Source organism: Pseudomonas alkylphenolica (assembly GCF_004025535.1).
GTDB classification, from domain to species: domain Bacteria; phylum Pseudomonadota; class Gammaproteobacteria; order Pseudomonadales; family Pseudomonadaceae; genus Aquipseudomonas; species Aquipseudomonas alkylphenolica_A.
Genome location: NZ_QJRG01000039.1, coordinates 1 through 113208 on the forward strand (window position 1 = coordinate 1; position 113208 = coordinate 113208).

Sequence of the window (113208 nt, forward strand, 5' to 3'; positions counted from 1 at the left end):
GCCTGTCCGGCTCGCAGCAATTCGAAGGCCCGTCGGCGCAGTACGTCTTCACCGCCACCCTGAGCCATGCCTCCAAAGGCGTGACTACGATCACCACCGATAAGGGCGTGATCACCATTGCTGACGGTCAGAGCACCGGCACCTTGAAAATTGATGCTGGCAACGGCGAAGACGTCTTGAAGGACGGCAGCTCGTTGACCGCTACGATCATCGGTGTAAACGGTCCTGGCTTTGAAAGTCTGGGCGTTCAAGCGGGCAGTGGCTCCGCGACATCGACGGTGGTAGATACCACCGATACGGTCTTCGCCAAGATCAGCATTGATGGCAACGCCTCTGTCACCGAAGGTGGCGTGCTGACATACAAGGTTGAGTTGGTAGACCAGAACGGTATCGCGGTAACAGTTCCAAGCGGCAAGTCCGTGACCGTAAGCCTGGATTGGGGCGGTTCGGCCAACACCACCGCTGATATCACCGGCAAACTGCCGACCAGCGTCACCATCAGTGGCGGCAACAGCAGCACTTCGTTCCCCGTTCAGACATTCGACGACACCTTGATTGAAAAAAGCGAGTCGCTGACCGCCACCATCAAGGGTGTGACGGACACCAACAACGTGTTTGAAAACCTGGCCGTCGGCAGTCAGAACACCGCTACCGGTACGATTCTGGACAATGACAGCGGTCCAACTGTCACCAGTGATAGCGCAACAATCCTGGAAAGCGGTAAGGGCGGTGGCAGCGATGTGGTTCTGGTGCTCGACCGTTCTGGCAGCATGGGGCCGCAGGGCGGCGATCCAGACGGCAGTGGCCCGTACACTACGCGCATCGCCATGCTCAAGGATGCGGTGAGTAACCTCTTTGCGTCCGGCACTGTGCACTCGGTGTTTATTGTCTCGTTTTCAAGCTCCGCGACGTTCCATGATTCGGGCCAAAATGGTGGCTGGTATACCAATCTTGAAGACGCGATGAAAGCGATTGACGCTATCCAGGCGTCTGGTGGGACCAACTACAACAATGCACTGACAACCGTGATCGACAAATTCACAGCACCTCCACCTGGTGGCGGCAAGCTGGTGTCTATCTTCATGTCGGATGGCGAACCTTCTACTGGCGCTTCGGAAACGAAGTGGATCAACTTCCTCGAAGGCAATAAATTCGACGAATCCTTCGCCGTGGGCTTTGGTGGCCTGAGCAACAGCGATAAGAACTTCCTGGAGCCGATTGCCTGGAAACCAGGCGAGACAGCCGGCTCCATCACCAACGGCTCGAACGACAAAAACGTATTGGTAGTTGAAACCTCGCTCAGCTCCTTGACCGATGCACTGGTAACCAGCGCCGGCGGCAGCGTGGTGTCGGGTAATGTCACCACCAACGATACCGGGGGTACTGCTGGTTGGGCGGCCAATGGCTGGAAGATGGATTCGGTGGAGGTCAACGGAACGATTTACAAGTTCGCCAATGCCAACGACGTGAAAACGTTCGACCTTGGCAATCTCGGCAAGCTGACCTTCAAAGCCGATGGCAGCTATACCTTCACCGGCAAGGACAACTTCGATACCTCAACGTCCCTTCAGACCGTTGTGAAGTACACGGTGAAGGATGCCAATGGCGAGACCGCCGAGTCGACACTGACGCTGACCGTCAATGATCGTAGCGACCCGATTGCCACTGATGACAACGCGACGGCTACGTTGACGTCCAGAAGTGTCACAGCAGCAGATACATACACAACACTGGCGAACTTCAACAGTGGCAGTGAAACCAACGCGTGGAAGTTCAACACCACTCCTGTGGACCAGAATCTCGCGGACCTGTCGAGCAGCTCGGTGCTGAAAGCGAATCTCAGCAGCTGGCAGACCAGTTCGCTCAGCGGCAGCACTTCGGATGCCAGCCGCAGCAGCAGTGCCTTGGTATTGAAAGACAATAACGGCAGCAGCGATGGCGATGCCCAGGCGCTGACGCCGACTTACAAGACCGGAACAGGTGCTGGCGAAACGTTGTCGTTCACGACCAGTTTCAGCAATTTCAACAGCGGTGACACCGCACAATGGTCGCTCTACAAGAGCACTGATGGTGGTAACACCTGGTCCTTTGCGCAGAGTGGGTCTATCTACTCCACGACGAAATCGGTTACTACCGATGCGCTGGATGCCAATAGCCAGTACCGGATTCTCCTGAATGTGCACGATGGCAGCGGCAACTCCTCCAGCAAGCTGGCGACGGTAACGTTCGACGATTTCACTGCCAAAGTGCCAGGTGCAACGACCATCGAATGGTCAGCAACGCCAGTTTCCGGCTCGGTGCAAGACAACGACCTCTGGGGCAGCAACGGGGAAACCTCGTCCTTGTCGGTGAAGGTCAACGGCAACTGGACGGAGATCCCGGTAGGCGGCACTACGGTCAAGGGCAGCTTTGGTGACTTGGCAATCAAGAGCGATGGCTCCTATACCTACACCCCGACCGTCAACAAGGATAACGCCGGCAAAACGGACCAGTTCGAGTACAAGGTGACCCAGGCCGATGGAGACTCAGATACGGCACACCTGGACATCACCATCGCTACGACCGGCCCTGGAGCCACCACGACTCAGTCTGCGTCTTACTCGCTGCTGGCCAGTGAGGAGCAGGACATCCTCTTCACCCAGAGTGATTCGCACACGGTATACGGCAACCACGGTAATGACCTTCTGGTCGGCACCAATGCTGCCGACACCTTCGTGTGGAAAGCCGGCGACACCGGTAACGATGTGATTCGGGACTTCAAGCCTGTCGAAGGCGACCGTCTGGACCTGAGTGATCTGCTTCAGGGCGAGAAGGCCAGCACCATCGACAACTACCTGAAGATCACCACGGTCAACAGTGAGTCGACTCTGCAGGTCAGTTCCGAAGGCAAACTCAACGACGCCGGCGGCCTGGCCAATGCCGACGTGACGATCAAGCTGGAAGGCGTCAACTGGGCCAACACCACGATCAACTCGCTGGTGAGCGGCGCCGACCCGACCATCAAGATCGACCACTCCAACAGCTGATGCCCAGCGCCCGCGGCAACCCGGTACGGGTTGCTGTGGGGTTCGGGCTTGGCCTGCGCGACATTCGCACGGCATACTCGCTCGCCAGGCGCGCGCCTGGGCGAGCTTGGCCTATGCTGCTGACTGCGGTGATGGACTCACAATTGGAGGGATACCCCATGTACTACGTGCAACGCGATGCACAGGGTCGGTTGGCGCGGGTCGAGGCCGCTCCCTATGCCGAATACACGGAGTTGTTGCCGGCCGACCATGCCGAGATTCAGGACTGGTTTGCCGACAATACCGTCGAGAACAGCCTCAAGCAGCTCAAGCAAAGCGACCTGGACATGATCCGGGTTCTTGAAGACCTGATCGAAGTGCTGACCGCAAAAGGGGTGATCAGCATCACCGACCTGCCGGCCGGTGCCCAGGCCAAATTGCTCAACCGCTCCACAGCGCGTGAAGCGTTAGGTGGCTTGAGCAACCTGATTGATGACAGCGAAGAAAGAGGCCTGATCTAGGCCCAGTCTCTGAAGGCCAGCAGGCCCCATGAGGCCTGCTGGTTGCGGTTTATCGCCAGGGCGCCGGTTCGCCGACCAGCCGGCCCTGCACGCCGTAAATGCCCATTTCGCACAACACCTTGAGTTCACCTTCGGTTTCCACGCGCTCGGCGATCAGTGGCAAATCGATGCTGTGCGCTGCACGCTGGATCGCTTCGATGAACAGGCGTTTGTGCTGCTCCTGATCGATGGCGCGAATATAGCTGCCGTCGATTTTCAGGTAAGCCAGGCCCAGATGGGCCAGGTTGCCGATCATGCTGAAACGCCCACCAAAACGTTGCAGGCTCAGGCTGAAGCCCAGGGCGTGCAAGCGTCGGGTCAGCTGTTCGAGGGCGGCCTGATCGGGCAGCTGTTCTTCACCGATTTCCAGGGTCAGGCGCGGCCCCAGCGCCGTGTATTGACCCAGTAGCTCATAGACCCGTTGCAGTGCCTTGGGGTCGGCCAGCGTCGCAGCCGACAGGTTCAGGGCCAGGGCTTCGGTGTGGTTGAGCAGATGCTTGAGTACTTGCTCGAGCATCAGGATGTCCAGCCGCGTCGACCAGCCAAAACGCTCCAGCCAAGGCAGAAAGCGCCCGGCCGCTACGGCCTGGCCCTGATCGTCGAGCAAACGTGAAATGACCTTGTAGTGCAGGACCTTCTCCGGGGCATCGCAGGCCACCACCGGCTGGAAAAACAGCTGGAAGCGCCCATGCTCCAGGGCCTCGTCGAGCAGGCGATGCCAGGTATGGTGGGTTTCACCGCTCTGCGGCGCCGTACCTTGTTCAAAGCACACCCAGCCTGGTTCCACCTGGGCTTCGGCGCGGGCCAGCGCTTCATCGGCCAGCTTCAGCAGTACCTGGGGGGCATCGCCCGGGCTGTAGGGCGCCATGCCGATACAGGCCACCGGGGTTACATCGGTAGCGCCGGTTTCGGCCAGGCTCTGCAGGGTGCCCTCAAGGGCCTGGGCCAGTTGAATCGCTTCCTCATGCACCAGACCGGGTGCCAGTACGGCGAACTCGCCGCCACGGCTGCGGGTGATCAGGTTGTTGGTTTCCGGGTAATTGGCGCAAGTACGCTGCAGCTGCTGGCCGACTGCCTGAAGGAGTTGATCGGTATGCTGGCCACCCAGTCGCTGGTTAAGCCCGGCCAGGTCCTTGACCCGCAGCAGCAACAGGTAACCCGGCCGGGCTTCTTCCATGTTGCTGACTTGGGCATTGAGCTGCATTTCGAAATAGCGGCGGTTGGCCAAGCCGGTCAGGCTGTCCTGATACGACTCGACCCGCAGCTTTTCACTGCGTTCCGCCTGCTCTTTGAACAACGCCTTGAGCTTCTCGACCATCTGGTTCATGGCCTGCACCACACGGCGCAGTTCGGGGGTGCGCGGCAGGTCGGGCAGGCTGAGGAATTCACGGCGGGCAATGGCGTGCGACTGCTCCACCATGTAGTCCAGGGGCTTGAGTTGCCGACGCAGCAGCAGTGCGCCGAGCACGGCGCTCAAGGCACCACACAGCAGCAACCAGCCCAGGCTGCCCAGGGCGCTCTGCCAGAGCTTGGCCAGGGCAAACATGGGATGGCTGACCACTTCGACACGGGCAGCCTGTTGCCAGCCGCGGCTGACGATAGCATCGCCGCCAGCAGCCTCAAGACCGATCAGGCGCGTGAACCAGGCGGGTACGCCGTTGGCGTCTGGCTCGGCGTGACGCTCCACCAGCACCGCGTTGGAGCCCGAATCGATGACCTTGATACTCGAGTAATAACCGCTGTCGAAAATCGAACTGACCATCAGTTCGACCATCGCCGGATCGTCGATGTTCGGCGTCAGCGACAATGCCAGGGCAGTGGCTGCGTCCTGGGCGTGCGAGCGCAGCTGATTGACGTACTGGCTACGCGAGCTTTCCAGGCTGACCATGAAGCTGCCACTGAAGGCGACTACCAGGAACAGGCAGATGGCAAGCAGCAATTGTTTGAACAGTGACATCTGTGCTCCTTTAGTAAACCGGTTCGGCCGGGAAACCTTCGGCCTGCATCTTTTTCAACAGGTCCTGCCAGCGCGACAAGCGTTTGGTGTCGCCGACCTTCTTGTTGCCCGTCGCACCGGTCAGCCACAGACCTTCACCGTTGAAGGAATAGACTGGCAGCAGATCGGTGCGTTCACTGGCGGGCTTGATGGCATCCATCAGGCTGTCCAGAACCAGGGGCATGGCATTGGGCGTTGCGTAGTAAGTCAGGACCATGTGTGCGCGGTTCTGGCGCAGTGCCTTGACGTATGTGATGCGCAGCTTTTCCGCCGGCACGCCCATGCGCCGCAGGCTGAAGTACTTGGCGATAGCATAGTCTTCACAGTCGCCGGCACCCTTGATCAGTGCCTGGATCGGGGTTGCCCAGTAATCCGTCTCACGCCACAGGTCGATGTCTTCGACATAGCGCAGCTGGTGGTTGAAGAACTGGTTGACCCGCTTGAGCTGCTCGGCTTCGCTGTCCTGTTTCTGGGTGCTCAGCAGGTTCTGCCAGGCATCGATACGGCCTTGTCCTGCACCCAGTGCCCCGTACAGTGACTGGGCCTTGCGGCTGATCTGGGAAAAGTCCCAGTCGGCGTGCAGGCTGCCCAGCAACAGGCAGCCGAGCATAACGGCAAGGCTCAGCCGGCGCAGGGTCAGGTGAACAGTCCAGCGTCTCGTCACTACGAAAACCTGCGCAGACCTATGGAAAAGCACCGATGGTGCGGCCTTGCCCCTAAAAAAACAATGGCACCTTACAATCACGGTGGCATCAGTCTGACCACCCTCATCGCGGGCGCTTGCCCACCACATCGGAGTGGCTTCCCTTGGAGAAAAACTTCATTCACGATAGCAATTATCGCCGCAGCCATTGCCATCCGCCCTGAGCGGGGCCCTTCCGAGCGGTTTGACAAGCACCCACCCCCTGACTACGGTGATTGGATCCAATTCCCGCCGTGTTCCGACGACAAAGGGCAGAGTAAAGCGTGACCCAAAAATCCAGACCATTGAGCGAAATACTGGGCAGCGAGCAAGTGCCGCCGCACCTGGCTCGGAGTGTGATTGAAGAGCGGTTGCGCAGCGCTATTCTCGATGGTCGCCTGCCCCCGGGCATGGCGCTGCGTCAGCAAGAGCTGGCGTCGTTGTTCGGGGTCAGCCGCATGCCGGTGCGCGAAGCCTTGCGCCAACTCGAAACGCAATCGTTGCTGCAGGTAGTCGCCCACAAGGGTGCGGTGGTGGCGCCATTGATCGGCGAAGATGCCATGGACTCCTATGCTTTGCGGGTGCTACTCGAAAGCGAGGCATTGCGCCAGTCGATTCCCCGTCTTGATGCCGATGACATTGCCCTGGCGCGCAGCTACATCGCCCAGCTGGAGAACGAAACCCGGCATGCCGAAATCGGTCGTCTGAACCGGCTGTTTCACATGAGCCTGTACAGCAAGGCAACGAACAAGAAGCTGTTGCACCTGATTGAAATCGAGCTCAATGAAGAGGAGCGCTTCTTGCGTTTTCACCTGTCGTCGATGGGCCTTGGCAAATTGACGCAGGATGACCACAACGCTCTGGTTGATGCTGCCAACGACAAGGCCGTCGAGGATGCCGTCAGGGTACTCGAGCGTCACTTGAGCAAGGCCGAAAAAACCATCCGGGCCTATCTGGACAGTCGTCCGGCCGAGTAGGTCTGCCCCGCCAGGGGCGCTGGTGGTGTGATCTTTTGGAGTTATTTGGTTATTAATAAATAGCTTCTTATTCCTTTACGTTCATTTTCATGCCCCTATACTTGGCCTCAAGCACGCAAACCCAGCAGGAGGCGTCCCCATGCGCAATGATTCGATCCGTTACCTGATTGTGCCGGGCTGGCAAGGTTCGCCAGAGGATCATTGGCAGAGTCACTGGCAGCAGGTGTTGCCTAACAGCGCCCGGGTCGAACAGGCCGACTGGTTGACGCCGCAACGCCAGGACTGGGTCGCTGCCCTGGAAAGCGCCGTGGCGGCTGATGAGTCGCCGGTGATATTGATTGCCCACAGTCTGGGCTGCATCACCGTCGCCCATTGGGCAGCACAAGCCAGTGTCAGCCTGCTGCGTCGCGTCCGCGGTGCCTTGCTGGTAGCCCCGGCCGACGTCGAGCGCCCGACCTGTGCACCGGCCTTGCAAAACTTCGCGCCCATCGCACAGCAGTTGCTGCCGTTTCCAAGCCAGGTGGTCAGCTCCGATAACGACCCGGCAGTAAGCGCTCCGCGTGCGATGCAGCTGGCACGTGCCTGGGGCGCCGAAGTGGGCTTTCTCGCGGGCGCCGGGCATATCAACGTCAAGTCCGGGCACCGCCGCTGGGAGCAGGGCTTCGCTTACCTGTACCGCCTGCAGAGCCGCCTGGAACAGCACGCGCTTCGCCGCGCCTGACGCCCAGGCAAGACCTTAATCAATCCAGCGCCCGGCCCCTGATGCTGCGGGCGGGAGTTTTCTATGAGTCATCACGACACGTTCGGCCAGCCATTGCTGACCTTTCCTGAACTGGACAAAAGCCCGCTGAGCATCCGCGCCAAGGCGCTGGTATTCGTCGACCCGCGTTCACAGCAATTGCGCGAGGAGCTGGAGCTGTTGGCGCCATTGGCGTTGCCGGTGCTGATTCGCGGTGAGACCGGTACTGGCAAGGAATTGCTGGCACGGCAGATCCACCGTGCCAGTGATCGCAGTGGCCTGTTCGTCTCGGTCAACTGCGCTGCCATCAGCCCGACCTATGCCGATGCTGAACTGTTCGGCTACAGCGCCGGTGCCCACAACGGCGCGCCCAGCAGCCGGGCAGGGTGGTTCGGCTCGGCCAATGGCGGCACGTTGTACCTGGATGAAATCGCCGACTTGCCGTTGTCGATTCAGGGCAAATTGCTAGCCGCCCTGGAGAACCGTGAAGTGACGCGGGTGGGCGCCCAGCAACCCAACCCCGTAGACGTGCGCCTGGTGGCGGCATCGAGCATTGATCTGGGCGATGCCGTGAGTGTCGGCAAATTCAACGAGCGCCTTTACCACTATCTGCGCGAGGGCCAGTTGCAACTGCCTGCCTTGCGCGAGCGGGTCGGCGACATCCTGCCGTTGGCCGAATATTTCGTGGGTATCTACAGCCCGCGGCTGAACCTTGCAGTGCCACTGATCAGCGAGGCCGCTCAGCGGGTGCTGGAGCTGTATAGCTGGCCGGGCAACACCCGCGAGCTGGAGAACGTCATTCACTTTGCCCTGCTGGTCAGCAGCGGCGAGGAAATAAAGCCCCACCACCTGAACCTGGCAACGCCACTGCAGACACTGCAGAGCCAGCTGGATCAGCTGTGCCAGCACGCTGTGGCGCAGGAGCGCGATGCCTTGAAAGGCTTGCTGGAGCAGGCGCTGTTGCGTTTAACGCAAGGCGCAGCCTGAGGCTATGCACGAGGCGCATCGGCTTTATGGTTAAAATGGAATAAGCAGCTAAATAAAAGATATTGTTCCGGCATAAAAAATCTAGGTATTGTCCGCTCCAAGCCAGCTAGCAATCTGCTGGCAACCTAATTTGCCGTCGACCGATGGCCCAGTATTCGAATAAGGACTGCACATGAAAAAGGCTCTGTTGTTCACTGCTCTGGCGGCCGCTCTGTCGGTTGCAGGTTTCGCCCAGGCGGGCGAGAAACTGGTGGTTGCCGCCACCCCTGTACCGCACGCCGAAATCCTCGAGCTGATCAAACCGACCCTGGCCAAAGAAGGTGTGGACCTGGAGATCAAGGTATTCACCGACTATGTGCAGCCTAACGTACAGGTCGATCAGAAGCGTCTGGACGCCAACTACTTCCAGACCCTGCCGTACCTGAAGAACTTCAACGAAGGTAAAGGGACCCACCTGGAAACCGTGATCGGCGTGCACGTCGAACCGTTCGGTGGTTACTCGAAGAAGGTCAAGAGCCTGAGCGAGCTGAAAGACGGCGCCACCGTTGCCATTCCTAACGAAGGCAGCAACAGCGGCCGTGCTCTGCTGCTGCTGCAGAAGGCTGGCCTGATCACCCTGAAGGATCCGAAGAACGCCCTGGCCACCCCGAAAGACATCGCCGAGAACCCGAAGAAGCTGAAGTTCCGCGAGCTTGAGTCGGCCATGCTGCCACGTGTGCTGGACCAAGTAGATCTGGACATGATCAACACCAACTACGCTCTGGAAGCGGGTCTGAACCCGGCCAAGGACGCACTGGTCATCGAAGGTGCCGACTCGCCGTACGTCAACTTCCTGGTTGCCCGTCCGGACAACAAGGACAGCGACGCCATCCAGAAGCTGGCCAAGGCCCTGACCAGCCCTGAAGTGAAAGCCTTCATCGAGAAAAAGTACAGCGGCGCGGTTCTGCCGGCGTTCTGATCGCCACAGCCCTCGAATGCGCTGTAGCCAACGCCGACGTCGGGTGACCACGTCGGCGTTTTTGTGTCTGCCTCAGGTACGGCGTTGAACCGCTCGCATCAGCGCCGCCAGCAGTTTCAGCAGCTCTTGAGGGTCGTGGGCGGGCAGTGTCGCAGGGGTGTTCATCGTAGTTTTCTTCCATGAAAGTGAGGGAAGTGGCAGTCGTTGGATAGCCGTTGTGACGGAAAGATCCCGGCACACTCAAGGATTTCTCAGGTTAGCTGTTTGGGTGATATCAATATGCAATAAAGGTATTTAAATAAATATTCTTATACCTTTAAAGTCTTAGTCATTGTGCTCACCCGCACTGACAACTCCAGTTTAGAGCGGCCCGCTTATCCTCGGGCCGAGCTGAGATCCTGCCATGTCGTACTGTCACCGCTTGCCGTCGAGGGCTTTTCCATGAGCTTCGACGTTGCGTTCATCCTAAGCACTTTGCCCGCATTTCTCAAAGCTGTAGGGGTCACCTTGCAGGTGGGCCTGATCGCCATTGTCACCTCGCTACTGGTGGCGCTGGTCAATGCGGCGATTCTGGTCTATCGCACACCCTACCTGCAGCGTGTGGTGCAGCTCTATGTGGAGCTGGCGCGCAATACACCGCTGCTCATCCAGTTGTTCTTCGTCTACTTCGCCTTGCCGAGCCTGGGCCTGAAGATTTCCGGCTTTGCCGCGGCGATCATCACCATGACGTTTCTCGGCGGCGCCTACCTGACTGAAGTGCTGCGAGCAGGTGTCGAGGCGGTACCCCGGGCACAGCTGGAGTCGGGACGTTCGATCGGGCTGTCCGAGGCGCAGTTGCTGTGGCATGTGATCCTGCCGCAAGCCGGCTTGCTCAGCTTGCCGTCCCTGTTCGCCAATTTTGTCTTTCTGCTCAAAGAGACCACGGTGGTCTCGGCGGTGGCGGTGCCAGAGATTCTCTACACCACCAAAAGCTACATCGCTCTTTATTACAAAACCTACGAGATGCTCGCGGTGCTCACGCTGATCTGCGTGCTGCTGTTCCTGCCCCTGTCGCTGTTGCTCCGGTACCTGGAAGGGAGGCTGCAACATGGCCAGTTCGGGTCTTGAGCTATTGCTGGTGTCGTTGCCGCAACTGGGCAGGGGCGCCGCGCAGACCTTGGCGATTTCGGCGCTGGGGATTGTTTTCAGCACCCTGGGCGGCGTGGCGTATGGGGTGTTGGCGAGCCTGAACCGTCGCGGCTTGAACCTGGTGCTACGCGTATACCTGGAGTTGTTCAGGGCGATTCCGGTGCTGGTCTGGCTTTACCTGCTGTTCTTCGGCTTGCCGATCTTCTTTGCCCTGAGCATTCCCAGCTTCTGGTGCGCCGTACTGGTGCTGTCGTTGTGGGGCAGCAGCGAAGTCGGTGAAGTGGTACGTGGCGCCTTGCGTTCGTTGCCACTCGGGCAGCGTGAGGCCGGGCTCTCCATCGGCCTGTCTGCCTGGCAGCTATACGGCTACGTGTTGTTGCCGCAAGCCCTTAAACGCATGACCCCGCCGACCATCAACATTTACACGCGGATCATCAAGACCAGTTCGCTGGCCGTGCTGATCGGGGTGGTCGATGTCATCAAGGTCGGCCAGCAGATCATCGAGCGCACGTACGAGTCGGTGCTGATCTACGGGGTGCTGTTTCTGTTTTTCTTCTTTATCTGCTACCCGCTCTCGGCCGCCTCGCGCGCCCTTGAGCGCCGCTGGACACACGCATGAGCGCATTGATCGAGTTCGAGGGCTTCAACAAATTCTTCGGCGACCAGCAGGTACTGAAGGCTGTCGACCTGCAGGTACGGCGCGGCGAAGTGGTGGTGATCCTGGGGCCGAGCGGCTGCGGCAAGAGCACTTTGCTACGTTGCCTCAACGGCCTGGAGAGCGCCGACGGCGGCCATTTGCGCCTGGGCGGTGAAGAATTGCTCGCGCCGGGTACGGACTGGCGTCAGGTGCGTCAGCGAGTGGGCATGGTGTTCCAGAGTTATCACCTGTTCGGCCACATGAGCGTGCTCGACAACCTGCTGCTGGGGCCGCTCAAGGTGCAAAAGCGCCAGCGCCATGAAGCCCTGGCCCAGGCGCAAGCCTTGCTGGCCCGTGTCGGCTTGCTGGACAAACGCGATGCCTATCCACGCCAGTTATCCGGTGGCCAGCAACAGCGCATCGCGATTGTCCGCTCGTTGTGCATGAACCCGGAAGTGATGCTGTTTGACGAGGTGACCGCAGCGCTGGACCCGGAGATGGTCAAGGAAGTGCTGCAAGTGATCCAGGGCCTGGCCCGTGACGGCATGACCCTGCTTATCGTTACGCATGAAATGGCCTTCGCCCGCGCGGTGGCCGACCGAATCGTGTTCATGGACGCCGGCAGGATCCTTGAACAAAACGACCCCGAGAGCTTCTTTTCGAACCCGCAGACCGCACGCGCGCAGCAGTTTCTGGAGAAATTCTCCTACATGGAAAGCCTGCCTAAAAAAATGCCTGCGAAGGAGCTGTCATGAAAACTGCCAAGACCTCGAAACTGTTGTTGTCGCTGTTCAGCCTTGCCCTGTTGGCGGGGTGCAACAAGGCTGAAGAACCGAACAAACCCGCGTCCGCAGGTGCATCGCCGGCGACCAGCTACCTGGAAACCATCAAGGCCCGGGACAAGCTGATTGTCGGCGTGTTCACCGACAAGCCACCGTTCGGTTTTGTGGACGAGAGTGGCCGCTATGTCGGGTTCGATACCGATATCGGGCGTCAGTTTGCCAAATCACTGCTGGGTGACGAGAACAAGGTCGAGTTCGTTGCGGTTGAACCGGCCAGCCGTATTCCTTTCCTGCAAAGCGACAAGGTTGACCTGATTCTGGCCAACATGACCGTGACCCCGGAGCGCAAGGAAGCGGTGGAGTTCACCAACCCGAACCTGCGTGTTGCCGTGCAGGCGCTGGTGCCTGAAGGCAGTAGCGTAAAGCATCTGGATGACCTGTCCGACAAGACCACCATCGTTACTACCGGCACCACCGCCGATATCTGGCTGACGAAAAACCATCCGGACTGGAAGCTGCTCAAGTTCGAAAAGAACTCCGAGTCGCTGCAGGCGTTGGCCAATGGCCGGGGTGATGCCTATGCCCAGGACAACCTGATCCTGTTCAGCTGGTCGAAGCAGAACCCTGGCTACCGCGTGCTGGAAGAGAAACTGGGCGAAGAAGCGCCGATTGCACCGGCAGTGAAGAAGGGCAACATCGAGCTGCGTGACTGGGTTAACGCCGAGCTGGCGCGCCTGGGTGAGCAGAAGTACCTGCTCAAGCTGTATGACCAATATGTGCGCAAGGAACTGAGCGAAGACACCAAGCCTGAGAGCGTGATCGTCGAAGGTGGCAAGTGGCAGGGGTGAAGGCCGGGAGGCCTGGTCGTATACGGTGACCAGGCCTTGTTGACTCAATACCTGGTTAGTAGTGTCGAGGTAACCAGTTGAGCAGCAGGTCAGTAACAACCTGTGGATTTTCCAGGTTCGAGATGTGTCCGGAAACCGGGATTTGTGCGGCCAGGCAATTGATCCACCTGGCCATCTCATTCGCTTCGGCGGGAGGCCGCGGCCGGTCCTGATCGCCAACTAGAATGATGGTGCGATCAGCAGGTAGTTGCGACAGCCGCTCAAGCAAGTCAGGACGTCCAAATATCAGCTTGCCCAACGGGAGCAGGCTGTCTCTGATCGTTGCACAATTCATGTTGCTTAGAGCCTGGTGAAACTGTTCGCGGATCTCAGGTACGGTCGGCTGCGTCGGGTGAAAGAACATCGGCACGATGATGTTGCGCAAATCCTCGGTAAACTGCCCGGCCTCTGCGACCGCATCAAGTAACTTGAAGTAATAGTCTCGAGTGTCTGGCGGTTCAGCGCCAAGGTACGTATCCATCAGCACCAGACGGTCGATGCGCTCTGGATTTTCGATAGCCAGTTGGGCGCCCCACATGCCGCCCACCGAGAGGCCGACCAGGTGGCAGCGATCGACGCTCAAGGCATCAAGGAAAGCCAAGTGTTGCCGGGTAACCCTGTTCAGGTCACACGTTCTTTCCGGTGGGGCTTCTGAGTCTCCGTGCCCCCACAGTTCTGGCACAAGCACCCGGAAGTGCCGGGAGAGCTGATTGATCTGTGGCCGCCACATCTCGGCATCCCACAGGTAACTATGACCGAGCACCAAGGGGAACCCATGCCCCTCCTCGATGTAGGCCATTCGTGAGCCGTCTATGGTAACGAACTGCTTGCTCATGAGGTTTTATTCCTTTGCATTGAGAGGGGCTCGAAACTAAAGCGTGACGTGACGCTTGCCTATCTTTGGTGCGAAAGGTTGTTTAACCGAATCTTTCAACGGGGTAGCAGACGAAGTGTGCTTTGCGCCGGAATCATCCCCATTTGCGCCTTGTGGTACCGCCCCTCGATATAGTCCCTGGCCTGGTCGGCATAATGCCGGTCGAACAGTACCCCGCTTTGCCCGACCGGGTTGATGGTCAGTGCCTGCTCGGCATCGGCGAAATCAATCAGGCGTCGGGTTGAAGGCCCGTAGGTGACCGGCCAGGGCGCAGGGCCGATCTTCGCCGAGAGGTTGTTCGGCACTTCATGGGTGCCCGGCGCAGCGAACGGTCCGACGTTGAACAACAGGTTCAATGGCTTTTGCAGCCCCAGCGGATGGTTGTGGGTGAGGGTATGGGCTTTGCCCCATTGCCAGCCGGCCGGGTCGTTGCCCAAGGTCTCACGCAGGTGCGCCAGGCTAGCTCGCCAGGCCTGCTTGACGGCATCGTTGCGACTGCCATGTTCACTGCTGCCATGCTGACCCCACCAGGGCGACTCGGCGTCGGCGGTCAGGCGCGGCAACGCCGCATCAATGGCGCGGGTGCTGATCAGGGTCTGGAACCAGGCATCACCCAGCTCGTCATGCAGGGCCGCATAGGCCAGGTCGTAGAGGAACTGGTTGAACAGCGTGGCGCTAACCGAATCCAGCGGGTAGTCACCGGTCCAGCTCGCCAGTTGCTCAACCAGCTCCTTCTCCTGATCGCCACTGGCTACTTCGCGCAAGGTCCCCAATAGCGGCGCCAGGGTACGTGGGCCATAGTCACTGACCGTGTCGAGCTGCAGCGCCTGGCTGTTCAGCGTATCCCATCGGGTCTGTGGGTCGGCCAGGTGGCGGTCGATCTGTTGACCGCGGTCGGGCAGGTTGTAGTAACCCGGAATCGGCATCGCTGCCGGCGGCTGGAAGTTGGCAGAGACGATGTAGCCGCTGGCTGGATTCTCCTCCTGCGGGTTGGCGCTGAACGGGTAGAAGCCAAGCTTGTCGGCCTGCACCGTGCTGCCGTCGAGGATAAACGCTGGGTTCACCCCGTCCGGGCGTACCGGCAACTGCGCCGCGGCCCACCAGCCGATGTCGCCACGGGCATTGGCCCAGACCAGGTTGAGGCCGGGCGCCTGGACCTTGGCGGCAGCGGCACGCATCTTGTCCAGGGTGTCTGCGCGATTGATCTGGTAAAAACCGTCGAGGATCGGGTTTTCGGTTTCCAGAAAGGCCCACCACATGGCAATCGGCGTGGGCCCGGCGTTGGCGCCGATGACGTCGTTGACGATTGGGCCATGGGGCGAGCGGCGCAGGGTGATGGTGACCGGTGCCTCGCCTTTGACGGCGATGGTTTCCTGGGTTGAGGTCAAGGCTTGCCACTGACCGTTGATGCGTACCTGCTCGGGATTGTCCGGGTTGACCTGCTCGGCGATCAGGTCGACATCGTCGTTCTGGAACATGGTCAGACTCCAGCCGAAATCGCGGTTGTGGCCCAGTGATGCGAAGGGGTTGAGGGCCTGGTGATAGCCGTAGAGGTTGAAGCCGGGCGCCGACAATTCCGCCTCGTACCAAACCGATGGCACGGCAAAGCTGATATGTGGGTCGCCGGCCAGCAGCGGCTTGCCGCTGCGGGTACGGCTGCCGGACACCGCCCAGGCGTTGCTGCCTTCGTACTGGGGAATGCCGGCTTCGCTCAGTGCCTGCTGGCTGACCAGGGCCAGTTGCTCCAGGCTTTTCCAGTCGGCGGAGGCCAGTGGTGGCCTGCTGTGCAGCGCCCCTTGGGGATTCCAGTCGAGGTCGAAGACCTTCAGGTATTCAGCGCCTAACTGATCGCGGATAAAAGTCAACGCCGGCTCCGTACGAAAGGCCGCCGCAAAGCTGTAGGCCATGTAGCCGGCAATACTCAGGGTGTCCTGTGCCGTGAAGGGGTGCGGGGTGATGCCCAGAGCATCGAACTCCATCGGTTTGGGATGGCTGTCCTGCCAGGCGTTGACGCCATCGAGGTAGGCTTGCAGGGCAAGCCAGGCGGGCGCTTGCTTGTCCTGGCGGGCAACGATGCGTTCGGCTTGTTCACGAATGCGCAGGCTGCGAAACAGGGTGTCGGTTGGCAGCAGTTTGCTGCCGAGCACCTCGGCCAGTTCGCCTCGGGCCAGGCGGCGGATGATCTCCATCTGGAACAGGCGGTCCTGGGCGTGCACATAACCCAGGGCGCGATACAGGTCGGTCTCGTTGCCGGCTTGTATATGCGGTACGCCACGGTCGTCATAGCGCACACTGACCGGCGCCTGCAAGCTGGCCAGGGTGACCTCGCCCTCGCGCTGCGGCAACTTGCCTTGCACATACCAGTAACCGCCGCCGGCGGCCGCGGCAATGACCACAGCGAGGAAGGTCAGGCTGCGCTTCATCAAGACTCCTTGTACTTTTTAGCGGACGTTGTGGTCCGATCATCGAGGTAAATCAGGACAGAGGATAGCCCCTGAGGAGGGAAGATGAGTCTCAGCGAAAAACAGAAAATGCTCACTGGCCAGCTCTACCACGCCAGCTGCCCGGAGCTGCAGGCCGAGCAAATTGCCAACAAGCACTGGATGCAGCGCTACAACAACAGTGCCGAACTGCTCAACGAGCAGCGCCATGGCCTGCTGCTGGAACACTTTGCGGCGGCGGGCGACGGCGCGGTTATCCGCCCGCCGTTCCATTGCGACTATGGCTACAACATCCGCGTTGGCCGCAACGTATTCATGAATTTCAACTGCGTGATCCTGGATGTATGCCCGGTCAACATCGGTGACGACTGCCAGATCGGTCCGGCGGTGCAGATTTACACCGCGGACCATCCACTGGACCCGGCGCTGCGCCGCAGCGGGCTGGAGAGCGGCCGACCGGTGACAATCGGCAGCAATGTATGGATCGGCGGCGGTGCGATCATTCTGCCGGGTGTCACCGTGGGAAATGACGCCGTGATCGGCGCGGGCAGCGTGGTGACGCGCGATGTGCCAGCTGGGGCGACGGTAGTAGGTAACCCCGCGCGTTCGCGTCAGGGCACCCAGGGGCAGTAGCAACCCACGGCCAGGGTATGTGTGGCGCTGACTGCGCGGCCCTGATTCAAGGCCAGCAGAATCGGCTCGATGAAGCTGTTGCTCGCGTTGCAGGTCGCGCCTTCGCTGTAGGGGCCAAAGTAGGCCAGCTTGCCCTGGCGGTCCCAGATCGCTACGCCAGGGCTGGCGGGCAGGTGTTCGGCGCCGGGAAGCCCGGTCAGTGGTTTGAGCGCCTTGAGCGGTTCGGGCAGCTGGCCGCGGCTGCCTGGCTTTTGCACCACATAGAACACGACACCTTGCGGCGCATACTGCTCGATCAGTTCGGCCAGGTGTTGCTGATTGCCGACGTTGCACGGGCAGCTTGGGTCCCAGAAATGCACCAGGCGGATCGGCCCGGGGCCGGCGATTTCTGCGGGTAGCTGCAGGCGCTCGCCAGAAAACAAGGCAGTCTGATTGTCGAAGGGGCGCAGGTAGCGACTCTGGAAATTGTCATAGGCCCACCACAGACCGACAGCGCAAAGGGCAGCGACAAGCAGGCCGATGAGGGTACGGGGAGTGCGCGCGAGCATGGGGCAATATCCGGAAAATGTCGCCTAGCTTGCCATGCTGGCGACGACAGCTGAATATCACAGATCAATATCCCGCTTTTGTATTTGGAATGGCTCTATGACGGCAACCTTTCAACCCGACGCGTTGCGCGCCAGCCTGGCCCCCCTGGTTGCGCGACAGCCGTTGTCGTCCCAGGCGCAGGCCTATCAGCGTTACTACGGGCTCGACCTGCCTGCGCGCAAGGTCGAGCCACAGCGCTGGCTAGGGCGTTTCGACGTGGCCGGGTACGAGGTGGTCGGGCAGGTCTGGTTGCCACCGGCGCCGGTCGCAACCCTGGTGCTGTTACATGGCTTCTATGATCACATGGGGCTGTACCGACATGTGATCGACTGGGCGCTGGATCAGCAGTACGCAGTGATTGCCTGCGACTTGCCGGGCCACGGGCTGTCCAGTGGCGAGCGGGCCAGCATTGATGATTTCGCCACCTACCAACAGGTACTTCAGGCGCTGTTTGAACAGGGCCAGGCCCTTGGGCTGCCGCAGCCGTGGCATTTGTTCGGACAAAGCACGGGCGGGGCGATTGTCATCGATCACCTGTTGCACAGCGGCGCACAAAGCCCGGCTCAGGGCCAGGTGATCCTGCTGGCGCCGTTGGTGCGGCCGCGTTCATGGCGGTGGTCGAAACTCAGTTACTGCCTGCTGCGCCCCTTCGTCAAAGGCATAGAGCGGCGATTCAGCGAGAACACCAACGACCCGACGTTCCTGCCGTTTTTGCAGGCTGACCCGTTGCAGCCCAGGCAGTTACCCACCGCCTGGGTGGGCGCCTTGGTGGCGTGGGTCAAACGCATCGAGGCGGCGCCGGCCAGCGCTCGCCAACCACTGATCGTTCAGGGTGAGTCAGACATGACGGTCGACTGGCCGCACAATCTCAAGGTGTTGCAGGAGAAATTCGCGGCCCCGGAGATCCTGCTGATTCCCGAGGCGCGTCACCATCTGGCCAATGAGCTGCCGACGATCCGTCAGCGTTATTTCGCCTTTATCGACCAGCGTCTGGGCTGATTATTTCAGGTCCGAGGTGTTCTGACCGACGGCGAGGCCGGCGCGCACGGCGGCCAGGGCAGCCTTGTAGTAAGTCTGGCCCTCGGCGGACTCGGCAAAGGTCGCGAACTCTTCCAGCTCGGCATCCGACAGGTCGCGGTACACATAGAGCAGGGTGTTGTTCAGTTCGCTGCCGATCTGCTCCATCAGGCGCTGGCGCTGACCATCCAGCAGGCTCTGCGCCTGACCGCCACCGAGCAGGCCCGGGATCATCTGGCTGAGGCTGTCGGCGGCCACGCCGGCAATCGCCAGGCTGACCTCGGCACCGGCTTCGCGGGCTGGCAGTGACTGCGCCAGGTGGCCGATGATCAGCAGGCGGTCATCGCTGGCCTGGACCTTGGGCAGGCCTTTGGCGTTCTTGGCCAGTTGGTCGCGACGGGTGGCGAGCAGTTCGGCGGCGACGATCTTGCGACCCAGCGGCGACTGGAAGAACGCCAATGCGGGCGCGGGATTGTTCAGGTTGGCGCGCAGCTGTGCCTGGGCACGCTTATCCACAGCCTGGGCCTGGAAACGCTGGTTGCTGTTGTTGACCAGAGCTTGATAAACAGCGGGCGGCAGACTGTTGCGATAGCGCTGCTGGGCGGCATCGAGGGCATCGGTAAAGTGAGCGCGCTGCTCGGGCCAGCCGGCGACCTTGTAAAGTTGGTCGAGGCTGTCTGCCCAGACAGGCGTGGTGCAGATCATCATCAGCAAAAAAAACAAACGGCGCATTCAGGACTCCTGTCGGCAGGGCGCTATTGTCTTGGCCTTGCCGGGCTTTGTCGAGAAGCCATTGCATACTCTCGGCCAAGTGGCGCTGTCGGATTTCGCAGCAGATCGATACTATGCGCGACATGCACATATCCCCTGATGACCCCCAGCTGTCGCGCATCGTCGACGACCTGGCCACCCGTGGCTGGTCGCAGCAAGATACCTTTCTTCCAGAGCCTTTGACCCTGGCGCTGGCGGCCGAGTGCCGCAAACGCGCCGCCGAAGGTGAACTGGAGCCGGCAGGCGTGGGGCGGGGCGTCGCCCAGGAGGTCCGCGAGGGCATTCGTGGCGACCGTATCCAGTGGCTGGAGTCCGGCCAGGCCGAGGCTTGCGATCACTACCTGGCGTTGATGGACAGCCTGCGCCTGGCGCTTAATCGCGGCTTGTTCCTTGGCCTTGAGGACTTCGAGTGCCACTTCGCCCTGTATCCGCCGGGTGCCTTCTATCGTAAGCACGTCGACCGCTTTCGTGATGACGACCGGCGCATGGTTTCGGCGGTTATCTACCTCAACGAGGGGTGGCAGGCCGAACACGGCGGCCAGTTGCGCATGACCCTCAAGGGCGATGTCGAGCATGACGTGCAACCGATCGGCGGCTGCCTGGTGGTGTTTCTTTCCGGTGACGTCCCCCATGAGGTATTGCCAGCCCAGCGCGATCGCCTGTCACTCACCGGCTGGTTCCGGCGTCGTGGCAACGAGCCGTTCTGAGATGCACAAGGTGCTGGTCAGTGCCTGCCTGCTCGGTCAGCCGGTGCGCTATGACGGTCGCGCCAGTGGTTACCCGGACTTGCTCCAGCAGTGGCAGACCGAGGGGCGGACCGTGCCGTTGTGCCCTGAAGTGGCGGGTGGTTTGCCAACCCCGCGGCCGCCGGCGGAAATCCCGGGCGGGCAGGGCGCAGCGGTGCTCGAGGGTGAGGTGCAGGTACTGACCGTCACGGGCGAGGATGTCAGTGCGCAGTTTATTGCCGGTGCGCAGTTGGCACTGGAGCTGGTGCGGCGCCATGGCATCCGGATTGCGGTACTCAAGTCGGGAAGCCCGTCGTGCGGCAACCGGCTTGTGTATGACGGCACCTTCAGTGGTACGAAGGTCGGCGGTGAGGGCGTGACGGCAGCGTTGTTGCGCCGCGAAGGGGTGCAGGTCTTCAGTGAGCTGGAGCTTGAAGCGGCGGAGCTGGCTTTAAAGCAGCTCTGATTCGAAGGCCGTGTGGGAACTGGTGACAGTCTGCGATGGGCTGCAAAGCAGCCCCAGCAACGCAATCACTTCTTCGGCGGCTCGCTCGCATCCATCCCGAACCATTTTTGCGACAGGGTTTCGAGCCGGCCATCAGCCTTGATGCGCTGCAGCGCTTTGTCCACCGCACTGTGGAACGCCGGGTTGCCCTTCTGAAACGGAATCGCCAGGCTCAGGATCGGTCCGACGGTAGCCCCTTCTGTTACCGCTTGCTGGCTATCGCGAATGGCATATGGCACCAGCAGGCGGTCGCTGATGGCGGCATCGATCTGGTCGCTGGCCACATCCTTGATCGGCTGGGTGGCGTCTGGATAGCTGCGCAGATCTACGCCTTCGACCCCACGCGCCTGTTCGGCGAACTGGCTACCCTGAACCACCCCGAGGCTATGACCCTTGAGCGCATCGAGGTTGGTCAGCGAGCGCTTCTCTTCCTTGCGTACGATCAACTGGGCACTGGAGTAGCTGTAGGGTTCGCTGAAGTCCAGGCGTTCCTTGAGTTCGGGCGTGGCGGCTACCTGGTTCAGGGCAATGTCGTACTTGCCGCTTTCAACGCCAGGCAGCAGATCATCGCGGGTGGTGACGACGAACTCGGCGCGCACATCCAGCTCGTTGGCCAGCATTTGCCCCAGTTCGATCTCGAACCCGGTAAGGCTGTCGTTGTCCTTGAAGTTGAACGGCGGCATGTTGGCTTCGACGGCAATGCGCAGCTCACCGCGGTCGTTCATGTCGTCAATCAATTCTGCATGTGCCCATGGGCTAAGCAGGGCGGCAAGTAGTACCCCTATGGTCAAACGCATGTAAGTCCCTTGAATTCATTGGCAGTGAAAAAGATCGCCGCAGCTTTCTGATGATGCCACGGTCGAGCGCAACTTAGGACCGCCCCAATGCCTGGATGTTAGACGCAGGGAGAAATATTTTCTGTGTGAAATTTAAGATAAGTTCTGCCCCAATTGATCTATGGTTACAGACCATTGCCTTTCGTTTCACTGGCAAGGCTATTGAAAGCGACTGAAGAAAAGAACACAGGAGAAGTGAATGAACAGCCTAGTATCGCGTGCAGCCGTTGCCGGCCTGTTGATGGGGGTTTCGGTATTTGCCGCCGCCGAAGGCGTGAAGAGCCAGGAGCCGCCGAAGGACGCCAAGGTCTTCATCGTTTCCCCGGCCGACGGCGCTACGGTCGACAAGACCTTTACCGTCAAGTTCGGCATCGAGGGCATTGCGCTCAAGCCTGCGGGTGATCCAACCGAGCACTCGGGCCATCATCACCTGCTGGTGGATGTCGACCAGGAGCCGGCAGCCGATCAGGTGCTGCCGACCAGCGCGCTGCCGGAAAACAAGGCGCCATTGCCTGCCGGCCCGCAAGTACTGCACTTCGGCAAGGCGCAAACCGAAGTTGAACTGACTCTGACCCCGGGTAAGCACACCCTGCAACTGGTGCTAGGTGACAAGTTCCACGTGCCGTTCAAGCCAAGTGTTGAATCGAAGAAAATCACCGTCAACGTGCAGTAAGCGTTGCGGCATAAAAAAGGGAGGCCACATGGGCCTCCCTTTTTTGTCGCCAGAAGAACTTAGAACAGTACGCGGGAACGGATAGTGCCCTTGACCTGTTGCAGTTTTTCTTGCGCCAGATCCGAGTACTCGGCATCAACGTCGATCACCACGTAACCGACTTTCTCGTTGGTCTGCAGGAACTGACCGGAGATGTTGATTCCGTTTTCGGCGAAGACTTTGTTGATCTCGCTGAGTACGCCCGGAATGTTTTCGTGGATGTGCAGCAGGCGGTGCTTGCCCGGGTGAGCCGGCAGGGCTACTTCCGGGAAGTTGACCGACGATACGGAGGTACCGTTGTCGCTGTACTTGACCAGCTTTTCAGCCACTTCCAGACCGATGTTGGCCTGTGCTTCGGCGGTGGAACCACCGATGTGCGGGGTCAGGATCACGTTGTCCAGGCCACGCAGCGGGCTTTCGAACTGCTCGTCGTTCGAGCGTGGCTCGACCGGGAACACGTCGATGGCTGCGCCGATCAGGTGCTTGTCCTTGATCGCTGCGGCCAGGTGATCGAGCTCGACCACGGTACCGCGGGCGGCGTTGATCAGGATCGAGCCCTTTTTCATTGCACGGATTTCTTTCTCGCCGATCATCCACTGGGTGGATGGCAGCTCAGGCACGTGCAGCGAAACGATATCGGCCAGGCCCAGCAGTTCGTGCAGGCTGGTGACCTGGGTAGCGTTGCCCAGTGGCAGCTTGGTCAGCGGGTCGAAGAAGTACACCTGCATGCCCAGGCTTTCGGCCAGGACCGACAGTTGCGTTCCGATCGAACCGTAACCGACGATACCCAGCTTTTTGCCACGGATTTCGAAGGAGTTCGCCGCGCTCTTGATCCAGCCACCACGGTGGCAGGACGCGTTCTTCTCCGGGATGCCGCGCAGCAGCAGGATCGCCTCGGCCAGCACCAGCTCAGCAACGGAGCGGGTGTTGGAGTACGGTGCGTTGAACACCGCGATGCCGCGCTCGCGAGCAGCGGACAGGTCGACCTGGTTGGTACCGATGCAGAAACAGCCGACAGCTACCAGTTTCTTGGCGCAGTCGAAAACCTCTTCGGTCAGTTGAGTACGGGAGCGGATGCCGATGAAGTGGGCATCAGCGATCTTTTCCTTCAGCTCGGCGTCCGGCAGGGAGCCGGTGAGGTACTCAATGTTGCTGTACCCGGCGGCCTTGAGGACGTCCACGGCGGATTGGTGGACGCCTTCGAGAAGAAGGAACTTGATCTTGCTCTTATCGAGAGAAGTCTTGCTCATCTGCGTAAACCTGTGTCCCGGAGAAAAAATGGCAGGGAAGTGAAGCTCTCGCAGCATCGGCCTGAAGCACGATCAGCGGGGGGCGTATGCTAGCATATGCACCCCCAGATGCGCCCATCCCTGGCACGTGAAGAGTGCTCAGGGTGACTATGAATAGTTCGAGAGTTCTATTGATGACCGATTCTGCATTGCTTGATGAGCTGAAGACCCTGGTTGAGCCTGGCAAGGTACTCACCGACGCGGCTTCCCTCGAGACGTACGGCAAGGACTGGACCAAGCACTTTGCTCCAGCGCCCCTGGCGATCGTGTTTCCCAAGAGCACCGAACAGGTTCAGGCCATTGTCCGCTGGGCCAACCGGCACGCTGTGGCGCTGGTGCCTTCGGGCGGGCGTACCGGCCTGTCGGCGGCGGCTGTGGCGGCCAATGGCGAGGTGGTCGTTTCGTTCGACTACATGAACCAGATCCTGGCATTCGACGAATTCGACCGCACAGTGGTCTGCCAGCCGGGCGTGATCACCGAGCAGTTGCAGAGCTTCGCCGAAGACAAGGGCCTGTACTATCCAGTGGACTTCGCTTCTGCAGGTTCCAGCCAGATTGGCGGTAATATCGGCACCAATGCCGGCGGTATCAAGGTGATTCGCTACGGTATGACCCGTAACTGGGTTGCTGGCCTGAAGGTGGTCACCGGCGCTGGCGACCTCCTTGAGTTGAACAAAGACTTGATCAAGAACGCTACCGGTTACGACCTGCGCCAGCTGTTTATTGGTGCCGAAGGCACCCTGGGCTTTGTCGTCGAGGCCACCATGCGCCTGGATCGGGCACCGAACAACCTCACGGCGATGGTGCTGGGAACGCCGGATTTCGACTCGATCATGCCGGTATTGCACGCTTTCCGTGACAAGCTCGACCTGACTGCGTTCGAGTTTTTCTCGGACAAGGCCCTGGCCAAGATCATGGGGCGCGGCGATGTACCGGCCCCCTTTGATACCCCGTGTCCGTTCTATGCCCTGCTGGAGTTCGAAGCCAGCAACGAAGAAGTCGCCAACGATGCGCTGGCCACCTTCGAACATTGTGTGGAGCAAGGCTGGGTACTAGATGGCGTGATGAGCCAGAGCGAGCAGCAGTTGCAGAACCTTTGGAAGCTGCGCGAATACATCTCCGAAACCATCTCGCACTGGACGCCGTACAAGAACGACATTTCGGTAACTGTGTCGAAAGTGCCGGCGTTTTTGCGGGATATTGATGCGATTGTCGAAAAAAACTACCCGGACTTTGAAGTGGTCTGGTACGGCCACATCGGCGATGGCAACCTGCACCTGAACATCCTCAAACCCGATGACCTGAGCAAGGACGAGTTCTTTGCCAAGTGCGCTACGGTGAACAAATGGGTGTTCGAGATCGTTCAACGTTACAACGGCTCGATTTCTGCCGAACACGGCGTGGGCATGACCAAGCGCGATTACCTCACGTACAGCCGCTCACCCGCAGAGATTCAGTACATGAAGGCCGTAAAGGCGGTGTTCGACCCTAACGGGATTATGAACCCGGGCAAAATCTTCGCGGTCGAGTAAGTCAAAGGCATCAACGCTTTCCATAGCGCCAGGAGTCGGTAATGAGCTATCAGCACCAGTATGTAGACGGCACGCGTATTCACTTTCCGCTAGGGAAAGTGGTGTGCATCGGGCGTAATTATGCCGAGCACGCCAAGGAGCTGGATAACCCGATCCCCACCGAACCGTTGCTGTTTATCAAGCCGGGCAGCTGCGTGGTGCCGGTTGATGGTGGCTTCAAGATCCCGACCGAGCGTGGCTCGGTGCATTACGAGGCGGAAATTGCCGTATTACTGGGCAAGTCGCTGTCGCTGGCGCCTAGCGAAGAAGAAGTGCTCGACGCCATTTCCGGTTTCGCGCCGGCGCTGGACCTGACCCTGCGTGACCTGCAGGCCGAACTCAAGGCCAAGGGCCTGCCGTGGGAGCGCGCCAAGTGCTTCGATGGCGCTTGCGTGCTGGCGCCGTTCGTTGCCGGCAGCACCTTCGAAGACCTCGCCGATATCGGTATCCGCCTGACCATCAACGGCGAAGTGCGCCAGGACGGTAACAGCGCGCTGATGCTCAACCCAATCGTGCCGATGATCCAGCACATGGCGTCGCAGTTCAGCCTGCAAGCCGGCGACGTGATTCTCACCGGTACTCCGGTCGGGGTGGGTCCGCTCAACCCGGGCGATGACCTGGTGCTGGAATTGCCTGGCGTAAGCCGTTTCGAAAGCAAAGTGCTGTAACGCCTCCTGTGGCAGCCAGGCCCCCTGGCTGCCATCGCTATTGTTGAGCCCGGTGGTCGGGCTTTGCCATTTTTTTCACAAACAATCCGGATAATGTTTGCCGGCCTGGTGCTGCAAAGAGTGCTGGCGTTGTGTTATTAACTGGCAAAAAAGAGCACTCATTTCATGGCCACTCCCCTTCCTTCCCGCGGTTCCTTGTCCTCTGCGCGCAAGCGCCATCTCGCGTTGCGTTGGTCAACCTGGGTGGCTGCAGCGGCAATCATCGGTTATGGCGTGGCCATTGCCATGCATTGGGATGATCGCGGGGTGCTGTGGTTGCAGGAGCGCTTCGAAAGCCCGGCCGAACAGCAAGCCAGCATCTGGCTGCCGGACTATCAGGTTGATATCGATGCCAAGGTGTTGCCCGGCATGGAGGACGATGAAGCGTCCGACCTGACCTATAACCCGGTCAGCAAAACCCTGTTTGCGGTCATGGGCAAGAACCCCTTCCTGGTCGAACTGACCCTCGAAGGCGACGTGCTGCGCAAGATGCCGTTGGTCGGCTGGAGCAACCCTGAAGGCGTGGCGATGCTCGAAGGCGGGCGTCTGGCGATTGTCGACGAGCGTGACCATACCCTGACTGTCGTTACCCTGACGGCAGACACCCAGTCACTGAATATCGCCGACTTCACGCCTTATGACTTGGGGCCTTCGGCGAACCAGAACAAAGCCTTCGAAGGGGTTGCCTGGGACCCGCTGCAAAAACGCATCCTGCTTGGTGAAGAACGTCCGCCTGCGCTGTTCTCGTTGAGCAGTGATGGCCACAGCCCGTTGACTGGCGACAAGCAGCCACTGCTGAGCGACGAACTGGACTTGCGCAACCTGTCGGCGTTGGGTGTTGACCCGCGCACCGGCCATCTGCTGGTACTGTCTGCTGACTCCAATATGTTGCTGGAGCTGGACGAGAAGGGCGAACAGGTGAGCTTCATGACCCTGCTCGGTGGCTTCAACGGCCTGAGCAAGCGCATTCCGCGTGCCGAAGGCGTGGCCATGGATGAGCACGGTACCCTGTACATCGTCAGTGAGCCTAACCTGTTCTATCGTTTCAAGAAGCCCTGACTCAGGAGCTTTCCTACGTCGGGATTAAGTTTGGTTTCAGTTGCATGTGGTTTGATTCAGGCCGTCCCCTACCGAGTCCACCTGAATGCGCCGCTCCATCCGCCTGCCCCTGATTGTACTTGCCGTCGGCTTGCTGGCCCTGCTTCTGCTTGCAGCAGCGGGGCAGCATTACCGTTTGTTCGAGCGCGGCTGGTTCAACCTGAAAGCCTGGTGGCAGCCTACCGAGCAGGGCATTGGCCTGGACCAGTACCGTGCGGTGCTCCAGGGCATACCTGTCGAAGGTCTGGACGACGACGTTTCGGCGCTGACCTACGACCCCGACCGCAACAGCCTGTTCACCGTGACCAACCAGCGTTCCGAGCTGATCGAGCTGTCGCTGGACGGGCGCATCCTGCGGCGGGTGCCGCTCACCGGGTTTGGTGATCCGGAGGCGGTGGAGTACGTCAGCACCGGCAGCTACGTGATTACCGACGAGCGCGAGCAGCGCCTGATTCGCGTGCGCTTGAACGACAGTACGCGATTCCTGGATGCCAAGGATGCCGAGCAGCTTACCCTCGGTATTGGCCTGAACGGCAACAAGGGCTTTGAGGGGCTGGCCTACGATGCTGTGGGCAAGCGCCTGTTTGTCGCCAAGGAACGTGACCCGATGCTGATCTACGAGGTGCATGGTTTTCCCCATGACAACCCGGAGCAGCCCTTTGCGGTGCATGTCGTGCAGGATCAGAAGCGAGATTCACGGCTGTTCGTGCGTGACTTGTCGAGCTTGCAGTTTGATGAGCGTAGCGGGCACTTGCTGGCCCTGTCGGATGAGTCGAAGCTGGTGGTCGAGCTCGATACCAAAGGTAAACCCTTGAGCACGATGTCGCTGCGCAAGGGCTTCCAGGGCCTGGAGCAGAGCGTGCCCCAGGCCGAAGGCATCGCCATGGACGATGCCGGGACCATTTACCTGGTCAGCGAGCCGAACCTGTTCTACGTGTTCAAGAAACCGACCGAGCAGTAAATGTGGGGGCGGCGGGAACGCCCCAACCCTCAGGCCTTGAGGGTCTTGACCCCTTCAGGGGTGCCCAGCAACAGCAGGTCCGCTGGGCGCGCGGCGAACAGACCGTTGGTCACTACGCCGACAATCGCGTTGATCTGGCTTTCCAGTTCCACTGGGTTGGTAATCTGCATATTGAACACATCGAGGATGATGTTGCCGTTGTCGGTGATCACCCCTTCACGATAGACCGGGTCGCCGCCCAGCTTGACCAGCTGGCGCGCCACATGGCTGCGGGCCATCGGAATGACCTCGACCGGCAGCGGGAACGCGCCGAGTACCGGTACCAGCTTGCTGGCGTCGGCGATGCAGATGAAGGTCTTGGCCACGGCAGCAACGATCTTCTCGCGGGTCAGGGCTGCGCCACCGCCCTTGATCAGGTTCAGGTGCTCGTCGCTCTCGTCGGCGCCGTCGACATAGAACTCCAGGTCGCTGACGGTGTTCAGCTCGTACACCGGAATGCCATGGCCTTTCAGGCGTGCGGCGGTGGCTTCGGAGCTGGCAACTGCGCCGTCGAAGGCGGTCTTGTGCTTGGCCAGGGCGTCGATGAAGCAGTTGGCGGTCGAACCGGTGCCGACGCCGACAATGCTCTTGTCGTCGAGCTTGGGCAGAATGAAATCGACAGCGGCCTGGGCGACAGCCTGTTTGAGTTGGTCCTGGGTCATGCGGGCTCCGAAACGGGGAGGAGTATCGTGAAGGCGCGTAGTATAGCGGCTAAAACCCGGCACTTGCTGTGGTCGCCCGACAAGGCGCTGGGGTAGACTTCCAGCCCCGCCCAACCGCCCAGTGATGCTTTCCCGATGCTCGAACAGTACGTCAAGAAGATCCTCACCTCGCGCGTTTACGACGTTGCGGTCGAAACCCCGTTGCAGACCGCTGGCCAGCTGAGCAAGCGCCTGGGCAACAACATCCTTCTCAAGCGCGAAGACCTGCAGCCGGTGTTCTCCTTCAAGATCCGCGGCGCCTACAACAAGCTGGCCCAGTTGACGCCTGAAGAGCTGGCCCGTGGCGTGGTCACCGCCTCGGCCGGCAACCATGCCCAGGGTGTGGCGCTGGCGGCGCGGGAGCTGGGGATCAAGGCGACGATCGTCATGCCCAAGACCACCCCGGAAATCAAAGTTGAAGGCGTGCGCTCGCGCGGTGGCAAGGTCGTGCTGCACGGCGATTCGTTCCCGGAGGCGCTGGCTTATTCGCTGAAGCTGGTTGAGGAAAAGGGCTTCGTCTATATCCATCCCTACGATGACCCGCACACCATTGCCGGGCAGGGCACGGTGGCCATGGAAATCCTCCGTCAGCACCCGGGCCAGCTGGACGCGATCTTCGTACCGGTGGGCGGCGGCGGCCTGATCGCCGGCATCGCTGCCTACGTGAAGTACCTGCGCCCTGAGATCAAGGTCATTGGCGTTGAACCGGACGACTCAAATTGCCTGCAAGCCGCGATGGCAGCGGGTGAGCGGGTGGTATTGCCGCAGGTCGGGCTGTTTGCCGACGGCGTGGCGGTGGCACAGATCGGCCAGCACACCTTTGACATCTGCAAAGAGTATGTCGACGAAGTAGTGACCGTCAGCACCGACGAGATCTGCGCTGCAATCAAGGATATCTACGACGATACCCGCTCGATCACCGAGCCTGCCGGCGCTTTGGGTGTGGCAGGTATCAAGAAATATGTCGAGCTCAAGGGTGTCAGCGGGCAAACCCTGGTGGCCATCGACTCGGGGGCCAACGTCAATTTCGACCGCTTGCGCCATGTTGCCGAGCGCGCCGAACTGGGTGAAGGGCGTGAAGCAATCATTGCGGTGACCATTCCCGAGCAGCCAGGTAGCTTCAAGGCGTTCTGTGAAGCGATCGGCAAGCGCCAGATCACCGAGTTCAACTACCGCTATCACGCCGATGGTGAGGCGCACATTTTTGTTGGCGTACAGACTCATCCTGACACCGATCCGCGCAGTGCCCTGCTGCAAAGCCTGACCGACCAAGGCTTCCCGGTACTTGACCTGACCGACAACGAGCTGGCCAAACTGCATATCCGCCACATGGTCGGCGGGCATGCGGCGCGGGTCAGCGACGAGCTGGTACTGCGTTTCGAGTTCCCGGAGCGCCCGGGGGCGCTGTTCAACTTCCTCAACAAGCTGGGTGGGCGCTGGAACATCTCGATGTTCCACTACCGCAACCATGGCGCGGCAGATGGTCGCGTGGTCGCCGGCCTGCAAGTTCCGGATGATGAGCGCCACCTGGTACCGGCCGCGCTGGCCAAGATCGGCTACCCGTACTGGGACGAAACCGACAATCCGGCCTATCGGCTGTTTCTGGGCTGAGCGACTAAGCTCAGGGCAGTCCACAAGGAAGCAATGACATGGAACACCTGACTACCCTCAAGGCGCTGCATATTTCGGCAACCGTGTTGTTGCTGGGCAGCGCCCTTGGCCTGGCGATCTGGACCTGGCTGGCGCGTCGCAAGGGCGATGCCACGGCGCACACCCGCTTGCTGCAGCGGCCGCTGGTGTTCGTCTGGTTGTTGATGGGCATTTGCCTGGTGAGCATGCCGTTCACCGGCTGGTGGCTGGTGCACCTGATCGGCTGGCCGCTGGGCCAGACCTGGCTGCTGGCCTCCAGCGTGATCTACACATTCGGGGCGTTCAGTTGGTTCTGGCTGTTGGCGCGGGTGAATCGCTGGCGTTCGGCGCCGACGGTTGGCGGCGCGACGTTTACCCTGGTGCTGGCGGTGTTCAGTGGCGTGTGCTTTATCGCCATCGCCGGCCTGATGGGGGCCAAGCCAATCTGACGGCGGCGCGCCTTATCGCCGGCAAAGCCGGCGATGGGCTGCACAGCAGTCCTGATCAGTCGCGCAAACTGATCACCGGCCAGCCACGCTGCTCGGCCTCGGCCCGCAGGTTCGGGTCCGGGTCCACAGCCACCGGGTTGGCCACCTGCTTGAGCAACGGCAAATCATTCATCGAGTCGCTATAGAAGTAGCTGCCTTCGAGGTTAAAGCCGTTTTCTTCCAGCCAGCGGTTCAGGCGCGTCACCTTGCCTTCACGGAAGCACGGTATATCGGTACTGCGTCCGGTGTAGCGGTCATCAACCCTTTCGCACTCGGTGGCCAGCAGAGTCTCTACGTCCAGACGTTTGGCAATCGGGCCGGTGATGAAACGGTTGGTGGCGGTGATGATGACCAGCTTGTCACCCGCTTCGCGGTGCTTTTTCAGCAGGGCCAGGGCCTTGGGCAGGATGATCGGTTCGATGCAGTCGCGCATGAAGTCCGCATGCCATTCGTCGAGCTGGGCCATGTCGGTGGCAGCCAGGATTTCCAGGGTAAATTCCAGGTAGGCATTCAGATCCAGCGTGCCGGCCTGGTAGTCCTGATAGAAGGCGTCGTTACGATTCTTGTACGCTACCGGGTCGAGAATACCGCGTTCACACAGGTAGTCGCCCCACGCGTGATCGCTGTCGCCACCCAGGAGCGTATTGTCGAGATCGAATAAAGCCAGGCGCATCGCAGTCACTCGCATAACTTCTGAAAAGTCCCACAGAATACGGACTTTTCACATCGGTGCACATAAGGTAAACAGGCGCGTTGCTGGCCTTGTGGGCTTTGTGGAACAATGCCGTGACATGCGTTTGCGAGGTTGCTGCCGTGATCGACCCCGATGGTTTTCGCCCCAATGTTGGGATCATTCTTACGAATGATCTCGGGCAGGTGCTATGGGCTCGGCGGATCAACCAGGATGCCTGGCAGTTTCCCCAGGGTGGTATCAACCCTGAAGAAACGCCAGAAGATGCCCTGTACCGCGAGCTGAACGAAGAAGTGGGGCTGGAACGCGATGATGTTGAAATTCTTGCCTGCACCCGCGGCTGGTTGCGTTATCGTTTACCCCAACGTCTGGTCCGTACTCACAGCCAACCGCTGTGCATCGGCCAGAAGCAGAAATGGTTTCTCCTGCGCCTGGTCTCGAACGAGCAGCGGGTGCGGATGGATTTGACCGGTAAGCCGGAGTTCGATGGCTGGCGCTGGGTCAGTTATTGGTACCCGCTGGGCCAGGTGGTGACATTCAAGCGCGAGGTTTACCGCCGCGCTCTCAAAGAGCTTGCCCCGCGCCTGCTGGCGCGCGACTGACGACGGAGTTCGACCCCGAGCCATGCTCAATACGCTGCGCAAGATCGTCCAGGAAGTTAACTCCGCCAAGGATCTCAAGACGGCGTTGGGGATCATTGTGTTGCGCGTTAAAGAGGCCATGGGCAGTCAGGTCTGTTCGGTCTACCTGCTTGACCCCGAGACCAACCGCTTCGTGCTGATGGCTACCGAGGGTCTGAACAAGCGCTCGATCGGCAAGGTCAGCATGGCGCCCAACGAAGGTCTGGTCGGCCTGGTCGGTACGCGGGAAGAGCCGCTCAACCTGGAAAATGCCGCCGATCACCCGCGCTATCGCTACTTCGCAGAAACCGGTGAAGAGCGTTTTGCTTCGTTTCTCGGTGCACCGATCATCCACCACCGGCGTGTGGTCGGGGTTCTGGTTATCCAGCAAAAGGAGCGGCGCCAGTTCGACGAGGGTGAAGAAGCCTTCCTGGTGACCATGAGCGCCCAGCTCGCCGGCGTTATTGCCCATGCAGAAGCCACCGGCTCGATTCGTGGCCTGGGCCGCCAGGGCAAGGGTATCCAGGAGGCCAAGTTCGTCGGTGTGCCCGGTTCTCCCGGTGCTGCGGTGGGTAAAGCGGTGGTCATGCTGCCACCGGCCGACCTCGATGTGGTGCCGGACAAGAGCGTCGATGACATCAACGCTGAGTTGACCCTGTTCAACAACGCCCTGGAAGGTGTGCGCGAAGACATGCGCAACCTCTCCGCCAAACTTGCCACGCAGTTGCGCCCGGAAGAGCGCGCCTTGTTCGACGTCTACCTGATGATGCTCGACGATGCGGCCCTGGGCGGCGAAGTGGTGCAGGTGATCAAGACCGGGCAGTGGGCCCAGGGTGCCTTGCGCCAGGTGGTGGGCGAGCACGTCAACCGCTTCGAGTTGATGGACGACGCCTACCTGCGGGAGAGGGCTTCCGATGTGAAGGATCTGGGCCGGCGTCTGCTGGCCTACCTGCAGGAAGCACGGCAGCAGACGCTGGTCTATCCCGATAACACCATTCTGATCAGTGAAGAACTGACCCCGGCAATGCTCGGCGAAGTGCCGGAAGGCAAGCTGGTGGGCCTGGTGTCGGTGTTGGGCTCGGGCAACTCCCACGTGGCGATTCTGGCCCGGGCCATGGGTATCCCCACGGTAATGGGCCTGGTCGACCTGCCGTATTCGAAGGTCGACGGCATCGACATGATCGTCGATGGCTACAAGGGCGATGTCTACACCAACCCCAGCGATGTGCTGCGCAAGCAGTACGCCGAGGTGGTCGAGGAAGAACGCCAGCTGGCCCAGGGCCTGGATGCCTTGCGTGAGTTGCCGTGCATTACCCTCGATGGTCACCGCATGCCGCTATGGGTCAACACCGGCCTGCTTGCCGATGTCGCACGTGCCCAGCAGCGTGGCGCCGAAGGCGTCGGGCTGTACCGCACCGAAGTGCCCTTCATGATCAACCAGCGCTTCCCCAGCGAAAAAGAGCAGCTGGCGATTTACCGCGAGCAACTGGCAGCCTTCCACCCGTTGCCGGTCACCATGCGTAGCCTGGACATCGGTGGTGACAAGGCACTGTCCTATTTCCCGATCAAGGAAGACAACCCCTTCCTTGGCTGGCGCGGTATCCGCGTGACCCTCGACCACCCGGAAATCTTCCTGGTGCAGACCCGTGCCATGCTCAAGGCCAGTGAAGGCCTGAACAACCTGCGCATCCTGCTGCCAATGATTTCCGGTATTCACGAACTGGAAGAAGCCCTGCACCTGATCCACCGTGCCTGGGGTGAAGTGCGCGACGAAGGCACTGACGTGCCGATGCCACCGGTGGGGGTAATGATCGAAATCCCGGCGGCGGTATACCAGACCCGCGAGTTGGCGCGTCAGGTGGACTTCCTCTCGGTCGGCTCCAACGACCTGACCCAGTACCTGCTGGCGGTAGACCGCAACAACCCGCGTGTTGCCGACCTCTACGATTACCTGCACCCTGCGGTGCTGCAAGCGCTGCAGAACGTGGTGCGCGATGCCCATGCCGAAGGCAAGCCGGTGAGCATCTGTGGCGAGATGGCCGGTGATCCGGCTGCGGCGGTTTTGTTGATGGCCATGGGCTTTGACAGCCTGTCGATGAACGCCACCAACTTGCCGAAGGTCAAGTGGATGCTGCGCCAGGTAAGCCTGAGCAAGTCCAAGGAGCTTCTGGCCCAGGCCATGGGCATCGACAACCCGCAAGTTATCCACAGCTCGCTGCAGCTGGCCCTGAAAAACCTGGGCCTGTCGCGGATGATCAACCCCGGTTCAGCGAAAAGCCTCTGACACCTACGGCCTTCGCGGGTAAACCCGCGAAGAGTCATGCCAGCGATAGCGTCAAACCTGCACGTCCACTTCCCCCAGATGCCCCCCGAACGGCCCGAAACTGCGTTCCACCAGGCGCCGCCGGCCATCGGCCTCGACGATCAGCACGGTACTGGCCCGCGTCCCGTAGTTCTGACTGGCAATGAACACACTCGACAACAAGCGTTCGGTACCAAGCCCCACGCCGGTTTCCGGCAGCTCGCTGTCGGCAGCCTGCTGGTTGTCCCCCAACAAGGCGAGCAACGGCTCGGGCTGAGGGTCGTCGAGGTGCTGGCTCAGCACGCTGCGCGCCTTGAGCAGCTTCGGCCACGGGGTGTCCAGCCCGGCATTGGACAAGCCGTAAACCCCTTCGCCAAGCAGCTGCACCCTGGCGTCCCGGGCATTCAGGTAACCCAGCGTGTGGCCGTCGCCGACCAGCAGGTTGAACCCCGAGTACTGCTGGCTGCGGCTGGCAACCTGGTCCAGGTAGGCCTCGACACCCAGCTCACCGCGCAAAAACGCCGCCACCAGCTCGCCCCTTGAGCGCGGGCCTTGCGGCTGTTGCGGGTCGCGGATGTTGGTCAGCGCGGCAAAGCGCCCGCCCGGGCCAACGCCCAGCCAGGTGCCGCCGGCTTCCAGGTCACGTCCGGCGACGACCCCCGGTGCATCGTCCCAGGTACCCAGCATGCGGCTGGGGCGGGCATAGAACTCATCGCGGTTGGCCGCAACGATCAGTGGCTGGGCATGCCCGGGGCGCCAGGCAAAAACGATCAGACACATAGGTGGTCCTCTGTGTTTTTGTTCACTCTACCGATAGCGCCAGGCCGGATCTATAGACTAAACGTGTCTTCACTAGAGCCGCAGGCCTACCTTCCGTTACCATGCCGGACTGAATTTACGGGGGCGACAATGGAATTCGTGCTCTATCTGCTGCTGGGCGCCTGTGCAGGCGTGCTGGCCGGGCTGTTCGGGGTTGGTGGCGGGATCATCATCGTGCCGGTGCTGGTCTTCAGTTTCACCTTGCAGGGCTTTGACGCCTCGGTGCTCACCCACCTGGCCGTCGGTACCTCGCTGGCGACCATCGTGTTCACCTCGATCAACGCCATTCGCGAGCACCACCGCAAAGGTGCGGTGCAATGGCCGATCTTCATCTGGATGACCCTGGGCATCCTGCTCGGCGCCGGTATCGGCGCCAAGACGGCTGCGGCGATCCAGGGCCCGATGCTGCAGAAGATCATCGGCGTGTTTGCCCTGGTGATTGCCGTGCAGATGGCCCTGGACCTCAAGCCCAAAGCCAGTCGCGGCATCCCTGGCAAAGCCGGGCTGACGGCGGCAGGCGGGGTGGTCGGCTGGGCGTCGGCGATTTTTGGTATCGGCGGCGGGTCGCTGACCGTGCCGTTCCTGACCTGGCGCAGCCTGCCGATGCAACAGGCCGTGGCGACGTCTTCGGCGTGCGGCTTTCCGATTGCGGTGGCCAGTGCCCTGAGCTTTATCTGGCTGGGCTGGCACGAGCCCCAGTTGCCTGCGCATAGCCTGGGCTTTGTCTACCTGCCAGCGCTGTTGGGGATTGCCCTGACCAGCATGTTTTTCGCCCGCTTTGGCGCGCGCCTGGCGCATAAATTGTCGCCACGCCTGCTCAAGCGGCTGTTCGCCGCGCTGTTGTTCTGTGTCGGCCTGAGCTTTTTGCTTTAACGAGAGGAGTCACCATGCTGCCTTACCCGCAGATCGATCCCGTGGCCGTTGCCCTGGGACCGCTGAAAATTCACTGGTACGGCCTGATGTACCTGGTCGGCATCGGTGGTGCCTGGCTGCTGGCTTCGCGCCGGCTGAACCGCTTCGACCCGACCTGGAGCCGCGAAAAACTCTCGGACCTGGTGTTCTGGCTGTCGATGGGTGTAATCGTCGGTGGACGCCTGGGCTACGTGCTGTTCTACGACCTGCACGCGTACCTGGCCAACCCGGCGCTGATCTTCGAGGTGTGGAAGGGCGGCATGTCGTTCCACGGCGGCTTTATCGGCGTAATGCTGGCGGCATTGTGGTTCGGCAAGCGCAACAACAAGTCGTTCTTCGAGTTGATGGACTTCGTCGCGCCGCTGGTGCCGATCGGCCTGGGTGCCGGGCGTATCGGCAACTTCATCAATGCCGAACTGTGGGGCAAAGCCACCGACGTGCCCTGGGCCATGGTCTTCCCGCCGTTCAGCGACCCGGCCCAGTTGCCACGTCACCCGTCGCAGCTGTACCAGTTTGCCCTGGAAGGTGTGGCATTATTCCTGATCCTTTGGCTGTACTCGCGTAAACCGCGCCCTACCATGGCCGTTTCCGGCATGTTCGCGCTGTTCTACGGCATCTTCCGCTTCATCGTGGAGTTCGTCCGGGTACCCGACGCCCAGCTCGGCTACATTGCCTTCGGCTGGTTGACCATGGGTCAGTTGCTCTGCGTACCGATGATTGTCGGTGGCATCTTCCTGATCTGGTGGGCCTACAACCGTAAACCCACGGCCAAGGCCGCCGTTTGATTTTCCACGGCAGGGGCGATCCCCCTGCCGTCTTTGCTACAGGTAAGCCATGAAACAGTATCTAGATCTGGTCCGCGACGTCATCGAAAACGGCACCCTGCAGGGTAACCGTACCGGTATCCGCACCATCAGCCTGCCTGGCGCCATGTTGCGCTTCGACCTGCAGAAAGGCTTTCCGGCCATCACCACCCGCAAGCTGGCGTTCAAGTCGGCTATCGGCGAAATGGTGGGGTTTCTGCGCGGCGTGAAGAACGCTGGCGAGTTCCGTGAGCTGGGCTGCAAGGTCTGGGACCAGAATGCCAACGAAAATGCCCAGTGGCTGGCCAACCCGTTCCGCCAGGGTCATGACGACCTCGGCGAAATCTATGGTGTGCAATGGCGCCAATGGCCGGCTTACAAGCGCATTCCGCTGAGCAACCCGGCCGCGATCGAACTGGCGCAGAGCCAGGGCTTCCAGGCGATTGCCCAGTCTGAAGAAGATGGCGAAGCCTTTGTCGTGCTGTACAAGGCGATCGACCAGATTCGCCAGTGCATCGACACCATCCACAACGACCCGGGCAGCCGCCGTATCCTGTTCCACGGCTGGAACTGCGCCCAGCTCGACGAAATGGCCCTGCCGCCGTGCCACCTGCTGTACCAGTTCCACCCGAATGTCGAGACCAAGGAAATCTCCCTGACCCTCTACATCCGCTCCAACGACCTGGGCCTGGGCACACCGTTCAACCTCACCGAAGGCGCTGCGCTGTTGTCGCTGATGGGCCGCCTGACCGGCTACACGCCGCGCTGGTTCACCTACTTCATCGGTGATGCGCACGTGTACGAAAACCACCTGGACATGCTGGGCGAGCAGCTCAAGCGCGAGCCGCTGGCAGCGCCGAAGCTGGTGATCAGCGATCGCGTACCGGAGTTTGCCAAGACCGGCGTGTACGAGCCGGAGTGGCTGGAGAAGGTCGAGCCGAGCGACTTCAGCCTGGAAGGTTATGAGCACCATGCGCCAATGACGGCGCCGATGGCGGTCTGATTTACGCGTCTTCAATGACTGCCCAATCCTTTTCACAGGATCAGGGTGGCAGCCTTTCGCGGGTACGGTGCAGCTTTCTGTGGGAGCGGGTTTACCCGCGAAAAGTCCACAGGCAATTCAGTGCCCGTGGCTCCTGCCCACATGCGAGTGCTCCGCCTCGGGCGCCGTCACTGCACCGTTAACCTCCAGGTGCTGGAGAATCGAGCACTGCACCTCTTTGGAATGGCAATGCTGGCGTAGCTCCAGCAATTGCGCTTGCAACGCCTGCAACCCTTCGATTCGCGAATTGACGTGCTGGATATGCTCGTCGATCAGGGCGTTGACGCTTTCACACTGGTCGTCCGGGCTGTCGCGCAGGCGCAGCAGGCTGCGGATTTCTTCCAGGGTCATGTCGAGGGTGCGGCAGTTGCGGATGAAGGTCAGGCGCTCGACGTGGGCCTGGGTGTACAACCGATAATTACCTTCGCTGCGTGCAGGCTCTGGCAGCAGGTTTTCCCGCTCGTAGTAACGGATGGTTTCCACGGCGCAGTCGGTGGCCTTGGCCAGTTCTCCGATCTTCATCTGAAAATACCTCGGCAGGTTGCTTGACCCTATAGTGGCTACAGGGTGTTCACTTGGCAACAGGACATTTAGGGATGAACCCATGAACCAGCCTGTCAGCCATATCCCGGGTAACGACCCGCATGATCACGCCAACCATAAGCATGCCCATAGCTGCTGCTCTCACGACGCCGCACCGGCACTGGTGCAGTTGAGCGAAGCGGCCAGCGACACGGCGCGCCTGAGCCGCTTCCGGATCGAGGCCATGGACTGCCCGACCGAACAGACGCTGATCCAGAACAAACTGGGCAAGCTGGACGGGGTCGAGCAGCTGGAATTCAACCTGATCAACCGCATCCTCGGTGTGCGCCATACCCACAGCGACACCCAGGCCATCGAGCAGGCCGTGGCCTCGCTGGGCATGCAGGCCGAGCCGTTGTCAGACACTGCTGAACAAGCCGTCCCCGAGCCTGCCCCGGTGAAAAAACACTGGTGGCCGTTGGCGCTGTCGGGGGTGGCGGCGATTGCCGCCGAGGTCATCCACTTTACCGCGCTGGCACCCAACTGGGTGGTGGCGCTGGTGGCGCTGCTGTCGATTCTCTGCTGTGGCCTGGGCACCTATAAAAAGGGCTGGATTGCCCTGAAAAACCGCAATCTCAACATCAACGCGCTGATGAGCATCGCGGTGACCGGCGCGGTGTTGATCGGCCAGTGGCCGGAAGCGGCCATGGTCATGTTCCTGTTCACCGTTGCCGAGTTGATCGAAGCCCGCTCGCTGGACCGTGCGCGCAACGCCATCGGCGGCTTGATGCAGTTGAGCCCGGACATGGCCACGGTGCAGCAAGCCGATGGCCAATGGAATGAGGTCGAGGTCGGCCAAGTCGCTTTGGGCGTTCTGGTGCGTTTGCGTCCCGGTGAGCGGGTCGGCCTGGATGGCGAAGTGGTCAGCGGCCAGTCGAGCATCGACCAGGCGCCGATTACCGGCGAGAGCCTGCCGGTGGAAAAAGGGCCGGGTGACAAGGTGTTCGCGGGCACCATCAACCAGGCCGGTTCACTGGAGTACCGGGTGACGGCGGCCGCTGGGCAATCGACCCTGGCGCGCATCATCAAGGCGGTGGAGGAGGCCCAAGGCGCCCGTGCCCCGACCCAGCGTTTCGTTGATCAGTTTTCGCGCATTTACACGCCGGCGGTATTTGCCCTGGCGCTGGCGGTTGCGCTGATTCCGCCGCTGTTCATGGCCGGTGCCTGGTTCGACTGGATCTACCGCGCCCTGGTGTTGCTGGTGGTGGCGTGCCCGTGTGCCTTGGTGATTTCTACGCCAGTGACCATCGTCAGCGGGCTGGCGGCGGCAGCGCGCAAAGGCATTCTGGTCAAGGGCGGGGTGTACCTCGAAGGCGGTCGCAAGCTGGACTTCCTCGCGCTGGACAAGACCGGCACGATCACCCACGGCAAGCCGGTGCAAACCGATCATGTTCTGCTTGAACCGTTGTTCGAAGGGCGTGCCCAGGCATTCGCCGCCAGCCTTGCCGACCGCTCCGATCACCCGGTGTCGCGTGCCATTGCGGTATGGGCCAACGAACAGCAGTTGCCCTTGAGTGAAGTTACGGCGTTCGAAGCCCTGGCCGGTCGCGGTGTACGCGGCGAAATTGACGGCAAGTTGTATCACCTGGGCAACCACCGCCTGGTTGAGGAGCTGGGCCTGTGCTCGCCGCAGCTGGAAGCCCGGCTCGATGCCCTGGAGCGCCAGGGCAAGACCGTGGTGCTGCTGCTCGACACGTCCGGCCCGCTGGCGTTGTTCGCGGTGGCCGACACGGTCAAGGAGAGCAGTCGCGAGGCCATTGCCGAACTGCATGCCCTGGGTATCAAGACTGTCATGCTCACCGGTGACAATCCCCACACTGCCGAGGCGATTGCCGCGCAAGTGGGCATCGACCACGCTCAGGGCAACCTGCTGCCGGCCGACAAGCTGAAGGCGATAGACGACCTGTATGGCCAGGGGCATCGGGTCGGCATGGTCGGCGACGGTATCAACGATGCACCGGCGCTGGCCCGTGCCGAGATCGGCTTTGCCATGGCGGCGGCCGGTACCGACACGGCGATCGAGACGGCTGATGTGGCGCTGATGGATGATGACTTGCGCAAAATCCCGGCCTTCGTCAGGCTTTCGCGCCAGACAGCGGCGATCCTGACCCAGAATATCGTCCTGGCCCTGGGGATCAAGGCGGTGTTCCTGGCGATCACCTTCGCCGGTATGGCAACCATGTGGATGGCGGTGTTCGCCGATATGGGCGTGAGCCTGTTGGTGGTGTTCAACGGCCTGCGTCTGCTGCGCAAATAGAGGATGTATGTTGAGTTCCGAGTTGAAAGCCTTCTACATGGTTGCCCGTCTGGGCAGCATCACCCTGGCGGCGAAGAAACTCGGGCTCAGCCAACCGACGGTGACCACGCAGATCCGCAACCTGGAAAGCCAGTATGCGGTAGAGCTGTTCTACCGCGGCGGCCGCCGCCTGACCCTCAGCGATGACGGGACGCGGCTGCTGCCGATGGTCAAGACGTTGCTGCAGCAGGAAGCCGATATCGAGTTCTTTCTGCGCAACAGCGGTCAGGTCCAGGGCAGCTTGCGCATTGCCGCCACCGCGCCGTATTACATCCTCGACCTGGTGAAGATCTTTCGTGAGCGCCTGCCGCATGTCGAGGTCTCCGTAGAGATCGGCAATTCCCAGCAGGTCCTCGAGTTGCTTGAGGACTACCGGGTGGACATTGCCGCGTCTTCACAGCTGCTTGAGGACACGCGCCTGGTTCGTCGCGTGCTGGGTACTGATCCGCTGGTGGTGGCGGTGCATCGCAATCACCCGCTCGCCAGCCGCGACTCGCTGCCGTTGTCGGCTTTGGCCGGGCACTGCCTGCTGGTGCGTGAACAAGGTTCGACCACACGCAAGCTGACCGAGCAGATGCTCGATGAGGCGAGGGTCAAGGTGGGCTCGATACTGGAAATCGGTAGCCGTGAGTCGATCCGTGAAGCGGTGCTGCGCAACATCGGCATCAGCCTCATTGCCCGCCATGAAGTGCCGCATAACCCGGAGTTGCGGGTGCTGAGCCTGGACAACGCACCGGTGATGCACGAGTACCTGTATTGCCTGAAAGAGCGGCGCCAGGCGCGTCTGCCTGCGGCCTTTCTGGGCCTGGCCCAGGAAGTGTCGGCGCTGGAAATCTAACCCACTTCATCTGCACCCACACCCAAATCTGCCTATACCACTATCGGCAGCTTTTGCTTGGTAGCCACAGAACCTTCGCATTCCCCCCCTAGCATGGCCCTCATTCGCTCGATGAGGTCTTGCCATGAACACTCCGCTCGCAAACCCAGGCGCACAGATGAAGGTGCGCGGTATCCACAAGCGTTTCGGCGCCTTTACCGCCCTGCAGGATGTCTCGCTCGATATCGCCGCCGGTGAGCTGGTGTGCTTGCTGGGCCCGTCCGGGTGTGGCAAGACCACGCTGTTGCGTTGCATTGCCGGCCTGGAGCGCCAGGACCGTGGCACCCTGTACATCGGCGACCGCGATATCTCCGACCTGCCGCCGCAGGCTCGCGACTACGGCATTCTGTTCCAGTCCTACGCGCTGTTCCCCAACCTGACCGTCGAAGCCAACATCGCTTATGGCCTGGCTGGTAGCGGCCGCGATGAGGTGCGCCAGCGCGTGGCACAGATGCTTGAGCTGGTCGGCCTGTCGGGCAGCGAGAAGAAATACCCCGGCCAACTGTCGGGCGGTCAGCAGCAACGGGTGGCCCTGGCCCGCGCACTGGCACCGGCACCTTCGCTGCTGTTGCTCGATGAGCCGATGTCGGCCCTCGATGCGCGGGTGCGTGAGCATCTGTGTACCGAGCTTCGCCAGCTGCAACGCCAGCTGGGCATCACCACCCTGATGGTGACTCATAACCAGGACGAGGCCATGCTCATGGCTGATCGCATCGCGGTGATGAACAACGGCCAGGTCGAGCAGTACGCCACCCCGCAGGAAATCTACGACAAGCCTGCCACCCCGTTCGTGGCCGAGTTCGTCGGTCAGGGTAACTGGCTACCGTTCCAGCGTCACAGCGACAGCCATGCCCAGGTCGGTGCGCTGAACATGCGCCTGGCCGACGGCGCCGGTCAGGCCCGCAGCGGCCGTTTGTTCTGTCGCCCCGAAGCCATCAGCGTCAACCCGCCGGTGCATGAAGAGAACCTGTTCCCGGCACGGGTGCGGGAGATTACCTTCCTCGGCAACCGCTGCCGGATGAGCTTTGAGTTCAACGAACTGCCGGGCCACGCGCTGCTGGCCGAAGTTGCACCCGAGTCGATGCCGCGCCTGGGCTCCCAGGACATCTGGGTTGCCCTGCCACCGCGCAGCCTGCAGGTGTTTGCCTAAGATGGCCGCGCCAATGGCCATGCCGATCGCGCATGCGAAGGCAGCACAGCGCTCCGGCGCCTCACTGGGTGATCGACTGTTTGTGGTCGGCGGTAAATGGCTGCTGCTTCTGCTGCTGACGGTCGCGGTACTGCTACCGTTGCTGGCGATCTTCTGGCGCGGCTTCAGCAGCGATGCCGGGCAGGGCGGTGGCCTGGTTGCCGCCCGTGAATTGTTTGCCAGCGCCAACTTTCACTGGTTGCTGGGCAATAGCCTCAAAGTCTCGATCAGCGTCGCCGCGATTGTCGTGCCACTGGCTTACCTGTTCGCCTACGCCTTGCAACGCACGCTGATCCCCGGCAAACGCATCTGGCGCGGTATTTCGCTGTTGCCCTTGCTGGCGCCGTCAATGCTGCCAGCCATTGCCCTGGTGTACCTGTTCGGCAACCAGGGGCTGCTGCGCGGGCTGCTCAGCGACAACATCTATGGCTTCTGGGGCATTGTCCTCGGTGAAGCCATCTACACCTTTCCGCATGCCCTGATGATCTTGCTCTCGGCGCTGTCGCTGGCCGATGCGCGCTTGTTCGATGCCGCTTCAAGCATGGGTGCCGGTCCTTGGCGTGCTTTCCACAGCATCACCTGGCCGGCCACCCGCCAGGCGGTATTCGCTGCGTTCTGCCTGGTGTTCACCCTGACCATCACCGACTTTGGTGTGCCGGTTGTGGTCGGTGGTGATTATCAGGTGCTGGCGCTTGAGGCCTACAAAGCGGTGGTCGGTCAGCAACAGTTCGGTCGCGGCGCGTTGATCGGCATGGTCCTGCTGGTGCCGGCGCTGCTCAGTTTCAGCGTCGATGCCTGGCTTCGCCGCCGTCAGGGTGATGCCATGAGTGGCCGCGCCCAGGTGTTCGTGCCGCAACCGTCGCGCCGTCGCGATGCCTGGTTCCTGGCTGTGGTACTGGCGGTGTGTGCAGTGCTGGTGCTGGTGGTGGGCATGGCGGTGTACTCGTCGCTGGTGACCTTCTGGCCGTACAACATGACCTTGTCGCTCAAGCACTATCAGTTTGACGAAACCGCGGGTGGTGGCTGGCTGGCTTACACCAACAGCCTGACTATGGCACTGGGAACTGCATTGATCGGCAGCGCGGTGATTTTCACTGGCGCCTACCTGATGGAAAAAACCAAGGGTCAGCGTTCGCTCAATCTGGTGCTGCGCTTGCTCAGCTTTGTGCCGATGGCGGTGCCTGGCTTGGTTCTGGGCCTGGGCTACGTGTTCTTCTTCAACCTCACCAGCAACCCGCTGCATGTGTTCTACGGCAGCATGGCGCTGCTGGTGGTGTGCACCATTGCTCACTATTTGACCACCGCAAACATGACCGCAACCACCGCCCTGCGCCAGCTCGACGGTGAGTTCGAAGCCGCTGCGCTGTCGCTCAAGGCGCCCCTGTACCGCCATTTCCTGCGGGTAACCGTGCCGATCTGCCTGCCAGCGCTGCTAGACATCGTCCGCTACCTGTTCGTGTCGGCGATGACCACGGTATCGGCGGCCATCTTCCTCTACAGCCCGGACACCATCCTCGCCGCTGTCGCCGTGCTGAACATGGACGACGCCGGCAACGTTGGCGGTGCCGCAGCCATGTCGACGCTGATCCTGCTGACCAGCGCGAGTGTTTCGCTGCTGCTGGCCTGGGCCTCGCGCGGCCTGTTGCAACGCTCCCAAGCCTGGCGCCAGCGCGCGCCAGGTCAATGATCGCCTTACCCATCCCTCGTACCGCTCAAAGGAACCGCATCATGTTCAAGCCACTTGCTCTTGCCGCTGCCGTCCTCACTGTGTTCAGCCTGAAGGCTACGGCCGCAGAAACCCAGCTGACGGTCTACACCGCCCTCGAAGCCGAACAGCTCAAGAGCTACAAGCAGGCCTTCGAAAAGGCCAACCCGGATATCGAGATCAAATGGGTACGCGATTCCACCGGCATCATCACTGCCAAGCTGCTGGCCGAAAAAGACCGTCCGCAGGCTGACGCGGTATGGGGCCTGGCCGCCTCCAGCCTGGCGATCCTCGACCAGCAGGGCATGCTGCAGAACTACGCGCCCAAAGACCTCGACAAGATCGGTGGCAACTACCGCGATGCTGCCAACCCGCCTGCCTGGGTCGGCATGGACGTCTGGGCCGCGACCATCTGCTTCAACACCGTTGAAGCCGAGAAGCAGGGCCTGACCAAGCCGGTGAGCTGGCAGGACCTGACCAAGCCTGAATACAAGGGCAAGATCGTCATGCCGAACCCGGCATCGTCCGGCACCGGCTTCCTGGATGTCAGCGCCTGGCTGCAGACCTTTGGTGAACAGCAAGGCTGGGCGTACATGGATGGCCTGCACCAGAACATCGGCCAGTACGTTCACTCCGGCTCCAAGCCGTGCAAGCTGGCGGCAGCCGGTGAGTTCCCGATCGGTATCTCCTTCGAGTACCCGGCCGTGCAGCTCAAGCGCCAGGGCGCGCCGCTGGATATCGTCCTGCCGAAAGAAGGCCTGGGCTGGGAAATCGAAGCCACTGCAGTGCTCAAGGGCAGCAAGCACGAAGACGCAGCCAAGCGCCTGGCCGACTTCTCGGCAAGCCCGGCAGCGATGGACCTGTACAAGGAGAACTTCGCCGTACTCGCCCAGCCAGGTATCGCCAAGCCGCAGACCGAACTGCCGGCCGACTACGAACAGCGCCTGATCAAGAACGACTTCGCCTGGGCGTCGAAGAACCGCGACACCATCCTGGCCGAATGGCGTAAGCGCTATGACGGCAAGTCGGAGAAGGTGGCGCAGCAGTAACACCGGGTTGGCTTGACCTGTGGGAGCGGATTCATCCGCGAAAGCGCACTTCGCGGATAAATCCGCTCCCACAGGCGATAGGCTCACCGCTAATTCTGAAGGACATTCCAATGACCGATCTGTTGATCGTCGGCGCCGGTATTCTCGGCCTTTCCCATGCGTATGCCGCTGCGCGTCGTGGCCTCAAGGTCCGCGTGTTCGAGCGCAACGCCACTGCGCTCGGCGCTTCGGTGCGCAACTTCGGCCAGGCGCTGGTCACCGGCCAGCCGCCGGGCGAGATGCTTGAGCTGGCCAAGGCCAGCCGCGGTATCTGGGCGCATTGGTCGCGTCAGGCGGGTTTTGAACTGAAGAGCAACGGCTCGCTGTTGTTCGCGCGTACCGCTCTCGAACAGGAGCTGCTGGAGGCGTTCTGTGCCGAGCGGGCTGTCGACCAGGGTTATCGCGTCGAGTTGCTGTCGGGTGCAGCACTCAATGACCTGTATGGTGGCCAGTTCCGTCATCACCGCGCAGCGTTGCGCGGCCTGGACGACCAGCAGTTGTATTCCCGTGAGGTGATCCCTACGTTGATCCGCTTCCTGCAGCAGGAGCTGGATGTGAGCTTTCACTTCTCCACCCTGGTGCGCGATATCGAACCCGGCCGCGTGTCGACCACGGCAGGCGAGTTCAGCGCCGAACAGATCGTGGTGTGCTCCGGGCACGACTACCAGACGTTGCTCGCCGAACCGATTGCCAGGCTGCAGCCGCAGGTTTGCCGCCTGCAAATGCTACGGGCGCGACCCCGGTTCAGCCTGAACCTGCAGCATGCCTTGCTGACCGGGCTGAGCTGCGTGCACTACGGCGCCTTTGCCGACCTGCCTCAGGCCCAGGCGCTCAAGGCGCAACTGCACCGCGACAGCCCGCACCTGATGGAACATGGCATTCACCTGCTGATCAGCCCCACGCCGCATGGCGAGCTGATCATCGGCGACTCGCACGCCTATGGCAGCGACGCTTCGCCGTTCAATGCCGAGCAGGTCGACAACTGGATGATCGAGCTGGCCGAGGACACCCTTGGCGGTCGCATCGAGGTGGTCGAACGCTGGCAGGGCGTCTATGGTTCTGGCGGGCCCGGGCCGTTTTCCCTGTTGCAGGTGGCGCCGGGGGTTCATGCGGCGCTGATGCACAGCGGTGTCGGCATGAGCGTCGGTCCGGCCCTGGCCGAGCGGCATATCGCTCGGCTGCTCAATGAAACGGGATGAGGGGATAACAATGAGAACGGCCGAACAGGTTGTCAGCGACGTATTCGCCCTGTATCAGCAGCATGGTGACGATGACTACATCGGTGAACCGGTGTCGCAGCTGGAGCACATGTCCCAGGCGGCGCAGCTGGCGCTGGACGAGGGCTACGACGATGAGGTGGTGTTGGCGGCGTTCTTCCATGACATCGGCCACATCTGCGGCGGAGCCGAAGGCGACATGGGCGGCTTCGGCGCGATCAGCCATGAGCAGGTGGGCGCCAACTACCTGCGGCGCTGCGGCTTCAGCGAGCGACTGGCGAAGCTGGTGCAATACCACGTCGAAGCCAAGCGTTACCTGACGCTGCGTAAACCCGGTTACTACCAGCGCCTGAGCGAAGCCAGCCGACGCACCCTGGAATACCAGGGCGGCGTGATGAGCGAGGCAGAAGCGGATGCCTTCGAGCGCGACCCGTTGTGCGCAGTCAGCCTGCGCATGCGTGAGTGGGATGAGCTGGCCAAGGAGATGAACGTGCCGGTGATCGATCTGGACCTGCTCAAGGCCAAGGCGCTAAAGCTCCTGCACTAACAGCTCGATCTGCTCCTGGCGCTCGGCCTGGTTGAGCCGTGCGCCGGGATTGAGTGACGACCACTGCGGATGCGCCCGCGCTTTGCTCAAGGCGTCCGGCAGCTTGCCCTCGCGCCAGCTCTGCTCCTGCGGCGAGCTCAACGTGATTCGCTCCATGGCTGCGTGCCCACGGCTGTCGAGTGCCTGGATCAGTTGATGTTGACGCAGGGCCAACAAGCGCAGCACACCGTCATCCACGGTCAGTTCCCGTTGCCCCTTGAGCTTGCCGAGCAGGCGCGAGCCGTAGCTGCGTGCGGTTTGCAGCGCACCACCGGCGATCGCACCGGCCAAGGCTGCGGCACCCAGGGTCAAGCCGCCGACCAGCAGGTCGACACCCGCACCGGCGGCAGCGCCGGCTGCCACACCGCTGCCCAGGCGCACGCCGAGCAGCTTGAGGGTTTCCGGGTTGAACAGGTCGTCGCCCCAGCGACCATCGAGCAACGGTAAATCGCTGGCGCTGGCATCGTCCTTGCGAAACGCATAGAGCTTGAGCAGGGCCTCTACGCAGCGTTGTTCACGCTGGCGAACGTCTTTGCGCAAGGCTTCGATGGCCACCGCCTCTGCGCCTGGCTCGGCAACCACGCTACGGCGGCAGGCGGCGCAATCGAGCAGCAGTTCAGCGATCAGGCGCTTGCCGCTGAGCTGGCGGGACAGGCGCTGAGCTTGCTGATCGTCGATCAGCCGTTGCAGCGCCGGGCGGGACTTTTCCAGCATCAACGCCAGGCTTTCATACAGGCGGCGCTCGCCATCCTCTGGCGGCGCGACGCTGTCGAAGCGCACCAGCGCATGCAAGCCAAGCCGTGCCAACGCCGCTCGCCAGTCAGGTTCGCGGTGGTCGCTGCTGGCGACAAAATTGAGCACCGGCAGCAACGGCTTACCGCAGCTGGCGAGCACTTCCAGTTCATCCCGGTACTTGGCCAGCACCGGTTCACGGGCATCAATCACATACAGGCCGGCGTCGCTGGCCAGCAGCTGGCGCAACACCTTGGCCTCCTGCTCGAAGCGCTGGCGTGCTTCGCTACCTTGCAGAAAGCGCTCCAGGCGCGACGGACCGTCAAGGCGTTCGCCCGGGCGTTCCAGGCGTTCAAGATAATCAAGCAGGGCAATAGCATCTTCCAGGCCCGGCGTGTCGTACAGCTCCAGCAAGGGCTCGCCGTCTACCGACAAGCGCGCACCCTCGACATGGCGGGTGGTGCTGGGGCGGTGGGAGACTTCGCCGAAGCCGACGTCGCGGGTCAGGGTGCGCAGCAGCGAGGTCTTGCCAACATTGGTATGGCCGACCACGGCCAGTTTCAGCGGCTTAGTCATGGCCATGCTCCAGCCAGTTCAGCGGGGCGCTGTCGGCATGTTCCAGGCCCAGCTGGTCGAGGGCCTGATGCCAGTCGCCAAGGCGGTCGGCATCCAGCACCTGACCGGGCAGGGCCTGCAGCAACCAGATGCGTGTGGCGCCGGCATTGCGGGCCAGTTCGGCGAGCAACGCCAGGCTGCCGCGGTCGGGCGAGCGGCGTGGGTCACAGGCGATGGCCAGGCGCGCCGGCGGAAAGCGGCTGAGTTGTTCGAGCAACTTGTTGCGCGATTCACGGCTGTCGAGAATGCCCGCGTCGCCGACGCTGGCAGGCAAAGCCGGCGGCCAGGGGCGCTGGTCGTCCAGTTCCAGGCCGACCAGCAGGGCACCGTCCGTGTGTTCGTTGCCCGTCTCGCGGACAATTTGCGGCAAGGCATCCGGGGCGGCATCGTTGACGCCAAGGCGCTCGCTGCTGGGCATCAGTGCTTCACGCAGCTGGCTATAGCCGGGCAGGTTGAGGTCCAGGCTCAGGCGTTGGCGGCCGCTGCGCCAGCGCCACAGGCACAAGGCGGCCAGCAGCAGGCGCGGCATAATGCCGAATACCAGCAACACGCCAAGCAGCCAGCTGGCCCAGGCCTGGCGGGCCAGTTCAAGGGCGGGTTGGCTGTCGCCACTGGCGCGGATCATGGCGATGTCCGGCACGTTGAAGCCGAGCAGCGCAGGCAGTGCGCCAAGGGCCTGGGTCAGCCCGACGAAGGTGTCGGTGCCGAGAATGGTGGTCTCCCAGACGAAGCCGTAACGGCGGGTAGCCAACAGCACCAGCAGCATCACCAGCGCCGTGCCCAGTACCACCAGCCACAGGCCGTGGACCAGCAGCCCGATCAGCCAGCGGCTGAGCTTCTGGCGTTGCAGCAACACCAACAGTGCTGGCGCTAAATGCACGGCCTGGGCATCGCGGGCAAACTTTTCGCTGAGCCATAGCCACAGCTTGCCGAGGGTTGCGGCCTGTTCCCCGGCGAAGAAAAAGCCCAGCACCCAACCGGCCAGTAGCAACAGGTTGAGGCCAAGCAGGCTGCCCAGGGCCCAGAACACATTGACCGGGCGCTGGCTGTCGCCGAGGGCGGCAAACGCCAGCCCGGCACCGCTGACGATCGCCAGCACCAGTAACAGCGCCAGCGCCAGCCGTGCACCTTGTTTCCAGTGCTGCAGGGCGCTGCGCATGCCGTCGCGCTCGGCCAGCCACAAGGCGCGCTGTTCAATGCGCGTTGGCAGGTCGCCGCCGTGTTGGCGGGCGCGGCGATTGGCTTCCTGATCCTCCAGGGGGCCTGCGTGTTCCTCGCGCAGCCGTACCGCTTCAGTGAGCCAGCGTTTGTCCAGGTCAGTCAGTGCAGTCACACGGTCGTCCATTGATCAGGTCAGCCCAAAGCATAACCCAGGCATCGAAGATCGGGCTTTGCTATCCTCGCCGGCATGAAAACATCACTTCCCCTCAGCCTGATCGCGGCGCTTGCCGACAACCGCGTGATCGGCATCGACAACCGCATGCCCTGGCATTTGCCAGGGGATTTCAAATACTTCAAGGCCACGACCCTGGGCAAGCCGATCATCATGGGGCGCAAGACCTGGGACTCGCTCGGCCGGCCACTGCCCGGGCGTTTGAACCTGGTGGTCAGCCGCCAGCCGGGGCTGCAGCTCGAAGGCGCCGAGGTGTTTGCGTCACTGGATGAGGCCATGTTGCGTGCCGAACAATGGGCGCTGGCGCAGGGCGTCGACGAGCTGATGCTGATTGGCGGTGCGCAGCTGTATACCCAGGCGATTGAACGTGGCCTGGCGGATCGGCTGTATCTGACGCGGGTCGAATTGAGCCCGGAAGGGGATGCGTGGTTCCCCGAGTTTGATGCGGCGCAGTGGCAGTTGGCATCGACCCAGGCAAATCCTGCAGAAGGCGACAAGCCTGCGTATCACTTCGAGGTCTGGAAGAAGGCCTGACGTTGAAGCTGGTTAAGGCTTCGCGGATGAATCCGCTCCTACGATCGAAATCCTGTAGGAGCGGATTTATCCGCGAAGGGCCCCTCAGCTATGACTCAATTCAGCATGCTTATCAGTGTTGAGCGTCTGGCGATCAGTCTGCTTGAGCATCTGGCTGGTAATTGCCCCGGCGGTCATCGAACCGTTCACGTTCAACGCCGTGCGGCCCATGTCGATCAGCGGTTCCACCGAGATCAGCAACGCCACCAGCTCGACCGGCAAGCCCATCGCGGGCAGCACGATCAGTGCGGCAAAGGTGGCGCCGCCACCCACACCAGCCACACCCACCGAACTCAGGGTCACGATGGCCACCAGCGTGGCGATCCACAGCGGGTCCAGCGGGTTGATGCCCACGGCGGGAGCCACCATGACCGCGAGCATTGCCGGGTACAGGCCGGCACAGCCGTTCTGGCCGATGGTCGCGCCGAACGACGCGGCAAAGCTGGCGATTGACTGCGGGATACCCAGGCGACGGGTTTGCGCCTCGATGCTCAGCGGAATGCTGGCCGCGCTGGAGCGGCTGGTGAAGGCAAAGGTCAGCACCGGCCAGACCTTGCGGAAGTAACGCAGCGGGTTGACGCCGCTGATCGCCAGCAGCACGCCGTGCACCACGAACATCAGGCTCAGGCCGATGTAGGACACCACCACAAAACTGCCGAGCTTGAGGATGTCGTCCAGATTCGAGCTGGCCACCACCTTGGTCATCAAGGCCAGTACGCCATACGGCGTGAGCGTCATCACCAGGCGCACCAGGCGCATTACCCAGGCTTGCAGGGTATCGATGGCGGTCAGTACGCGGTCGCCTTTTTGCGCATCGTCCTTGAGCAGTTGCAGGGCGGCCATGCCGAGGAACACGGCAAAGATCACTACGCTGATGATCGAGGTCGGCTTGGCCCGGGCGAGGTCTCCCACCGGGTTGCTGGGGATGAATGACAGCAGCAACTGGGGGATGTTGAGGTCGGCGACCTTGCCCACGTAGTCGCTCTGAATGGCTTGCATCCGCGCAGTTTCGGCCGTGCCGGCCACCAGGCCTTCGGCGGTCAGGCCGAACAGGTTGGTCAGGACGATACCGATCAGCGCGGCAATGGCCGTGGTGAACAGCAGGGTACCGATGGTCAGGAAGCTGATCTTGCCCAGTGACGAGGCATTGTGCAGGCGGGCCACGGCGCTGAGGATCGAGGCGAAGATCAGCGGCATGACGATCATCTGCAGCAGCTGCACATAACCGTTGCCGACCAGGTCGAGCCAGCTGATGGTGGCCTTGAGTACCGGGTTGCCTGCGCCATAAATGGCATGCAGGGCAGCGCCGAACAGCACGCCCAGCACCAGGCCGACCAGCACCTTCTTGGCCAGGCTCCAGTTGCCATGACGGGTTTGAGCCAGGCCTAGCAGCAATGCCAGGAACGCCAGCAGATTGAGTGACAGCGGCAGATTCATTGAAGCTCCAGAAAAAACGCGGGGGCATCGCCTCTATGTGCGATTGCGAACAGAAATGCTAACAGCATGAAAACGAGCGAATTTATATCAAAAAGTAATTTGCTTAGTCGTTTTCGGAATATGCCGCGTGCCCCCGCACTTCAGCGCTTGTTCAAGCCTTTGGCCAGACGGTCGCCACCCAGTTGAATCAACGCCACCAGCACCACCAGCATGACGATCACGGTGAGCATGATCTGGCTGTCGAATCGCTGGTAGCCATAGCGATAGGCAATGTCGCCAAGGCCGCCAGCACCGATGGCACCGGCCATGGCCGAGGAGTTGATCATGGTTACCAGGGTGATGGTAAACCCGCCGACGATGCCTGGCAGGGCTTCGGGCAGCAACACATGCCAGACGATGTGCCAGCGTCGGCAGCCCATGGCCTGGGCTGCTTCGATCAAGCCGTGGTCGACTTCGCGCAGGCTGACTTCGGCGATGCGCGCGAAGAACGGTGTGGCGGCGATGGTCAACGGCACTACCGCGGCCCAGACCCCATAGGTGGTACCGACAATCAGGCGGGTAAAGGGAATCAGCGCGACCATCAGGATCAGGAACGGGATCGAGCGGAACAGGTTGACGAAGGCCCCCAGTACCCGGTTCAACGCTGGTGCTTCGAAGATCCCGCCTTTACCGCTGGTGACCAGAATGACCGCCAGCGGTATGCCGGCGAGCAAGGCGATCAGCGACGACACGCCGACCATCAGCAGGGTATCGAGCACACCCTGGAGCAAGCGATCAGTCCACATAACCCAGTACCTCTACCTGCGTGGCCCACTGCCGGGCGCGTTCAATGATCTGTTCAGCCGGGTGGGGCGAGTTCGCCACCGATACCAGCAGTTGCCCGAGTGGCCGGCCCTGGATGGGCTCGATGCCACCCTGGAGCAGGCTGATCCGGCCGCCGAGGCGTGCGAACAATGTGGATAACTCCGGTGCCTGGCGTTCACTGCCGCTGACCTTGAGGTTCAGTACCAGCGCCGCATCGACGCTGCCCGGTTGTGGCTGCAGGCGGGCCTGCAGCTCTGCCGGCAAGGCCGCTTGCAACGGCGCGAGCAAGGTTTTGCTGACCTCGTGCCGGGGGTTGCCGAACACCTGCCACACTGCACCCTGCTCGACGATGCGCCCGTGCTCGAGCACCACCACCCGCTGGCAGATATCACGGATTACCGCCATCTCGTGGGTGATCAGCACTATGGTCAGGCCCAGGCGCTGGTTGATGTCGCGCAGCAGGTCGAGAATCGACGCGGTGGTTTCCGGATCAAGGGCCGAGGTGGCTTCGTCGCACAGCAGGATGTCCGGGTCGTGCACCAGCGCCCGGGCAATACCCACGCGCTGCTTCTGCCCGCCGGACAGCTGCGCGGGGTAGGCGTGGTGCTTGTGCTCAAGGCCGACCAGCTCCAGCAGTTCGGCAACCTTGCGCTGGCGTTCGGCCTTGGCCACACCGGCGACCTTCAACGGTAGCTCGACGTTCTGCCACACAGTTTTCGCCGACATCAGGTTGAAGTGCTGAAAGATCATGCCGATGCGTCGACGCAGCCTTACCAGACGGTCTTCATCGAACGCGCCGATGTCGACCTGGTCGATCAGCACGCGGCCGGTGCTCGGTTGCTCCAGGCGATTGATGGTGCGGATCAGCGATGACTTGCCGGCACCGCTGCGCCCGATAATGCCGAAAATCTCGCCGCGCTGGATGTTCAGGTCAATGCCGTCCAGCGCTGGTGCGCTCTGCCCAGCGTAAGTCTTACCCAGGCCGATGAAGCGCACATGGGCGCTGCTCAGTTCTGGGTGCAAGGCGTGCTGCTCTGCGTCTTTCGACGCCGTTTCAGGGGGCTTTCCAGACCTGAGGAGGGCGGTGGCAGCGCTCATGTCAGCTCTCCCAGCCTGGCTGGTAGAGTTTGCCGTGGGCTTTGTCCAGGGCGGCACGTACAGCAGGTGAATGCTGGTAGATGTCGATGAACTTAGCCAGGCGCGGATCGTCTTTGTTTTGCGGGCGGATGACGAACTGGATCACGTATTCCTTGTGATCGAGGCCGTCGAACAGCAGCGCCGAGGTGGCATCGAAGGTGTTGGCCAGGCGAATGTAGGCCGGGTAGCCCTGCACCAGGTCGGCATCATCGTAGGCCCGCACCAGTTGCACCGCCTCGACCTGGAGGATCTTCAACTGCTTGGGGTTGGCGACGATGTCTTCTTCGGTGGCCTTGTAGCCAACGCCGGCCTTGAGGGTGATCAGGCCTGACTTGGCCAGCAGTTGCAGGCCGCGCCCGCTGTTGATCGGGTCGTTGGCGATGGCAACCGTGGCGCCTTGTGGCAGCTCCTCGAAGCTTTTGTATTTCTTCGAGTACAGGCCGACGTTGTTGATGATGCCCGAGGCATAGGGCACCAGATCAAAACCGGCGGCCGCCTTGGCGTTTTCCAGGAACGGGATGTGCTGGAAGTAGTTTACGTCTATGTCGCCGCTGGCCAGGCTGACATTCGGCGCAATCCAGTCGCTGAACTCGATCAGTTCAACCGTCAGTCCCTGCTTTTTGGCTTCGCTGACAGCGGCCTCCAGGGGGATGGCGAAGGCGGCGGTGGTGCCGACTTTCAACGGCGCGTCGGCGGCCTGCGCGGTGCTGAACAGCCCCAGGGTCAGGGCCAGTGCCGCGACAGGGCGGGCAAGAAAGGTCTTAAGCATGCTGTAGCGCTCCGGTCTCGGTGGTGTGGCGGTAGCTGGCGCCGGGGTGGTCGGCGGGCAGGTGCGGTTGTGCAGTGGCGAAAAGCTTCTCGCGAAGGCTTCCGGATTCGTAGGCGGTCTTGTAGGAGCCGCGGCGTTGCAACTCGGGGATCACCAGGTCGATGAAGTCGACATAGCTTTCCGGGGTAACGGTACGGGTCAGGTTGAAACCGTCCAGGCCGGTTTCAGCGATCCAGCTTTCCAGCTCGTCGGCGACCTGGGCGGGCGAGCCGACCAGGGTTACGTAGCGCCCGCCCAGGGCGTGCTGGTCGAGCAGCTTGCGGCGGGTCCAGTCGTTGTTTTGCAGGCTTTTGGTCGCCGACTGGATGGCATTGCTTTTCACATACTGGATGGGTTCATCCAGCGCGTAGGTGGAGAAGTCGATACCGGTGGAGCTGGAGAAATGGGCCACGCCGGCTTCGGCGCTGGCATGGCGCAGGTACTCGGCGTGCTTGGCCCGGGCCTGTTCTTCGGTGCGCGCGACGATCACGGTCAGGCCCATGAACACCTTGACCGACTCGGCATCACGCCCCGCCGCCACGGCCGCTTCACGGACCTTGTCGACCTGGGCACGGGTACTGGCTTTGGTCTGGCCTCCGATGAATACACACTCTGCATGGTTGCCGGCAAAGGCCAGGCCGCGCTCCGAGGTGCCCGCCTGAAACAGCACCGGGGTGCGCTGCGGCGAGGGTTCGCAGAGGTGATAGCCCTCGACCCGGTAGAACTCGCCCTGGTGCTGCACCTTGTGCACTTTGTCCGGCTGGGCATACACCCGCTGCTGGCGGTCGTTGATCACCGCACCGTCTTCCCAGCTGCCTTCGAGCAGTTTGTACAGCACCTGCATGTACTCGTCGGCCTGGTCGTAGCGGCGGTCGTGCTCGGGCTGCGCATCAAGGCCCATGGCCCGGGCGGCGCTGTCCAGGTAGCCGGTGACGATGTTCCAGCCGACCCGGCCGCGGCTCAGGTGATCGAGGGTGGAAAGCTTGCGGGCGAACAGGTACGGCGGCTCATAGGTCAGGTTGGCGGTAAGGCCAAAGCCCAGGTGGCGCGTTACCGCCGCCATGGCCGAGACCAGTAGCAGCGGGTCGTTGACCGGCAGCTGGATCGACTCCTTGAGCGGCACGTCAACCGAGTTCTGATAGACGTCGTAGACCCCGACGATATCGGCGATGAACAGCCCGTCGAACAGCCCGCGCTCCAACAGCTGAGCCAGTTCGGTCCAGTACTCCAGGGTCTTGTACTGGGTCGAGGTGTCCCGTGGGTGAGTCCACAGGCCGTGGTTGATGTGCCCGATGCAGTTCATGTTGAAGGCATTGAGCAGGATCTTTTTCTTGGCCATCAGATGGTCCCCCGCAGTGGTGGGTTTTCATCGTTGAGGTAGTAGTTGCCGATGGCGTGGTACTTCCAGCGCACCGGGTCATGCAGGGTGTGCACGCGGGCGTTGCGCCAGTGGCGATCCAGGCCATGTTCGGCCAGGGTGGCCTGGCTGCCGGCGAGTTCGAACAGGGTGGTGCCGGCGGCCAGCGAAATCTCGGTGCTTATCGCCCGGGCTTCGGCCACGGCAATGGATGCAGCGGCCACCGTGGTGGCGTTGGGCTCGGCCTGGGCCCGGTCGAGGAATTCGCCAGCGCGTTCCAGCAGGGCTTCGGCGGCATGCAGACGGATGGCCAGGTGGCCAAAGGATTTCAGCGTCAGCGGGTCGTCACTGGCCTTGTCGATGCCGGAGTCGATCCATGGCCGGGTGCGTGTACGCACAAAGTGCAGGGCGTCTTCGTAGGCGGCGCGGGCGATGCCGGTGTCGATGGCGGCATGAAGAATCTGTGCCAGCGGGCCGACCGTGGTGGGGCGCTCGAACGCGCTCTGGAAAGGGATCACATCCTCGGCGGCCACCTGCACGTTGTCGAACACCACCGAGCCGCTGCCGGTGGTGCGCTGACCGAAGCCGCTCCAGTCGTCGATCACGCTGAGCCCGGCACTGTCGGCCGGTACGAACGCGAGTTGCTGCACGCCTTGCTCATCAATGACCGAGGTCGGAATGCGTTGGGCGTACAGGGCGCCGGTTGCGTAGAATTTGCGCCCGTTGATGCGGTACGCATCGCCTTCGCGGCTCAGTGTAGTGGTGCGGTCGTGGGCGGTTTTGGTGCCCAGTTCGGCCAGCGCGTTACCAAAGCGTTTGCCCGCCAGCACCTCGGCATACAGGCGCTGTTGCTGCGCCGGGCTGCCGTTGACCCGCAGCACTTCCAGGGCATAGAAATGGTTTTGCGGAATCTGCCCCAGCGACGCGTCGGCCTGGGCGATACGGGCAATTACCTTGGCCAGGGTGACCGAGGATACACCCGCGCCGCCAAAGGCTTTGGGCACGCTGATGGCCCACAGGCCGGAGTGCGAGAACAGCGCCAGTTCCGGGTGCGGCAAACGTCGCTCACGGTCGCGCTCGATGCTGTCGCGGCGCAGTTCAACGGCCAGTGCTTCGGCAACCTGCAGGGCCTGGGCGTCAGTGTGGATCACCGTCACGTTTTCGTGCGGTTGTGGCAATAGGCTCATAAAAGGGCTCCAGTGGTCTGGTCAGATCCAGGAATGCCGGGCAGGCAACGTACCGTTGAGGTGATAGGTGCCGACGGCGTGGTATTTCCAGCGCACCGGGTCATGGAGGGTGTGCACGCGGGCGTTGCGCCAGTGCCGGTCGAGGTTGAACTCGGCGAGGGTGGCGCGGCTGCCGGCAAGCTCGAACAGCTTCTCGCTGGCCTGCAGGGAGATTTCAGTGGTCAGCACCTTGGCTTCGGCCACGGCAATCGAGGCGCGGGCGGCAGAGGCGGCATCGACAGGTTCGGCGTTGACTTCATCAAGCGTGCGCGCCGCTTTGCTCAACAGCGCCTGGGCGGCGTGCAGCTCCAGTTGCAGGCGGCCGATGTCGGCAATCACGTAAGGGTCATCGCTGGCGCGCTCGACCTTGGCATCGATCCACGGCCGGGCGCGTTCGCGCACAAAGCTGATGGCGTCGGCAACGGCGGCCTCGGCAATACCGGCATCAATAGCGGCCTGAATCAGCTGCGAGGCCGCCCCCTGAATATTGGGCACTTCGCCCTGGCGCCAGCTGTCGACCACAAGCTCGGCATCGACCGGCACGCGATCGAGCAAAACTGTGCCGCTGGCCGTGGTGCGCTGACCGAAACCGGACCAGTCATCGACAATGCGCAGCCCGGGCGTGCCGCGACGGACAAAGGCCAACACCTGGCGGCCTTCATCGTTCAGCGCCTTGACCGCGACCCAGTGGGCGAACAGGGCGCCGGTGGAGTAGAACTTCTGCCCGCTGAGCACGTAGTGGTCGCCCTCGCGGGTGATGCGTGCCTTGAGGTCCAGGGTGTGTTTGCTGCCGCGCTCCGGACCGGCATTGCCAATGCGCCAACCGTCGAGCACCGACTTGAACAGCAGCGCCTGCTGGCGCTCGTTGGCGGTGGTCTTGAGCATTTGCAGCATGCCGAACTGGTTTTGCGGGATCTGCCCCAGCGCCGGGTCGGCGGCGCTGATGATGCGGAACACCTCGGCAATGGTGACAAACGAAACCTCAGGCCCACCGAATGAGCGGGGAATGGCGATACTGCCCAGGCCGCTGCGGGTGAACTGTTCAATTTCTGCCCAGGGCAGCTTGCGTTGCTGATCGCGGCGCGCGGCTTGGGTGCGGGCTGCTTCGGCCAGTTCATGGGCTGCTTGCAGGGCTTCTGCGTCGCTGCGCAGCACCTTGGACGGCAACAACAGCGGGGCGCTGTCCAGGTCACTGTGGACGTTAGTATCTGCCAGACTGGACATCAGTGCCGCTCCTTGGCTGCGCTCAATGCCCTGGCGTTTCGCACTGGGGTGATTGTGTTCCTGACCATACCTACCTCACGTATTGGAAAGGTCGGCGCACGCTGCGCCGACTGAAATGCGCTGGTCCGGTGGTCCGGTTCATATACCCTAATGGTTGATTAAAATTAAATGAACTAACTTGTAGGAATATTAATAGAAGTGCTACTGCCTCTGGGTGAACACTCGAAGTTTCACCCAAGGCATCTCTGGAGAACTCAGTAGCCGGTGTTCTGCGTGCCGAGGAATTTGCCGAGGAATTGGCGTGTGCGTTCTTCTTTGGGATGGGCGAACAAGGCCTTGGCTTCGCCTTGTTCGACGATCACGCCTTTGTCGAAAAAGATCACCCGGTTGGCCACATCGCGGGCAAAGCTCATTTCGTGGGTGACGATGATCATGGTGCGGTTTTCTTCAGCCAGGCCACGGATGGTGGCGAGCACTTCACCGACCAGTTCAGGGTCCAGGGCCGAGGTGGGCTCGTCGAAGAGGATTACCTCCGGCTCCATGGCCAGTGCGCGGGCAATGGCGACCCGCTGTTGCTGGCCGCCCGAGAGTTTGCGCGGATAACTGCCTTCCTTGCCGGCCAGGCCGACTTTGGCCAGCAGCTTCTGGCCCAGGGCGACGGCGGTGTCGTGGGGTGTCTTCTTGACCACCAGCGGGCCTTCGATAACGTTTTCCAGGGCGGTGCGATGCGGAAACAGGTTGAAGTTCTGGAACACGAAACCGACCTGCTGGCGCAGCTTGCGGATAAGCCCTTGCTGCTTGGTCAGCGGCAGGTTGGCGTCGATGGTCACATCACCGACCTGGATACGGCCGCTGGTGGGCGTTTCCAGCAGGTTCAGGCAGCGCAGGAAGGTGGTTTTACCGGAACCGCTGGGGCCGATGATGGCGATCACTTCGCCGGCCTCGACCGTCAGGCTGATGTCGTTGAGTACCGTCTGACCGTTGAACTGCTTGCTCAGTCGCTCTACTGCAATCATGCCTCAGGACTCCTGGTCGTGCCGGTTGACCCGCGCTTCCAGGCGGTTCTGCAGGTGCGCAAGAACGCTGGCCAGCACCCAGTAGATCAGTGCGGCGGCAAGGTACATGGTGAAGACTTCGAAGGTGCGTGCGGTAATCAGCTGGGCCTGGCGGAACAGCTCCGGCACCTGGATGGTGGCCGCCAGGGCGGTGTCCTTGACCAGTGAGATAAAGCTGTTGCCCAAGGGTGGCAAGGCGGTGCGCGCGGCTTGTGGCAGGATTGCCCGGCGCATGGCCTGGCCGCGGGTCATGCCGATGCTGGCGGCCGCTTCCCATTGGCCACGATCGATGGAACCGATGGCCGCACGGAGGATTTCACAGGCGTAGGCCGCCATGTTCAACGAAAAGCCGATCAGCGCCGCCGGCAGCGGGTCCAGTTCCAGGCCGATCTGCGGCAGGCCGTAATAGATCACGAACAGCTGCACCAGCAGTGGTGTGCCGCGGAAGAACGACACATAGATCCGCGCGATCCAGCTCGCCAGCTTGAACCGCGACAGACGCATCAAGGCCAGGGCAAAGCCCAGCAACAGGCCGAAAAACATCCCGCCGAGGCTGAGGACGACCGTGTAATACGCGCCCTTGAGCAAAAAGGGCGCGGAATCGAGAGCAAGTTGCAGGCTCTCTTCGATCATTTGGTGACGTCAGCGTTGAAGTACTTTTCGGAGAGCTTGGCCAGGGTGCCGTCAGCACGCAGTTTATCCAGCGCCTTGTTGATGGCATCGAGCAGTTCCGGCTCGCCCTTGCGTACGGTAACCCCGGCTTCCTGGCGGGAGAACGCCTCGCCGGTGACGGCAGTGTCCTGGGCTTTCTTCGCGTACTCCAGTGCGGCGAGGCGGTCGATCAGGATGGCATCGATGCGCCCTACGCGCAGGTCCTGGAACTTGCTCGGGTCGTCTTCATAGGTGCGTACGTCGGCTTTGGGCACTTCCTGTTTGACCCACTGCTCGTAGTTGGTGCCCAGGCCCACGCCGACTTTCTTCCCGGCAAGGTCTGCAGCGCCTTTGATATTCAGGTCAGCGAGCTTTTTCTTGAGCACCAGGGCCTGGATGCCGGACACGGTGTAAGGCTCGGAGAAGTCGTATTTCTTTTTGCGCTCTTCAGAGATGGTCACCTGGTTGACCACAGCGTCCAGGCGCTTGGACTCCAGCGCCGCAAGGATGCCATCCCACTTGGTGGTCTGGAGTTTGGCCTTGACCCCCAGTTCCTTGGCCAGCGCCTCCGACAGCTCAACCTCGAAGCCGGTCAGCTTGCCGCTTTCGTCGACGAAGCTGAAGGGTGGGTAGGTACCCTCCAGGCCGATGGTGATAACGCCCTTGTCCTTGATCGTCTTTAGTTGCTCGCCGGCAATGGCCTGGCCAAGCAGGCTGGCGCCGAGCAGCAGGGCAACGCCTGCAGTGACAATCCGTTTAGCGATTACAGTCATGTCGAAGCCCCAATGTTGTTGTGTAGTGGTTGGCGACTATAGGGTGATGCTGTATAGGCTTAAAAATAATACAAATTCATTTTCTTATGCCTGCTTTGCATAAGCGGTTCAATCATTCCACACCTCAGGGTAGGCGAATAATGCCGGGGCCCCACCGGTGTGCAGGAAAATCAGCGGGCCGTCGTCGAAGCGCTGGCGGGCAATGCCGTCGAGGAGCCCGGCCATGGCCTTGCCGGTGTACACCGGGTCCAGCAGCAGTCCTTCCTGGGCGGCCAGCAAACGAATGGCCGCCAGCGTGCCGGCATTCGGCTCGCCATAACGTGGCGCGAAGTATTCGTCCCAGAGTTGCACAGTGAAGTGGTCGGGCAGGCGCGCACCCAGCAATTCGGCGGTGCGTTCGGCCAGCCCTTGCACTTTCGGGCGTTGGGCTTCGTCAGTGCGTGAGACGGTGACGCCGATCACCGGCAGTGCCGGCAAGGCTTCGGCCAGCGCCAGGGCCAGGCCGCTGTGGGTACCGGCGCTGCCGGAGGCAAGCACGACGCCGGCGAAGGTCTGGCCGCTTTGCGTGATCTGCTCGGCCAGCTCAAGCCCGGCCCGTACATAGCCTAGGGCGCCGAGCGCGTTGGAGCCGCCGATGGGCACGATGTACGGCTTGCGACCGCTGGCGTGCAAACGCACGGCCAGGGCCTGCAGTTGCTCATCGGCGTTGTCGAGGTTATCCACAAGCTCGACCTTGGCGTCGAACAGCTCCAGCAGCAGGCGGTTGCCGTTGCCCAGGTAGTTCGCCGAGTCGGTGCCGATGGGGTTTTCCAGCAGGGCCACGCAACCCAGGCCCAGGCGTGCGGCGAGTGCGGCGGTCTGGCGGACATGGTTGGACTGGATCGCACCGGCGGTAACCAGGGTATCGGCACCCTTGCTCAAGGCATCGGCAGCCAGGTACTCGAGCTTGCGCAGTTTGTTGCCACCCAGGGCCAACGGCGTGCAGTCATCACGTTTGACGTAGACATCACGGCCAACCCAGGCTGAGAGGCGGTCCAGTTTTTCAAGCGCGGTAGGCGCGCCAAGCAGGTCCAGACGATTGAAGCGGGCGAGCTGTCGGTCGATCATGGCAATGCATCTGCAAGGGAAAATTCGACTATAGGCAGGCACTGGCCCCTGGGCAAATTCCGGCCTTATGCCAGCGTTATTGCGTTCTGGAATAAAGGGTTATTTTTTCCCATACGGCCATTTGCCGTAGAGTAAATACTTATCAGGTGGCCAGATCATTCCAGTAATGCCGCCGTGGCAGGAGACGTAACCGTGAGCGAGAACGCGCAAACAGGGCATTGGCAACTGCAGGGCATTGTTGCCGGCTTGCGTAGCGCCCGAGACAAGTGGCGCACCAGCAATGGGCGTAGCAGTGGCGAACAGGGCGGGCGCGAACTGCCTTCGCGTGAAGCCATGCGCCATATTCTTGAGCAACTGTGCGGCGCACTGTTCCCCATGCGCCTGGGGCCAGTGGACCTGCGCGAGGAAAGCGAAGACTTCTATGTCGGCCATACCCTCGACTCGGCGCTGACCGCCTTGCTCGCCCAGGCCCGGCTGGAACTGCGCTATGTGGCGCGCAAGGGCCCGTGCAATGCCGCTGATGTCGATGCCACGGCGCTGCGCCTGATCCAGGATTTCGCCGCGGCATTGCCAGGCTTGCGCAGTCTGCTCGATACCGACGTACTGGCAGCGTTCCACGGTGACCCGGCGGCGCGCAGTGTCGATGAGGTGCTGCTGTGCTATCCGGGCATCCTCGCGGTGATCCATCATCGCCTTGCCCACCACCTGTATCGGGCTGGCCTGCCGCTGCTGGCGCGGATCAGTTCGGAGCTGGCGCATTCGGCCACCGGTATCGATATTCACCCGGGCGCACAGATCGGCCAGAGCTTCTTCATCGACCATGGCACCGGTGTGGTGATTGGCGAAACCGCGATCATCGGTGAGCGCGTGCGTATTTACCAGGCGGTGACCCTGGGCGCCAAACGCTTCCCGGCGGACGAGGACGGGCAACTGCTCAAAGGCCAGCCACGCCATCCGATCGTCGAGGACGATGTGGTGATTTATGCCGGCGCGACCATTCTCGGGCGCATCACCATCGGCAAGGGTTCGACCATTGGCGGCAATGTCTGGCTGACTCGCAGTGTGGCCCCGGGCAGCAACCTGACCCAGGCCAATCTGCAGCACGACGACGGCACGCAGAAGTAGCCAGGCGCAGGCCTGGAATGTGGCGTCGGGTCGCATCGCGACCCCCATCCATGTTTAACTTGAACGTTCATTCAAGTTAAAACGGTGGTCCGCTGCCGGTGTTCAACAGGAGGAGACCCTTTGCTGAACCCGTTCAATCCAAGCCTTTCCCCTCGATTCGGGGTGCACGTTTAATGGGTGCCCCGAGTTCCTTAGCCAGCGGCAAGATCCGCATGAATCCGCCGGTGTTCTACTTCGCGGCGAGCTTTATCCTCATATTCGGACTGGTGGTCATCAGTAACCCGCAAGCGGCGGGCGAATGGTTGCTGTCGGCGCAGAACTGGGCGGCCAACACGGTCGGCTGGTACTACATGCTGGCGATGACGCTCTACCTGGTCTTCGTGGTGGTCACCGCCTTGTCCGGCTACGGCAAGATCAAGCTCGGTGCCGACCACGACGAACCCGAGTTCAGCTACCTGTCCTGGGCCGGCATGCTGTTCGCAGCCGGCATCAGCATCACCCTGTTCTTCTTCTGCGTCTCCGAACCCCTGACCCACATGCTCCAGCCGCCACAAGGCGAAGCCGGCACCGTCGAGGCCGGGCGCCAGGCCATGCAGTTGCTGTTCCTGCACTGGGGCCTGCACGGTTGGGGGGTGTTTGCCTTTGTCGGTATGGCGCTGGCTTACTTCGCCTATCGCCACAACCTGCCGCTGGCCTTGCGCTCGGCGCTGTACCCGCTAATTGGCAAGCGCATCAACGGGCCCATTGGCTACGCGGTGGATGGCTTCGGCATCATCGCCACGGTGTTCGGCCTGGGCGCGGACATGGGCTTTGGCGTGCTGCACCTGAACTCGGGCCTGGATTACCTGTTCGGCGTTCCGCATACGCAGTGGGTGCAGGTGGCGCTGATCACCCTGATGATGGGGGCGGCAGTGGCTGTTGCTGTTGCCGGGGTCGAGAAGGGCGTGCGGGTGATGTCTGACATCAACATGTTCCTGGCCTGTGCGCTGTTGCTGTTCGTGCTGTTTGCAGGCCCTACCCAGCACCTGTTCAACACCCTTATCCAGAACTTGGGTGACTATCTGGGCGCACTGCCAACCAAGAGCTTCGACGTCTATGCCTACAACGAAGAGCGAGACTGGCTGGGTGGCTGGACCGTGTTCTACTGGGCCTGGTGGATTGCCTGGGCGCCGTTTGTAGGCCTGTTCATCGCGCGGATTTCCCGTGGCCGTACCATCCGTGAATTTGTCTTCGGGGTGCTGCTGATTCCGCTGGGCTTTACCCTGGCGTGGATGTCGATCTTCGGCAACAGTGCCATCAGCCAGGTGCTCGACCATGGCATGACCGCACTGGGCCAGTCGGCCATCGACAACCCGTCGATGACCCTCTACCTGCTGCTGGAAACCTACCCCTGGAGCAAGGTGGTCATCGCCGTCACGGTGTTCATCAGCTTTGTGTTCTTCGTTACCTCGGCAGACTCCGGAACTGTAGTACTGTCGACCCTATCTGCCCGTGACGGCAATCCCGATGAAGACGGCCCGAACTGGCTGCGGGTGTTCTGGGGGGCAATGACCGCGCTGGTGACTATCGGCCTGTTGTTCGCCGGCAGTATCGACTCGCTGAAGTCGGCGGTGGTGCTGACGTCCTTGCCGTTCTCGGTGATTCTTCTGGCGATGATGTGGGGCCTCCACAAGGCGTTCTACCTGGAGTCGCAACGCCAGATTGCGCAAATGCACTCGCTGGCACCGTTCGCCCAGTCGCGCCGTGGCCGTGGCGGCTGGCGCCAGCGCTTGAGCCAGGCGGTGCATTTCCCCTCACGTGATGAGGTTTACCGCTTCATGGACGACGTCGTGCGCCCGGCGATTGCCGAGGTGACCGAGGTGTTCGTCGAGAAGGGCCTGAACGTCATCACCCAGGAAGACCCGAGCCACGACAACGTCAGCTTGAAGATCGGCCATGGTGAAGAACAGCCGTTCATTTACCAAGTGCAGATGCGTGGCTACTTTACGCCGTCATTCGCCCTGGGCGGGCTGGGCACCCAGGAGTTGAAGAACCGCCGCTACTACCGCGCCGAGGTGCACCTGAGCGAAGGCAGTCAGGACTATGACCTGGTGGGCTACAGCAAGGAGCAGATCATCAACGACATCCTCGACCAGTACGAGCGGCACATGCAGTACCTGCATCTGGTGCGTTGAAGCATCGAGGACCTGTAGGAGCGAATTTATCCGCGAAAGGTCCGAAGTTCGACGCCAAACCGGGACTGCTGCGAATGGGCGTCAGAACGGCGCATCACCCAGAATCGTCGCGCGGTGCATCACGCGCCGCTGCGGGCGGTAGTCGTCCACCGCGTAATGCTGGGTGACGCGGTTGTCCCAGAAGGCCACATCGTTTTCCTGCCAGCGCCAGCGAATGGTGAACTCAGGGCGGGTGGCGTGGGCGAACAGCAGCTTGAGAATGGCCTCGCTTTCCGTCTCGCTCAATTCGTTGATGCGGGTGGTGAACCCTTCATTGACGAACAGCGACTTGCGCCCGCTGACCGGGTGCGTGCGAATCACCGGGTGCGACAGCGGCGGGTTGCTGCGACGGGTCGCTTCCCAGCGTGCCAGGTCCTCGGGTGTAGTGCCGAACCGCTCCAGCGGAAAGGACTTGGTGAAGTCGTGGGTTGCCGTCAGGCCGTCGAGCAACTGCTGCAAGGGGGCCGACAGCGCCTCGAACGCCGCAATGCCACTGGCCCACAAGGTATCGCCACCGTAAGTCGGCAGCTGCTTGGCACTGAGCACTGCGCCGAGTGCTGGCGTTGGCAAAAAGGTCACGTCGGTGTGCCACACGGCGTTGTCGCGCACATCGGTAACCGCCGTGTCGAGCACCAGCACCTGTGGGGTTTGCGGCACGTTCGGGTAGATCGGATGGATGTGCAGGTCGCCAAAGCGTGCGGCGAAATCAGCCTGTTGTTGCGGCTCGATCGGCTGGTCACGGAAGAACAGCACCTGATGGGTGAGCAGGGCCTGCTCAATGGCATCACGGTGTTCGTGGCTGATCGTGCGGCTGAGGTCGACACCGCTGATCTGTGCGCCGAGTGCAGTGCTCAGCGGAGTAATGGTCAGGCTCATGGTTGTTCTCGATCTGTGTTCAATGGCTCTGGCCATGCCAGGGCACCAGTTTGCGCTGCAGGGCGCGCAGGCCCATCTCCAGGGCGAAGGCAATCAGGGCAATCACCAGAATCCCCAGCACCACCACGTCCGTCACCAGAAACTGTGCCGCCGACTGCACCATGAAGCCCAGGCCACTGGTGGCTGCGATAAGTTCGGCTGCGACCAGTGTCGACCAGCCGACGCCAAGGCCGATGCGTACACCGGTGAGGATGTCGGGCAAGGCGCTGGGCAGAATCACATGGCGAATCAGCTGCGCCCGTGTGGCACCCAGCGACTGCGCGGCGCGCAGCTTGGTCGGGTCGACGGTGCGCACGCCGGTGGCGGTGGCGATGGCGATAGGGGCGAAGATCGCCAGGTAAATCAGCAGCACCTTCGACAGCTCGCCAATACCGCACCAGATAACGATCAACGGCAGGTAGGCCAAGGGTGGAATCGGGCGGTAGAACTCGATTAACGGGTCGAGAATGCCGCGGGCAATGCGGTTGTGGCCGATGGCGATACCAATCGGGATGGCGGTGACAATCGCCGCCCCCAAGGCCAGGCCGATGCGCCCAAGGCTCGCGCCCAGGTGCTGCCACAGCGTTGACTCCATATAGCCCTGGGTCAGCAGCAACCAGGCCTTGGACAGCACCGCTTCAGGCGATGGCAGGAAAAGCGGCTCGATCCACTCGGCCGCCGTCACCGCCCACCACAGCACCAGCAAGGTGGCCAGGGTCAGGCCGCTGATCCAGCGGGTGCTCAGGCTGCGACGAGATTTATTGACATTTGGCGTGGCTAGCGGGGTGGCGCGTTTGGCCGCGACCGGTACGTGCAGGCTGCTCATGCGGACTCCTGGCGCACAGCGGCGCTGCGTTGGGAGAACACCCGACTGAGCACGTGCTCGCGGGTTTCGATAAAACGCGGATCGGACTTGATCGCCCGGGCGGATTCGCCGGCCGCATAGCGCTGGCCGAAGTCCAGTTGCAGGCGTTCGACAATCTGGCCGGGGTTCGGTGCCAAAAGAATCAGGTCGGTGGCAAGGAACACCGCTTCTTCAATGTCGTGGGTAATCAGGAACACCGGCTTGGTGGTGCGCTGCCATACCTGCAGCAGCAGCTCCTGCATCTGTTCACGGGTGAAGGCATCAAGGGCGCCGAACGGCTCGTCCATCAACAGTACCCGCGGGTCGGCGGCTAGCGCGCGGGCCAGGCCTACACGTTGCTTCTGTCCACCGGATAGCTGCCAGATCCGCCGCTTGCCGAAGTCGGCCAGGTCGACCAGTGCGAGCATTTCGGCGGCCTTGCGTTCACGCGTGGCGCGCGGCACACCGGCCAGTTCCAGACCGAAGGCGACGTTGGCCAGTACATCCTGCCAGGGCAGCAGGGCGTCGTCCTGGAACACCACGCCGCGTTCGGCACCTGGCCCTTGCACCGGTTCTCCATCGAGGGTGATACGCCCGGCGCTGGGGGCTACGAATCCGGCAATCAGATTGAGCAGCGAAGTTTTTCCGCTGCCCGAAGGGCCGAGGGCCACCAGCAATTGCTGCGGACCCATGCTCAGGGTGATATCGGCCAGCACCGGTTCGGCTGCGCCGGGGTACTGTGCGCTGATGCGCTCCAGTTCAAGCAGTGCCATGACAGGCTCCAATCATTCAGTTAGCGATGAACTTGGCGCTGACGTACGGCGCGTAGTCCGGCAGTACTGCGTCGACCTTGCCTTGTGCTTTGAGGAAGGTGGCGGTGTCGGTAATGGCCTTGGTGGTCGGCGCACCGAGAGCAGCCACCTGGTCGGCAGCCAGCGGGAACACGTTGCCTTGTAGCAGGGCAGGAATATCCGTGGCTTTGGCACCCGACAGCTTGACCAGCTTGTCGACGTTGCTCGGGTTGGCCAGCCAGGCTTGCGGGTCTTTGCGGTAGTCGGCGTAGGCGTCCAGGGTCACTTTGGCGAAGGCCTTGACGATTTCAGGGTGCTTGGTGGCGAAGTCCTTGCGCACGATCCAGGCGTCGAAGGTCGGCGCGCCTTTCTCGGCCAGTTCGCCGGAGGTGATCAGCACCTTGCCGTTTTCCTTGGCTACGCCCAGAGCCGGGTCCCAAACGTAGGTGGCATCGATGTCGCCGCGTTTCCATGCAGCAATGATCGCAGGCGGCGCGAGGTTGAGGATCTGCACTTTGGACGGGTCGATGTTCCACTGTTTAAGCGCGGCCAGCAGGCTGTAGTGTCCGGTGGACACGAACGGCACGGCAATCTTCTTGCCGACCAGGTCTTGAGGCGAATTGATCCCGGACCCTTCGCGGGCCACCAGCGCTTCGGCGGCGCCGATCTGGGTGGCGATCAGGAAAGTTTCCACTGGCAGTTTGCGGGTGGCGGCGGCGGCCAGCGGGCTGGAGCCGAGGTAGCCGATCTGCACGTCACCGGAAGCAACGGCGGTGATCACATCGGCACCGCTGTCGAACTTGCGCCAGTCGATGCTGGCCTTGCTGGCTTTTTCATAGTCGCCGTTGACCTGGGCGACTTTCGCCGGGTCGACGGTGGTCTGGTAAGCCACGGTCAGGTCGGCCGCCTGAGCGAACCAGCTGGTGCCAGCCAGGGTCAGGGCGGCGAACAGGCGCAACGGCGTATGCAGGGTCATGGTGAACTCCTTCTCAGGCGGTCGGTGAGAGACGATGAGAAGAAGGCTAATTGATCTAAGAAACTAAAAATAAATAACTTTTTAGCATTAGCTTAGGAGCCAAACGCTGTTAAGCCGTCCGGGCAGCGGCGCAAAGCGCAAACGCTTTGATCTAGCGGGGAATTTGCGAAAGCCTTCAGTACTTGGCGTAGGTGCCGATAACGGCAGCGGAGAAATTTGCAGTCGATATTCCGTAATAATCTGAAAATTTACGAAATAAGTCTTTTTGGAATTATAGGATTGTCATTATCCTTGAGCCCAAGGGTTGGCGCATTAGACCAAAGTAGTGAAATGAATGGTTACGATTGACTTGACGGTCACCCTTTGGTGCTAATCGCCAATCGACGTCGAGCAGGGCAACAAGATCCTGCCGTAAGCGACACACAAAAATTAGAAATGAGAGGAGCAAAACATGTACAAGTCGACCTTGGCTATTGCCGTGGCCGTAGGGGTTCTTGCCCAGCAAGCGGGCGCCGCCGGTTTCGTTGAAGACAGCAAGCTGTCGCTCAGTTCGCGGACCATGTATTTCGACAACGACGACCGTGAGACCGGTGGCTCCAGCAGCCGTGAATCCGGCCAGGGTTTCAAGGTGGATTACCTGTCGGGCTTTACTCAAGGCACCGTAGGTTTCGGCGTTGACGTCCAGGCGCTGTGGGGCATTCACCTGGATGGTGGTAAAGGCCATCACCCGAACAACAGCACTTTCTTCCCTAGCGATACCGATGGCTCGGCTGTTGATCAGTGGGCACGCATCGGCGGTAACGCCAAAGCTCGCTTCTCGAAGACTGAAGCCCACTTTGGTAGCGCCCTGGCACCTAACCTGCCAATCCTCGTCGCGAACGATGGTCGTCTGCTGCCGCAAACGTTTGAAGGCGGTACGATCCAGTCGAAAGAAATCGACAACCTGACCCTGAACGCCGGTCAGCTGACTCACGCCATGGGCCGTGCGTCGAGCAACCGTACCGGTCTGTCTGTTGCCGGTGGCACCCAGGACAGCAACAAGTTCCAGTTCGCCGGTGGCGACTGGAAGGTCACCAAAGACCTGACCCTGCAGTACTACTACGCGAACCTGGAAGACTACTACAAGCAGCACTTCCTGGGCCTGACCCACGTGTTCCCGATTGCTGACGACCAGTCGTTCAAAACCGACCTGCGCTATTTCGACAGCCGCAGCGACGGTGCGAACGGCGACGCCACGCACTTCTTCAGCAACAACGGCGGTTATGCCAAGAACGCTGGCGAGGTCGACAACAAGACCTGGTCTGCCATCTTCACTTACACCCTGGGTGGCCATGCGTTCCTACTCGGTCATCAACAGGTCGGTGATGACGGCGGCTTCGTCTACCTGGGTCAGGGTGACGTCCTCAGAGATGGCACCACGCGCAACGAAGGCAACGGCGGCTCGAGCTTCTACCTGTTCACCGACAGCATGATCAACTCGTTTGTCCGTGCCGGTGAAAACACCACCTTCGGTCAGTACTCGTACGACTTCGCACGCCTGGGTGTGCCGGGCCTGAAGGCTTCGGTCAACTACCTGCGTGGTGATGACGTTCGCTACAAGTCCGGCAACGGTACCTATGACGAGTGGGAACGCGACGCGCGTGTCGACTACGTCATTCAGGAAGGCACCCTCAAAGGCCTGGGCGCCAGCCTGCGTCACGGTGTCTACCGTGGTGAAGGCAACGAGTCCGCTCGTGACCAGGACCAGACCCGCCTGATCTTCAACTACACTTACAACTTCATGTAAGTCCGGTTGAAACAAGAAGCCTCGCCTGGTGCGAGGCTTTTTTATGTCTGCTTGTTTATAGATTCAAAAGTTATAAATAAATCGATATTTATTCTTTTTGTTTTCTACGCGCTGCAGGCACAGTGAACCCATAACGAACCCAGCCAAGGAGCCGCACCATGAGCCTCAGACTCGGCGACATCGCCCCCGACTTCGAGCAAGAATCCAGCGAAGGCAAGATCCGTTTCCACGAATGGCTGGGTAACAGCTGGGGCGTGTTGTTTTCGCACCCTGCCGACTTCACCCCAGTGTGCACCACCGAGCTGGGTTTCACCGCCAAGCTCAAGGACCAGTTCGCCGAACGCGGGGTCAAGGCCATTGCCCTGTCGGTAGACCCGGTGGATTCCCACCACCGCTGGATCGAAGACATCAACGAAACCCAGAACACTATCGTCAACTTTCCGATCCTGGCCGATGCCGATCGCAAGGTGTCTGACCTCTACGACCTGATCCACCCCAATGCCAACGACACCCTGACGGTGCGCTCGCTGTTCGTGATCGACCCGAACAAGAAGATTCGCCTGACCATCACCTATCCGGCCAGCACCGGGCGCAATTTCAACGAAATCCTGCGGGTGATTGATTCGCTGCAACTGACCGACAACCACAAGGTCGCTACGCCGGCGAACTGGCAGGACGGTGACGAGGTAGTGATCGTGCCGTCGCTCAAGGACGAAGACGAAATCAAACAACGCTTTCCCAAGGGCTACCGGGCGGTCAAGCCGTATCTGCGCCTGACCCCGCAGCCAAATCGCTGATCTTCATGCAAAGCAGGGTTTTGGGGCCGTTTCGACGGCCCTTTTTTTATGCGCGTGCGCAACCAGCACCGGTCCATGTAGGAGCTGGCGAAGCCTGCGATCGAGCGCGAAGTGGTCGTAGAAGGTATAGATCAGTAACGAATAACCAAATGAAAAAATATGATTTATTGATATATGAGATGAGCTGTTAAGGTCACTCCATTCCAGCGAGAACTCAACCTCGCGGCCCTCTAGAACACGATCAAGGATGTGCTCCAATGCTGGTTGTTTCTCTCGGTGGTAGTCCCAGTTTGCGTTCACGTACCGGCGTGCTGCTTGAGCGCAGCCGCCAGTGGCTGCAAAGCCAGGGCGTTGAAGTGGTGACGTTCCAGGTGCGTGACTTTCCGGCCGAAGACCTGCTGCATGCACGTTTCGACAGCCCCAAAGTGCAGCACTTTCTGCAACTGGTTGAGCAGGCGGACGGCCTGATCGTTGCGACCCCGGTGTACAAGGCATCGTTTGCCGGTGCGCTGAAGACCCTGCTCGACCTGCTGCCTGAACGTGCCCTCAGCCACAAGGTGGTATTGCCCATTGCTACCGGCGGCAGTATCGCCCACATGCTGGCCGTGGATTACGCGCTCAAACCGGTGCTGTCTGCGCTCAAGGCGCAGGAAACCCTGCAAGGGATCTTTGCTGACGACAGCCAGATCACTTACGGCGAAGGCAGCGCGGCCGCCCAGCTGGCACCGGTATTGGAGCAGCGTCTGAGCGAATCGCTGGACCTGTTTCACAGCGCCCTGGCGCGCCGGCCGAAACCGGTCGCACCCGGTGTATTGAACGAGCGTCTGCTCAGTGCTCGCTGGAGCATCTGAGGCGAACCACCCGATTTCTGCAATTCCCACCTTACTCGCCCGCCAACGGGCAAGCAGGTGCAGCCTGAACCCCAACCGCAAAAAAGGAGAGCGCTATGCGCACTGTTATTTTGCGTCGTGGTCTGGTCGCTCTGTTTGCTGCGGCTGTGTCCTTCGGCGCCATTACTCAAGCTCAGGCTGAAAGCCTGCGAATCGGTTATCAGAAGTACGGCACCCTGGTGCTGCTCAAGGCCAAGGGCTCGCTGGAAAAACGTCTGGCTGCCCAGGGCATCCAGGTGCAATGGACCGAGTTCCCCGGTGGCCCGCAACTGCTTGAAGGCCTGAACGTCGGCTCGATCGACTTCGGTGTCACCGGCGAGACGCCGCCGGTATTTGCCCAGGCGGCCGGCGCCGATCTGCTCTATGTGGCCTACGAGCCACCAGCACCGCACAGTGAAGCGATCCTGGTGCCCAAGGGCTCGGCGATCCAGTCGGTGAAAGACCTCAAGGGCAAGAAAGTCGCGCTGAACAAAGGCTCCAACGTGCACTACCTGCTGGTTCGTGCGCTGGAAGATGCCGGCCTGAAATACACCGATATCCAGCCGGTGTTCCTGCCCCCGGCCGACGCTCGTGCTGCGTTCGAGCGTGGCAGTGTCGATGCCTGGGTCATCTGGGACCCGTACCAGGCCGCCGCCGAGCAGCAGTTGCAGGCGCGCACCTTGCGCGACGGCAAAGGCATCGTCGACAACCATCAGTTCTACCTGGCGACCAAGCCTTACGCGCAAAAACACCCTGAAGTGATCAGCGCGCTGGTGGACGAAGTGCGTGCGGTAGGCGAGTGGTCCAAGGCTAACCCGCAGGAGGTTACCGATCAGGTTGCACCGCTGCTGGGCCTGCCAGCCGACATCACCCTGACCTCGGTCAAACGCCAGGGCTATGGCGCGCACTTCCTTACCCCGGACGTGGTCACTGCCCAACAGAAAATCGCCGACACCTTCCACACGCTCAAGCTGATTCCCAAGCCACTGAGCATCAAGGATGTGATCTGGACTCCCCCGGCCAAGGTCGCCACTGCGCCTTGACGACCAGCCTGTGCCGGGGCCTGGCCCCGGCGTGCGTTCCCTTTAGGAGACAACTCCGATGAGCCTCAACGTTTTCTGGTTTCTTCCCACCCATGGCGACGGCCACTACCTGGGCACCTCCGACGGTGCGCGCGCAGTCGATCACGGCTACCTGCAGCAGATTGCCCAGGCTGCCGACCGCCTGGGGTTTGGCGGTGTACTGATCCCGACCGGTCGTTCTTGCGAAGACTCCTGGCTGGTGGCGGCGTCGCTGATTCCGGTCACCCAGCGCCTGAAGTTCCTGGTCGCACTGCGCCCGGGCATCATCTCGCCAACCGTGGCTGCGCGTCAGGCGGCAACCCTGGACCGTCTCTCCGGCGGCCGTGCGCTGTTCAATCTGGTCACCGGTGGCGACCCGGAAGAGCTCTCGGGCGATGGCCTGTTCCTCAGCCATGAAGAGCGTTACCAGGCCTCTGTCGAGTTCACCCGGATCTGGCGCCGCGTACTGGAAGGTGAAACCGTCGACTACGACGGTCAGCACATCCAGGTCAAAGGTGCCAAATTGCTTTACCCGCCCGTCCAGCAGCCGCGTCCACCACTGTATTTCGGCGGCTCTTCTGACGCTGCGCAGGACCTGGCTGCCGAGCAGGTCGAGATGTACCTCACCTGGGGTGAACCTCCGGCTGCGGTGGCCGAGAAAATCGAGCAGGTGCGCGCCAAGGCCGCCAAGCAGGGCCGCACGGTACGTTTCGGTATTCGTCTGCACGTGATTGTGCGCGAAACCAACGCTGAAGCCTGGCAGGCGGCTGAACGTCTTATTTCACACCTGGATGACGACACCATTGCCCGCGCCCAGGCCTCGCTGGCGCGCTTTGACTCCGTAGGCCAGCAGCGCATGGCCGCCCTGCACGGTGGTAACCGTGACAATCTGGAAGTCAGCCCCAACCTCTGGGCCGGGGTCGGCCTGGTGCGTGGTGGCGCAGGTACTGCGCTGGTGGGCGATGGTCCGACCGTGGCAGAGCGGGTCAAGGAATACGCCGCACTGGGTATCGATACCTTTATCTTCTCGGGTTATCCACACCTGGAGGAGTCGTACCGGGTCGCCGAACTGCTGTTCCCGCACCTGGATGTGGAACGCCCGGAGCTGCCCAAGAGCGGTGGCTACGTAAGCCCGTTCGGTGAGATGGTCGCCAACGACATCCTGCCAACGTCTGCCACAAAGCGCTGAGGGCCTGGCCATGAGTCGAGTCTCTACTCCCTGGACGCAGCGCCTGGCCCCCTGGGTACTGCCGTTGCTGTTGCTGGCGGTCTGGCAACTGGCGGTCAGCGCAGGCTGGCTGTCGACGCGCATCCTGCCGGCACCGAGCGCCGTACTGACGGCAGGTGTCGAACTGGTCCGCAGCGGTGAAATCTGGACTCACCTGGCCATCAGTGGCTGGCGTGCGGCGCTCGGTTTTGTCATCGGTGGTGCCATCGGCCTGGCGCTGGGCTTTATCACCGGCCTGTCGAAATGGGGCGAACGCCTGCTCGACAGCTCGGTACAGATGATCCGCAACGTGCCGCACCTGGCGCTGATTCCACTGGTGATCCTGTGGTTTGGCATCGATGAGTCGGCGAAGATTTTCCTGGTGGCGCTGGGCACCTTGTTCCCGATCTACCTCAACACCTACCACGGTATCCGCAACGTCGACCCGGCGCTGGTGGAAATGGCGCGCAGTTATGGCCTGTCGGGTTTCGAGCTGTTTCGCCAGGTGATCCTGCCCGGTGCCTTGCCGTCGATCCTGGTCGGGGTGCGCTTTGCCCTTGGCTTCATGTGGCTGACCCTGATCGTTGCCGAAACGATCTCGGCCAACGCCGGTATCGGCTACCTGGCAATGAACGCCCGGGAGTTCCTGCAGACCGACGTGGTGGTCCTGGCCATTGTGCTCTATGCCGTGCTGGGCAAACTGGCCGATCTGGCAGCACGCGGGCTGGAACGCGTCTGGCTGCGCTGGCACCCGGCTTATCAACCGACCCGGGGAGAGGGCGCATGACCATCCTCAAAGAATCACCGCAACACTTGCTGCGCGGTATTCCGCTGGCGGCCAAGAACCTGCAGAAAACCTTCGGCCAACGCCAGGTACTGCGTGACATCGACCTGCACATACCGGCCGGGCAGTTCGTCGCTATTGTCGGGCGCAGCGGGTGCGGCAAGAGCACCTTGCTGCGCTTGCTGGCCGGTCTGGATCAGCCCACCGCTGGCGAGTTGCTGGCAGGCTCGGCCGCCCTCAGCGAAGCCCGTGACGATACCCGGCTGATGTTCCAGGAAGCACGGCTGCTGCCCTGGAAGAAAGTCATCGACAACGTTGGCCTGGGCTTGTCCGGAAACTGGCGCGAGCAGGCGCTCAAAGCCCTCGAGGCAGTCGGCCTGGCCGAGCGTGCCAACGAGTGGCCCGCCGCGCTCTCAGGCGGGCAGAAGCAGCGTGTGGCCCTGGCCCGCGCCCTGATTCACCAGCCGCGGCTGTTGCTGCTCGACGAGCCACTGGGGGCGCTGGACGCCCTGACCCGTATCGAGATGCAGCAATTGATCGAGCGGCTATGGCGTGAGCACGGCTTTACCGTCCTGCTGGTAACCCATGATGTCAGCGAAGCAGTCGCGGTCGCCGACCGGGTGATCCTAATCGAAGACGGCGAAGTCGGGCTGGACCTCACGGTCGACCTGCCGCGTCCCCGTGTGCGTGGCTCGCATCGCCTGGCTGCGCTGGAAACCGAAGTACTCAACCGCGTTCTTTCGGTACCGGGCACACCCCCGGAGCCGGAACCCGTAGCACCGTTGCCGACGCAATTGCGTTGGGCTCACTGACCAGAAGGAAGCAAGCAGATGACTATCAAAGCGATCAACGTCCGTAACCAGTTCAAAGGCACCGTGAAGGAAATTCTCGAAGGACCGGTGTTGTCCGAAATCGACGTGCAAACGGCGTCGGGCATCGTCACTTCGGTTATCACCACCCGCTCGGTACGCGAGCTGGAACTGGCTGTTGGCAGTGAAGTGATTGCCTTTGTGAAGTCGACTGAAGTGTCGATTGCCAAGCTCTGATATTGCGTTCAATGGCGACCGCTTTGCGGTCGATCGCCGGCTTCGCCAGCTCCTACAAAGTAGCTGGCGCAGCCGGCGACAGGACCGTCAGCGTTTAGGCAGGAATGGCGGCAGGTACAAGCCCAGATACGCATCGAACACCCGCATGCCTTCTTCAGCCATGCGCGGCGTGATTTGCCCGTGCAGTTGCATCGAACGGGCATACACCCGATCCCCCAGCTCCATGGCCAGGGCAAATACATCCACATCGTCGGGTAGTACCGGCAACTGAAAGTGCTGAGCGAACAGCGCGTGCATCTGCACACCCAGTTCAATGTCGTGCTGACGGTCGGCCTGGGTGACTTCGCTCAAGCCATGCTGGGCGAGGATCAGCTGACGGGCAGCGGCATCCTCGTGATAAATGCTCAGCATGCGCTGCTCAACCAGGCGCGACAGGTCATGCCAGGTGTTCAGCGAAGACGTCTCGATCGGCGCCGCCAGGCAAGCCCTGAAAGCGCTGTGCACATCGGCGGTCAGCGCTTCGAGCAGGGCCGGGACACTGGCGAAAAAGTGATACACCGACGACGGCGGAATCTGCGCCTGTTCGGCCACACTGTAGATCGACAGGCTGGCCACGCCCTGGTCCGCCAGCAGTTCGCGCGCCGTCGCCAGGATCGTGTCGATCCTGGCCTGGCTGCTGGCGCGCGGTTTGCGTTGGGTGACGGTGCGGCTCATGTCAGTTGCTGATCGCCAGAATGCTGGCCTGGTACGCACTGACGAACAGGTCGAAATCGGCCTTGTCCTCTTCACGCTCAAGCTTGGCCTGTGCTTCCAGTGACTCCCGCGCCGCTGTTTCAAAGCGCTGCTGCTCGTCGGCGGGCAGCGCCTGGGCGCGGAAGAACTCGGCGTGCGCCTGGCTCTGGCGCAAGGCAAAGCGGCTGAAGCCTTCCTTGTGTTCGGTCATGCTCGCCAGCACCTGCGCCGAAGGCGTCAGGGACGGGTCGCTGACTTTGGCCTTTTGCAGGTCCAGCGCCTTGGTGTGCTCGTCACTGCCCTGGCTGCGGTCCAGCAGCTCGGCCAGCGGTGCAATACGTTCGAGCAGCTCATCAGCCCACTCCTTGAGTGCCACCGGTTTGCCGTGGCGCTGCAGCATCAGCCCCGGGCGCCGGCCTTCCTTGACCACGCTGAGGAAGTTGCCGGTGCAGTTGCCGCATTCCAGGTAACCCAGCAGCGGGCTGTCGTCCAGGGCGCAGAACAGCAGGAAGGCGTCGAGGAAGCGCGCTTCCGGCAGGTCGATGCCGGTCGGCAGGAAGGGGTTGATGTCCAGGCAGCGCACTTCCACATACTGGATGCCACGAGCCATCAGCGCCTGGATCGGCCGCTCACCGCTGTAGGTGACACGTTTGGGGCGGATGTTCGAGTAGTACTCGTTTTCGATCTGCAGGATGTTGGTGTTGAGCTGTACCCACTCGCCATCCTTGTGCGTGCCGATTTCCACATACGGCGCGTACGGCGTCGCCACAGCCTTGCGCAGGCTGTCGGTGTAACTGTTCAGGTCGTTGTAGCAAGGGGTCAGGCCGGCCTGGGCGTTGCTCTGGTAACCCAGGTCGCTCATGCGCAGGCTGGTGGCGTACGGCAGGTAGAGCGTTTCGGCGTCGAACTGTTCGAGCTGGTGCGCACGACCGCGCAGGAACCCGGCATCCAGGGCCGGCGAGGCGCCGAACAGGTACATCAGCAGCCAGCTGTAGCGGCGGAAGTTGCGGATCAGGGCGATATAGGCGGCCGACTGATAGTCGCGCTCATCGGCGCTGCTGCCTTCGGCATCGCGCAGCAACGGCCAGAGTTTTTCCGGCAGCGAGAAGTTGTAGTGAATCCCGGCAATGCACTGCATGGTGCGGCCGTAGCGCAGGGCCAGGCCTTTGCGGTACACGTACTTGAGCTGGCCGATGTTGGAGTCGCCATACCAGGCAATCGGAATGTCTTCCTCGGCCGGTAGCGGGCAAGGCATCGACGGACTCCACAGGTATTCGCTACCCAGCTTGGTGTAGGCGAAGCGGTGGATGTTTTCCAGGCTCTGAAGGGTTTGCGCAGGGTCAGCCAACGCCGGAGTGATGAACTCCAGCAGCGACTCCGAGTAGTCGGTGGTGATCTGCTCATGGGTCAGCGCCGCGCCGAGGGCTTCTGGGTGCGGGGTCTGAGCCAGGCGACCTTCCTCGGTCACACGCAGGCATTCGCGCTCGATGCCGTGCAGGCACTGCTTGAGCAGGGAGAGATTGTCGCCTTGGCCGAGCAGGCTCAGGCGGCGGTTGAGAAGTTCGCTCAAGATGGATTCCTTCACGCGTCAGTCGCCCCAATATGGGGGTGGAGTTGACGGTCTACAAGGGTGGACAGAGGAACTGGCGTTGTCGCCTGGTATTGGCCGGCTTCCGGCAGTGCCCGCGCTCTGCCGAAAGTATCGCAAATTGGCTACTGGCCGCTAGAGGATGGCGAAGGTTCCCTGAGCCTTGGCGACCAGTTTGTCGCCCTGGCGTACATCGGCGTCGACCACCAGTGTACGCCGCCCGGCGTGCAACACCCGGGCAATGCACAGCACTTCACCGTCGCTGACCGCGCGCAGGTAGTTGATCTTGCACTCCAGGGTCACGCTCTGCTGGTCGAAACCATGGGCGCTGGAGCAGGCCAGGCCCATGGCGGTGTCGACCAGGCTGAAGATCACCCCGCCATGCATTTTGCCGCCGCGGTTGCGCAGGTGCGGCTCCAGGGCCAGGGTCATCTCTGCAACGCCTGACTCCAGGCGTTGCAACTGGCAGCCGAGCAGTTCGCTGAAGGCGCTGAGGACTACTTCTTGCGAAGCTTCCATCACTTCTTCTTCATCTGCTTGGCGTTGGCGAACAGGGCGGCCATGGCGTTGTTGGCCGGTGGCGCGGTGTCCTTGACGCGCGGCGCAGCGCTTTGCTGGCGCGGTGCCGAACCCGGGCGGCTGCCACGCGCACCGTCGACTTTCTCGCCCGGTGTATCGCTCATGCGCATCGACAGGCCAACGCGTTTGCGCGGGATGTCGACTTCCATGACCTTGACCTTGACCACGTCGCCGGCTTTCACCGCTTCACGCGGGTCTTTGATGAATTTCTCCGACAGCGCGGAGATATGCACCAGGCCGTCCTGATGCACGCCGATATCGACGAAAGCACCAAAGTTGGTGACGTTGGTGACCACGCCTTCGAGGATCATCCCCAGTTGCAGGTCCTTGAGGTCTTCGACGCCTTCCTGGAACTCGGCGGTCTTGAACTCCGGACGCGGGTCGCGGCCAGGCTTGTCCAGTTCCTGAAGGATGTCGGTGACGGTCGGCAAGCCGAAGGATTCGTCGGTGAACTTCTTCGGGTCCAGACGCTTGAGGAAGCCGCTGTCGCCAATCAGCGAGCGGATGTCGCGGTCTGTGTCGGCGGCGATGCGCTGAACCAGCGGATAGGCTTCCGGGTGAACGGCCGAAGCATCCAGCGGGTTGTCGCCGTTCATCACGCGCAGGAAGCCTGCGGCCTGTTCAAAGGTCTTTTCGCCCAGGCGACTGACTTTTTTCAGCGCCGCGCGGGTTTTGAACGCGCCGTTGGCGTCACGGTGCGCCACGATGTTTTGCGCCAGGGTGCTGTTGAGGCCGGAAATGCGAGCCAGCAGCGCGACCGAAGCGGTGTTGACGTCGACGCCGACGGCGTTCACGCAGTCCTCGACGACAGCATCCAGGCCACGCGCCAGTTTGAGCTGCGAGACATCGTGCTGGTACTGGCCGACACCGATGGACTTCGGATCGATCTTCACCAGTTCGGCCAGAGGGTCCTGAAGGCGGCGGGCAATGGAGACCGCGCCGCGAATCGACACATCCAGGTCCGGGAACTCGCGGGCTGCCAGTTCCGAGGCCGAGTACACCGAAGCACCGGCTTCGGAGACCATGATCTTGGTCATTTTCAGGGCTGGGTATTTTTTGATCAGCTCGGCGGCCAGTTTGTCGGTCTCGCGGCTGGCGGTACCGTTGCCGATGGCAATCAGCTCAACCGAATGCTTGGCGCACAGGGCGGCGAGGACAGCGATGGTCTGGTCCCACTGGTTTTTTGGCACGTGCGGGTAAACCGTGGCGGTGTCGAGCAGTTTGCCGGTGGCATCGACCACCGCCACCTTGCAGCCGGTGCGCAGGCCCGGGTCAAGTCCCAGGGTCGCGCGCGGGCCGGCTGGTGCAGCCAGCAGCAGGTCGTGCAGGTTGCGGGCAAAGACGTTGATGGCCTCGCCTTCGGCGTTGTCGCGCAATTCGCCGAACAGGTCGGTTTCCAGGTGGCTGTAGAGCTTGACCTTCCAGGTCCAGCGCACCACCTCGGCCAGCCATTTGTCGGCTGGACGGTTCTGGTTCTTCAGGCCGAAACGTTCGGCGATCATCAGTTCGCACGGGTGCAAGGTGCCGGGCAGCTCTTCGCCGACTTTCAGCGAGGCGGCCAGAACGCCCTCGTTACGGCCACGGAAAATGGCCAGGGCACGGTGCGATGGCACGCTTTTGAGCAGTTCGTCGTGTTCGAAGTAGTCGCGGAACTTGGCGCCTTCTTCTTCCTTGCCAGCCACCAGGCGGGCGCTGAGCACGGCTTCCTGCTTGAGGAAACTGCGCAGTTTGTCGAGCAGGCTCGCGTCTTCGGCAAAGCGCTCCATCAGGATGTACTTGGCGCCTTCAAGGGCTGCCTTGACGTCGGCCACGCCTTTCTCGGCGTCGACAAAACGCGCCGCTTCAACCTCGGGGCTCAGCTGCGGGTCGTTGAACAGGCCGTCAGCCAGCTCGCCCAGGCCGGCTTCCAGGGCGATCTGGCCCTTGGTGCGGCGCTTTTGCTTGTAAGGCAGGTAGAGGTCTTCGAGGCGGGTCTTGGTGTCGGCCAGTTTGATCTCGCGGGCCAGCTCCGGGGTCAGTTTGCCTTGCTCTTCGATGCTGGCCAGGATGCTGACGCGGCGCTCGTCCAGCTCGCGAAGATAGCGCAGGCGTTCTTCCAGATGGCGCAGCTGCGTGTCATCCAGGCTGCCGGTCACTTCTTTACGGTAACGGGCGATAAAAGGCACCGTCGAGCCTTCATCAAGCAGGGCCACGGCCGCTTCGACCTGTTGCGGGCGGACGCCGAGTTCTTCGGCGATGCGGCTGTTGATGCTGTCCATAAAACCACCTGACATAGTGTGATGACAAAGGCCGCGGACGGGCGCCAATAGGGCGCTCGGGTCAGTGCGGCGCTGGCTGAAAGCGGCGCATTATACCCAGTGCAAACAGGTTGCGGTGATAGCAGCGCGCCAGCTATCGACCGGGTCGAACTGGCGCACAGGGAAAAATCTGCTAACAATGCACACGGCACGGTCAATGGCGGCTAAGCCATAATGCGTGCCGAGATTAGAGGAGTTATCAATGAGCAGCACTGCACAAACCGCTGAAGGCGAAAAAATTCTCATCGTCGATGACGACCCGGGCTTGAGCAGCCTGTTGGAACGTTTCTTCACCAGCAAGGGTTATCGCGCCCGTGCCGTGCCCAATACCGAGCAGATGGACCGCCTGCTGGCCCGCGAAGTATTCAATCTGGTGGTCCTTGACCTGATGCTGCCTGGCGAAGACGGCCTGACCGCCTGTCGGCGCCTGCGTGCGGCGAACAACCAGATCCCGATCATCATGCTCACCGCCAAGGGCGATGAACTGAGCCGGATCAAAGGGCTGGAACTGGGTGCTGACGATTACCTGGCCAAGCCGTTCAACCCTGACGAGCTGATGGCGCGGGTCAAGGCCGTGCTGCGTCGCCAGGCCCCCACGGTGCCGGGTGCACCGGGCAGTGAAGACGAAACCGTCACCTTCGGTGACTACGAGCTGTCGCTGGCGACCCGTGAACTCAAGCGCGGCGAAGAAGTGCACATGCTCACCACCGGTGAGTTCGCGGTGCTCAAGGCCCTGGTCATGCATGCCCGCGAGCCGTTGACCCGCGACAAGCTGATGAACCTGGCCCGTGGCCGCGAGTGGGATGCGCTGGAGCGCTCCATCGACGTTCAGATTTCCCGCCTGCGGCGCATGATTGAACCCGACCCGTCGAAGCCGCGCTATATCCAGACGGTCTGGGGTGTTGGTTACGTGTTCGTACCGGATGGCAATGCCGGCAAGTGATGTTTCGTTTGTAGGCGTCAGCCACTACAAACAGGGCGGACCTTCGGGTAGCCCTGTTTTTGCGTGTGCGAAGTCCGCAAAGCCTGCGAGCCATGCTCGTTCCTGCAAAGTGTGTAGCCGTTGTCGATGAAAACGCCCCTGTGGTTTCCGCAAAGCTTCTTCGCCCGCACCCTCTGGTTGGTGCTGATCGTCGTGCTGTTTTCCAAGGCGCTGACCTTGGTTTACCTGCTGATGAACGAAGACGTGCTGGTCGATCGCCAGTACAGCCACGGCGTAGCCTTGACCCTGCGCGCCTACTGGGCGGCCGACGAATCCGATCGTGACAAGATTGCCGAAGCTGCCGGGTTGATCCGGGTGGTGGGCTCCGGTGTACCGGAGGGTGAGCAGCACTGGCCCTACAGCGAAATCTACCAGCGTCAGATGCAGGCGGAGCTGGGTGCTGACACCGAGGTGCGCCTGCGCATTCACGCGCCGCCCGCGCTGTGGGTGCGGGCGCCAAGCCTGGGTGATGGCTGGCTGAAGGTACCGCTGTACCCGCACCCTCTACGTGGCCAGAAAATCTGGAGTGTACTGGGCTGGTTCCTGGCCATCGGGCTGTTGTCCACAGCCTCGGCGTGGATCTTTGTGCGCCAGCTCAATCAGCCGCTCAAACGTCTGGTGTTTGCTGCCCGGCAACTGGGGCAGGGGCGCAGCGTCAGGCTGCCGATCAGCGATACGCCCAGCGAGATGACCGAGGTGTACCGCGCCTTCAACCAGATGGCCGAGGATGTCGAACAGGCCGGACGCGAGCGGGAGCTGATGCTTGCGGGCGTTTCACATGACCTGCGCACACCCCTGACGCGCCTGCGCCTGTCGCTGTCGTTGCTGGCCAATGAAAGCGACCTGACCGACGACATGGTGCGCGACATCGAAGACATGGACGCCATCCTCGACCAGTTCCTGGCGTTTATCCGCGATGGGCGCGACGAGCCGGTGGAGCAGGTCGACCTGAGCGATCTGGTGCGTGAAGTGGTGGCGCCCTTCAACCAGCCCGAAGAGCGGGTGCGCCTGTGTCTTGAGCCGATTCCGCCGTTCCCGCTTCGCCGGGTGTCGCTCAAGCGGCTGCTGAACAACCTGATCGGCAACGCCCTTTACCATGCGGGCAAAGGCGTCGAGGTGGCGGCGTATGTCTCCGGCGACAGCAGCGCGCCCTATGTGGTGCTCAGTGTGCTGGACCGTGGGGCGGGCATCGACCCGAACGAACTGGAAGGTATTTTCAACCCGTTCATTCGTGGCGACCGTGCCCGCAGTGGCAAGGGCACGGGGCTGGGGCTGGCGATCGTCAAGCGCATTGCCGCCCAGCACGGCGGCAATGTCGAGTTGCGCAACCGCTCCGGTGGCGGGCTGGAAGCCCGCGTGCGCCTGCCGTTGGGGTTACTGCTGCCGCGTGACGCGGTGTAAGCGCTAGCCTTTGCCTTTGGTGCGGGTCAGGTTTGGCCCGCCGTTCTTTTCCAGGTGTTCGATGATCATCCCGGCCACGTCCTTGGTGGTGGTGACTTCGATGCCTTCAAGGCCGGGCGAGGAGTTCACCTCCATCACCAGCGGGCCGTGATTGGAACGCAGGATGTCCACACCTGCCACACTCAGGCCCATGACCTTGGCCGCGCGAATGGCGGTCATGCGTTCTTCCGGGGTGATCTTGATCAGGCTGGCGGTGCCGCCACGGTGCAGGTTGGAGCGGAACTCGCCTGGCTTGGCCTGGCGCTTCATCGAGGCAATGACCTTGTCGCCTACCACGAAGCAGCGGATGTCCGCGCCACCGGCTTCCTTGATGTACTCCTGAACCATGATGTTCTGCTTCAGGCCCATGAAGGCCTCGATCACAGACTCAGCTGCCTTGGTGGTTTCGCACAGCACCACGCCGATGCCTTGGGTGCCTTCGAGCACCTTGATCACCAGCGGTGCGCCGTTGACCATCTGGATCAGGTCGGGGATGTCGTCCGGTGAGTGTGCAAAGCCGGTCACCGGCAGGCCGATACCACGGCGTGACAGCAGCTGCAGCGAGCGCAGCTTGTCGCGGGAGCGGGCAATGGCCACCGACTCGTTGAGCGGGAACACGCCCATCATTTCGAACTGGCGCAACACGGCGCAGCCATAGAAGGTGACCGAGGCGCCAATGCGCGGGATGACCGCATCAAAGCCTTCCAGCGGCTTGCCGCGGTAGTGGATCTGCGGCTTGTGGCTGGCAATGTTCATATAGGCGCGCAGGGTATCGATCACGACCATCTCATGGCCTCGTGCGGTTCCGGCTTCAACCAGACGACGAGTGGAATACAGACGCGGGTTACGCGACAGCACGGCGATCTTCATGCAACACCTGTGAAAGGAGAAATAGTGGCCGGGAATGCCGGCTTGTCCTGAACATACTTGAGCCCCGGGTTGACCACCAACTGGCCATGGATCAGGGCTTTGGAGCCGAGTAAAAGGCGATAGCGCATGGCCTTGCGGCAGGCCAGGGTGAATTCGACCTCCCAGACCCTGTCACCCAGCGCCAGTGGCGTTCGGATCACATAGCGGGTCTGGGCCTGGCCGTTGGAGCTCTTGATGGTTTTCATGGTCACCAGCGGCGCTTCGCAGCGCCGGTGACGCAACTGCACCACGGAGCCCAGGTGAGCGTTGAAGCGCACCCAGGGCTCGCCGTTACGCTCGAAGGGCTCGACTTCGGTGGCATGCAGGCTCGAGGTACTGGCGCCGGTGTCGATCTTGGCGCGCAGACCGGCCACGCCCAGGTCGGGCAAGGCTACCCACTCGCGCAGGCCAATCACAGTCAAATGGTCAAATGTCTTCAAAATGCTCAACCAGCGTAGGAAGTCGTCAGGCCGAAAATCCGGCGTGCACGACAGGTCGGTGAACTGTAAGCACGCGGCGGTTTTTTTGCATCCGCCAGATACGGTAGTACAGTTCGGTTAACGAAAAAATGCGGGGAAATGTCATGGCACAAAAGCCCGAAGAGGACGACAAGGTTCGTCTGGACAAATGGCTGTGGGCGGCGCGTTTCTACAAGACCCGCGCACTGGCCAAAACGGCGATCGAAAGTGGCAAGGTGCATTGCCGGGGTGAACGCTGCAAGCCGGGCAAAGAGCCGCGCATCGGCGACGAGTTCGTCTTGCGCACCGGCTTTGATGAGCGCACGGTGGTGGTCAGGGCGCTGTCGGTGGTGCGCCGTGGCGCGCCCGAGGCCCAGGTACTCTATGAGGAAACGGCCGAAAGCGTCGAAAAGCGCGAGAAAGCGGCTGCCCTGCGCAAGGCGGGTGCCTTGGGCGTGACGACCGACGGTCGGCCGACCAAGAAACAACGGCGCCAGCTCCACCAGCTTCACGACAGCGCTGGTTAACGGGGGCGGGGCGCACTGATAAACTAGGCGCCATTAACTCATTTACGCGAAAACCCGAACCCATGTCTGAATTGCCGGATACCGATTACACCCAACGTTTCCTCTTCGACGACCGCGATGTTCGCGGTGAAATGGTCGGGCTGGAGCGTAGCTACGCCGAAGTGCTGGCCAAGCACCCGTACCCGCAGCCCGTTGCGCAGTTGCTCGGCGAGCTGATGGCGGCGGCTGCGCTGCTGGTCGGCACCCTCAAGTTCGATGGCCTGTTGATTCTTCAGGCACAGTCGAGCGGCCCGGTGCCGCTGCTGGCCATCGAGTGCACCAGCGAACACGAAATTCGCGGCCTGGCACGCTATGTGGCCGAGCAGATCCAGGATGATGCAACGCTTGCCGACCTGATGCCTGGCGGGCACCTGGTCCTGACCATCATTCCGGTCAACGGTCAGCGCTACCAGGGCACCGTGGAGCTGGACGGCAAGGACCTGTCGGAATGTTTCACCAACTATTTCGTCATGTCCCAGCAGATCAATACCTGCATTACTCTCGCCGCCGACGGCCTGCGTGCCCGTGGTCTGCTGGTGCAGCAGTTGCCCGCCGACCGCCAGAAGGACATCGAAGAGCGCGAAGAAAGCTGGAGCCACGTGAAAGCCCTGGCCAACACGGTGAAAGCCGAGGAACTGCTGGGCCTGGACAACGAAACCATGTTGCATCGCCTGTACCACGAGGATGCCGTGCGCCTGTTCGACATCCAGCCGCTGCACTTCCGTTGCAGCTGCTCGCGGGAGCGTTCTGCCAACGCCCTTGTCAGCCTCGGTGAACAGGACGCCTTGGCGCTGGTCAATGAACATGGCGGCAAGATCGAGGTCGATTGCCAGTTCTGCAACCAGCACTACGTGTTCGACGCCGCCGATATCGAGCAATTGTTCGCCGGTGGCGGTGTAAACGCACCGTCAGATACTCGGCACTAAAACGTTTCATCACAGGTAAATCTCCTGTCTAACGCCGTAAAAGCGCCGTTCTGACAGGAGGGCCCTACTTTTTTTGGGCGTTTCTGGCATAATCCGGCCACTTTTTTCGCTGTAGTAGTTTTCAAAGCTCTACTACAAAACGTTTGGAGCACTCGGCCGCAGGCCGGATGGGGAATCTCATGACGCAAGCCAACAACACCGTGTACACCGACCTGAGCGTCGATGAGCTGGTAAAAGAAGCGCTGAACCGCGGTGAAGGCGAGCTGGCCGATACTGGCGCGCTGGTCGTGAAAACTGGTCACCGCACCGGTCGTTCGCCGGTTGACCGTTTCATCGTCGAAGAGCCGTCCACTCAGGACGCCATCGCCTGGGGCCCGATCAACCGCAAGTTCCCGGCCGACAAGTTCGATGCCCTGTGGGACCGCGTCGAAGCGTTCAACAACGCTCAAGAGCATTTCGTTTCCTACGTTCACGTAGGCGCCGCCGCCGAGCACTACCTGCCGGTGAAAATGACCACCCAGACTGCCTGGCAGAACCTGTTCGGTCGTTGCCTGTTCATCAACCCGGAGCAAGGCCAGTACAACCCGGCTTCGCGCGGCGAGTGGCAAATCCTCAACGTCGCCAACTTCGAGTGCGTGCCAGAGCGTGATGGCACGAACTCCGATGGCTGCGTGATCCTCAACTTCGCCCAGAAGAAAGTGCTGATCGCAGGTATGCGTTATGCCGGCGAAATGAAGAAAGCCATGTTCTCGGTGCAGAACTTCCTGCTGCCGGCTGCTGACGTGCTGCCAATGCACTGCGCTGCCAACATCGGCGAAGAAGGCGATGTCACCCTGTTCTTCGGTCTGTCGGGTACCGGCAAGACCACCCTGTCGGCTGACGAAAGCCGTTACCTGATCGGTGACGACGAGCACGGTTGGGGCGAAGGCGTTGTCTTCAACATGGAAGGCGGCTGCTACGCCAAGTGCATCGACCTGTCCGAGAAGAACGAGCCGGTCATCTGGAAAGCCATCAAGCACGGCGCGGTGCTGGAAAACGTCGTGATCGACGATGCCAAGCACGCCGACTACGCCGATGTCAGCCTGACCCAGAACAGCCGCGCCGCCTACCCGCTGGAGCACGTTGCCAAGCGTTCGGAAGCGAACCTGGGTGGGGAGCCTAACGCCGTTATCTTCCTGACGTGCGATCTGACTGGCGTGCTGCCACCGGTTTCGATCCTGAACAACGAACAAGCGGCCTACCACTTCCTGTCCGGCTACACCGCGCTGGTCGGTTCCACCGAAATGGGTTCGGGCGGCGGCATCAAGTCGACCTTCTCCACCTGCTTCGGCGCGCCGTTCTTCCCGCGTCCTGCTGGTGAGTACGCTGAGCTGCTGATCAAGCGTATCAATGGCTTCAACTCCAAGGTCTACCTGGTCAACACCGGCTGGACCGGTGGTGGCTACGGCGTCGGCAAGCGCTTCAACATTCCGACCACCCGTGCAGTGATCGCAGCGATCCAGAGCGGCGCGCTGGTCGGTGCCGAGACCGAGCACCTGGACATCATCAACCTCGACGTGCCAAAAGCCGTTGAAGGCGTTGATACCGTCCTGCTGAACCCGCGCAACACCTGGGCTGACCAGGCTGCGTACGATGAAGCCGCCAAGGCCCTGGCCAAGCTGTTCATCGAGAACTTCAAGAAGTTCGAAGTTTCCGACGCCATTAAGGCGGCTGGCCCACAGCTGTAAGCTGTAGCTAGCGCGAAACTAAAAAGCCGCCCTCAGGGGCGGCTTTTTGTTATCGGTTTGTTCTTAGGTTCATGGCCATTGAGAGCTGCACGGCGGGCGGCAAACAGCCGACGGGCCTCCTCATCAGTTGTCACTGGCGTTGGGTCCTGGAGGCTGGCCTCGATCTGGGCATTGAACCAGGTCTCATAAGCGGCAGCTTCATGTGCCCGCTTGAGAGCCTGAGCGCGGTCTGGGCGCTGGTAGGTCTTGCGCAGTTGAGGGTCATAGCCAGATGTGTCGACCTCGAAGTACTCGATACCCAACGCTTGCAGGTAGCCGACCAGTGTTTCGAGACTCTTGAAAAGCCGGGCGTTGCCGCTGCGTTGTGCGGTCAGGATATGCTCCTGCTCGTCGATGCAAATCTGCACCGCCCAGCCACCCGGCTGGCCAACGATGTGCGTAGCATTGATGCGATCCGTACCGGCTACTTGGGTCAAGTGCGAATGATCAATCTGATGAGTCGGCATCGGGGTGTGTATCGGTTTCATTCAATCAACCCATGCTATGCAATCTATAGTTGATTGCAACTGTAGGCCTTCTGAAGTGTTTGTGGGAAGCTTCCTCTCATATTGCAACTGAGAGCAGAGGCCAACCATGTCCGAAATGCCCCAACGTCACGACTTTCCCCATCTGCAGCCCGTACTCACGCGCTGGCAAGACAACGACCTCAACGGGCATATCGCCGGTGCCACGGTGTACAGCTACTTCGAGACGACCATTCAGGCGTTTTTGCAGCAGCAGGCTGGCCTGGATCTGCAGGAAGGGGAAGTGCTGGGGTTCGTGGTGAGTTCGGCAGCGGACTTTTTTGCCTTGCCGGCGTTTCCTGACACCCTGGAAGTCGGCTTGCGGGTTACCCGCCTGGCCGGCAGCACGGTGGAGTATCAGCTAGGCCTGTTTCAGGTCGGTGAGCAGCATCTGTGTGCTGCGGGGAAGGTGGTGCAGGTGTTTGTCGAGCGTAGTTCGGGGCAACCTGCGTCACTGTCAGCGCCACTGCAGGCGGCATTGCTGCGCCTGCAGGGCTGAGTCTCATGACGCAAGCGGGGCGTGGGTTACGCTGCGCTTAGCGGTGACGCCAGTGCTTCTTGTGCTTGCGGTGGCCGTAGTGGTGACCACGGTCACGGTAGTAGCGACGGTCGTCGTAGCCACGGTTGCTGTAGTGACGGTCTTCTTTGTCGGCTTCTTTGCCCATGTAGTTACCCAGGGCACCACCGGCACCGCCGCCTGCGGCTGCACCCATGTAACCACCCGTGGTACCACCGACGCTGCGGCCGATCGCGTTACCGCCGGCTGCGCCCAGGGCGCCACCGATGGCCGCTTCGCCGCGGCTGTGCTTGTTCGCGCCTACGGCACTGCCTGCCGCGCCGCCGAGGCCTGCGCCGATCGTGGAGCCGGTGCTGCCACCGATCGAGTTACCGACCACTGAGCCCAGTACCCCACCCAATGCGCCGCCGATGCCGGCTTCGGTGGTGCCACCTGCTGAGGCAACGCCACTGAGCAGGCTGAGGGACAACAACAGAATCGAGGAGTACTTCATCAAGAGAGCCTCATAAGGATGACGAGGCGATCCTGAGGCTGGAGGAGGGGGCTGGCAATGGAAATCCGACGAGTAACACGAGTTGTACACAATTCTCTAAGTTACTGTTTTAGCTGTGAAACTTTCTTGATTTTTGGCTGTCTGAGCTTACTTGAGACAAGGCCCTGAGATCACTTTCAGGGCCTTTTTTGTGCGCGTTAGCCAAGTATTCTGTCAGAGGATTCTGGCATTGTCGCTGGCCGCTTCCAGTTTGATCGCAACGAATTTCGAGGTCGGCGTGTGGCTGCCATCGCCGACACTTTCCAGCGGCACCAGCGGATTGACCTCCGGGTAGTAGGCAGCGGCTTGCCCGGCCGGAATGTCGAACGCCAGCAAGGTGAAGCCCTTGACCCTGCGTTCACAGCCATCACTCCACAGCGACACGATGTCGGCTTTCTGCCCCGGATGAAAGCCCAGGCGAATGATGTCGGCCTCGTTCACAAACAGCACGTCGCGTTGCCCCTTGACCCCACGGTAGCGGTCGTCGAGGCCGTAGATGGTGGTGTTGTACTGATCGTGCGAGCGCATCGACTGCATGATCAGGTCCGGTACCTGCCCGGTCGCCCGCACGCGTTCGTGCAGCAGGTCATCCGGCAGGGCATTGGCTTTGAAATTGGCGCGACCGCTGGCGGTTTTCCATTGCCGTTGACCAGCGCTGCTGCCCAGGTAGAAGCCACCGGGGTGTTCCAGGCGCTGATTGAAGTCAGCGAAGCCTGGAATGGTGTCGGCGATCAGGTCGCGAATGCGTCCGTAGTCAGCCACCAGCCACTGCCAGTCGACGGGTTTCGGACCCAGCGTCGCCGCCGCGATCCCGGCAATCACCGCAGGCTCTGAACGCATTTGCCGCGACAATGGCTTGAGCTGGCCGTTGGAGGCATGGACCATGCTGAACGAGTCTTCCACCGTGACCGCTTGCGGGCCTTCGCTTTGCATATCAATGTCGGTTCGACCCAGGCACGGCAGGATCAGTGCCTGCTTGCCGTGCATCAAGTGGCTGCGGTTGAGCTTGGTGCTGATCTGTACCGTCAGTTCGCAACTGCGCAGGGCCTGGGCGGTACGTTCGGTGTCGGGTGTCGCCTGGGCAAAGTTGCCGCCCAGCGCAATGAATACCTTGGCTTTGCCGGCAAGCATGGCGCCGATCGCCTCGACGGTGTTGTGGCCGTTGTGGCGCGGCACCTGGAACTGGAAGCGCCGCTCCAGAGCGTCGAGCAAGGCCACCGGCGGACGCTCGTTGATGCCCATGGTGCGGTCGCCCTGCACGTTGCTGTGGCCGCGTACCGGGCACAGGCCGGCACCCGGTGCGCCGAGGTTGCCGCGCAGCAGCATGAGGTTGGCGATTTCCTGGATGGTCGCCACCGAGTGACGGTGCTGGGTGATGCCCATGGCCCAGCACATGATGACTTTTTCGGCCTTGCAGTACATCCGCGCGGCCTGCTCGATTTCAGCCAGGCTCAAGCCGGACTGGGCCTCGATGTGTGCCCAAGGCGTGTCGTCCACGGCCGCCAGATAATCGAGCACACCCTGGGTGTGCTGGTTGAGGAAGTCATGGTCGAACACTGCCGGGGCGTTGCTGGCCTGGGCTTCACGTTCCCACTGCAGCAAGTACTTGGCCATGCCGCGCAGCACCGCCATGTCGCCACCCAGTGCCGGGCGGAAATACGCCGTATTGGTTGGGCGGTCGCCGTTGGTGAGCATCTCCAGTGGGTGCTGCGGGTGCTGGAAACGCTCCAGGCCGCGTTCCTTGAGCGGGTTGATGCACACCACCTGGGCGCCACGCTTGACCGCTTCGCGCAGTGGCTCAAGCATGCGTGGGTGGTTGGTGCCGGGGTTCTGGCCCCAGACGAAAATGGCGTCGGCATGTTCGAAATCGTCAAAGGTCACGGTGCCCTTGCCGACCCCGACACTCTGGCTCAGGGCGACACCGCTGGCCTCGTGGCACATGTTCGAGCAGTCCGGGAAGTTGTTGGTGCCATAGGCGCGCACGAACAGCTGATACAGGTAGGCCGCTTCGTTGCTGGCCCGGCCCGAGGTGTAGAACTCGGCCTGGTCCGGGCTTTCCAGCGCGTGCAAGTGCTCGGCGATCAGCGCGAACGCTGCGTCCCAGTCAATCGGCCGGTAACGGTCGGTGCTCGGTTCGTAAACCATCGGTTCGGTCAGGCGCCCCTGGTACTCAAGCCAGTAGTCACTTTGGGTCAACAGTGAGGTGACACTGTGGCGCGCAAAGAAAGCCGCATCGACACGGCGTTTGGTGGCTTCCCAGTTCACTGCCTTGGCGCCGTTCTCGCAGAACTTGACCATGCCGCTTTCCGGCGAGTCGCCCCAGGCGCAGCCCGGGCAGTCGAACCCGCCGTTCTGGTTGGTTTTGAGCAGGGCGCGAATGTTCTTCAGGGCGTTGTCGCTGCCGATCCAGGCCTGGGCCACGCTGCGTAGCGCCCCCCAGCCGCCAGCGGCGCCATGGTAAGGCTTGTAGCGGGGTACGGGCTTTTGGTCGGCTTGGTGATGCAGGCTCACGATGGATTCTCCAGCACGGGGCTGAAAACCCGTGGTGCACTGTGCTTAGGCAAATGGATCAGGTTGAGGTTATGTCGGCGTGCCCATTGCAGGGCCAGGCCGGTGGGGGACGACAGGCTGACCAGGGTCTGGATGCCGGCCCGCAGGACTTTCTGGATCAACTCCAGGCTGCAGCGGCTGGTGACAATCGCCAGGCCGCCATCAAGGCTGATGTGCTGGCGCAGCAGGGCGCCGATCAGCTTGTCCAGCGCGTTATGCCGGCCAATGTCTTCGCGGCCAAGCAGCAGTTCGCCCTGGTTGTTCATGAACAGGGCGGCATGCACGGCACCGCAATGCTGGCCCAGCGGCTGGAAGGCATCGATGCGTTGGCGCAGGCCGTCGAGCCAGTGCGCCGGCGGCAGTGGTGCGCCAGGCAGCACACTGAGCTCGGGCAGGGCCTGCTCCAGGGCTTCGACCCCGCACAGGCCGCAGCCACTGGTACCGGCCAGTTGTCGGCGCTGGTTCTTGAGGTTCCAGAACGCCCGGCTGGCGATTTCCACCTCGGCACTGATGGCGCTGTCGCGGCTATTGAGTTTGAGGTCGTAGATCTCGTCAGGCGAGGCGATGATGCCGCTGCCCAGGCTGAAACCGACGATGAAGTCTTCAAGGTCCGTCGGGCTGACCAGCATCACCGCCTGGTTGATGCCGTTGTAGGCAATGGCCAGGGCGACTTCTTCGGCCAGCGCGGTACTGGCCTGGCTGTCATCGGTCAGTTGGCTGTAGTCATAGCGGTTGCTGGCCGCGGGCGCAGTCAGGGGGACGGACGCTGCGCAGGCCGGAGGTTTTGTGCTCATCAGAGATACCGGCGGCTAGTCTGATTTAAGCCTAGGCTGGCGCTCGGGTATCGTCTAATCGCTAATCCTGATGCCGTGATAGATGGCGTCGATCACGCATCGCTTTGCATCGCCTGAAATTCGGCCAGGCAGGCTTCGGCCAGGGCTGAGCGTGGCGCCGTACGGCGCATGATCAGGCCCAAGGGAGCCAGTGTGCTGGCCTGTTCGATCGGCTGCAGGCGCAACCGCTCGGTCAGCACTTCAAGGCCCGCCGCCACTGGCATGATCGCGCAACACAGGCCACCGCTGACGGCCTGGACCAGCTGATGGACGGCGTCGGTCTGTACCACCAGGCGCGGTTGCAGGCTGCGGCTGTTGAAGTTGTGATCGATCGACTGGCGAAAGTGCATGCCGGCGGTGAGCAATCCCAGTGGCAGCGCGCTTACGGCCTGCCAGCTCAACGGTTGCTCGTCGAAAGCAAAGTGCGCCGGGTCATACAGCAGGCCCAGGCGCGTTTCGCCCAGCGGCAGGGACTGGAATCGCTCGTTGTCGAGCCGTTCGAGGTAGGACACGCCGAGGTCCAGGCGATTGCTGCTGAGCTGCTCGAGGATCTGCTCGGAACTCAGCGCGCTGAGTTCAAAGTTCAGGTCCGGGTGACGTTGGTGCAGGCGTTGCAGCAGGGGCATCGGATCAAAGCTCGACAGCGGCACCACGCCCAGGCGCAAGTTGCCGACCAGGTGCCCGCGACAGGCGGCGGCTTCGGCCTGCAGGCCGTCGTAGGCGGCGATGACCGAGCGTGCCCAGGCCAGCACGCGTTCACCTTGCGCGGTGAACCCTTCAAAGCGCTGGCCGCGGTTGACCAGGGCCAGGTCCAGCTCCTGCTCCAGGTTGCGCAGGCGCATCGACAGGGTGGGCTGGGTCACGTGGCAGCGGGCGGCGGCCTGGCCGAAGTGGCGGGTTTCATCCAGGGCGATGAGGAATTTGAGTTGTTTGATGTCCATCGTCGCTCCTCGGCACAAAGCAGGCGCAGCATTCTAACCTGTCCTAGACTCCAGGCTCCGAGATTCAACACCAAGGAGAGCGGTATGAGCATTTTCAGTTTCATCAAAGAAGCCGGCGAGAAAATCGTCGACCTGTTGACCCCAGGTAATGCCAATGCCAGCGAGCAGTTGAAGGACCACGTGGCGAAGGTCGGGCTGGGTAATCCGAACGTGCAGACCACGGTGGAGGGCGACAAGGTTACCGTCACCGGTGAAGTGGCCAGCCAGGAAGAGAAGGAGAAGATCCTGCTGGCCCTGGGCAACATTGCCGGTGTGGCCACGGTGGACGATCAGATCACCGTTACCGGCCCGGTTGTAGCGGCAGCACGCTTTGTTGTAGTGAAAAAAGGCGACACGCTGAGTGCCATTTCCCTGGCGGTGTACGGCAACGCCAACCAGTACAACAAGATCTTCGAGGCCAACAAGCCACTGCTCAGCCACCCGGATAAAATCTACCCGGGCCAGACGCTGCGCATCCCCGAGTAAGCCTCAAAGCCCTTCGAGCAGTGCCCGGTAGTCCTCAACGGCGGCGAACTCCTCGGTATCACGTGGCCCTTTGCGGCTGTCCGGCTGGCGCACCGCAAGCAGGTGCGCCACGCCGAAGTCGCGGGCGCTGCGCAGGATCGACAAGGTGTCGTCGATAAACAGGCTGCGTTCTGGAGCAAAACCGATATCGGCCTGCAGCGCTTCCCAGAACTGTGGATTCTCCTTGGGGAAACCGTAGTCGTGGGAGCTGATCAACCGCTCGAAATACGGTGCCAGCTGCACCTTTTCCAGTTTCAGTGACAGCGAGTCGCGGTGCGCGTTGGTGATCAGGATGATCCGCTTGCCGGCCTGCTTGATCGCCTGAAGAAACGTATCGGCATCCGGGCGCAAGGCAATCAGGTGGGCGGTTTCCAGCTTCAGCTCGCGAATCGGCAGGTTGAGTTCGCGGCTCCAGAAATCCAGGCAGTACCAGTTCAACGAGCCCGCGTTCTGCTCGAACAACGGTTGCAACTCGAGCTCGGCCATGGCCCGGCTGATGCCGTGCAGGTCGGCGTAGCGCTGCGGCAGGTGCTCTAGCCAGAAGTGGTTGTCGAAATGCAGGTCGAGCAGTGTGCCGTCCATGTCCAGCAGAACGGTGTCGATGGTGGACCAGGCTAAAACGGGCATATGAAATTCTCGGACAGTCAGGGCAGCAGCGGCCGGGCAAGCCACGGTATAGTAACCCGTTCATGCCAAGGAGCCGCCCCATGCGCCAGAAACCCACCGTCCTTTCTCGCGAGATTGTCGCCAGCAGCCGCCTGTTTCGGGTTGAAGCCGTGCAACTGCGCTTTGCCAACGGCAACGAGCGCACCTATGAGCGGCTGGTAGGGCGCGGCAATGGCTACGGTGCGGTGATGATCGTGGCGATGCTCGATGCCGAGCATGCGGTGCTGGTCGAGGAATATTGCGGTGGCACGGATGAGTACGAGCTGTCGCTGCCCAAAGGCTTGATCGAGCCGGGCGAAGACGTGCTGGCAGCCGCCAACCGCGAACTCAAGGAGGAAGCCGGCTTCGGTGCGCGCCAGCTTGAACACTTGACCGAGCTGTCGTTGTCGCCGGGTTACATGAGCCAGAAGATCCAGGTGGTGCTGGCCTCGGACCTGTACGAAGAGCGGCTGGAAGGCGACGAGCCGGAGCCGATGCGGGTCGACAAGGTCAGCCTGCGCGAGCTTTCGGCCCTGGCCCAACACCCGCAGTTTTCCGAAGGCCGAGCGTTGGCGGCGCTGTACCTGGTACGTGACCTGCTGACCCAGCGCGGAGTCTTCAGCGCATGAGTGACCAGCAGTTGATGCAACAGGTAGTCGAGCTGGCGCGTCAGGCGGGCGCCGCCATCCTGCCGTTCTGGCGTGCGGATGTAGCCGTGACCACCAAGGCCGATGAGTCGCCAGTTACTGCGGCCGACCTGGCCGCCCATGAAGTGATTGCCAAGGGCCTGCAGATGTTGGCTCCCGAGATTCCGGTGCTGTCGGAAGAAGACTGCGGCATTGCCCTGGCTGAACGCCAGCAGTGGACGCGCTGGTGGCTGGTCGATCCGCTTGATGGCACCAAGGAGTTTATCGCCGGGACAGAAGAGTTCACCGTCAACATCGCGCTGGTCGAGCAGGGGCGGGTGGTGTTCGGCGTGGTGGCCATTCCCACCACTGGCCGTTGCTACTACGGCGGCAGCGCGCTTGGTGCCTGGCTGGAAGAGGCCGATGGCCAGGCCCGGGCCATTCAAGTACGTCAGGCCCCGGCCGCCGGCTCGGCCTTTACCGTGGTCGCCAGCCGTCGTCATTCCAGCCCGCAGCAAGAAGCCCTGCTGGCCGGCCTTAGCGCCGCCGTGGGTGAGCTGGCGCTGGCCAACATTGGCAGTTCGCTGAAGTTCTGCCTGCTGGCCGAAGGTACGGCAGATTGCTACCCGCGACTGGCGCCAACCTCGCAGTGGGACACCGCTGCAGCGCAAGGGGTGCTGGAAGGGGCTGGCGGCGAGGTGCTCGGCCTGGATGGCCAGGCCTTTACCTACCCGCCGCGTGAGTCGTTGCTCAACCCGTTTTTCCTGGCGTTGCCGGCCGCCGCGCCGTGGCGCGGCAAGCTGTTGCAGCTGGCCTCAACGATGTAACACGTACTGGCCGCTGAACAGTACAGCGGCCTCATCACTGCCGGCGTTGTTGACCTGCGTATGCAGATTAAGGCGTGCCCGGCCGCGGCGCTGGTAGGTGGCAACGAAGCGTTCCCAGACTTTTTCCTCTGGCGCCTGGCACATGGCGATTGCTGCACCGGTCACCGGTAGCGGATAACTGATCTGCCCTTCCTGAATGACGATGTGACCATCGTCGATGCCTGCTTCGCGCAGGCGCAGGTGCAGCCACCCCCAACCCACCAGCACCGCCGCACAGTACAGGCTGCCGCCAAACATGGTGCTCTTGTGGTTGACGTTGGCCGCCAGCGGCAGTTGCAGGCGCAGGGTTTGCTGCTGCCAGTCGAGCACCTGCAAACCCATTTCGCGGGTCAGCGGGATGTCTCCGTGCAGCACCGATTCCAGGTAGTGGCTGTCCGTGGTCATGGGCGGTTCTCCTCTAGGTCGTCAGTGCTGGCGTTACTGTCGGCGAAGCTCAGGCCGTGCTTGCGCAGTTTGTCGTGCAAGGTCTTGCGGGGTATGCCCAGGGCTTCGGCCAGGCTGCGCATCGAGCTGTGCGGTTGGGCCAGTTCTGCGGCAATCAGTGAACGTTCGAAGTGTTCCACCTGCTCGCTGAGGTTGCCGCTGCCGACTGTGACCGCTTGTGGTTGAGACGGCTCCGGGGCCTGGCCATCGAGGGCCAGTTCCAGGCCCAGGGCGAAACGCTCGGCGACGTTCTGCAGCTCGCGCACGTTGCCCGGCCAGGTGTGGCGCAGCAACAGTGCGCGTTGCGCCGGCTGCAGGCTGTTGGCCGGCAGGCCATGACGTTCGCTGGCTTCGCCAGCGAAATGCTGGAACAACACCAGAATGTCGTCGCCACGCTCGCGCAGCGGCGGGATGCGCAAGGGTGCAACATTCAGCCGGTAGTACAGGTCGGCCCGAAAGCGCCCTTGATCAGCGGACTGGCGCAGGTCTTCCTTGGTGGCGGCGATGATGCGGATATCCAGCGGGATCTGCTGGTTTCCGCCGAGGCGTTCAACCACCCGCTCCTGCAGCAGGCGCAGCAGTTTGACCTGTACATCCAGGCTCATGCTTTCGATTTCATCGAGGAACAGCGTGCCGCCGTTGGCGAACTCGAATTTGCCGATGCGACGCTTCTGGGCGCCAGTGAAGGCCCCCGGTTCGTGGCCGAAAAGTTCACTTTCGACCACCGATTCGGCCAGGGCACCGGCGTTGATGGCCACGAACGGGCCGTCGCGTCGGCTCGACAGGTCATGCAGGGCGCGGGCGACAACTTCCTTGCCGGCGCCGGTTTCACCGAGGATCAGTACATCGGCACGGGTACCGGCCAGGGCACCAATCTGCTCGCGCAGGCGCAGCATGGGCGCTGACTGGCCGACCAGGCGGGCGCTCAGCTGCTGACGGTCGCTCAGGGCCAGGCGCAAGCTGCGGTTGTCCAGCACCAGGCGGCGCAGGGCCAGGGCACGGCGCACGCTGTCGAGCAGGGCGTCGCTGGCAAACGGTTTTTCAAGAAAGTCATAGGCACCGGCGCGCATGGCCTGAACTGCCAACGGTACGTCGCCGTGACCGGTGATCAGCAGCACCGGTAACTCCGGGTCCCGGGCGTGTACCTGCTGGAGCAGTTGCAGGCCGTCGATGCCCGGCATGCGGATGTCGCTGACCACCACGCCGGGCCAGTCGTGTTCAATGCGCCCGGCCAGATTCTGCGCGTCACTCAGGGGCAGGACTTTCAGACCGGCAAGATCCAGGGTCTGGCTCAGGGCCTGGAGCAGGTGCGGGTCGTCATCGACCAGTATCACCTGTACACGGCTGTCGATGAGCGGCTCGGTGGTCATGCCGATGTGTCCTCCGGAGGTTGCAGGTTGGCGCCTGGGGTGGCGACGCGCAGTTTAAGGGTCAGCAGTGCGCCGCCTTCAGGGTGGTTGCCGAGCAGCAGTTCGCCGCCCAGGGCACGCATCAAGGTGTCGCAGATTGCCAGGCCCAGGCCAAGGCCCTGGGTGCGCGTCTTGGTGGTAAAAAACGGTTCGCGGGCGCGGGTCAGCGCTTCACTGCTAAAGCCCGGGCCATTGTCGCGAATGTACAGGTAGACGTAGCCCTCGCGCTGTTCGGCACTTAACCAGAGTTTGCGTGGGTTGGCTTTTTCGGTCAGGGCATCGAGGGCGTTGGCCAGCAGGTTACCCAGCACCTGGCGCAAGCGGGTTTCACCGGCCTGGACCCACAGCGTGGCATCCGGCAGGTCGCGTACCAGGTCCACGGCCATGGCCCGTCGGCGTTTGGCCAGCAAGGCCAGGGCGTCATCCAGCGCCGGCTGCAGCGCGACACTTTCCGGCGCATGGCGGTCGCGGCGGGCAAAGGCGCGCAGGTGGGCGATGATCGAGGCCATGCGCCCGGTCAGCTCGCTGATCAGCTTGAGGTTGCTGCGGGCGTCATCGGTGCGCTGGTGGTCGAGGAGAATCTCGGCGTTTTCGGCGTAACTGCGTATCGCCGCGAGGGGCTGGTTGAGCTCGTGGCTGATGCTTGCCGACATGGTTCCCAGCACTGACAGTTTTCCGGCCTGGACCAGTTCGTCCTGGGCGCGTACCAGTTCCTGCTGGGCCTGCTCACGCTCCAGCACCTCGTCTTTCAGGCGACTGTTCAGGCCCTCGAGGTCGGCGGTGCGTTCCATTACGCGCTTTTCCAGCTCATGGCGGGCGTGCGCCTCGAAGTCGATGCGCTCGATGTAATGGCGCCGACGCTGCATCATCAGACCGAGCAACAGCATCAGTACCAGCAAGGCTGCGGCACCGATGGCCAATACGGTATTTACCGAGCGGTCAATCAGGGTGCGCGGGGCAAGGATGCTGACTTGCCAGCCAGTCTCCTCGATGTCCTGTGTCTGGATCAGCCAGGCATCGGTGTTGAGATTCAGTGGTTGCGGTGTTTGTGTCGGGTAGAGCCGGATCGCGACAATCGCCTCACGCTCGGCATCGGTCAGCGGGCGCGTGGCGCGAAAACGCCAGTCAGGACGCGAGGTGAGGATTACTACACCATTGTGGTCGGTAACCAACAGCTGTTCGGGCGTCTTGCCCCACAGGTTCTCGGTGTGGTCGAGGTCGACCTTGACCACCAGTACACCGATTATCTGTTCACGATCATGCACGGCAGCGGCAAAGAAATAGCCGCGTTTGGCCGAGGTCGTGCCCTGGCCGAAAAAGCGCCCCAGGCGCCCGGCAATGGCTTCGGTGTAGTAAGGCCGGTAGGCAAAGTTGCGGCCGACAAAGCTGTCATGCTTGTCCCAGTTGGATGCCGCCAGGGTGTTGCCCTTGGTGTCCATCAGGTACATGACTTCGGCACCCGTCTGGGTGGCGATGTCTTTGAGCAGGCGGTTGGCGTTGGTCAGGCTTTCCAGGCGTAGCGGGTCAGCCAGCACGGCACGCAGGGCGGGCAAGTCGCCAAGAATCTGCGGCAGGGTTTCATAGCGGTGCAGAATGCCCAGCAAGTTGGCGACGTACAGGTCCTGGGTCTGGCGGTTCTGCCCGGCCAGTTCTTGCTGGTAATAGTGTTTGGCAAGGTGCTGCAAAGGCCAGAGCAGCGGCGCCAGGCAAATCGCCAGCAGTGCCAAGCTGCGCCAGCGAGGGCGGCGGGGAAGAGGTGGAATCATGGTCATCGCAACTGGGCCAGAAAGTACTGGCGCATTATGCGCTAGTTCCCGTGGCAAGGCTGCTCAGGGCAGCAGCTCGGAGTCTCTGAACCACTGGCCTTGTTGATCCTTGGCCGACAATATTGGCGGCCCTTCAAGTGGCCAGTCGATAGCCAGGTCCGGATCATCCCAGCGAATGCAGCGTTCGGCTGACGGGTTGAAGTAAGTGGTGGTCTTGTACAGGAACTCGGCCCGGTCACTGAGCACCAGAAAACCATGGGCGAAGGTTTCAGGTACCCAGAGCTGGCGCCGGTTTGCTGCTGACAGGCGAAGGGCGATCCATTGCCCGAACGTGGCAGAGCTACGGCGCACATCGACAACCACATCCAGCACTTCGCCATGGGTGATGCGCACCAGTTTGGCCTGGGCGTTTTCGACCTGGTAGTGCAACCCCCGCAATACCCCGCGGTGCGACTCGGAGTGGTTGTCTTGCACAAAGTCGGTGGTTACACCGGTTTCCTGAGCAAAGGTGCGGGCATTGAAGCTCTCGTAGAACAGGCCTCGTGTGTCTTCAAATACCTTGGGTTCCAGAATCAATACACCGGGCAGACGGGTCGGAATGACGTTCATGGCTGTGCTTCCCACAGTGTGAAGTGGGCTTCCCTGGGTTATGCAATCAGATCGCTGAAGCCGCTGGCGCCAAGGCGTTGGCCTTGATAGCTGCCATCTTGTACGCGCTGGCACCACTCCTGGTTGTCGAGGTACCACTGCACGGTTTTGCGCAGGCCGGATGCGAACGTTTCTTCGGGAACCCAGCCCAGCTCACGCTCGATCTTGCCGGCGTCGATGGCGTAGCGCTGGTCGTGGCCGGGGCGGTCCTGCACGAAGGTGATCAGGTCTGCGTAGTGTTCAACGCCTTGCGGACGGTTGGGGGCCAGTTCTTCAAGCAGCGCGCAGATGCTGCGTACCACATCGATGTTCTTCTGCTCGTTGTGCCCGCCAATGTTGTACGTCTCGCCTACTGTACCTTCGGTGACTACCTTGAGCAGGGCGCGGGCATGGTCCTCGACGAACAACCAGTCGCGCACCTGCAGGCCGTTGCCATACACAGGCAGTGGCTTGCCCGCCAGGGCATTGAGAATCACCAGGGGAATCAGCTTCTCCGGGAAATGGAAGGGGCCGTAGTTGTTCGAGCAGTTGGTGAGCAGCACCGGCAGGCCATAAGTGCGTTGCCAGGCGCGCACCAGGTGGTCGGACGCAGCCTTGCTTGCCGAATACGGCGAACTTGGCGCATACGGGGTGGCTTCCGTGAAAAGGTCATCGACGCCATGCAGGTCGCCATACACCTCGTCGGTGGAGATGTGGTGGAAGCGGAACGTCGCACGCTCCTCGTCTGGCAGGGTGAGCCAATAGGCACGGGTCGCTTCAAGTAAAGCGTAGGTGCCGACGATGTTGGTTTGAATGAACTGCGCCGGGCCGTCAATCGAGCGGTCGACATGAGACTCGGCAGCCAGGTGCATGATGGCGTGGGGCTGGAACCGCCGCAGCACTGCGCTGACATTCGCCTGGTCAGCAATGTCGGCCTGGACGAACTCGTAGCGGGTATCGGTAGCAATGCTGGTCAACGACTCCAGATTGCCGGCATAGGTCAGTTTGTCGAGGTTGAGTACCTCGTGTGCGGTCGAGTTGATCAGGTGACGAATGAGCGCCGAGCCGATGAAACCGGCTCCGCCGGTAATGAGAATGCGCATGTCCAATAACCTTTCGTGAAGCTGGCGATGTTCAACTCAAGCCTAGCTTGCGGGCAGTCTTCAGCAGAGGCGCAAGGAAAAAAATTGCCCCGCCCAGGCCGCCCGGTGCGGCATGACCTTGTTGCTCATCGCTTTTTTCCTGCCGTGCTTGCTTCTCAGCAAAAGCAGTGGCGATATAAGCAACAAAAAAATGAGGTCCATCATGCCGCTCAGTACCTTGATCCACCGCTCCAGCCAACCCTGCCCCGATGTAAGCGAAACGCAAGCCCGGCGGGTGTTGCAGGAGCAGTATGGGCTCAGTGGTTCATTGCAGCCATTGGGCAGCCAGCAAGACCTGAACTTTCGCGTCGACAGTCCTCAAGGGCGCTATGTCCTGAAGATCTGCCATGGCAGCTATGCCGAAGTTGAGCTGGAAGCCCAGCACGCGGCTCTGCGCTACCTACGTGAGCGTGGCGTGCCGGTACCCGCGGTTATCAGTGCAGGCTCCGGCGCACAGTTGCTGGCGCTGGAAGTAGACGGGCAGGCCCTGCGCGTGCGCTTGCTCGAATACATCGAGGGCCAGTCGCTGACCCGTTTGAAGTACATGGCGCCGGAACTGATTGCCGAATTGGGCAGGCTGTGCGCGCGGGTTGACCAGGCCTTGGCCGAATTCAGTCACCCAGGCCTTGAACGCACGCTGCAATGGGACCCGCGTCATGCCCCGGCCTTGACCGCCCACCTGTTGCCAGTGCTGGCCGACGGGCCACGCAAAACGCAGTTGCTGGCGGCCACAGGCCAGGCAGAAGCGCGCTTGCAACCCCTGCTCAGCCAGCTGCCGATGCAGGCGGTGCACCTGGACATCACCGACGACAATGCCGTGTGGCAACGCGACGAGCAGCGTGAGTGGCAGTTGCAGGGTGTCATCGACTTTGGTGACCTGGTGCATACCTGGCGGATTGCCGACCTGTCGGTGACCTGCGCAGCGTTGCTGCACCATGCCGAGGGCGACCCGCTGCGCATCCTGCCTGCGGTGCAGGCCTACCATGCACTCAACCCGCTGACGACGAACGAGCTCAAAGCGCTCTGGCCGTTGATCGTCGCCCGGGCTGGCGTGCTGGTGCTCAGCAGCGAGCAGCAACTGAGCGTCGATCCGGGCAACCAGTACATTCGTGACAACCTGAAACATGAGTGGGAGATTTTCGACGTCGCCAACAGTGTGCCGTTCGAACTGATGGAAGCGGCGATCTTGCAGGTCACCGGCCACGCGCTGCCTGATTTCACGCTGCAAGGCAGTGCGCCGCTGTTGCCGGGCCTGCAGGCCGATGCAGTGACGCCCGTGAACCTGGGGGTGTTGAGTGAGCTGTTCCAGGCCGGCAACTGGGAGCAGCCGGGTATCGACCAGCAATTGCTGCGTGAGCACGCGGGCGAGCAGGGTGCTGCCTGCTCCCTGTATGCGCAGTACCGACTGTCGAAGACCCACATCGACAACCCGCAAGAGCCGCAGACCTTTGCTTTGCACGTAGAACTGCAGGTGCCTGCGAACTCGGCGCTGCAAGCCCCGTGGGCGGGCGTCTGGCAGCAGACCGCAGAGGGCGCCGGTTGCTTGCAGGGCGAGCAATGCAGCCTCTGGCTGCGTGGGCTGGTCGACACGCCGGAGTCAGGCGCGCAACTCGCTCAGGGCCAGCGCCTGGGGCACAGTGCGGGGCTGTTGAGCATCCAGCTGTGCCGTGTTCCGGGGCTGTGCCCGCCCGCTTTCGTCGTGCCGTCCCGGGCGGCGGCCTGGCAGGCCGTGTGCCCGTCGCCACAGGCGATACTGGGGTTCGCCTGCGAGGCCGAGCCGCTGGTTGACGCCGCGCAGTTGCTGGCGCGCCGTGATGCCAGCTTTGCCCGCTCGCAGAAACACTACTACCAGCAGCCGCCGCATATCGAGCGTGGCTGGCGCAACTACCTGATCGACATGCAGGGGCGTTCTTACCTGGACATGCTCAACAACGTCGCGGTACTCGGCCACGGTCATCCACGCATGGTGCAGGAGTCGGCGCGGCAATGGTCGCTGCTCAACACCAACTCGCGCTTTCACTACGCGGCGATTGCCGAGTTTTCCGAGCGCCTGCTGGCGCTGGCCCCCGAAGGCATGGACCGGGTATATCTGGTCAACAGCGGAACTGAAGCCAACGACCTGGCGATCCGCCTGGCCTGGGCCTACAGCGGTGGCCGCGACATGCTCAGCGTGCTGGAGGCTTATCACGGCTGGTCGGTGGCTACCGATGCGATCTCCACCTCGATTGCCGACAACCCCCAGGCACTGAGTACCCGGCCCGAGTGGGTGCATCCGGTTGTTGCGCCCAACACCTACCGTGGCGCCTACCGCGGCGACGACACCTGTGCCGACTACATGCGCGATGTCGACGACAAGCTGGATGCGCTGGCGGCTGAACAGCGCCAGCTGGCCGGGTTCATCTGCGAACCGGTGTACGGCAACGCCGGCGGTATTTCCCTGCCAACGGGCTACCTGCAACAGGTCTATGGCAAGGTGCGGGCGGCCGGCGGTGTGTGCATCGCCGATGAGGTACAGGTCGGCTACGGCCGGCTGGGTGAGTACTTCTGGGGCTTCGAGCAACAAGGTGTGATGCCGGACATCATCACCATGGCCAAGGGCATGGGCAACGGTCAGCCGTTGGGTGCGGTCATCACCCGCCGGGAAATCGCCGAGGCGCTGGAGGCGGAAGGCTACTTCTTCTCGTCCGCCGGCGGCAGCCCGGTCAGTTGCCGGATCGGCATGGCGGTGCTCGATGTAATGGATGAAGAGGGCTTGTGGGACAACACCCGTGATGTCGGCAGGCACTTCAAAGCGCGCCTGCAGGCATTGGTCGATAAACATCCGTTAGCCGGTGCGGTGCATGGCTCTGGCTTCTACCTGGGCCTGGAACTGGTCCGCGACCGCAGCACGCTGGAGCCGGCCACTGAAGAAACCACCTACCTGTGCAATCGCCTGCGCGACCTGGGGATCTTCATGCAGCCTACCGGCGACTACCTGAACATCCTCAAGATCAAGCCGCCGATGTGCACCACGCGTGAAAGCGTGGACTACTTCGTCGACAGCATCGACCGGGTGTTGTCAGAAACGCTCTAACGCGTAGATTGAACGTCGCTTAAATCGATTATTATCGGTTTAAGCGGCTTTTTTATACCTGAATATTTTTGTGTGCTACTTTTAAAGCAGATATTTATCGGATATAAAGCTGTGTATAACACCTGTACTCGAGGCGCTCAATGAGACCGAAGAAGGTGTGCTGGAATCCTGATCATTCAATGACCTCGACGCCGTGTCTGATGCCTGCGTCGAGCCTTGCAAAGGTTTACTCATGAAAACGCTGAACAGCACTCCACGCGCCGACGGCTTCTACATGCCGGCCGAATGGGCACCGCAAACCCAGGTCTGGATGGTCTGGCCCGAGCGCCCGGACAACTGGCGCCTGGGCGGCAAGCCGGTACAGGCTGCCCACGTGACGCTGGCCAAGGCCATCGCCCGTTTCCAGCCGGTCACCGTGGCCGTTTCGGCCGCGCAGTACGACAACGCACGCGCCCGTCTGGACGTGCCGAACGTGCGCGTGGTGGAAATCAGCAACGACGACGCCTGGGTGCGCGACACCGGCCCGACCTTCGTCATCAACAACAGCGGCGAAGTCCGTGGTGTTGACTGGGGCTTCAATGCCTGGGGTGGTTTCGAAGGCGGTTTGTACGCACCGTGGAACCGTGACGAGCAAGTAGCCAGCAAGGTCCTCGAGATGGAGCGCTGCGCGCGTTACCACACCGAAGGCTTTGTGCTTGAAGGTGGCTCGATCCACGTCGACGGCGAAGGCACCCTGATTACCACCGAAGAGTGCCTGCTCAACCACAACCGCAACCCGCACCTGAACCGTGAGCAGATCGAAGAGGTGCTGCGCGAGCACCTGGCGGTCGAGACCATCATCTGGCTGCCGGACGGCCTGTACAACGACGAGACCGATGGCCACGTCGACAACTTCTGCTGTTACGTCAGCCCGGGTGAAGTGTTACTGGCCTGGACAGATGATCCCCAAGACCCCAACTACGCGCGCTGCCACGCCGCACTGGAGGTCTTGCAGAACAGCCGCGACGCCAAAGGCCGCACCTTTACGGTGCATAAAATGCCGATTCCGGGGCCGCTGTACGCCACTGAAGAAGAGTGCGCCGGTGTTGATCCTGTGGCCGGTAGCCAGGAGCGCAACCCGTCGGTTCGCCTGGCCGGGTCCTACGTCAACTTCCTGATCGTCAATGGCGGCATCATTGCGCCAAGCTTTGACGACCCGGCAGATGCCCAAGCTAGAGCGATTCTGGCGCGTGTATTCCCGGAACATGAAGTGGTGATGATCCCGGGTCGCGAGATGCTGTTGGGTGGCGGCAACATCCACTGCCTGACCCAGCAACAGCCGGCGCCATTCAAAGGTTGAATGTAAGCCAATAAAAAACCCGTCTCCGGACGGGTTTTTTTATGCGCGGGCGACAATCGGCAGCTGCAATGGCACACCTCTTGTATTTGTTTTGCATTGTATTTCAAGCAGATAGAACAGCGATGTTCTGTCACAAAGTATGAGTAGGTTAGCCGCTCACGGCCCAGGGAGTACGTGTCGAAATGAATGCAGTAAGTGAGCCGGCTTCGCCCTCATCATCCATCAACCACGAGTCGCTGCAACGTGTGGCACAGTGGTTGAAAAACCATGGAAGCGCCCGGGTCAGGCAGACCAAACACCGACGCACACTGCTGGAACGCTACCCGGCGGGGCTGATCACCGATGCAGAGCTTGAGGCCTTGCTGGGTGACAGCGCAGGCTGAGTGACGCGCTGGCTGCACAAATAGAAAGGGGCGGCACTGCTTGCGCAGTGGCCGCCCCTTTTGCTTGTGCCAGGATCAGAAACTGTAGGTGCCGGTAACCACCAGGCTACGCGGGTCGCCGAACTGGATCTGCGCAGCGCTGGTCGCTGAACTGTAGTAGGTCTTGTCGGCAATGTTGTTCAAGGCGGCACGCAGGTCCCAGTCCTTGGTACGGTAGCCAGCCAGGGCGTCCCAACGGCCATAACCAGGCAGCAGGGCAGTGTTCTGGTTGTCGGCATAGCGCTCGCCGACCAGGGTCAGGCCGGTTTCGCCGTACCAGCCCATTTCAGGCTTCCAGGTAATAAACAGGCTGCCATTGCGCTTGGCCACGTTGCTGACGCGATTGCCTTCCTGGCCGTTGTTGTCTTCAACAATGGTTGCATCCTGAATGCCGATGCCGCCGCGCATGTACCAGTTGCCAACGATATTGCCCATGGCCGTTAACTCCACGCCGCGCGAGCGCTGCAAGCCGGTAAGCACGGTGACACCCGGGTCATTCGGGTCGCTGGTGCGGCGGTTATAGAGCTCCAGCTCATACACGGCGAGGGTGGTGCTCAGGCGTTCGTCGAACCAGTCGCTCTTGATCCCGACCTCTTTCTGGCGGGTTTCTTCAGGGCTGGTTTCGTTGGTGTTACCGGCAGCGCCCGGAGTGATACCGATCAGGCCACCGCCCACCGGCGAGAAGGTTTTGCTCCAGGAGGCGTAGAAGGAATGCTCTTTCCACGGCGAATAGACCACGCCCAGACGCGGGCTGGTGCTGTTGCTGTCCTGCTTTTCTGAAATGTTCCTGAGCTTGTTGGTGGTCTCGACATCGAACTGGTCGAAGCGCACACCGGCCAGTACCTGCCACTGATCGTTCAGGCGCAGCTGGTCCTGGATGTAAAGGCCACGGCTATCGACCACGGTGTGGTTGTTGCTGGACGGCACCATCAGGCCATTGTGCTGCAGGTGGCGGTTGGGGTTGTTCAGGTCCAGGCTCGGTACTGGCTGGGCACCGGCCCCTCGGGTCGCGGCGGTGTAGAGCAGCGGGTCACGGCGCTGGTTGCCGAACTCAAGGCCGGTGAGCAGGGTGTGTTGCAGGCCGAAGGTGTCGATGTTGCCTTCCAGCTCAAGGGTGTTGAACAGGTTGCGGGTGTTCAGGTCCTGCTGCCAGCGCTGGCGGGTGACCTGATTGGTGCTGGCGTTGTAGCCAGTCTGATAGGTGTTGTCGAAATCGCTGTTGAGCTTGAACAGGCCCAGGGTGTGGCGTACCTGCCAGTTTTCACTGAGTTGGAAGTTCAGCCGCGAGCGCAGCGATTGCGCCTTGTCGTCGATGAAGTCGCGCTGGGTGTCGCCATAAGTGGTGCCACGGTCAACATCCGCCGGGCGCCCGTTGACGCTGGGAATGCCACGGTCGGGTGTACGGTTGTAGCGGCTGTATTCGTACTGCACCAGCCAGTTGAGCTCCGGGGTCAGTTGCCAGCTCATCGACGGGGCGAACAACTGACGGCTGCCGTCGATGCCATCGCGAAAGCTGTTGTTATCCTGGTTGCCCATGTTCAGGCGCAGGCTGATGTTCTCGGTCGGGTCGGCACTGAGGTCGGCGTACAGGCTGCGCAGGTCTTCGCTGCCGCCCTGGGCTTCAATGCTTGAGCGGCGGCCGGGTTCCGGCATCTTGCTCACGCGGTTGACGATGCCGCCCTGGCTGCCGCGGCCATACAGCACCGCCGCCGGGCCCTTGAGCACCTCGACCCGCTCAATGTTGTGCAGGTCGCGCACGTACTGGCTGTCGTCGCGAATACCGTCCAGATAGAAGTCGTTGCTGGCATCGAAGCCGCGAATCCGCACGCTGTCAAAGCGGGTGTCGGCGCCGCTGCTGACGTTGGGGATACCGCTCAGTGCCTTGCCCAGATCGTTGGTGCCATAGTCCAGCACATTGCTGGTCTTCACCGAGTCGATGGCCTGGGGAACATAGCGGGCCGGGGTGGCCGTGCGCGTGGCGGTGGTCACCTCTTTGACGCGCGGGTCATCCTGTTCGCGGTCGCTTTGGGCCGTTACCGACACTTCAGGCAGGGTGGTAGTGGCCGCCAGGGCAAGGCCGGAACTGAGGAACAGGGAAACACCCAGGGACAAGGGCGAAAGACGGCAGGGGGCAGGCATGCAAGAACATCCGAGGGGGTTGGCGTGTTAGACGAAAGTCGTACCGGGATTTTTGCGCGGATGATAATGCTTTGCATTTACTTGTGTTAATTGTTTATGTTGCCCTCGGTTGAATTAATGTTTCTGAATGTTTCGCGTTTAATGCATTGATTTGGATCCATTTTTACCCGGCTTTGGTGCGCAAAAAATGTAGGAATCCTCCCTTAACGGCTGCAGATCACGTCAATAGTCGCCACTTTTTCACGTTTTTTTGACACGACGATCCGCGCGCGGATAGGATTCGAACAACGCCTGTAGGCCCACCAGCCAAGAGTCCAAAATAAAAGGCCCGCTGCGATCATTCGCATGCGGGCTTTTTATTTTCTGACCCGCGAGCGTCAACCCACGCAGGGGGCGTGGTTCTGGCGTCGGCTGCAGAGCGTATTTGACTAGGTAATAAGGAAAATAAAATGTTGAAAACCAGGATCAGCCTGATCGCGCTGGGGCTAATGGCAGCGACTCAGGCCATGGCCAATGACCAGGCCGCGTCGAAGGGCTTCGTAGAAGACAGCAGCGCAAACCTGCTGCTGCGTAACGCCTTCATCAACCGTGACAAGAAGCACGACACCAACGATCAGTCCGAATGGGGCCAGGCCTTCATCGGCAAGTTCTCCTCCGGCTTCACCCAGGGCACCGTTGGTGTGGGCGTAGACGCGTTTGGTCTGTACGCAGTGCGTTTGGACGGTGGTAAAGGCCGCAATGGCGGCGGCGGTATCGACTTCTTCAAACCGGCCGATGGCGACTCGCCGACCAACCAGCAGAACTCCCCGCACAACCTGGCTCGTGGCGGCGCCGCAGTCAAATTCCGCGTCTCCAACACCGTGTTGAAATACGGCGACCAGATGCCGGAACTGCCGGTTCTGCAATACGACGACGCGCGCCTGCTGCCAGAGAGCTACACCGGTACACTGATCACCTCCAAGGAGATCCAGGGCCTGGAACTGAATGCTGGCCGTTTCACCCAGGAAGCGCGTAAAAGTGCTGAAGGCCGTGACAGCGGTGGCCTGAAGTCGATCAACGTACTGGGCGGCAGCTACAAGTTCACCGAAAACCTGTCGGCTTCGGTGTACGGCTCGGATGTTGAAGACGTCCTGAAAAAGTACTACCTGGGCGTCAACTACGTTCATCCGCTGGCGGATGACCAGTCCCTGACCCTGGACTTCAACGGCTACAAGTCGGACATCGACAAGAAGTATGTCGCTGAAGCCGACCTTACCGGCGACTCCAACACCATCTGGAGCCTGGCGGCCACTTACGCCTTCGGCCCGCACTCGATCACCCTGGCTCACCAGCGCAGCACCGGCTCCACTGGTTACCAGTACGGCTTCTACCAGAACGCTGGCGGTGTCGGTGACGGTGGCTCGACCATCTACCTGGCCAACTCCTACTGGTCTGACTTCAACGCCGAAGACGAGCGTTCCTGGCAGATCGGCTACGGCCTGGACTTCGGCGCCTTCGGCGTACCGGGTCTGAAGTACAACATCGCTTACGTGCGTGGTGACAACATCAACACCCACGGTTTCGGTGAAGGTAAAGAGCGCGAAATCTTCAACCAGCTCAAGTACGTGGTTCAAGACGGCCCTGCCAAGGACCTGTCGGTCAAACTGCGTGGCTCGTTCCTGCGTACGTCTGAAAGCGTTCGCCAGAACGGCTACAACGATGACGGCAACGAAGTACGTGTGTTCATCGAGTACCCGATCAGCATCCTCTGATAGCTGTTTGGTGTTACTGACAACCCCGGCCTAGGCCGGGGTTGTTTGTTTCTGGGGCAGGGCGCGCTTGACCGCCGGCGCCTCACCGGTATCCGGTTCGAAGCTGTCGCTGCGGGCCATCCGCCACATCCGTGCATAGAACTCGCTGTCGATCGAGCCGCTGAGCAACTCACCGGGCTTGAGGAATACGTGCAGTTGGGAAAACAGACGGATCTCACTGGCGCTGATACGCCGTACCAGGTGTTTGGGCTTGAGCTGGGACGGGTGATCCAGGCCCGCGGCGGCGAGCATCTCGGCCAGTGCATGCAGGGTGTTGCGGTGAAAACTGTAGACCCGCTCGGCCTTGTCCGGCACCACCAGGGCGCGCTGGCGCAGTGGGTCCTGGGTGGCCACGCCGGTCGGGCACTTGTTGGTATGGCAGCTCTGTGACTGGATGCAGCCAATGGCAAACATGAAGCCCCGTGCCGAGTTCACCCAGTCCGCGCCGATGGCCAGTACGCTGGCGATGTCGAAGGCACTGACAATCTTGCCGCCGGCACCGATGCGCACCTTGTCGCGCAGGTTCAGGCCGACCAGGGTGTTGTGCACGAACATCAGGCCTTCGCGCATCGGCACGCCGATGTTGTCGCTGAATTCACGTGGTGCGGCGCCTGTCCCGCCTTCCTTGCCATCGACCACGATGAAATCGGGAACGATGCCGGTCTCCAGCATGGCCTTGGCGATGCCCATGAACTCCCACGGATGCCCCAGGCAGAACTTGAAGCCGACCGGCTTGCCCCCAGACAGCATGCGCAACTGGGCGATGAATTCCAGCAGTTCGAGCGGCGTGCGGAAGGCGCTGTGCGCCGCCGGTGAGATGCAGTCTTCGCCGACCGTCACGCCACGGGTGGCGGCAATCTCGGCACTGACCTTGTGCCCGGGCAGAATCCCGCCATGCCCGGGTTTTGCACCCTGGCTCAGCTTGATTTCGATCATCTTCACCTGCGGGTCGCGAGCCTGCTCGGCGAAGCGTTTGGGGTCGAAGCGGCCGTCACTGGTGCGACAGCCGAAATAACCACTGCCGATTTCCCAGATCAGGTCGCCGCCGTGTTCGCGGTGGTAGGGGCTGATGCTGCCTTCCCCGGTGTCATGGGCGAAGCGACCGCGTTTGGCGCCCTGGTTGAGTGCAGCAATGGCGTTGGCACTGAGGGCGCCGAAGCTCATCGCCGAGATGTTGAAGATCGATGCCGAGTAGGGTTGGCGGCACTGCGGGCCACCAATGGCGATGCGAAACGAGGCGGGGTCTGGGGTGTCTGCC

106 protein-coding genes (1 of these 106 only partly in view) are annotated in these 113208 nt (G+C 61.7%); 57 read left to right on the forward strand and 49 right to left on the reverse strand.

All coding sequences use genetic code 11. The annotated features are described in order from the left end of the window. The first annotated feature begins 2 nt into the window (after positions 1 to 2). Complete coding sequence (locus tag DM813_RS09745) at positions 3 to 3026, forward strand: type I secretion C-terminal target domain-containing protein (RefSeq protein ID WP_347233026.1); 3024 nt, start codon at positions 3 to 5, stop codon at positions 3024 to 3026. A gap of 158 nt (positions 3027 to 3184) precedes the next feature. Next, positions 3185 to 3526 (forward strand): tryptophan synthase subunit beta, encoded by a 342-nt coding sequence (locus tag DM813_RS09750; protein WP_128323192.1) that lies wholly within the window; start codon positions 3185 to 3187, stop codon positions 3524 to 3526. A 49-nt stretch (positions 3527 to 3575) separates the two neighbouring features. Here DM813_RS09750 and lapD read toward each other — a convergent pair whose 3' ends face one another. Together lapD and lapG are read right to left on the reverse strand one after the other, a co-directional pair. Next, positions 3576 to 5522, reverse strand: a complete 1947-nt coding sequence (gene lapD / locus DM813_RS09755; RefSeq protein ID WP_128323193.1) for a cyclic di-GMP receptor LapD — start codon at positions 5520 to 5522, stop codon at positions 3576 to 3578. A gap of 10 nt (positions 5523 to 5532) precedes the next feature. Beyond that, positions 5533 to 6171, reverse strand: a complete 639-nt coding sequence (gene lapG / locus DM813_RS09760) for a cysteine protease LapG (protein ID WP_128323415.1) — start codon at positions 6169 to 6171, stop codon at positions 5533 to 5535. 356 nt (positions 6172 to 6527) lie between these two features. Here lapG and DM813_RS09765 point away from each other — a divergent pair, with 356 nt between their 5' ends. From DM813_RS09765 to DM813_RS09800, 8 genes are all read left to right on the forward strand, one after another. Continuing rightward, entirely contained in the window at positions 6528 to 7220 is a 693-nt protein-coding gene (locus DM813_RS09765; protein ID WP_128323194.1) for a GntR family transcriptional regulator, read from the forward strand. A gap of 139 nt (positions 7221 to 7359) precedes the next feature. Then, a complete protein-coding gene (locus tag DM813_RS09770) occupies positions 7360 to 7941 on the forward strand; it encodes an alpha/beta hydrolase (RefSeq protein WP_128323195.1) in 582 nt (193 codons plus the stop codon). A 63-nt stretch (positions 7942 to 8004) separates the two neighbouring features. Continuing rightward, the gene (locus DM813_RS09775) at positions 8005 to 8946 is read left to right on the forward strand and encodes a sigma 54-interacting transcriptional regulator (RefSeq protein ID WP_128323196.1); all 942 of its coding nucleotides are present in this window, start codon (positions 8005 to 8007) and stop codon (positions 8944 to 8946) included. A 172-nt stretch (positions 8947 to 9118) separates the two neighbouring features. After that, positions 9119 to 9904, forward strand: a complete 786-nt coding sequence (locus tag DM813_RS09780; RefSeq protein ID WP_128323197.1) for a MetQ/NlpA family ABC transporter substrate-binding protein — start codon at positions 9119 to 9121, stop codon at positions 9902 to 9904. A 441-nt stretch (positions 9905 to 10345) separates the two neighbouring features. Next, complete coding sequence (locus DM813_RS09785) at positions 10346 to 11011, forward strand: amino acid ABC transporter permease (RefSeq protein WP_128323198.1); 666 nt, start codon at positions 10346 to 10348, stop codon at positions 11009 to 11011. Beyond that, a complete protein-coding gene (locus DM813_RS09790; RefSeq protein WP_128323199.1) occupies positions 10992 to 11651 on the forward strand; it encodes an amino acid ABC transporter permease in 660 nt (219 codons plus the stop codon). The genes DM813_RS09785 and DM813_RS09790 overlap by 20 nt, the downstream gene beginning before the upstream one ends. After that, positions 11648 to 12424: an amino acid ABC transporter ATP-binding protein gene (locus tag DM813_RS09795; protein ID WP_128323200.1), complete on the forward strand. Its 777-nt coding sequence runs from the start codon at positions 11648 to 11650 to the stop codon at positions 12422 to 12424. Before DM813_RS09790 ends, DM813_RS09795 begins: the two co-directional genes overlap by 4 nt. Then, positions 12421 to 13299, forward strand: coding sequence for a transporter substrate-binding domain-containing protein (locus DM813_RS09800; RefSeq protein WP_128323201.1), 879 nt, complete (start codon positions 12421 to 12423; stop codon positions 13297 to 13299). The genes DM813_RS09795 and DM813_RS09800 overlap by 4 nt, the downstream gene beginning before the upstream one ends. A 55-nt stretch (positions 13300 to 13354) precedes the next feature. Here DM813_RS09800 and DM813_RS09805 read toward each other — a convergent pair whose 3' ends face one another. Beyond that, positions 13355 to 14173, reverse strand: a complete 819-nt coding sequence (locus DM813_RS09805; protein ID WP_128323202.1) for an alpha/beta fold hydrolase — start codon at positions 14171 to 14173, stop codon at positions 13355 to 13357. 95 nt (positions 14174 to 14268) lie between these two features. Then, positions 14269 to 16635, reverse strand: coding sequence for a penicillin acylase family protein (locus tag DM813_RS09810; protein WP_128323203.1), 2367 nt, complete (start codon positions 16633 to 16635; stop codon positions 14269 to 14271). Positions 16636 to 16719: 84 nt separating this feature from the next. Between DM813_RS09810 and DM813_RS09815 the strand changes: the two genes are divergently transcribed. Then, complete coding sequence (locus DM813_RS09815) at positions 16720 to 17286, forward strand: sugar O-acetyltransferase (protein ID WP_128323204.1); 567 nt, start codon at positions 16720 to 16722, stop codon at positions 17284 to 17286. Here DM813_RS09815 and DM813_RS09820 read toward each other — a convergent pair. After that, complete coding sequence (locus DM813_RS09820; protein WP_128323205.1) at positions 17265 to 17834, reverse strand: DUF6436 domain-containing protein; 570 nt, start codon at positions 17832 to 17834, stop codon at positions 17265 to 17267. The genes DM813_RS09815 and DM813_RS09820 overlap by 22 nt on opposite strands. Before the next feature lie 97 nt (positions 17835 to 17931). On the opposite strand from DM813_RS09820, the gene DM813_RS09825 reads away from it, so the two are divergent. Beyond that, entirely contained in the window at positions 17932 to 18873 is a 942-nt protein-coding gene (locus tag DM813_RS09825; protein WP_128323206.1) for an alpha/beta hydrolase, read from the forward strand. Here the strand turns inward: DM813_RS09825 and DM813_RS09830 are convergent, their stop codons facing one another. Further along, positions 18874 to 19623, reverse strand: a complete 750-nt coding sequence (locus DM813_RS09830) for a DUF2059 domain-containing protein (RefSeq protein ID WP_128323207.1) — start codon at positions 19621 to 19623, stop codon at positions 18874 to 18876. 113 nt (positions 19624 to 19736) lie between these two features. Here DM813_RS09830 and DM813_RS09835 point away from each other — a divergent pair, with 113 nt between their 5' ends. Continuing rightward, a complete protein-coding gene (locus tag DM813_RS09835; protein ID WP_164897228.1) occupies positions 19737 to 20369 on the forward strand; it encodes a 2OG-Fe(II) oxygenase in 633 nt (210 codons plus the stop codon). 1 nt (position 20370) lies between these two features. Next, positions 20371 to 20853: a DUF523 domain-containing protein gene (locus DM813_RS09840; protein ID WP_128323208.1), complete on the forward strand. Its 483-nt coding sequence runs from the start codon at positions 20371 to 20373 to the stop codon at positions 20851 to 20853. Positions 20854 to 20918: 65 nt separating this feature from the next. On the opposite strand, the gene DM813_RS09845 is transcribed toward DM813_RS09840, so the two are convergent. Next, positions 20919 to 21689: a transporter substrate-binding domain-containing protein gene (locus tag DM813_RS09845; RefSeq protein WP_128323209.1), complete on the reverse strand. Its 771-nt coding sequence runs from the start codon at positions 21687 to 21689 to the stop codon at positions 20919 to 20921. Between the two features lie 238 nt (positions 21690 to 21927). Here DM813_RS09845 and DM813_RS09850 point away from each other — a divergent pair, with 238 nt between their 5' ends. Next, complete coding sequence (locus DM813_RS09850; RefSeq protein ID WP_128323210.1) at positions 21928 to 22401, forward strand: DUF4399 domain-containing protein; 474 nt, start codon at positions 21928 to 21930, stop codon at positions 22399 to 22401. Positions 22402 to 22460: 59 nt separating this feature from the next. On the opposite strand, the gene serA is transcribed toward DM813_RS09850, so the two are convergent. After that, positions 22461 to 23690, reverse strand: a complete 1230-nt coding sequence (gene serA, locus DM813_RS09855) for a phosphoglycerate dehydrogenase (RefSeq protein ID WP_128323211.1) — start codon at positions 23688 to 23690, stop codon at positions 22461 to 22463. Positions 23691 to 23863: 173 nt separating this feature from the next. Here serA and DM813_RS09860 point away from each other — a divergent pair, with 173 nt between their 5' ends. The 4 genes from DM813_RS09860 (at position 23864) to DM813_RS09875 (ending at position 28066) form a co-directional block, all read left to right on the forward strand. Then, on the forward strand, positions 23864 to 25261 hold the full coding sequence (locus DM813_RS09860; protein ID WP_164897229.1) for an FAD-binding oxidoreductase: 1398 nt from the start codon (positions 23864 to 23866) through the stop codon (positions 25259 to 25261). 41 nt (positions 25262 to 25302) lie between these two features. Next, positions 25303 to 25968, forward strand: coding sequence for a fumarylacetoacetate hydrolase family protein (locus DM813_RS09865; RefSeq protein ID WP_128323213.1), 666 nt, complete (start codon positions 25303 to 25305; stop codon positions 25966 to 25968). A gap of 165 nt (positions 25969 to 26133) precedes the next feature. Continuing rightward, positions 26134 to 27066 (forward strand): SdiA-regulated domain-containing protein, encoded by a 933-nt coding sequence (locus DM813_RS09870; protein WP_128323214.1) that lies wholly within the window; start codon positions 26134 to 26136, stop codon positions 27064 to 27066. 85 nt (positions 27067 to 27151) lie between these two features. Next, positions 27152 to 28066 carry an SdiA-regulated domain-containing protein gene (locus tag DM813_RS09875; protein WP_128323215.1) on the forward strand — a complete coding sequence of 305 codons (915 nt, stop codon included), beginning with the start codon at positions 27152 to 27154 and terminating at the stop codon, positions 28064 to 28066. A gap of 29 nt (positions 28067 to 28095) precedes the next feature. Here the strand turns inward: DM813_RS09875 and rpiA are convergent, their stop codons facing one another. Next, positions 28096 to 28767: a ribose-5-phosphate isomerase RpiA gene (rpiA, locus tag DM813_RS09880; protein WP_128323216.1), complete on the reverse strand. Its 672-nt coding sequence runs from the start codon at positions 28765 to 28767 to the stop codon at positions 28096 to 28098. A 135-nt stretch (positions 28768 to 28902) separates the two neighbouring features. On the opposite strand from rpiA, the gene ilvA reads away from it, so the two are divergent. Further along, entirely contained in the window at positions 28903 to 30417 is a 1515-nt protein-coding gene (gene ilvA, locus DM813_RS09885) for a threonine ammonia-lyase, biosynthetic (protein ID WP_128323217.1), read from the forward strand. Positions 30418 to 30455: 38 nt separating this feature from the next. Continuing rightward, positions 30456 to 30884 carry a DUF2269 family protein gene (locus tag DM813_RS09890; RefSeq protein ID WP_128323218.1) on the forward strand — a complete coding sequence of 143 codons (429 nt, stop codon included), beginning with the start codon at positions 30456 to 30458 and terminating at the stop codon, positions 30882 to 30884. A 55-nt stretch (positions 30885 to 30939) separates the two neighbouring features. Here DM813_RS09890 and DM813_RS09895 read toward each other — a convergent pair whose 3' ends face one another. Continuing rightward, the gene (locus DM813_RS09895) at positions 30940 to 31596 is read right to left on the reverse strand and encodes an HAD family hydrolase (RefSeq protein WP_128323219.1); all 657 of its coding nucleotides are present in this window, start codon (positions 31594 to 31596) and stop codon (positions 30940 to 30942) included. Positions 31597 to 31736: 140 nt separating this feature from the next. Between DM813_RS09895 and DM813_RS09900 the strand changes: the two genes are divergently transcribed. Together DM813_RS09900 and ptsP are read left to right on the forward strand one after the other, a co-directional pair. Further along, a complete protein-coding gene (locus DM813_RS09900; RefSeq protein ID WP_010222140.1) occupies positions 31737 to 32216 on the forward strand; it encodes an RNA pyrophosphohydrolase in 480 nt (159 codons plus the stop codon). A 22-nt stretch (positions 32217 to 32238) separates the two neighbouring features. Continuing rightward, on the forward strand, positions 32239 to 34518 hold the full coding sequence (ptsP, locus tag DM813_RS09905) for a phosphoenolpyruvate--protein phosphotransferase (protein ID WP_128323220.1): 2280 nt from the start codon (positions 32239 to 32241) through the stop codon (positions 34516 to 34518). Positions 34519 to 34569: 51 nt separating this feature from the next. On the opposite strand, the gene DM813_RS09910 is transcribed toward ptsP, so the two are convergent. Continuing rightward, positions 34570 to 35316 (reverse strand): NRDE family protein, encoded by a 747-nt coding sequence (locus DM813_RS09910; RefSeq protein WP_128323221.1) that lies wholly within the window; start codon positions 35314 to 35316, stop codon positions 34570 to 34572. 129 nt (positions 35317 to 35445) lie between these two features. On the opposite strand from DM813_RS09910, the gene DM813_RS09915 reads away from it, so the two are divergent. From DM813_RS09915 to DM813_RS09925, 3 genes are read left to right on the forward strand one after another with little or no spacing between them, the layout of a single operon-like run. After that, positions 35446 to 36228 carry a sulfite exporter TauE/SafE family protein gene (locus tag DM813_RS09915; protein WP_128323222.1) on the forward strand — a complete coding sequence of 261 codons (783 nt, stop codon included), beginning with the start codon at positions 35446 to 35448 and terminating at the stop codon, positions 36226 to 36228. 14 nt (positions 36229 to 36242) lie between these two features. Then, a complete protein-coding gene (gene lgt / locus DM813_RS09920; RefSeq protein WP_128323223.1) occupies positions 36243 to 37052 on the forward strand; it encodes a prolipoprotein diacylglyceryl transferase in 810 nt (269 codons plus the stop codon). A 49-nt stretch (positions 37053 to 37101) separates the two neighbouring features. Continuing rightward, a complete protein-coding gene (locus DM813_RS09925; protein WP_128323224.1) occupies positions 37102 to 38073 on the forward strand; it encodes a thymidylate synthase in 972 nt (323 codons plus the stop codon). Between the two features lie 117 nt (positions 38074 to 38190). On the opposite strand, the gene cadR is transcribed toward DM813_RS09925, so the two are convergent. Beyond that, positions 38191 to 38634 (reverse strand): Cd(II)/Pb(II)-responsive transcriptional regulator, encoded by a 444-nt coding sequence (gene cadR, locus DM813_RS09930; RefSeq protein WP_128323225.1) that lies wholly within the window; start codon positions 38632 to 38634, stop codon positions 38191 to 38193. A gap of 82 nt (positions 38635 to 38716) precedes the next feature. On the opposite strand from cadR, the gene DM813_RS09935 reads away from it, so the two are divergent. The 7 genes from DM813_RS09935 to DM813_RS09965 all read left to right on the forward strand — a co-directional run bounded on the left by DM813_RS09935 (position 38717) and on the right by DM813_RS09965 (position 47613). Further along, positions 38717 to 40951 carry a heavy metal translocating P-type ATPase gene (locus tag DM813_RS09935; protein WP_128323226.1) on the forward strand — a complete coding sequence of 745 codons (2235 nt, stop codon included), beginning with the start codon at positions 38717 to 38719 and terminating at the stop codon, positions 40949 to 40951. A 7-nt stretch (positions 40952 to 40958) separates the two neighbouring features. Further along, positions 40959 to 41828 (forward strand): LysR family transcriptional regulator, encoded by an 870-nt coding sequence (locus DM813_RS09940; protein WP_128323227.1) that lies wholly within the window; start codon positions 40959 to 40961, stop codon positions 41826 to 41828. A 124-nt stretch (positions 41829 to 41952) separates the two neighbouring features. Next, positions 41953 to 43017: a putative 2-aminoethylphosphonate ABC transporter ATP-binding protein gene (locus DM813_RS09945; RefSeq protein ID WP_128323228.1), complete on the forward strand. Its 1065-nt coding sequence runs from the start codon at positions 41953 to 41955 to the stop codon at positions 43015 to 43017. Position 43018: 1 nt separating this feature from the next. Beyond that, positions 43019 to 44743 carry a putative 2-aminoethylphosphonate ABC transporter permease subunit gene (locus DM813_RS09950; RefSeq protein WP_128323229.1) on the forward strand — a complete coding sequence of 575 codons (1725 nt, stop codon included), beginning with the start codon at positions 43019 to 43021 and terminating at the stop codon, positions 44741 to 44743. Between the two features lie 41 nt (positions 44744 to 44784). Continuing rightward, positions 44785 to 45810, forward strand: a complete 1026-nt coding sequence (locus tag DM813_RS09955; RefSeq protein WP_128323230.1) for a putative 2-aminoethylphosphonate ABC transporter substrate-binding protein — start codon at positions 44785 to 44787, stop codon at positions 45808 to 45810. 110 nt (positions 45811 to 45920) lie between these two features. Next, positions 45921 to 47048 (forward strand): TIGR03364 family FAD-dependent oxidoreductase, encoded by a 1128-nt coding sequence (locus DM813_RS09960; protein ID WP_128323231.1) that lies wholly within the window; start codon positions 45921 to 45923, stop codon positions 47046 to 47048. Positions 47049 to 47058: 10 nt separating this feature from the next. Then, the gene (locus DM813_RS09965; RefSeq protein ID WP_128323232.1) at positions 47059 to 47613 is read left to right on the forward strand and encodes a phosphonate degradation HD-domain oxygenase; all 555 of its coding nucleotides are present in this window, start codon (positions 47059 to 47061) and stop codon (positions 47611 to 47613) included. On the opposite strand, the gene DM813_RS09970 is transcribed toward DM813_RS09965, so the two are convergent. Both DM813_RS09970 and DM813_RS09975 read right to left on the reverse strand, forming a co-directional pair. Continuing rightward, complete coding sequence (locus DM813_RS09970) at positions 47596 to 48960, reverse strand: GTPase/DUF3482 domain-containing protein (RefSeq protein ID WP_128323233.1); 1365 nt, start codon at positions 48958 to 48960, stop codon at positions 47596 to 47598. The genes DM813_RS09965 and DM813_RS09970 overlap by 18 nt on opposite strands. Beyond that, entirely contained in the window at positions 48953 to 50344 is a 1392-nt protein-coding gene (locus tag DM813_RS09975) for a DUF2868 domain-containing protein (protein WP_128323234.1), read from the reverse strand. Before DM813_RS09975 ends, DM813_RS09970 begins: the two co-directional genes overlap by 8 nt. Before the next feature lie 63 nt (positions 50345 to 50407). On the opposite strand from DM813_RS09975, the gene DM813_RS09980 reads away from it, so the two are divergent. Continuing rightward, on the forward strand, positions 50408 to 50926 hold the full coding sequence (locus DM813_RS09980) for a dihydrofolate reductase (RefSeq protein ID WP_128323235.1): 519 nt from the start codon (positions 50408 to 50410) through the stop codon (positions 50924 to 50926). Positions 50927 to 51010: 84 nt separating this feature from the next. Here the strand turns inward: DM813_RS09980 and DM813_RS09985 are convergent, their stop codons facing one another. The 11 genes from DM813_RS09985 to DM813_RS10035 form a co-directional block, all read right to left on the reverse strand. Next, the gene (locus DM813_RS09985) at positions 51011 to 52402 is read right to left on the reverse strand and encodes an L-cystine transporter (RefSeq protein WP_128323236.1); all 1392 of its coding nucleotides are present in this window, start codon (positions 52400 to 52402) and stop codon (positions 51011 to 51013) included. 140 nt (positions 52403 to 52542) lie between these two features. Beyond that, entirely contained in the window at positions 52543 to 53187 is a 645-nt protein-coding gene (locus tag DM813_RS09990) for a methionine ABC transporter permease (RefSeq protein ID WP_128323237.1), read from the reverse strand. After that, entirely contained in the window at positions 53177 to 54304 is a 1128-nt protein-coding gene (locus DM813_RS09995) for a methionine ABC transporter ATP-binding protein (protein ID WP_128323238.1), read from the reverse strand. The genes DM813_RS09990 and DM813_RS09995 overlap by 11 nt, the downstream gene beginning before the upstream one ends. Position 54305: 1 nt before the next feature. Continuing rightward, positions 54306 to 55112, reverse strand: coding sequence for a MetQ/NlpA family ABC transporter substrate-binding protein (locus DM813_RS10000; protein WP_128323239.1), 807 nt, complete (start codon positions 55110 to 55112; stop codon positions 54306 to 54308). Further along, a complete protein-coding gene (locus DM813_RS10005) occupies positions 55105 to 56490 on the reverse strand; it encodes an LLM class flavin-dependent oxidoreductase (RefSeq protein ID WP_128323240.1) in 1386 nt (461 codons plus the stop codon). Before DM813_RS10005 ends, DM813_RS10000 begins: the two co-directional genes overlap by 8 nt. Continuing rightward, entirely contained in the window at positions 56490 to 57695 is a 1206-nt protein-coding gene (locus DM813_RS10010; RefSeq protein WP_128323241.1) for an SfnB family sulfur acquisition oxidoreductase, read from the reverse strand. Before DM813_RS10010 ends, DM813_RS10005 begins: the two co-directional genes overlap by 1 nt. Positions 57696 to 57716: 21 nt before the next feature. Further along, entirely contained in the window at positions 57717 to 58958 is a 1242-nt protein-coding gene (locus tag DM813_RS10015) for an SfnB family sulfur acquisition oxidoreductase (RefSeq protein ID WP_128323242.1), read from the reverse strand. Positions 58959 to 59212: 254 nt separating this feature from the next. After that, positions 59213 to 59974 carry an L-cystine ABC transporter ATP-binding protein TcyN gene (gene tcyN, locus DM813_RS10020; RefSeq protein ID WP_128323243.1) on the reverse strand — a complete coding sequence of 254 codons (762 nt, stop codon included), beginning with the start codon at positions 59972 to 59974 and terminating at the stop codon, positions 59213 to 59215. A 3-nt stretch (positions 59975 to 59977) separates the two neighbouring features. Beyond that, entirely contained in the window at positions 59978 to 60643 is a 666-nt protein-coding gene (gene tcyL / locus DM813_RS10025; RefSeq protein ID WP_164897230.1) for a cystine ABC transporter permease, read from the reverse strand. Then, positions 60643 to 61437 carry a cystine ABC transporter substrate-binding protein gene (gene tcyJ / locus DM813_RS10030; RefSeq protein WP_128323245.1) on the reverse strand — a complete coding sequence of 265 codons (795 nt, stop codon included), beginning with the start codon at positions 61435 to 61437 and terminating at the stop codon, positions 60643 to 60645. Before tcyJ ends, tcyL begins: the two co-directional genes overlap by 1 nt. Before the next feature lie 108 nt (positions 61438 to 61545). Then, positions 61546 to 62544 carry a D-cysteine desulfhydrase gene (locus DM813_RS10035; protein ID WP_128323246.1) on the reverse strand — a complete coding sequence of 333 codons (999 nt, stop codon included), beginning with the start codon at positions 62542 to 62544 and terminating at the stop codon, positions 61546 to 61548. Positions 62545 to 62736: 192 nt separating this feature from the next. Between DM813_RS10035 and epsC the strand changes: the two genes are divergently transcribed. Continuing rightward, positions 62737 to 63669 carry a serine O-acetyltransferase EpsC gene (gene epsC / locus DM813_RS10040; protein WP_128323247.1) on the forward strand — a complete coding sequence of 311 codons (933 nt, stop codon included), beginning with the start codon at positions 62737 to 62739 and terminating at the stop codon, positions 63667 to 63669. A gap of 212 nt (positions 63670 to 63881) precedes the next feature. Beyond that, positions 63882 to 65843, forward strand: a complete 1962-nt coding sequence (betT, locus tag DM813_RS10045; protein ID WP_164897231.1) for a choline transporter BetT — start codon at positions 63882 to 63884, stop codon at positions 65841 to 65843. Positions 65844 to 65924: 81 nt separating this feature from the next. On the opposite strand, the gene tauD is transcribed toward betT, so the two are convergent. From tauD to tauA, 4 genes are read right to left on the reverse strand one after another with little or no spacing between them, the layout of a single operon-like run. Continuing rightward, positions 65925 to 66758, reverse strand: a complete 834-nt coding sequence (gene tauD / locus DM813_RS10050) for a taurine dioxygenase (RefSeq protein WP_128323249.1) — start codon at positions 66756 to 66758, stop codon at positions 65925 to 65927. A 19-nt stretch (positions 66759 to 66777) separates the two neighbouring features. After that, positions 66778 to 67623, reverse strand: coding sequence for a taurine ABC transporter permease TauC (gene tauC / locus DM813_RS10055; RefSeq protein ID WP_128323250.1), 846 nt, complete (start codon positions 67621 to 67623; stop codon positions 66778 to 66780). After that, entirely contained in the window at positions 67620 to 68414 is a 795-nt protein-coding gene (tauB, locus tag DM813_RS10060; RefSeq protein WP_128323251.1) for a taurine ABC transporter ATP-binding subunit, read from the reverse strand. The genes tauC and tauB overlap by 4 nt, the downstream gene beginning before the upstream one ends. A 16-nt stretch (positions 68415 to 68430) precedes the next feature. Then, on the reverse strand, positions 68431 to 69408 hold the full coding sequence (gene tauA / locus DM813_RS10065; RefSeq protein WP_128323252.1) for a taurine ABC transporter substrate-binding protein: 978 nt from the start codon (positions 69406 to 69408) through the stop codon (positions 68431 to 68433). A gap of 451 nt (positions 69409 to 69859) precedes the next feature. On the opposite strand from tauA, the gene DM813_RS10070 reads away from it, so the two are divergent. The 8 genes from DM813_RS10070 (at position 69860) to DM813_RS10105 (ending at position 76958) form a co-directional block, all read left to right on the forward strand. Then, the gene (locus DM813_RS10070; RefSeq protein ID WP_128323253.1) at positions 69860 to 71194 is read left to right on the forward strand and encodes an OprD family porin; all 1335 of its coding nucleotides are present in this window, start codon (positions 69860 to 69862) and stop codon (positions 71192 to 71194) included. 158 nt (positions 71195 to 71352) lie between these two features. Next, positions 71353 to 71991, forward strand: a complete 639-nt coding sequence (locus tag DM813_RS10075) for a peroxiredoxin (RefSeq protein ID WP_128323254.1) — start codon at positions 71353 to 71355, stop codon at positions 71989 to 71991. A 257-nt stretch (positions 71992 to 72248) separates the two neighbouring features. Then, the gene (ssuE, locus tag DM813_RS10080) at positions 72249 to 72842 is read left to right on the forward strand and encodes an NADPH-dependent FMN reductase (RefSeq protein WP_128323255.1); all 594 of its coding nucleotides are present in this window, start codon (positions 72249 to 72251) and stop codon (positions 72840 to 72842) included. Between the two features lie 95 nt (positions 72843 to 72937). After that, complete coding sequence (locus DM813_RS10085) at positions 72938 to 73903, forward strand: sulfonate ABC transporter substrate-binding protein (protein WP_128323256.1); 966 nt, start codon at positions 72938 to 72940, stop codon at positions 73901 to 73903. A 58-nt stretch (positions 73904 to 73961) separates the two neighbouring features. After that, complete coding sequence (gene ssuD, locus DM813_RS10090; RefSeq protein WP_128323257.1) at positions 73962 to 75110, forward strand: FMNH2-dependent alkanesulfonate monooxygenase; 1149 nt, start codon at positions 73962 to 73964, stop codon at positions 75108 to 75110. Positions 75111 to 75120: 10 nt separating this feature from the next. Further along, positions 75121 to 75915, forward strand: a complete 795-nt coding sequence (ssuC, locus tag DM813_RS10095; RefSeq protein ID WP_128323258.1) for an aliphatic sulfonate ABC transporter permease SsuC — start codon at positions 75121 to 75123, stop codon at positions 75913 to 75915. After that, a complete protein-coding gene (gene ssuB, locus DM813_RS10100) occupies positions 75912 to 76724 on the forward strand; it encodes an aliphatic sulfonates ABC transporter ATP-binding protein (RefSeq protein ID WP_128323259.1) in 813 nt (270 codons plus the stop codon). The genes ssuC and ssuB overlap by 4 nt, the downstream gene beginning before the upstream one ends. Before the next feature lie 18 nt (positions 76725 to 76742). After that, positions 76743 to 76958 (forward strand): TOBE domain-containing protein, encoded by a 216-nt coding sequence (locus tag DM813_RS10105; protein ID WP_128323260.1) that lies wholly within the window; start codon positions 76743 to 76745, stop codon positions 76956 to 76958. A gap of 87 nt (positions 76959 to 77045) precedes the next feature. Here the strand turns inward: DM813_RS10105 and DM813_RS10110 are convergent, their stop codons facing one another. The 4 genes from DM813_RS10110 to DM813_RS10125 all read right to left on the reverse strand — a co-directional run bounded on the left by DM813_RS10110 (position 77046) and on the right by DM813_RS10125 (position 82115). Further along, entirely contained in the window at positions 77046 to 77672 is a 627-nt protein-coding gene (locus DM813_RS10110; protein ID WP_128323261.1) for a TetR/AcrR family transcriptional regulator, read from the reverse strand. Between the two features lies 1 nt (position 77673). Next, positions 77674 to 79260 (reverse strand): glutamate--cysteine ligase, encoded by a 1587-nt coding sequence (gene gshA / locus DM813_RS10115; RefSeq protein ID WP_128323262.1) that lies wholly within the window; start codon positions 79258 to 79260, stop codon positions 77674 to 77676. A 153-nt stretch (positions 79261 to 79413) separates the two neighbouring features. After that, a complete protein-coding gene (locus tag DM813_RS10120) occupies positions 79414 to 79797 on the reverse strand; it encodes a PaaI family thioesterase (protein ID WP_128323263.1) in 384 nt (127 codons plus the stop codon). After that, a complete protein-coding gene (locus DM813_RS10125) occupies positions 79797 to 82115 on the reverse strand; it encodes a Tex family protein (RefSeq protein WP_128323264.1) in 2319 nt (772 codons plus the stop codon). The genes DM813_RS10120 and DM813_RS10125 overlap by 1 nt, the downstream gene beginning before the upstream one ends. Before the next feature lie 241 nt (positions 82116 to 82356). Between DM813_RS10125 and ompR the strand changes: the two genes are divergently transcribed. Both ompR and DM813_RS10135 read left to right on the forward strand, forming a co-directional pair. Next, positions 82357 to 83097, forward strand: coding sequence for an osmolarity response regulator transcription factor OmpR (ompR, locus tag DM813_RS10130; RefSeq protein WP_128323265.1), 741 nt, complete (start codon positions 82357 to 82359; stop codon positions 83095 to 83097). Between the two features lie 126 nt (positions 83098 to 83223). Next, entirely contained in the window at positions 83224 to 84537 is a 1314-nt protein-coding gene (locus DM813_RS10135; RefSeq protein WP_028942310.1) for an ATP-binding protein, read from the forward strand. A gap of 3 nt (positions 84538 to 84540) precedes the next feature. Here DM813_RS10135 and rimK read toward each other — a convergent pair whose 3' ends face one another. Together rimK and DM813_RS10145 are read right to left on the reverse strand one after the other, a co-directional pair. Beyond that, on the reverse strand, positions 84541 to 85446 hold the full coding sequence (gene rimK / locus DM813_RS10140; protein ID WP_128323266.1) for a 30S ribosomal protein S6--L-glutamate ligase: 906 nt from the start codon (positions 85444 to 85446) through the stop codon (positions 84541 to 84543). Beyond that, entirely contained in the window at positions 85443 to 85925 is a 483-nt protein-coding gene (locus DM813_RS10145) for an ATP-dependent zinc protease family protein (protein ID WP_128323267.1), read from the reverse strand. Before DM813_RS10145 ends, rimK begins: the two co-directional genes overlap by 4 nt. A 143-nt stretch (positions 85926 to 86068) precedes the next feature. Between DM813_RS10145 and DM813_RS10150 the strand changes: the two genes are divergently transcribed. The 3 genes from DM813_RS10150 (at position 86069) to DM813_RS10165 (ending at position 89162) form a co-directional block, all read left to right on the forward strand. After that, positions 86069 to 86470, forward strand: coding sequence for an RNA-binding S4 domain-containing protein (locus tag DM813_RS10150; protein WP_128323268.1), 402 nt, complete (start codon positions 86069 to 86071; stop codon positions 86468 to 86470). Positions 86471 to 86532: 62 nt separating this feature from the next. Continuing rightward, complete coding sequence (hslO, locus tag DM813_RS10155; protein WP_128323269.1) at positions 86533 to 87435, forward strand: Hsp33 family molecular chaperone HslO; 903 nt, start codon at positions 86533 to 86535, stop codon at positions 87433 to 87435. A gap of 179 nt (positions 87436 to 87614) precedes the next feature. Beyond that, positions 87615 to 89162 (forward strand): phosphoenolpyruvate carboxykinase, encoded by a 1548-nt coding sequence (locus DM813_RS10165; protein ID WP_128323270.1) that lies wholly within the window; start codon positions 87615 to 87617, stop codon positions 89160 to 89162. A gap of 32 nt (positions 89163 to 89194) precedes the next feature. On the opposite strand, the gene DM813_RS10170 is transcribed toward DM813_RS10165, so the two are convergent. Further along, positions 89195 to 89689, reverse strand: a complete 495-nt coding sequence (locus DM813_RS10170) for a hypothetical protein (RefSeq protein WP_241653161.1) — start codon at positions 89687 to 89689, stop codon at positions 89195 to 89197. Positions 89690 to 89795: 106 nt separating this feature from the next. On the opposite strand from DM813_RS10170, the gene DM813_RS10175 reads away from it, so the two are divergent. Continuing rightward, positions 89796 to 90224: an acyl-CoA thioesterase gene (locus tag DM813_RS10175; protein WP_128323271.1), complete on the forward strand. Its 429-nt coding sequence runs from the start codon at positions 89796 to 89798 to the stop codon at positions 90222 to 90224. Between the two features lie 37 nt (positions 90225 to 90261). On the opposite strand, the gene DM813_RS10180 is transcribed toward DM813_RS10175, so the two are convergent. The 4 genes from DM813_RS10180 to DM813_RS10195 all read right to left on the reverse strand — a co-directional run bounded on the left by DM813_RS10180 (position 90262) and on the right by DM813_RS10195 (position 95098). Next, positions 90262 to 90738 (reverse strand): glycine zipper domain-containing protein, encoded by a 477-nt coding sequence (locus DM813_RS10180; RefSeq protein WP_197877452.1) that lies wholly within the window; start codon positions 90736 to 90738, stop codon positions 90262 to 90264. A 210-nt stretch (positions 90739 to 90948) separates the two neighbouring features. Beyond that, positions 90949 to 93285 (reverse strand): FdhF/YdeP family oxidoreductase, encoded by a 2337-nt coding sequence (locus DM813_RS10185; RefSeq protein ID WP_128323273.1) that lies wholly within the window; start codon positions 93283 to 93285, stop codon positions 90949 to 90951. Further along, complete coding sequence (gene fdhD, locus DM813_RS10190; protein ID WP_128323274.1) at positions 93282 to 94118, reverse strand: formate dehydrogenase accessory sulfurtransferase FdhD; 837 nt, start codon at positions 94116 to 94118, stop codon at positions 93282 to 93284. The genes DM813_RS10185 and fdhD overlap by 4 nt, the downstream gene beginning before the upstream one ends. 92 nt (positions 94119 to 94210) lie before the next feature. Next, positions 94211 to 95098, reverse strand: a complete 888-nt coding sequence (locus DM813_RS10195) for a LysR family transcriptional regulator (protein ID WP_128323275.1) — start codon at positions 95096 to 95098, stop codon at positions 94211 to 94213. 84 nt (positions 95099 to 95182) lie between these two features. Between DM813_RS10195 and lysM the strand changes: the two genes are divergently transcribed. Further along, entirely contained in the window at positions 95183 to 95623 is a 441-nt protein-coding gene (gene lysM, locus DM813_RS10200; protein WP_128323276.1) for a peptidoglycan-binding protein LysM, read from the forward strand. A 3-nt stretch (positions 95624 to 95626) separates the two neighbouring features. Here lysM and yrfG read toward each other — a convergent pair whose 3' ends face one another. Further along, on the reverse strand, positions 95627 to 96289 hold the full coding sequence (gene yrfG / locus DM813_RS10205; protein WP_128323277.1) for a GMP/IMP nucleotidase: 663 nt from the start codon (positions 96287 to 96289) through the stop codon (positions 95627 to 95629). An 80-nt stretch (positions 96290 to 96369) separates the two neighbouring features. On the opposite strand from yrfG, the gene nudE reads away from it, so the two are divergent. Together nudE and cysQ are read left to right on the forward strand one after the other, a co-directional pair. Then, positions 96370 to 96936 carry an ADP compounds hydrolase NudE gene (gene nudE / locus DM813_RS10210; RefSeq protein ID WP_128323278.1) on the forward strand — a complete coding sequence of 189 codons (567 nt, stop codon included), beginning with the start codon at positions 96370 to 96372 and terminating at the stop codon, positions 96934 to 96936. Then, positions 96933 to 97760: a 3'(2'),5'-bisphosphate nucleotidase CysQ gene (gene cysQ / locus DM813_RS10215; RefSeq protein ID WP_128323279.1), complete on the forward strand. Its 828-nt coding sequence runs from the start codon at positions 96933 to 96935 to the stop codon at positions 97758 to 97760. The genes nudE and cysQ overlap by 4 nt, the downstream gene beginning before the upstream one ends. Here the strand turns inward: cysQ and DM813_RS10220 are convergent. From DM813_RS10220 to DM813_RS28425, 6 genes are read right to left on the reverse strand one after another with little or no spacing between them, the layout of a single operon-like run. Next, positions 97749 to 98204, reverse strand: a complete 456-nt coding sequence (locus DM813_RS10220) for a YiiD C-terminal domain-containing protein (protein WP_128323280.1) — start codon at positions 98202 to 98204, stop codon at positions 97749 to 97751. The two genes, cysQ and DM813_RS10220, sit on opposite strands and share 12 nt — an antisense overlap. After that, positions 98201 to 99613, reverse strand: a complete 1413-nt coding sequence (locus tag DM813_RS10225) for a sigma-54-dependent transcriptional regulator (RefSeq protein ID WP_128323281.1) — start codon at positions 99611 to 99613, stop codon at positions 98201 to 98203. The genes DM813_RS10220 and DM813_RS10225 overlap by 4 nt, the downstream gene beginning before the upstream one ends. Further along, positions 99610 to 101424 carry a sensor histidine kinase gene (locus DM813_RS10230; protein ID WP_128323282.1) on the reverse strand — a complete coding sequence of 605 codons (1815 nt, stop codon included), beginning with the start codon at positions 101422 to 101424 and terminating at the stop codon, positions 99610 to 99612. Before DM813_RS10230 ends, DM813_RS10225 begins: the two co-directional genes overlap by 4 nt. A 57-nt stretch (positions 101425 to 101481) precedes the next feature. Next, positions 101482 to 102027: a dTDP-4-dehydrorhamnose 3,5-epimerase gene (gene rfbC, locus DM813_RS10235; protein WP_128323283.1), complete on the reverse strand. Its 546-nt coding sequence runs from the start codon at positions 102025 to 102027 to the stop codon at positions 101482 to 101484. Positions 102028 to 102065: 38 nt separating this feature from the next. Continuing rightward, positions 102066 to 103148 (reverse strand): dTDP-glucose 4,6-dehydratase, encoded by a 1083-nt coding sequence (gene rfbB, locus DM813_RS10240; protein ID WP_128323284.1) that lies wholly within the window; start codon positions 103146 to 103148, stop codon positions 102066 to 102068. 31 nt (positions 103149 to 103179) lie between these two features. After that, positions 103180 to 103374, reverse strand: a complete 195-nt coding sequence (locus DM813_RS28425; protein ID WP_164897226.1) for a hypothetical protein — start codon at positions 103372 to 103374, stop codon at positions 103180 to 103182. Here DM813_RS28425 and DM813_RS10245 point away from each other — a divergent pair. From DM813_RS10245 to DM813_RS10255, 3 genes are all read left to right on the forward strand, one after another. Beyond that, on the forward strand, positions 103324 to 106260 hold the full coding sequence (locus tag DM813_RS10245) for an aminotransferase (RefSeq protein ID WP_128323418.1): 2937 nt from the start codon (positions 103324 to 103326) through the stop codon (positions 106258 to 106260). The two genes, DM813_RS28425 and DM813_RS10245, sit on opposite strands and share 51 nt — an antisense overlap. 232 nt (positions 106261 to 106492) lie before the next feature. Beyond that, a complete protein-coding gene (gene aguA, locus DM813_RS10250) occupies positions 106493 to 107599 on the forward strand; it encodes an agmatine deiminase (protein WP_128323285.1) in 1107 nt (368 codons plus the stop codon). Positions 107600 to 107781: 182 nt separating this feature from the next. Further along, complete coding sequence (locus tag DM813_RS10255) at positions 107782 to 107982, forward strand: hypothetical protein (RefSeq protein ID WP_128323286.1); 201 nt, start codon at positions 107782 to 107784, stop codon at positions 107980 to 107982. Between the two features lie 75 nt (positions 107983 to 108057). Here DM813_RS10255 and DM813_RS10260 read toward each other — a convergent pair whose 3' ends face one another. Then, a complete protein-coding gene (locus DM813_RS10260) occupies positions 108058 to 110160 on the reverse strand; it encodes a TonB-dependent receptor (RefSeq protein WP_128323287.1) in 2103 nt (700 codons plus the stop codon). A gap of 449 nt (positions 110161 to 110609) precedes the next feature. On the opposite strand from DM813_RS10260, the gene DM813_RS10265 reads away from it, so the two are divergent. Further along, entirely contained in the window at positions 110610 to 111911 is a 1302-nt protein-coding gene (locus tag DM813_RS10265) for an OprD family porin (protein WP_128323288.1), read from the forward strand. A 30-nt stretch (positions 111912 to 111941) separates the two neighbouring features. Here DM813_RS10265 and DM813_RS10270 read toward each other — a convergent pair whose 3' ends face one another. Next, positions 111942 to 113208: the 3' portion of an FMN-binding glutamate synthase family protein gene (locus DM813_RS10270; protein ID WP_128323289.1), read on the reverse strand. 398 nt of this gene lie beyond the right edge of the window; only the last 1267 of its 1665 coding nucleotides appear in the window; its start codon lies beyond the right edge, outside the window; it ends in the stop codon at positions 111942 to 111944.

Bases quoted from the DNA above. Each gene is read 5' to 3' on its own strand.
- DM813_RS09750 (WP_128323192.1), top strand. From the start codon at position 3,185: ATGTACTACGTGCAACGCGATGCACAGGGTCGGTTGGCGCGGGTCGAG.
- lapD (WP_128323193.1), bottom strand. From the start codon at position 5,522: ATGTCACTGTTCAAACAATTGCTGCTTGCCATCTGCCTGTTCCTGGTA.
- lapG (WP_128323415.1), bottom strand. From the start codon at position 6,171: ATGCTCGGCTGCCTGTTGCTGGGCAGCCTGCACGCCGACTGGGACTTT.
- DM813_RS09770 (WP_128323195.1), top strand. From the start codon at position 7,360: ATGCGCAATGATTCGATCCGTTACCTGATTGTGCCGGGCTGGCAAGGT.
- DM813_RS09775 (WP_128323196.1), top strand. From the start codon at position 8,005: ATGAGTCATCACGACACGTTCGGCCAGCCATTGCTGACCTTTCCTGAA.
- DM813_RS09780 (WP_128323197.1), top strand. From the start codon at position 9,119: ATGAAAAAGGCTCTGTTGTTCACTGCTCTGGCGGCCGCTCTGTCGGTT.
- DM813_RS09785 (WP_128323198.1), top strand. From the start codon at position 10,346: ATGAGCTTCGACGTTGCGTTCATCCTAAGCACTTTGCCCGCATTTCTC.
- DM813_RS09790 (WP_128323199.1), top strand. From the start codon at position 10,992: ATGGCCAGTTCGGGTCTTGAGCTATTGCTGGTGTCGTTGCCGCAACTG.
- DM813_RS09795 (WP_128323200.1), top strand. From the start codon at position 11,648: ATGAGCGCATTGATCGAGTTCGAGGGCTTCAACAAATTCTTCGGCGAC.
- DM813_RS09800 (WP_128323201.1), top strand. From the start codon at position 12,421: ATGAAAACTGCCAAGACCTCGAAACTGTTGTTGTCGCTGTTCAGCCTT.
- DM813_RS09805 (WP_128323202.1), bottom strand. From the start codon at position 14,173: ATGAGCAAGCAGTTCGTTACCATAGACGGCTCACGAATGGCCTACATC.
- DM813_RS09810 (WP_128323203.1), bottom strand. From the start codon at position 16,635: ATGAAGCGCAGCCTGACCTTCCTCGCTGTGGTCATTGCCGCGGCCGCC.
- DM813_RS09815 (WP_128323204.1), top strand. From the start codon at position 16,720: ATGAGTCTCAGCGAAAAACAGAAAATGCTCACTGGCCAGCTCTACCAC.
- DM813_RS09820 (WP_128323205.1), bottom strand. From the start codon at position 17,834: ATGCTCGCGCGCACTCCCCGTACCCTCATCGGCCTGCTTGTCGCTGCC.
- DM813_RS09825 (WP_128323206.1), top strand. From the start codon at position 17,932: ATGACGGCAACCTTTCAACCCGACGCGTTGCGCGCCAGCCTGGCCCCC.
- DM813_RS09830 (WP_128323207.1), bottom strand. From the start codon at position 19,623: ATGCGCCGTTTGTTTTTTTTGCTGATGATGATCTGCACCACGCCTGTC.
- DM813_RS09835 (WP_164897228.1), top strand. From the start codon at position 19,737: ATGCGCGACATGCACATATCCCCTGATGACCCCCAGCTGTCGCGCATC.
- DM813_RS09840 (WP_128323208.1), top strand. From the start codon at position 20,371: ATGCACAAGGTGCTGGTCAGTGCCTGCCTGCTCGGTCAGCCGGTGCGC.
- DM813_RS09845 (WP_128323209.1), bottom strand. From the start codon at position 21,689: ATGCGTTTGACCATAGGGGTACTACTTGCCGCCCTGCTTAGCCCATGG.
- DM813_RS09850 (WP_128323210.1), top strand. From the start codon at position 21,928: ATGAACAGCCTAGTATCGCGTGCAGCCGTTGCCGGCCTGTTGATGGGG.
- serA (WP_128323211.1), bottom strand. From the start codon at position 23,690: ATGAGCAAGACTTCTCTCGATAAGAGCAAGATCAAGTTCCTTCTTCTC.
- DM813_RS09860 (WP_164897229.1), top strand. From the start codon at position 23,864: ATGACCGATTCTGCATTGCTTGATGAGCTGAAGACCCTGGTTGAGCCT.
- DM813_RS09865 (WP_128323213.1), top strand. From the start codon at position 25,303: ATGAGCTATCAGCACCAGTATGTAGACGGCACGCGTATTCACTTTCCG.
- DM813_RS09870 (WP_128323214.1), top strand. From the start codon at position 26,134: ATGGCCACTCCCCTTCCTTCCCGCGGTTCCTTGTCCTCTGCGCGCAAG.
- DM813_RS09875 (WP_128323215.1), top strand. From the start codon at position 27,152: ATGCGCCGCTCCATCCGCCTGCCCCTGATTGTACTTGCCGTCGGCTTG.
- rpiA (WP_128323216.1), bottom strand. From the start codon at position 28,767: ATGACCCAGGACCAACTCAAACAGGCTGTCGCCCAGGCCGCTGTCGAT.
- ilvA (WP_128323217.1), top strand. From the start codon at position 28,903: ATGCTCGAACAGTACGTCAAGAAGATCCTCACCTCGCGCGTTTACGAC.
- DM813_RS09890 (WP_128323218.1), top strand. From the start codon at position 30,456: ATGGAACACCTGACTACCCTCAAGGCGCTGCATATTTCGGCAACCGTG.
- DM813_RS09895 (WP_128323219.1), bottom strand. From the start codon at position 31,596: ATGCGCCTGGCTTTATTCGATCTCGACAATACGCTCCTGGGTGGCGAC.
- ptsP (WP_128323220.1), top strand. From the start codon at position 32,239: ATGCTCAATACGCTGCGCAAGATCGTCCAGGAAGTTAACTCCGCCAAG.
- DM813_RS09910 (WP_128323221.1), bottom strand. From the start codon at position 35,316: ATGTGTCTGATCGTTTTTGCCTGGCGCCCCGGGCATGCCCAGCCACTG.
- DM813_RS09915 (WP_128323222.1), top strand. From the start codon at position 35,446: ATGGAATTCGTGCTCTATCTGCTGCTGGGCGCCTGTGCAGGCGTGCTG.
- lgt (WP_128323223.1), top strand. From the start codon at position 36,243: ATGCTGCCTTACCCGCAGATCGATCCCGTGGCCGTTGCCCTGGGACCG.
- DM813_RS09925 (WP_128323224.1), top strand. From the start codon at position 37,102: ATGAAACAGTATCTAGATCTGGTCCGCGACGTCATCGAAAACGGCACC.
- cadR (WP_128323225.1), bottom strand. From the start codon at position 38,634: ATGAAGATCGGAGAACTGGCCAAGGCCACCGACTGCGCCGTGGAAACC.
- DM813_RS09935 (WP_128323226.1), top strand. From the start codon at position 38,717: ATGAACCAGCCTGTCAGCCATATCCCGGGTAACGACCCGCATGATCAC.
- DM813_RS09940 (WP_128323227.1), top strand. From the start codon at position 40,959: ATGTTGAGTTCCGAGTTGAAAGCCTTCTACATGGTTGCCCGTCTGGGC.
- DM813_RS09945 (WP_128323228.1), top strand. From the start codon at position 41,953: ATGAACACTCCGCTCGCAAACCCAGGCGCACAGATGAAGGTGCGCGGT.
- DM813_RS09950 (WP_128323229.1), top strand. From the start codon at position 43,019: ATGGCCGCGCCAATGGCCATGCCGATCGCGCATGCGAAGGCAGCACAG.
- DM813_RS09955 (WP_128323230.1), top strand. From the start codon at position 44,785: ATGTTCAAGCCACTTGCTCTTGCCGCTGCCGTCCTCACTGTGTTCAGC.
- DM813_RS09960 (WP_128323231.1), top strand. From the start codon at position 45,921: ATGACCGATCTGTTGATCGTCGGCGCCGGTATTCTCGGCCTTTCCCAT.
- DM813_RS09965 (WP_128323232.1), top strand. From the start codon at position 47,059: ATGAGAACGGCCGAACAGGTTGTCAGCGACGTATTCGCCCTGTATCAG.
- DM813_RS09970 (WP_128323233.1), bottom strand. From the start codon at position 48,960: ATGACTAAGCCGCTGAAACTGGCCGTGGTCGGCCATACCAATGTTGGC.
- DM813_RS09975 (WP_128323234.1), bottom strand. From the start codon at position 50,344: ATGGACGACCGTGTGACTGCACTGACTGACCTGGACAAACGCTGGCTC.
- DM813_RS09980 (WP_128323235.1), top strand. From the start codon at position 50,408: ATGAAAACATCACTTCCCCTCAGCCTGATCGCGGCGCTTGCCGACAAC.
- DM813_RS09985 (WP_128323236.1), bottom strand. From the start codon at position 52,402: ATGAATCTGCCGCTGTCACTCAATCTGCTGGCGTTCCTGGCATTGCTG.
- DM813_RS09990 (WP_128323237.1), bottom strand. From the start codon at position 53,187: ATGTGGACTGATCGCTTGCTCCAGGGTGTGCTCGATACCCTGCTGATG.
- DM813_RS09995 (WP_128323238.1), bottom strand. From the start codon at position 54,304: ATGAGCGCTGCCACCGCCCTCCTCAGGTCTGGAAAGCCCCCTGAAACG.
- DM813_RS10000 (WP_128323239.1), bottom strand. From the start codon at position 55,112: ATGCTTAAGACCTTTCTTGCCCGCCCTGTCGCGGCACTGGCCCTGACC.
- DM813_RS10005 (WP_128323240.1), bottom strand. From the start codon at position 56,490: ATGGCCAAGAAAAAGATCCTGCTCAATGCCTTCAACATGAACTGCATC.
- DM813_RS10010 (WP_128323241.1), bottom strand. From the start codon at position 57,695: ATGAGCCTATTGCCACAACCGCACGAAAACGTGACGGTGATCCACACT.
- DM813_RS10015 (WP_128323242.1), bottom strand. From the start codon at position 58,958: ATGTCCAGTCTGGCAGATACTAACGTCCACAGTGACCTGGACAGCGCC.
- tcyN (WP_128323243.1), bottom strand. From the start codon at position 59,974: ATGATTGCAGTAGAGCGACTGAGCAAGCAGTTCAACGGTCAGACGGTA.
- tcyJ (WP_128323245.1), bottom strand. From the start codon at position 61,437: ATGACTGTAATCGCTAAACGGATTGTCACTGCAGGCGTTGCCCTGCTG.
- DM813_RS10035 (WP_128323246.1), bottom strand. From the start codon at position 62,544: ATGATCGACCGACAGCTCGCCCGCTTCAATCGTCTGGACCTGCTTGGC.
- betT (WP_164897231.1), top strand. From the start codon at position 63,882: ATGAATCCGCCGGTGTTCTACTTCGCGGCGAGCTTTATCCTCATATTC.
- tauD (WP_128323249.1), bottom strand. From the start codon at position 66,758: ATGAGCCTGACCATTACTCCGCTGAGCACTGCACTCGGCGCACAGATC.
- tauC (WP_128323250.1), bottom strand. From the start codon at position 67,623: ATGAGCAGCCTGCACGTACCGGTCGCGGCCAAACGCGCCACCCCGCTA.
- tauB (WP_128323251.1), bottom strand. From the start codon at position 68,414: ATGGCACTGCTTGAACTGGAGCGCATCAGCGCACAGTACCCCGGCGCA.
- tauA (WP_128323252.1), bottom strand. From the start codon at position 69,408: ATGACCCTGCATACGCCGTTGCGCCTGTTCGCCGCCCTGACCCTGGCT.
- DM813_RS10070 (WP_128323253.1), top strand. From the start codon at position 69,860: ATGTACAAGTCGACCTTGGCTATTGCCGTGGCCGTAGGGGTTCTTGCC.
- DM813_RS10075 (WP_128323254.1), top strand. From the start codon at position 71,353: ATGAGCCTCAGACTCGGCGACATCGCCCCCGACTTCGAGCAAGAATCC.
- ssuE (WP_128323255.1), top strand. From the start codon at position 72,249: ATGCTGGTTGTTTCTCTCGGTGGTAGTCCCAGTTTGCGTTCACGTACC.
- DM813_RS10085 (WP_128323256.1), top strand. From the start codon at position 72,938: ATGCGCACTGTTATTTTGCGTCGTGGTCTGGTCGCTCTGTTTGCTGCG.
- ssuD (WP_128323257.1), top strand. From the start codon at position 73,962: ATGAGCCTCAACGTTTTCTGGTTTCTTCCCACCCATGGCGACGGCCAC.
- ssuC (WP_128323258.1), top strand. From the start codon at position 75,121: ATGAGTCGAGTCTCTACTCCCTGGACGCAGCGCCTGGCCCCCTGGGTA.
- ssuB (WP_128323259.1), top strand. From the start codon at position 75,912: ATGACCATCCTCAAAGAATCACCGCAACACTTGCTGCGCGGTATTCCG.
- DM813_RS10105 (WP_128323260.1), top strand. From the start codon at position 76,743: ATGACTATCAAAGCGATCAACGTCCGTAACCAGTTCAAAGGCACCGTG.
- DM813_RS10110 (WP_128323261.1), bottom strand. From the start codon at position 77,672: ATGAGCCGCACCGTCACCCAACGCAAACCGCGCGCCAGCAGCCAGGCC.
- DM813_RS10120 (WP_128323263.1), bottom strand. From the start codon at position 79,797: ATGGAAGCTTCGCAAGAAGTAGTCCTCAGCGCCTTCAGCGAACTGCTC.
- DM813_RS10125 (WP_128323264.1), bottom strand. From the start codon at position 82,115: ATGGACAGCATCAACAGCCGCATCGCCGAAGAACTCGGCGTCCGCCCG.
- ompR (WP_128323265.1), top strand. From the start codon at position 82,357: ATGAGCAGCACTGCACAAACCGCTGAAGGCGAAAAAATTCTCATCGTC.
- DM813_RS10135 (WP_028942310.1), top strand. From the start codon at position 83,224: ATGAAAACGCCCCTGTGGTTTCCGCAAAGCTTCTTCGCCCGCACCCTC.
- rimK (WP_128323266.1), bottom strand. From the start codon at position 85,446: ATGAAGATCGCCGTGCTGTCGCGTAACCCGCGTCTGTATTCCACTCGT.
- DM813_RS10150 (WP_128323268.1), top strand. From the start codon at position 86,069: ATGGCACAAAAGCCCGAAGAGGACGACAAGGTTCGTCTGGACAAATGG.
- hslO (WP_128323269.1), top strand. From the start codon at position 86,533: ATGTCTGAATTGCCGGATACCGATTACACCCAACGTTTCCTCTTCGAC.
- DM813_RS10165 (WP_128323270.1), top strand. From the start codon at position 87,615: ATGACGCAAGCCAACAACACCGTGTACACCGACCTGAGCGTCGATGAG.
- DM813_RS10170 (WP_241653161.1), bottom strand. From the start codon at position 89,689: ATGAAACCGATACACACCCCGATGCCGACTCATCAGATTGATCATTCG.
- DM813_RS10175 (WP_128323271.1), top strand. From the start codon at position 89,796: ATGTCCGAAATGCCCCAACGTCACGACTTTCCCCATCTGCAGCCCGTA.
- fdhD (WP_128323274.1), bottom strand. From the start codon at position 94,118: ATGAGCACAAAACCTCCGGCCTGCGCAGCGTCCGTCCCCCTGACTGCG.
- DM813_RS10195 (WP_128323275.1), bottom strand. From the start codon at position 95,098: ATGGACATCAAACAACTCAAATTCCTCATCGCCCTGGATGAAACCCGC.
- lysM (WP_128323276.1), top strand. From the start codon at position 95,183: ATGAGCATTTTCAGTTTCATCAAAGAAGCCGGCGAGAAAATCGTCGAC.
- yrfG (WP_128323277.1), bottom strand. From the start codon at position 96,289: ATGCCCGTTTTAGCCTGGTCCACCATCGACACCGTTCTGCTGGACATG.
- nudE (WP_128323278.1), top strand. From the start codon at position 96,370: ATGCGCCAGAAACCCACCGTCCTTTCTCGCGAGATTGTCGCCAGCAGC.
- cysQ (WP_128323279.1), top strand. From the start codon at position 96,933: ATGAGTGACCAGCAGTTGATGCAACAGGTAGTCGAGCTGGCGCGTCAG.
- DM813_RS10220 (WP_128323280.1), bottom strand. From the start codon at position 98,204: ATGACCACGGACAGCCACTACCTGGAATCGGTGCTGCACGGAGACATC.
- DM813_RS10225 (WP_128323281.1), bottom strand. From the start codon at position 99,613: ATGACCACCGAGCCGCTCATCGACAGCCGTGTACAGGTGATACTGGTC.
- DM813_RS10230 (WP_128323282.1), bottom strand. From the start codon at position 101,424: ATGACCATGATTCCACCTCTTCCCCGCCGCCCTCGCTGGCGCAGCTTG.
- rfbC (WP_128323283.1), bottom strand. From the start codon at position 102,027: ATGAACGTCATTCCGACCCGTCTGCCCGGTGTATTGATTCTGGAACCC.
- rfbB (WP_128323284.1), bottom strand. From the start codon at position 103,148: ATGCGCATTCTCATTACCGGCGGAGCCGGTTTCATCGGCTCGGCGCTC.
- aguA (WP_128323285.1), top strand. From the start codon at position 106,493: ATGAAAACGCTGAACAGCACTCCACGCGCCGACGGCTTCTACATGCCG.
- DM813_RS10255 (WP_128323286.1), top strand. From the start codon at position 107,782: ATGAATGCAGTAAGTGAGCCGGCTTCGCCCTCATCATCCATCAACCAC.
- DM813_RS10260 (WP_128323287.1), bottom strand. From the start codon at position 110,160: ATGCCTGCCCCCTGCCGTCTTTCGCCCTTGTCCCTGGGTGTTTCCCTG.
- DM813_RS10265 (WP_128323288.1), top strand. From the start codon at position 110,610: ATGTTGAAAACCAGGATCAGCCTGATCGCGCTGGGGCTAATGGCAGCG.